Raw genomic sequence first — 112,132 nt, 5'->3', positions numbered from 1 at the left:
CGCTGATCTTCAGCTCGCGTACCAGCAGGTCCAGTACGTAGCGGTCGATCGACTCCTCGACCTCCAGGCGCACCGGAGGCCCGAAGCGACGCCGCATGAGCTCCTTCTCCAGGGCCTGGAGCAGGTTCTCGGCGTCGTCCTCCTCGACCTCCAGGTCCTCGTTCCTGGTGAGGCGGAACATGTGGTGCTCCAGCACCTCCATGCCCGGGAACAGCTCCTCCAGGTGCGCGGCGATGACGTCCTCGATCGGGACGTAGCGCTGCGGCGACGCCTCCAGGAAGCGGGACAGCAGCGGCGGCACCTTGACGCGCGCGAAGTGGCGGTGGCCCGAGACCGGGTTCCGCACGACGACCGCGAGGTTGAGCGACAGGCCGGAGATATACGGGAACGGGTGCGCAGGGTCCACGGCCAGCGGCGTGAGTACGGGGAAGATCTGGTGCCGGAAGAGCGTGAACAGGCGGGCCTGCTCCTTCTCGGTCAGCTCGTTCCAGCGGACCAGGTGGATGCCCTCCTCGGCCAGCGCCGGGGCGACGTCCTCCTGGTAGCAGGCGGCGTGCCGGGCCATGAGCTCGCGCGAGCGGGCCCAGATCATCTCCAGCACCTCGCGCGGCTGCAGACCGGAAGCCGACCGCGTGGCGACACCAGTCGCGATACGGCGCTTCAGGCCGGCGACCCGGACCATGAAGAACTCGTCCAGGTTGCTGGCGAAGATCGCGAGGAAGTTGGCGCGCTCCAGAAGGGGCGTGCGGGGGTCCTCGGCGAGCTCCAGCACGCGTTCGTTGAACGCGAGCCAGCTGCGTTCGCGGTCGAGGAACCGGCCCTCCGGCAGATCAGCGCCGTCGAAACCCTTCTGCATGTACGCATCCAGGTCCGCGTCGACCGAGTCGATGTCCGGCTCCAGTTCGGAGACGGCAGCCGCGAGCGTGTGCGGGCGGTGCGCGGCGATCGAGCCCACGGAGGGCTGCGCGTGCTGGACCTCGACCTGTGTGTTGGGCTCGTTCATGGAACCATTGTTCCGCGCCGAGAGCATTACGGGCGCGTCAGAGAGTGCGGGCTCCAACGGGGAGGTGAGGCGAAGCTTCCCGTTCCGGGAGCTCGGGGGCGGGTCGGGCACCTCGGGCGTCATTCACCGAGCGTCGCAAGCCCGTCTGAATCGTCGGTTACGGCGACATGACGTGCGGGCTAGCGGCGGGAGGCCCCCGAGCGACTTGGGGCGCCGGGGGCCGGGTGCCGACGCCCCCGTCAGGGGCGGTACGGCGCAGTACGTCAGACGGCGCTGCGGCGCAGCAGGCGGAAGGCCGCCCAGGCGGCCGCGGCGGCCAGCGCGAGCATGATCGCGGTCTCGGCGAACGTGACCCACCAGAAGTGGGAGTGGGGGTGGAAGTCGATGTACCAGCTGGTGATGTTGAGGTCGGCGGGGCACGTTTCCATGTCGCGGGTGCGCCGCCAGCAGGCGTTGTACGGGAGGCGCTCTCCGGAGGCGGTGACGTAGCCGGACTGCATGAGGAAGGAGTCCCGCCCGATGTCGACCGCCCGGCCGGCGCCTACGAAGAGGCCGGAGCCCTCGCCCGTGACCGTGCGTACCGGGAACACGTCCCAGCGCACCGTGCCAACAGCCATCGGCATGGAAAGCGAGACGACTCCGGCGATCGCCATGGCGGGCAGTGTCCGGCGCACCAGCAAGCCGACGAGAGCTCCAATGGCGACGGCGAGCAGGGAGTACGCGATGAGGACGGGGCCGTACGCCTCGAAGACGCCCCGCTGCACCCAGCCCCGGTTGACGGGGCCCGTGAAGGGTGCCCTGAGGAACTGGAAGATCCCTACCAGGGGGAGCACCAGGGCCGTCGCAGCGATGGCGGCCACCGCGAGCTTCGTGGCGAGCCAGCGCGCCGGGGATGCGGACTGGGTCCAGGCGAGCCGGTACGTGCCGCTCTCCAGCTCACGGGCGATCATTGGTCCCGCCACGACCGCCCCGATGAGGAGCGGCAGGAACAAGAGGGCTACGGCGAAGAAATCGGCGAAAGTCTCGAGGAGGACGCTGGCGCTGGCGAATCCGAGGAACGTGTCAGGGCAGGCGCCGATGCAGTTCCACTGCTTCTCGGGAAACGCCGCCGCCGAGACGCGCAGGAAGACCGCCACGGCCGCCGCCGCGATCACCAGCGCGAGTCCCGTCCAGAGGATGGGGCGGTGGAGGCGGACCGTCGTCCAGTACGGGCCGCGCAGGCGACCGCCCGAGGTACGCCGCAGGGTTGCCGACGCGCTCATCCGGTCACCGCCGCGGACATGTCAGAAGAGCCGGACCGGACGGAAGCGCTCGGCGTGAGCAGGGCCGGTGCGTCCGGTGAGCGCAGATGGGCGAGCAAGATGTCCTCCAGGGATGGCTCCGCGGTCTCCCAGCCGGGGGCGACCGGGCCCGCGGGGCGGATCAGGGCGGTGAGGCCGCGGCCGGTGGCGCGGGACTCGATGACGGTGTGCGGGGCGAGCGCGTCGGTGAGCGGGCCGCGGCCGGTGACCAGCCTGTGCGCGGCGACCAGGTCGTCGATGGCGCCGCCGAGGCGGATGCGGCCTTCGCCGACGAGGAGCAGGAAGTCGCAGGCGTGCGCGAGCTCACCGAGGATGTGCGACGACATCACCACCGTCGTGCCCTGCTCGGCGGCCTCCGCCAGGAGCGTGCCCATCAGCTGGTGGCGGGCCAGCGGGTCGAGGTCGGCCATCGGCTCGTCGAGCAGGAGGAGTTCGGGCCGTTTGCCGAGTGCCAGAGCGAGAGCGACCCGGGTGCGCTGTCCGCCGGAGAGGGCTCGGATCCGGGCCCGCGGATCGAGGTCCCCGTCCGTCACGATCCGTTCGGCGAGGGACGCGTCCCAGCGCCCCGGGTTGAGCTCGAGCCCCAGCCGCAGCGTCTCGGCGACCGTGAGCTGCGGGTACAGCGGCTTGTCCTGGGCGACGTAGGCGATGCGCTCGCGGGTCGCGGACGGATGGGCGCCGAGCACCGTGACCGTGCCCTCGGTGGGCTCGAGCAGCCCGGCCGCATGGGCGAGCAGCGTCGACTTGCCGGCTCCGTTGGGGCCGACGACCGCGCAGATGCTCGCGGCCGGCAACCGGAAGCTGCAGTCGCGCAGCGCCCAGCCGCCGCTCCGCGACGGCCCCCCGAACCGCTTGCCCAGCGCGGCCGCCTCGATGGCGGTGTCCGTCATGCCTTGTCCCCCTCGGTTTCGTTGATCTGTCCGGCGCCTGACTCGTCGGCGCCCGCGCCCGGCCGTTCGGCGAACTGCTCCTCCAGTACGGAGGCGAAGAGCGCCGCCACGTCGTCCCGGTCCAGCCCTGACGCACGGGCCCGGGACGCCCAGGCGGCGAGCTCGGACCGCAGCGGCGAGCCGGCCGCGGCCGCGCCCAGCGAGCGGCGTACGAAGGTGCCGAGGCCGCGGCGGGCCTCGACCAGACCTTCGCGCTCCAGTTCTCGGTAGGCCTTCAGCACGGTGTTCGGATTGATGGCCGTGGTCTCCACGACCTCGCGGGCCGTGGGGAGCTGGTCGCCGGGCTCCAACAGGCCCAGCCTCAGGGCCTGTTTCGTCTGCTGGACGATCTGCAGATAGGTGGCGACGCCACTGCGCCGGTCGATGCGGTACTCGACCACTCGTACAACCACCCTTTCACTAATTGAGTAGTGAAAGGGTGGCGTACGGAGGCCGTGGCGTCAAGATCCAGGTGTGGCCTCAGGGAGGGGCGTGATGTGAGGGGCAGCGGGTGATGCCCCGTCAGGGCGCTCCGCTGCCCGCCCGTTACAGCTCCGTGCGGTACATCAGATCCGTCTCGTGCGTCACGAACCCCAGCCGCTCGTACACCCGCAGCGCAGCCTTGTTGTCCGCGTCGACGTAGAGCATCGCGGTCGGCAGCCCGGACGCCGCGAGGTGGTTCAGCCCGATGGTGGTCAGGGCCCTGCCCAGGCCGGTGCCCTGGGCTTCGGGTGCGACGCCGAGCACGTACACCTCGCCGAGCTGCTCCTCCGCGTGGACCTTCGTCCAGTGGAAGCCGACCAGTTCGCCGTCCTCCCGCTCCGCGAGGAAGAAGCCCTCGGGGTCGAACCACGGTTCGGCCTTGCGGTCGTCCAGGTCGCGCTGGGTCAAAGAGCCCTGCTCGGGGTGGTGGGCGAAGGCGGCGGCGTTCACGGCGAGCCAGGCGGGGTCGTCCTCGCCCGGTACGAACGTACGCACCCGGACGCCCTCCGGGAGCACCGGCTCCGGAAGGCGGAGGTCCGCCAACGGCCGCCGCATCTGGCGCAGTTCGCGGAAGAGGGTGAGGCCGAGGACCTGCGAGAGGTGACGGGCGGCGGAGTGTCCACCGTGCGCCCAGATACGCAGCCGCTTGCCGGACTCGGCGAGCAGCGCGGTGCCCAGGGCGCGGCCGTGCCCGTGGCCGCGGTGGGCCGGATGGACCACCAGCTCGGCGGCCGGCGCCTCGACGGGGTCGGTGTCCTCGAGCTGGGCGTATCCGACGAGGTCGTCCTCGAGGAACAGCAGGAGATGCCGTACGCCCTCGCGGGGACCACCGCGGAGTTGGAGGCGGCCCTGCTCGGACACCGCCGGCTGCCCGTCGATGCGGGCGGCCTCCGCGATCAGCTCGAGCACGGCTTCTGCCTGGTCGGGCGTGAGAGCGCTGTGCGTCTCGATGCGGCGGAGGAAGGCGGGCGGAAGGGCGTCGTCGCTGGTCATGGATACGAGAGTACGGCGGTCCTGACGGCCGGCAAACGGTTCCCGGCGGGATGTCCCGCTCGTGGCGGGTGCCGGGTAGCCGTGCAGGGCGTCCCTTTCGGCAACCAGTCCGTAACCGGCAACCCCCTGTTGTGCTACGCGCGTTGACTCTAAGCTGCCGCTCACACTCGTCACACCCTTCACGCTGAGCCAACTGAGCCAACAAGGGGACACATGTCCGCTAGACCCCAGAAGAAGAGGGCCACCCGCCGGGTACTGATCGGCGCGGCGGTGCTGTCGACCACCGGGGCGCTGATCGCCGCGATTCCCGCGACGGCGGGGGAGACCCAGAGCGCCGCCCCGGTTCCCGGCCGCTACCAGGACGTGCAACTGCTGTCCTTCAACGACCTGCACGGCAACCTCGAGCCCCCGGCCGGCTCCTCCGGCCGCGTCACGCACGTGCGCGAGGACGGCACCACCGAGACCATCAACGCGGGCGGCGTCGAGTATCTGGCCACCCACCTGCGCGAGGCCCGCAAGGGCAGCACGTACTCGATCACGGCCGCCGCCGGTGACATGGTCGGCGCCTCTCCGCTGATCTCCGGACTGTTCCACGACGAGCCGACCATCGAGGCGCTCAACGGCCTCGACCTCGACGTCACCTCGGTCGGCAACCACGAGTTCGACGAGGGCGCCAAGGAGCTGGCCCGCCTGCAGAACGGCGGCTGCCACCCGGAGGACGGCTGCTACGACGACAGCGAGGAGTTCGGCGGCGCCAACTTCCCCTTTCTCGCTGCGAACGTGACGGACGAGAAGACCGGGAAGCCGATCCTCAAGCCCTACTGGGTCTGGAAGAAGAACGGCGTCAAGGTCGGTTTCATCGGTGTGACCCTGGAGGGCACCCCGGACATCGTCTCCGCCGAGGGCGTCAAGGGCCTGAAGTTCGGTGACGAGGTCGAGACGATCAACAAGTACGCCAAGGTGCTGCAGAAGCAGGGCGTGAAGTCGATCGTCGCGCTGATCCACGAGGGCGGCGCGCCCGCCTCGGCGGCGTACAACTACGACTGCGACAGCCCGGGACCGGGCGACGGCATCTCCGGCCCGATCGTCGACATCGCCAAGAAGATCACGCCGCAGGTGGACGCGCTGGTCACCGGCCACACCCACCAGGCGTACGCGTGCACCATCGACGACCCGGCGGGCAACCCCCGCACGGTGACCTCGGCCGCGTCCTTCGGCCGGCTCTACACGGACACCACGCTGACGTACGACCGCTGGACCGGCGACATCGCGCGTACGGCCGTGAAGTCCGCGAACCACGTCGTGACCCGTGACGTCGCCAAGGCCGCGGACATGACGGACCTGATCAACCGCTGGAAGACGCTCTCCGCGCCCATCGCGAGCCGGCCCATCGGCTATATCGCGGGCGAGATCACCAACAGCGGCACCGAGTCCCCGCTCGGAGACCTGATCGCCGACGCCCAGCTCGCCCACGCCAAGTCGCTCGATGCCGAGGCCGACTTGGCGCTGATGAACCCCGGCGGCATCCGCGCCCCGCTCACGTACGCGGCGAGCGGCAGCGAGGGCGACGGCGTGGTGACGTACGGCGAGGCGTACACGGTCCAGCCGTTCTCCAACACGGTCAACCTGGTGGACCTCACCGGCGCCCAGCTGATCACCGCACTTCAGCAGCAGGTCAGCGGCAGCAACGAGGCCGCGCCGAAGATCCTCCAGGTCTCCTCGGGCCTCACCTACACACTCGATCTGACCAAGACGGGCGCTGCCCGGGTCGTGACCGACTCGGTGAAGCTGAACGGCGCGGCGATCGACCCGGCCGCCACCTACCGCGTCGCGATGAACTCCTTCCTCGCGGGCGGCGGCGACGGCTTCGCCGAGCTCGGCAAGGGCACGAACGTGCTCGTCGGCGGCGACGACCTGGCGGCCTTCGAGTCGTATCTGACGGCGAACTCCTCGGCCGGTACGCCGTATCCGGTGCCGGCGGCGGACCGGATCACGGTCGTCAAGTGAGCCGCTGAGGCCTGAGTTGACGTAGTGATGACCGCGGCGGGGCGGTCGGCGTGGACCCGGTGGGTCCCGTCGGCCGCCCCGCCGCGGTCATCCATGCTGCGCGGCGCCCCCGTCCTCGTACTCGTACTCGACGAGCCCACGGCCGGTCTCGACGCGCTCGCCGCCCGCCGCGTGGTGCAGCCGCTGCGCCGGCTGATGGCGGGCCGTACGACCATCATGATGACCCACGATCTGGCGCCGGCACCGGACGCGGACCGCATCCTCGTCGTCGACGGCGGGAGGCACGTGGAGTGCGGCACGCAGGGGGAGCTGCTTGCACGGGGCTGGGCGTATGCCCGGCTGCGCAGCGCGAAGAAGCAAGCGCCAAAGCGAGCGCCAAAGCGAGCGCCAAAGCGAGCGCGAAAGCAAGCGCGTAGAAGCAGCGAGTTCTCGGCGCCACTCGCCCTTATATCGGGCATACGCACTTCTGTCGGGCTTTTCAGGGAGCACTCAGGGAGCTCTCATGGAGCGCGGAAACACTCTGAGCATGACCGAGAGCATCCGCCGCGACGGCGAGTCCCAGGGTGACAGTCAGCAGTCCGCATACCAGGCCGCCCCCGCGGGGGCCGAGTGGCCGCCCCCGCCGGCGTACGACCCGGCGCAGCCGGTCGCCGTCGCGCCGGGCACCACGGTGTGGCCGGGCTCCGGACAGGACGGCCATGGCGGTCATGACGGCAACGGTACCGGCGGCGGTTACGCCTACGCCGCCCCTGCAGAGCCCGCCCCCGCACCCCGGCGCCGCGCCAAGGGCCCGACGGCCCTGCTCGCCGCCGTCGCGATAGCGGCCGCGGCCGTGGGCGGCGCCACCGCGTACGCCTTCCAGGAGCTGACCGGCAAGGACGTCACGACCGCCAGTTCCGGTACGAGCGTGGTGCCCGCCAGCAAGAAGGGCACCGTAGCCGGTGTCGCCGAGGCGGTCAGCCCGAGCATCGTCGAGATCAGCGCCACCTCGAACGCCGGGCAGTCCACCGGCTCCGGCGTGGTCATCACGAGCGACGGCGAGATCATCACCAACAACCACGTCGTCTCCGGCGCCTCGTCGATCAAGGTCACGACCAGCAACGGCAAGACGTACACCGCGAACGTCCTCGGCACCGACAGTTCGAAGGACCTCGCCCTCATCAAGCTCGAGGACGCCTCCGGCCTGAAGACCGCGTCGCTCGGCGACTCCACCGACGTCAAGGTCGGCGACGAGGTCGTCGCGATCGGCTCCCCCGAGGGCCTGACGGGCACCGTGACCAGCGGCATCATCTCGGCGCTCGACCGGGACGTCACCGTCTCCACGGACGAGAGCCAGGGCCAGCAGCAACTGCCCGGCGGTGGCGGTGGCTGGCCCTTCGAGTTCGGCGGCCAGGAGTTCAACGGCGACACCGGCTCTTCCACGACCACCTACAAGGCCCTGCAGACCGACGCCTCGCTCAACCCCGGCAACTCGGGCGGCGCGCTGATCGACATGAACGGCAACATCATCGGCATCAACTCCGCCATGTACTCGCCGACCTCGTCGAGCAGCTCGTCCAGCGCGGGCAGCGTGGGCCTGGGCTTCGCCATCCCGATCAACACCGTCAAGTCCGACCTGGAGAAGCTGCGCTCCGGCTCCGAGAGCTGAGCGTGCACCACCACCGGTAAGGAGCACGACATGATCAAGCAGGCCAACGAGATGACCGTCCCCGCCCCCGGGGTCCCCCTGGCCCTGGCCGTGGCGTCCGAATTCGACGCTCCGCAGACGCCGGCGCCGGCGGTGGCGGTAGCGGTCCCGCAGCCCCACCTGATGGGCCTCCGCATCAGCTCCGCGCGCCCCCACCGCCGCAAGGTGCCGCTGAAGCGGCTCACCGCGGCGATGTGCTGACCCACAGGCTGGGCACACCACACGACGGCGGGTGCGCGTGACCATGACCTAGCTCCTCGTACGGCGCGGGCGCAGCCAAGATGGCGGCCCGCGCCCCGGCATGGGCGTACACGCCCGGACGCCGTGCGACGCTGTTATCTGTCCCCAAGACGAACCGGACCCCGAGGAAGAAACCCGCATGAGCCCCGCCGAAGGCGAACCGCAGCGCATTCTGATCGTCGACGACGAGCCCGCCGTGCGGGAGGCCCTCCAGCGGAGCCTCGTCTTCGAGGGATACGACACCGAGGTCGCCGTCGACGGCGCGGACGCCCTGGAGAAGGCCACCGCATACGGGCCCGACCTCGTCGTCCTCGACATCCAGATGCCGCGCATGGACGGGCTCACCGCGGCCCGCCGGATCCGCGGCGCGGGCTCGACGACGCCCATCCTGATGCTGACCGCCCGCGACACGGTCGGCGACCGCGTCACCGGGCTTGACGCGGGCGCCGACGACTACCTGGTCAAGCCGTTCGAACTGGACGAGCTGTTCGCCCGTATCCGGGCCCTGCTGCGCCGCAGCTCGTACGCGGCCACGGCGGTCGGAGCCCAGGAGGACGACGCGCTCACCTTCGCCGACCTACGGATGGACCTCGCCACGCGCGAGGTGACCCGCGGCGGGCGGCCCGTCGAGCTGACCCGCACCGAGTTCACGCTCCTCGAGATGTTCCTCGCGCACCCGCGCCAGGTCCTCACCCGCGAGCAGATCCTCAAGGCGGTCTGGGGCTTCGACTTCGAGCCCTCCTCGAACTCGCTCGACGTCTACGTCATGTACCTCCGCCGCAAGACCGAGGCCGGCGGCGAGCCGCGCCTCGTGCACACGGTGCGGGGTGTCGGGTACGTCCTGCGGTCGGGCGGCGCCGAGTGAACCGAGTGATCAAGCGGTACCGTTCCCTGCCACTGCGCTCGCGGCTGGCGCTGCTGGTCGCCGCTGCGGTCGCCTTCGCGGTGGCCGCAGTATCGATGACCTGCTGGTTCATCGTGCACGGGAAGCTGTACGGCGCGGTCGACGACGATCTGCGGGCGGCGAACTCCCCGGTCGGGGCCACCACCATCACCCGCGTCCTGGCCGACTGCGCCCAGGACACGTCCGATCAGAGCGATCTCGGCCCTCAGCCCAGCACCTACTACATGCAGGTGGTCAAGTCCGACGGCACCCTGTGCGTCTTCTCGTTCTCCGCCGGCACGGTGAAGGTCATCGACGCCGACAAGGACGTGGCGAAGGGCACGACTCGTGGCATGGGTGTGCGCCGCAACGGTGTCGACAGCGACGGCGCCCCCGTGCGAGTGCTGACCATGCCCTTGATCGCCGAAACCCGCACCGGCCAGGGGCTCGTCGAGGACCACGCCCTCCTGGTCGCCTTCCCCCTCAAGGATACCGAGAAGACCCTCAACGACCTCGCCCTCATCCTCCTCCTGGTCTCCGGCATCGGCGTCCTCGGTGCCGGCGCCGCGGGACTGGCGGTGGCACGGGCCGGCCTCCGACCGGTCGACGAACTCACCAGCGCCGTCGAACACGTGGCCCGTACCGAGGATCTCTCGATCCGCATCCCGGTCGAGGGCGACGACGGGGACGAGATCGCGCGCCTGTCCCGCTCCTTCAACTCGATGACGTCCGCGCTGGCGTCCTCACGGGACCTGCAGCAACAGCTGATCGCGGACGCGGGTCACGAGCTCCGTACCCCCCTGACCTCTCTCCGCACCAACATCGAGCTGCTCGTCCGTAGCGAGGAGACCGGACGGGCCATCCCTCCGGAGCACCGCAAGGCGCTGCTCGCGTCCGTGAAGGCGCAGATGGCGGAGCTGGCCGCGCTGATCGGCGACCTGCAGGAGCTGTCACGTTCGGACGCGGGCCAGCAGGGGGACAAGGCCGAGGTCGTCGCACTGCACGACATCGCCGAGGAGGCCCTGCGCCGCGCTCGCCTGCGCGGCCCGGAGCTGACGATCACGGCGGAACTCAAGCCGTGGTACGTACGCTCCGAGCCGGCGGCCCTGGAGCGGGCCATCGTGAACATCCTCGACAACGCGGTGAAATTCAGCCCGAACGGCGCCACCATCGACGTCGTACTCGACGCCGGCGCACTGACGGTGCGCGACCACGGCCCCGGCATCCCCGCCGACGAGCTGCCGCACGTCTTCGACCGCTTCTGGCGCTCCCCGTCCGCCCGTGCCCTGCCAGGCTCCGGCCTCGGCCTGTCGATCGTGGCCCGTACGGTGCAGCAGTCCGGCGGCGAGGTGACACTCAGTCCCGCCGAGGGCGGCGGAACGGTGGCGAGGCTACGGCTACCTGGGGCCCCGACCCCACCCCCGCCGGCCCCGGCCGAGGCCCTGCCGACGGGCCGGTGATTCGGCGGCGCACCGCAGCCGTCGACGACCAGAACGGCCAGGCAACCCACCGATCAGGCGCCCCACCGATCAGGCACCCCCACCGATCAGGCGCCTCCCACCGATCAGGCGCACCCACAAGAGCGCCGTACCACCAACCGCGAAGGGAACAGCTTCAGCCGCTCCCGCCGTGACCCGGCCACGCGGAGGCTGTCGTCCAGGACGAGGTCGACCGCGGCCCGGGCCATCGCCGGCCGGTCCGACGCGACCGTGGTGAGCGGCGGATCCGTCAGTCCCGCTTCCTTGACGTCGTCGAAGCCGGCCACGGCCAGCTCCTGTGGGACATCGATCCGCAGCTCCCGCGCCGCGCGCAGCACGCCGATCGCCTGGTCGTCCGTGGAGCAGAAGATGGCAGGTGGCCGGTCGGGGCCGGCCAGCAGGTTCAGCGCTATCCGATAGGCGTCATAGCGGTTGTACGGCGCTTCGAACAGGCGCCCCTCCGTCGACCGGCCTGCCTCCTGCATCGCACGCCGCCACCCCTCGACGTGGTCGGAGACCGGGTCGCCGACCGCAGGCGTCTCCGCCGTACCGCCCAGACATGCGACGTACTCGTAGCCGTGCTCCAGCAGGTGGCGCGTGGCCAGCTGCGCGCCGCCCACGTCGTCCGTGACGACCGCGACGTCGTCGATCGCCTCGGGCCGCTCATGCAGCAGTACGACCCGGGCGTCCCATGCCTCGATCTCCGCGGCCGCGAGGTCGTTCAGCGCGTGGCTGACCAGGATCAGCCCGGAGACCCGCATGCCGAGGAAGGCACGCAGATAGTGGACCTCGCGCTCCGGTACGTAGTCGGAGTTGCCGACGAGAACCATCTTTCCGCGCTCTGCCGCGGCCTGTTCGACCGCGTGCGCCATCTCCCCGAAGAAGGGCTGGCGCGCGTCCGGCACGATCATGCCTATGAGGTCGGTGCGCCGCGAGGCCATGGCCTGGGCTACCCGGTCGGGGCGGTAGCCCAGCTCCTTGATCGCGGCGAGAACGCGCTCGCGCGTGGCCGGGGCGACCGGCCGGGGTCCGTTGTTGATGACATAGCTCACGACGGCCGTCGACGTACCCGCCAGCCGTGCCACATCATCCCTGGTTACCTTGGCCACGCGCGGAGTCTACGCGGATGGACCTACCTCTGGGCAGGGCGTACGGCTGCTTCCTCCGGATCGGCTTCCAGAACGGGCGCCGGGTCGGCCGCCTCGTCCTCCGCCGGGGGCGTCGCAGCCCGTGCCGCGGCACCGTCGGCGCTGCGCTCGACCTTCTCCGGAGTGACGAACCGGTAACCGACGTTCCGGACGGTTCCGATCAGCGACTCGTGCTCCGGGCCGAGCTTGGCCCGCAGCCGCCGCACGTGCACGTCCACCGTGCGCGTACCGCCGAAGTAGTCGTAGCCCCAGACCTCCTGCAGGAGCTGCGCGCGCGTGAAGACGCGGCCCGGGTGCTGGGCCAGGTACTTCAGCAGCTCGAACTCCTTGAAGGTCAGGTCCAGGACCCGGCCCTTCAGCTTCGCGCTGTACGTCGCCTCGTCCACGGAGAGGTCGCCGTTGCGGATCTCCATCGGGCTGTCGTCCGCGGTGATCTGCTGGCGGCCCATGGCGAGCCGCAGCCGCGCCTCGACCTCGGCCGGACCCGCGGTGTCGAGCAGCACGTCGTCGATGCCCCAGTCGGCGGTGACCGCCGCGAGGCCGCCTTCCGTCACGACGAGGATCAGCGGACAGCCGGGCCCGGTGGAGCGCAGCAGCTGGCACAGGCTCCGGACCTGTGGCAGGTCGCGGCGGCCGTCGATGAGGATCACGTCGGCACCGGGGGTGTCGACGAGAGCGGGTCCTTCCGCCGGGGCCACCCGCACGTTGTGCAGAAGCAGGCCGAGGGCGGGGAGCACCTCCGTCGACGGCTGGAGGGCGTTCGTCAGGAGCAGAAGAGAACTCATCGCGCCCCACCTGCCTGGGTCGTCATTACGTCGTGCACGGTCAGCTCGCCCATTACGTCGGTTCCCTCCTCGGTCCCTGCGAGGACGTATTACGCGCGGCACTGCTTCGTACTGTGCGGGTCCCCGCGTCCCTGGGAAACCGCTGCTCCTTCATGTCGCCACGGAGTCGTGGCCAGGTCGTATACGGCTTCGTATACAACGTGTCTGAAAGCGCAAAAGGACCCGGGGGCGTCGCTGCCCGGATCCTCTGTCCAGCAGAATAGCCCACATGCGTTCCGTTACGGCAGGTCAAGTCACACGATCTTCTGTGCACCCGCTCACGGGAGGGACGCAGCGAAGACTGCTCCATACGGAGGACGGGGTGGTCATCGACGCTCTTTACGAGCCGGGGTCCGGCTCGTTCCAGGAACCCGCGATCGTGATCGCGCACGGTTTCACCGGTGATCTGGAGCGGCCCCATGTGCGCCGGGTGGCGGGCGTCCTCGGCCGGCACGCGCCCGTCGTCACGTTCTCCTTCCGCGGCCACGGGGCGTCCGGCGGACGCTCCACGGTCGGCGACCGCGAGGTGCTCGACCTGGCGGCCGCGGTGCGGTGGGCCCGCGGGCTGGGGCACACGCGCGTCGCGACGGTGGGCTTCTCCATGGGCGGCTCGGTGGTGCTGCGGCATGCGGCGCTGTACGGCGACGGGGCGGGTGCCGGTGCGGGTGGCGACGGTCGTACGGATGCTGACGCTCGTACGGACGCCGTGGTCGCCGTGAGCGCTCCGGCCCGCTGGTACTACCGGGGCACCGCCCCCATGCGGAGGCTGCACTGGCTGGTCACCCGGCCCATGGGGCGTGCCGTCGGCCGGTTGGGTCTGCGTACGCGCATCCATCACCGGGACTGGAATCCGATCCCGCTCTCTCCGGTCGAGGCGGTCCCGCTGATCGCTCCCGCGCCGCTGCTGATCGTCCACGGTGACCGCGACGGGTACTTCCCGCTGGACCATCCGCGTTCCCTCGCGGAGGCGGCCGGCGGTGCGGCGGAGCTGTGGGTGGAGCCGGGCATGGGCCATGCGGAGCACGCCGCGGACGAAGCGCTGCTGGCGCGGATCGGGGAGTGGGCGACGGCCGCGCTGGGGTGCGAAGAGGGTGACGCCTCCCTCCCCGCGACTGCCGAGGGTGACGCCTCCGTCCCCGCGACTGCCGAGGCGTGACGGCTCCGTCCCTTGTGACCGACCTGTGGATCCGATGACCTTCCCGGCGGCCCGCCCTTGCGTACGATGCCGTTCCGGGACGCGCCATCATGGACGCAGACGATCGCCGAGACCGCCGGGACCGCCGGGATCGACGAGCGTGACGAGCCGACGAGACCGACGAGAGGAGCCGCACATGGCAGCGGGGACCATCCGTTACTGGGCCGCCGCCAAGTCCGCGGCCGGTACCGCCGAGGAGCCGTACGAGGCCGAGACCCTCGCCGAGGCGCTCGACGCCGCACGGCTGCGGCACCCCGGCGAGCTCGTCCGCGTGCTGCAGCGGTGCTCGTTCCTCGTCGACGGCGACCCCGTGGGGACCCGCGGGCATGAGACGGTACGGCTGGCCGAGGGCGGCACGGTCGAGGTGCTCCCGCCGTTCGCAGGAGGGTGACACCCGCAGTATGAGCAACCAGCCGTACGAGACGTACGAGACGTACGAGCCGTATCTGCCGCCGCAGGCGTACGGGGCGGCTTCGCAGCCGTTGCCGCCGGAGGTGCCGGCGGCTTCGGTGCCGTATGGCGCCCGCTCTGCGGGGGCGCCGTCTCACGCCGGGGCGCCCGAAGAGGGGGGCTTTGCCCACCCGTTCCGGCCCTGGGGGCACCTCCCAGGCCCTCAAGGCACTGGGGGAGGAACGACTGCCCAAAGCGGGCAGGACGACCCCGCCCCCACACTCACCGCCGCCCAGCGCGCCCGTGCCGAAGGGCGTTCGCCCGTCATCGAGCCCGGGCTGCAGCCCGCCGCGCTCACCGCGGTGCTCGGGCTGCTGCTCTCCGGGGCGGCGGCCGTCGGGCAGTACGCGCTGCTCGTACCGCTCGTCGTGCTGCAGGCCGTGACCGCCGCCGGGTGGTTCCGGCTGAACGGCATGTGGCCCGCCCGGCAGGGCATCGCGCTCGCCTTCGCGGGCGCCCTCGTCGCCGACACGGCCCTGCTGGTCGCCGGGCGTGGCAACGCACCGGCCGCGATCCTGGGCACGCTCGGCGTGTGGGTGCTGCTCGCCCTCGTCCTGCAGCTGCGCAGTCATGCCTCGCCGGACGAGCGGATGTACGGGCTGATGGCGACCGTCGCCTCGGCGGCGCTCGCGATCATCGCGGCCGGACATCTCGCTGCCGACCCGGACGCCGTCACGGTGGGCGGCGTCGCGGTGGCCGTCGCCGTGCTCGTGAGCGCTCTCGTGCGGGCGCTCTCGCTGCCCGCCGTGGTCTCCGTCGTACTGGCATTGCCGGCCGCCGCCGGGGCCGGATTCGCCGTGGGCGAGATCGCGCCGCTGTCCGGCGGTACCAGCGGGCTGCAGTGGGCGCTGCTGGGGCTCGGTGCGGGGGTGTGTGCGCTGGTCGGGCACCGGGTGGCGAGCTACGACTACCCGTCGCGGTTCGTGCACATGACCGCCGGGGTCGCCCTTCCGCTGGCTGCGGCCGCTCCAGCCGTGTATCTGCTGGGCCGGGGACTTCTCTGATCCCTGCCGGGCTCCTCCCCGGGACTCTGCGCTGCGTCGTCACAGATGATCGACAACTCCCTGTGAGCCCCCGGACCGGGGGCTCATCCGCGTTAGGCTCGGCGGGACCGGGCACTCCCCGGTGGTGGGACACGGCCGATGACCGGGCTGTGGTCTGCTGTCGCCGAGGCAGAGGGAACACCGAGCCATGCGCGCACTGCGAGTACTTGTCATCCTCGCCGTCATCCTCGGCGGTCTGTTCGTGATCGCCGACCGGGTCGCGGTCGGCTTCGCCGAGGACGAGGCGGCGAACCGGCTGCGCACCAGCGAGGGCCTGGACAGCACCCCCGACGTGTCGATCAACGGCTTCCCCTTCCTCACTCAGCTCACGAGCGGCGAATTCGACGACGTGGAGATCGGGATCAAGGACTTCGAGGCCTCCACCGGCAGCGGCGGGAACGGCGGCGACAGCGGCGCGGACAGCATCCGTATCGCCGAGCTGAACGCCCGTCTGCGCGGTGTCGTCTTCTCCGGCGACTACAGTTCCGCGACCGCCGACTCGGCCTCCGGCACCGCCCTCATCTCCTACGACGAGCTGCTCAAGGCCGCTCAGGTCGAGCCCGTCCAGGTGATCCCGGGCCTCACCGCCAAGGTGACCGGCCTCTCCGACGGCGGCAACGGCAAGATCAAGGTCGGCATCGAGCTCACGGGCAGTCTGCTCGGCAACGACGTCTCGGAACGCCTGTCGGTGCTCAGCTCGGTCAAGGTCGACGGCGACACCGTGAGCGTGGACGCCGACGTGCTGCCGGATCTGCCGTTCTCCGTCGCCGAGGAGAGCGTCCGGCAGATCGCCGACTTCACGCAGACGATCGACGGGCTGCCCGCCGGGATCAAGCTGGACAAGGTGCAGGCGGCCGAGGGCGGCGTGGAGATCTCCGTCACGGGTTCGGACGTGAAGCTCGCCGGGTAGCGAGTAGGCCGGGCGGCGTGTGAGCCGTCGGTGGAGGACGGCGAGCCGGTCGTGTCGTCGGCGGACGGGCGTCCCGTACGACACGTCGCTTGTCCGAAGAGCGAGATGGAGCCGTCCGAACAGCAGATGCGGTGCCCCGGGCGCGGGTGCCGCCGCCGCACCGCAGTGCATGCCGCGCGTCCATGTTTCCAGCATGCGGACGATCGCGTCTCAATATCCGACACACCGGTGACATGTCCGCCCGACCCTCCCTACGATCGGACCCATGAAGCAACAGGCGGATCTTACGAAGCGGCGGGCAGTAGACCTGTGCCGCGTCGCCGCCATGCTCTGTCGCAGCTTCTGAGCGGGAGCTTTCGACTCCCGTATCCCGAGGCCCCTTGAAGCCTTCGCGTATCCGCGCCGCCGCTGTGCGCTGCCCGTTCGTGGGCCCGCCGGCCGCGCCTTACGCCCACCCGACGCACATCCCGCCGCAACTGCCCCGGAGGAGAAGAAGCATGAGCCGCAGCGACGTCCTGGTCGACGCCGACTGGGTCCAGGAGCACCTGGACGACCCGAAGGTCGTCATCGTCGAGGTCGACGAGGACACGTCCGCGTACGAGAAGAACCACATCAAGAACGCCATCCGGATCGACTGGAAGAAGGACCTGCAGGACCCGGTCCGCCGTGACTTCGTCGACCAGGCCGGCTTCGAGAAGCTGCTCTCCGAGCGCGGTATCGCCAACGACGACACCGTGATCCTCTACGGCGGCAACAACAACTGGTTCGCCTCCTACGCCTACTGGTACTTCAAGCTGTACGGCCACGAGAGCGTCAAGCTCCTCGACGGCGGCCGCAAGAAGTGGGAGCTCGACTCCCGCGACCTGGTGGCCGAGGTCCCCACCCGCGCCAAGACCGAGTACAAGGCCAAGGCCCAGGACACCTCGATCCGCGCCTTCCGTGACGACGCCGTCGCCGCGATCGGCAACCAGAACCTGGTCGACGTGCGGTCGCCCGACGAGTTCAGCGGCAAGCTGCTCGCCCCGGCGCACCTGCCGCAGGAGCAGTCGCAGCGTCCGGGCCACATCCCGTCCGCCCGCAACATCCCGTGGTCCAAGAACGCCAACGACGACGGCACCTTCAAGTCGGACGACGAGCTCAAGGAGCTCTACGCCGAGGAGAACGTCGACCTGGCCAAGGACACCATCGCCTACTGCCGTATCGGTGAGCGCTCCGCGCTGACCTGGTTCGTGCTGCACGAGCTGCTCGGCGTCCAGAACGTCAAGAACTACGACGGCTCCTGGACCGAGTACGGCTCCCTCGTCGGCGTCCCGATCGAGCTCGGCGCCGCCAAGTAAGCCACCGGTAACCCCAGTCCCGGCCGCCCGGCCTACTTTCACTTCCAAGGAGAAACACATGTGTGGAGCGCAGGTCGGCGGCCCCGACGCCTCGACGATCAAGCCCGGTGAGACCACCATCCAGGGCCAGGTGACCCGTAACGGCGAGCCCGTCACCGGTTACGTGCGCCTGCTGGACTCGACCGGCGAGTTCACCGCCGAGGTCCCGACCTCGGCGACCGGCCAGTTCCGGTTCTACGCGGCCGAGGGCACGTGGACCGTGCGCGCCCTGGTTCCGGGCGGGACCGCGGACCGTACGGTCGTCGCCCAGACGGGCGGCCTCGCCGAGGTCGCGATCGCCGTCTGAGCACTCGGCGTACATCGCTGAACGGCTGAAGGGCCGCACCCCAGGGGTTGGACGCCATGGACGGGGTGCGGTCCTTCGGCATGTTCGCGGTCCTTCGGCATGTTCGGGGGCCGGGCGGGGCGTGGCGGGGTCAGGGGACCCGTCCCCGCACTACGCTGGACATATGTACGCCCGGAGGCGCCATCTCTACTTCGCCATGATGGGCACGTGCCTGGCCCTGTTCGTCCTGGCCTGGGGAGTCGTACGCCTCTGGTCGACTCCCGTGGCGGTGGGGATGTGCATCGTGGCGATGGTCATCCCGCCGGTCGCCGCGATGGTCGCCAACCGGCGCGGCCCGGACGACCGCTGGTGGGACGATCCGTCCGGGGACCCCACGTCGGACGAGTGGTGGGACGAACTCGACGGCAAGAAGCGGCGCCGTTAGGGGGACGTGCCGTCGGCGCGACTTCGGGAGCCGCCGGCCGGACTCCTAGTACACGAGTGCGGACTCCTAGTACACGAGTGCCTGGGCGCCGTCCGCCATCGCCTCGCCCACGAAGACCTGCGCGCCCGCGATCCGCACGCCCTCGATCACGTCCTTCTCCGTGATGTCGCGGCGGGCCGCGCACTGGGTGCAGAGCGTGACCTGGCCGGCGGTCAGGACCGACTCGAGCAGATCGGGCAGCGGCGCCGCGTGCGGCAGCTCGAACTCCGCGGCCCGCCCGGGCAGCGCGAACCACGCCGACTCGCCGGTCAGCCACAGTGAGACCTCAACCCCGCTGGCGACAGCCACCGCCGCCACCGTGAAGGCCTGCGAGCACCGCTCGGGGGCATCTGCCCCGGCGGTCACCTTGATCACGAGCTTCTTCGCCATGGTCGAACTGTAGGCCGATCTGTAATCCGATGGCGCGCAACCCTCGGCGTTCCTTATGAGTCTGCTGTGCCGTCAGATACGGAATTCTTGCTTCATCAGTCCCCGGGGGGACCTCTTGGAAGAAGATTCACGCAACGCTGTGGCGCCTGGGGCTGGTGTGCCGTGGCCACCCGGGATACCGGTACCGCCGGTGACATCGCCGGAGTCTTCGGCGGCCGGCCCGGCGGCGACCGACCAGGCGGCGGCCGGCCCGGCGCAGTGGGTGCAGGGACAGGGGCACTGGCAGACGGGGGCGGAGACAGCGCCCCTGGCAGATGTGCGGGATGGGGAGAGCGCGGCGGACGCCCGCCCGCCGCGCCGGCATGGCCGAACCGCTCTGCTCATCGCCACCGCCGCCGTTCTCGGCCTCGTCGCCGGTATCGCTGTCGGCTACGGCGTACAGGCCGAGCGACCGCCCACGCCGCTGCCCGCACTGGCGCAGCCGGGACTCGCGTACCCGGGCAAGGCCTTGCCCGAGGGCAAGGAACCGGACCCGCTCTCCGACAAGGAGGACCGCAGCCGCAGGACCGCGGGTGACCTGCGCAAGCTGCTGATCCCCAGGCCCAAGGGCGCCCGGGAGGTGGATGTGCCCACGTTCGACGGCGGCAGCCTTCCGGTCGACGGCTGGATGACTGCGGCCGACTACGCGACGGAGTACGTCGACGAGGGCTCCATGTTCGAGTACTTCGCGGAGGAGGACATCCGCCGGGTCGCGGGGGCCGACTGGGAACGGGGACAGTACGGCCAGATCGCCGTGCGGCTGGTCCAGTTCCGCTCCGGGGCCGGTATGGGCGCCGTCGACTTCGCGGAATCGCAGCTCGATTACATGCCCGAATCGGACGAGGGCGCGGGCTATGCGGGCGATCCCATCAAGGGCAGCGGCAACGGCCGCTACTTCGTCTACCCCGTACAGAACAAGCCTGGCTATCTGCCGCTCTATGAAGCCCGTGCCCTCGGCTACCGGGGCGACGTCATGTTCGACATCCACATTTTCGATACCAGGCCGATCAGCAAGAGGGACATCCGGACGCTGGCCGAGCGACAGCTGGAGCGCTTGTGAACGACGAGGCCCCCACGACTCCGTGGCCCACCGGCGAGGCCCCACACCGGCCCTGGCCCGTGCCCGCGGCCATGCCTGAGCCCACGGCCATGCCTGGGCCCACGCCCGCGGCCGGACCTGCGCCCGCGGCCGGACCTTCCGCTGCATTCGGACCTGCCCCTGCATTCGGACCTGCCCCTGCCTTCGGACCTGTGCCCGCGGGCGGACCTGCCGCCGCACCCGGATCCGTACCCGCCCCCGCGCCCCCGCCCGGGACGTCGCGTGCACGCCGTCTCGTCGGCACGGTGCTGCCTGCCGTCCTCGTCCTGGGCGCCCTGGTCGGCGGTCTCGGCTACACCAAGGTCACCGTGGACGACGCCGACCGCACCGTGCCCACCGTCCTCTGGGCGGACGACAACGACGCCAAGCCCGGCAAGGACCCGGCGGGCGACGTGGGCCGTGGCCGGGCCGACACCGAGCTCAACCGGCTGCTGCTGCCCGTGTCGGAGCACTACCGCCTCGGGCCGGACATCGGCGAGTACGGCAATGACGCCGAGCTGAGCGGCAAAGAGGCCGTCGCCGTCATGAAGGCGGCCGGCCGCGGCCTGACGGGCAAGCAGCGCCGCGAGCGCGACAAGTACGTCGAGAAGCTGCGGCTGAAGGGCATCGCGATGCGCTCGTACACCTACGGCACGCACGTCCGTGTCGCCGAGATGTCGATCGCGCAGATGGAGAACAAGAAGGCTGTGCGTGACATGTACACCTTTCAGACCCGGCTGTTCGACGCGGTCGGTGTCTTCCGCAAGGGCCCGTCGGTCAAGGGCTTCAAGAACGCCGCGTGCTACCTGATGCCCGCCGACTCGGAGACGGACCTCGACGCCATGCACTGCATCGCCTACGAAGGCGAGCTGCTCGTGACCATGGAGGTCTACGGTTCCGAGCCGTTCTCCAAGTCCGAAGCCGTCGACCTGCTGCGCAAGCAACTGGACCACATCGAGTCCCCGGGGGAGTACGTATGAGCGAGCCGACCACGGACCCGCAGCGCGCCCCGGAGGTCCCGGGGGCCGACGGAGTCCAGGCGTACCCGGCGTACCCCGGGTACCAGGGGTACCCGGCGGCCCCGACCTACCCCGAGGCCCCGGCGGCCCCTGCGGCTCCGGCGTACTCAGGCGCGCCGGCGCACCCCGCAGGGGCCTACGCGGCCGCGACAGCGGCAGCCGCCACCGTCGCCCCGCCTCCCATGCCCCCGCTGCCGCCGGAGGCCTCCGCGCCGGAGCAGTCCGCGTCGGTGCAGTCCTCGCCGCCGAAGGACCGCCACGTCCTGCGCGCCGTTGCCCGCTGGACCGCCGCCGTACTGGTGTTCGGTGCCGTCGGCACCGGAACGGCGTTCGGGATCACCTCCCTCGAACGCACCGATGTGCCCGGACTCGAGACCCGGCACGACGGCCGCTGGGACTATCCGGAGCTGTCGCTCCCGGCACTGCCCTCCGGCTCGCCCCGTCCCTTCAGCGACGGCAACGAAGCCGAGGTCCACCACGCGGACGTGCGCGAGCTGCTGCTTCCCGCGCCCGCCGGGGCCACGCCCGACAAGCGCCTGGACGGCGGCTGGACGACCGTCGAGAGTTACGTCTCGGAGTATGAGAAGGACCGGCGGAAGGACCTCGAGCAGGCGCTGACCGACTCCGCGCTGCGGCACATCGTCGCGCGCGGCTGGACCATGCCCGACGGCACCGTCTCCCGGGTCTATCTCCTGCGCTTCACATCGGTCGCGTACGCGGACGCCTTCCTCGACTACGAACTGGATGTCGGGGCGGTCCCCGGGCAGTCCCTCGCCGGGTCCCCGGAGAGCAAGCTCGACCAGGAGTGGGACAGCTCGGACTCGCCTCCGAGCACCCAGTACTACGTCTACGCCGAGCCCAAGCCGTACGGCGCGAAGCAGGTCCGGCAGGCGTACATCGCCGCGGGCGACACCATCGCCCTCGTCCTCCACGAGAAGAAGGGCGGGGCGCCCGCGATCCCGTTCCACCAGTCGGTGATCCTTCAGAGCCAGCTGCTCGCCTGAGCGTCGCCAACCGCGTCGCCAACCGCGTCGCGAACCGCGTCGCGAACCGCGTCGCGGACCTCATGGAGTGGCCCGGGCCCCGGCCGACTAAGCTGGGGCCCGGCCCCTGTTCCGCCCACTCCCGGCTCTGCCCGAGCCCCGAGCGGGGGACCCCGTCACCGCTCACCCGAGGAGCACCCCCGTGCTTGAGGTTTTCTTCGAAGCCCTGCTGGTTCTGGTCTGCGTCGGCGTTCTCGCGTTCGCCGGGCTGACCGTGATGAAGCTGTACCAGGGTCAGCGCTGAGCCCCGTAATCGACTCCGGAAACGTCTGAGCAGCTCATGATCGAAATCCCGTCCGACCTCCACAAGGACCTCGTCCCCCTCGCCTTCCTCCTCGGCAACTGGGCAGGAGCGGGCGTCACCGACTTCCCTGGTGGCGAGAAGGCCAACTTCGGCCAGGAAGTCACGTTCACGCACGACGGGCGGGACTTCATCGCGTACCACTCGCACACCTGGGTCCTGGACACCGACGGCAACAAGGTCAAGCCGCTGGAGTCCGAGCACGGCTTCTGGCGTATCGACAAGGACCGCAAGGTCGAGGTCGTGATGGTCCGCGACGACGGTGTCGTCGAGGTCTGGTACGGCGAGCTGGCGGACAAGAAGCCGCAGATCGACCTCGCCACGGACGCCGTCGCGCGCACCGCCGCCTCAGGCCCCTACAGCGGCGGCAAGCGGCTGTACGGGTATGTGAAGGGCGACCTGATGTGGGTCGGCGAGAAGCAGACCCCCGAGGTGCCGCTGCGGCCGTACATGTCGGCGCAGCTGAAGAAGGTCGTCACCCCCGAGGACGTCGAGCGCTGGGCCAAGGCCCTCCCGGACGACATGCCCGACGACGGGATCGCCTTCTTCAAGTAGACGGGCTCGTTTCCCGTCGTGCGAGGGCCTCGCAGGTATATCTGCGAGGCCTGTTTCGCACCCTCGCAGGGGTTAACAGATATGAGTGCACTGCAATGCGCTTGTGGTCGCCGTGCTGCTGGGCTAACGTGACCGTGTCTTCGGATGTCTTCGGAACCCGTCCGTACGAGTTTCGGGCCGAACGCACGGACCCCCGGCCGCAACTGGAATGCGGCCGGGGGTCCGGTAGGCCGTGCTCTGGGTGGCATGCAATGCAGAGGCGAGCCCAGAACGTTCGCTCTCGACTGTAGCACAGTGGGTCATTTCCGTAATGGGGTCGTGCCGGGCGCAGGCATGCCCGCAAAGGGGGAACACGATGGTCAGCAGGCTGCCCGCGTGGATGCTGATGGCCTTCTCGCAGCCTCGGCTGAAGCGCTATATTCGCGCGGCTCGGGGCGATGCTCAGGCCGCTATGCGTCTGTACTGGTGGAACATCGAGGCGTCGGCCGCACTGTACGGCCCGTTGCACTGCCTTGAAGTCGCCCTGCGCAACAGCCTTCATCACCGACTCGGGCTCGCCTACGGCAGACCGGACTGGTGGGCCGTGGCGCCGCTGAATCTGCGCGGGCAGCGTCTCGTCGCTGAAGCAAGCGCCAAGTGCAGGCGTCGGGGCAACCGGGCTGCCACGGCGGACGACGTGGTCGCGGAGCTTTCCTTCGGCTTCTGGGTGTCCTTGCTCAGCAAGGCGTCCGGCTATGACCGCCACTTTTGGGTGCCTGCTCTGCACAAGGCGTTCCCGCACTACTCCGGCCGTCGTGACGGCCTGTACGACAGCCTCTCGTCGCTGGTCCTGCTGCGGAATCGCATCATGCACCATGAGCCGGTCCACCATCGGGACCTTGCCGCCGACCATGCCAAGATCTACCGGATGCTCGGGTACCTCAGTCCCGACCTGGCCAAGGAAGCACAGGCCATGGACCGCTTTCCCGCTGTGCTCGAGGGCAAGGGAGATGCTCTTCGTGGGGACTGGCGCCACCGGTTCTGATCCAGGAGGCAGGAGACATGGCGGACAACTTCGAGAAAGTGTTCGTCTCCCGGTCCGACATCGCTCGGTTGGCGGGAGTGCGGCGCCCCGCCGTCACGAACTGGCAGCGGCGGCATCCGGACTTTCCCGTTTCGGTCACCCGTGACACGCAGAGCGCGGAGCCCGAGATGTTCCGTGCCGACGAGGTGCTGGAGTGGCTGTCCCGGCGAAGCATCCCAGCCAACGCTCTGCAGCCGGGTGAACCGTCAGGCACCACCTACGGGGACCGCTTCCGCTCCGCCCTGACGGGCGAACGCCCGGGCAAGCTGCTCACGGCGGTCGAGCAACTGGCCCGGCGGGAGGCGGATCGGTTCCGCGGACGGCTGCGCCTGCCCGACTACCTCACCCTGCTGCTGTTCCTGGTCTTTGTCCGGGCTACGGACCCCGAGCGCTGGTCCTCTTATCTGGACCTCCCGGAATCCGTCCTGGCGGATTTCGTGAGGGAGGAGCACCTCGGTCACCAGGACGTTCGGGAGGAGTTCACACGGGCAGAGATGGCCGATGTCCTCCAGGTCCTCGATCGCAACACGCCGGCATCGCCCCACGAAAGCCAGAAGGCCTTCGACCGCCTTCTCACCCTCTTGCGGGATACCGAGGCGAGAGCGGGCGCCGAATTCCTCACACCCTCTTCGGTGAGCCGCGTGATGGCGGGCTCCCTGGCCTCCCATGGCTCCCCGGCGAGGACGCTGCACGACCCCTTCTGCCGCACCGGAGAGCTGCTGTCCGCGTACCTGGACACGGTCGCCGGACTTGGCGGTCCGGTGCCGGAACAGGTGAGCGGTCGGGGGCCGCAGGAGGGGGAACTACGGCTGGCGTGGATGAACGTACGGCTCCACGGTGCCGTAGTGGCAGAGCTCACGGCAGGACCTCGGGCGCCCGTGGAGGGCCCGGCCGACCCGCCGCGGACGTTCGACGCGGTGATCACCAATCCTCCGTTCGGGGGACGTCTTCCCAAGGGCCTGCCACCGCAGGAGTACTGGTGGTACGCCCCGTCGCGCACCATCGAGTTCGACTGGCTTCAGTACGCGGTCTCGCGCCTCGCCCCTGGAGGCCGGGCCGCGGTGCTCATGCCCGCTGGGGCCGCGTTCCGTACCGGTGCCGACCAGGAGATCAGAGCCCGCATGGTCGAGGACGGTGTCGTGGAGTGTGTGATGGCCCTGCCGCCGCAGCTTTTCGAGCTGACCGCAGTCCAAACGCACGTCTGGTTGCTGCGGTCCCCCCGCGGCCGAGGGGAGAGTGTGCTCTTCGTGCGGGGAGAGCACCTCGGGCACATGGCATCACGGACGCGCAGGGTTCTGTCAGACGGCGACGTCGACACACTGGTCCGGGAGTACAGGGCCTGGCGCGAGGCCATGGACCGCGGGCGGGATCACGCCGGTGCACCAGGTCTGAGCAGGGTCGTGGAGCCGGAGGAGATCGCGGCTCACGACCATAGGCTGGACCCGGCGCAGTACGTGCGGGACGACCGGTCCACAGTCGGCGTCACCGACCCGGCGGCCGTGAAAGACCGGCTGGCACAGCTGTCCGAGGAGATCGGAAGACTGCACGCACGGGCGCGGGCGGCCGATCTCGCTGTCGAAGACCGACTCAGGAGGTTCGGCCTGTGACGAGCGAGAGCGTGCACACAGGCAGGGCGGGCCTGGGGGACGACCTCCGGCTGCCCGACGGCTGGCAGCGTTGCCTCCTCAAGGATCTGTGCTCGTCCATCCAGGCAGGGCCGGGCATCACCGCGGAGGACCGTACCGAGGCGGACGACGGCGTGCCGCTCGCGCTTCCGAGGGACCTGGTCCACCAGCGGATCGTCTCCGTTGAATCCGTGGGCGTGGTGTGGGACAAAGCGCGCACTCTGGACCGGTACCGACTGACCGAGGGGGACATCCTCGTCACTCGGACAGGCACCGTCGGCCGGTGCGCCCTGGTGACCCAGGAGCAGAGTGGGTGGCTGTACCACGCCAACCTAGTCAGGCTGCGGCTGAAGGAAGCGGACCTGTCGCGAGCGGCGTACGTGACCGGCTATCTGAGTGCGGCGACCGCCCAGAACTGGATCCAGGAGCGCGCTGCCGGCTCGGTGATCCCTTCGGTGAGTACGCGAGCGCTGGGCGAACTGCCCTTGCTCCTGCCGCCGGTCGAGGAACAGGAGGCCATCGGTGCGACTCTCGCCGCGCTTGACGACAAGATCCGCGCGCACGCTGAGATTGCCCAAGTGACGGGCGAATTCCGCCGCGCGCTCGCCGACGGTCTGACGACCGGCATGCTGTCGGCCGGGGCGTGACGCGACACGATGGTCCTAGACTTCAGATGTGGTGAGCACCGACTGGAAGAGCGATCTGCGGCAGCGCGGCTACCGGCTGACCCCGCAGCGGCAGCTTGTCCTCGAAGCCGTCGACACCCTCGAGCACGCGACCCCCGACGACATCCTCTCCGAAGTGCGGAAGACGGCGTCGGGGGTCAACATTTCCACGGTGTACCGGACCCTGGAGCTCCTGGAGGAGCTCGGCCTGGTCAGCCACGCCCATCTCGGGCACGGAGCGCCGACGTACCACCTCGCAGACCGCCACCACCACATCCACCTGGTGTGCCGCGACTGCACGAACGTCATCGAGGCCGATGTCGCGATCGCGGCCGAGTTCACCGCGAAGCTGCGCGACACCTTCGGCTTCGACACCGATATGAAGCACTTCGCGATCTTCGGGCGGTGCAGGGACTGCAGGTCGGCGGCCGATGCCGAGGCGCAGAACCAGGCAGAGAACCGGGCGGAGAAATAAAAAAGACGACCACCGGGTCGTACTGTGAGTGGATATGCAGCAACTATCGAAGCGCAGCCCTCTGCTCTCCCTGCCCGGCGCCGTCCCCGCCGAGGGCGTGGACGAAGGCGTAGCCGCCCACTACGGCGACCTGTTCCGTGAGCAGCGCGCCCTCGCCGACGGCGCCGGCTTCGTCGACCTCTCGCACCGCGGCGTCGTCACGGTCACCGGTGACGACCGGCTCAGCTGGCTGCACCTGCTGCTGACCCAGCACGTCAGCGAGCTCCCGGCGGGCCAGGCGACCGAGGCCCTGATCCTCTCCGCGCACGGCCACATCGAGCACGCGCTGTACCTCGTCGACGACGGCGAGACGGTGTGGGCGCACGTCGAACCCGGCACGCAGGACGCGCTCATCTCGTACCTGGAGTCCATGAAGTTCTTCTACCGCGTCGAAGTCGCCGACCGGACGGACGAGTTCGCGGTGGTCCATCTGCCCGCCGGCTCGATCGCCGAGGTGCCCGAGGGCGTCGTCGTACGCGAGACCGCCCACGGCCGCGACCTCTTCCTGCCGCGAACGGAGCTGGAGTCGTACGCAGAGCGCAGCGGCCCGGCGATCGGCATCCTCGCGTACGAGGCCCTGCGCGTTGAAGCCCACCGGCCGCGGCTCGGCTTCGAGACCGACCACCGCACCATCCCGCACGAGCTGGGCTGGATCGGCACCGCCGTCCATCTCCAGAAGGGCTGCTACCGGGGGCAGGAGACCGTCGCCCGGGTGCAGAACCTCGGGAAGCCGCCGCGCCGCCTGGTCTTTCTGCACCTGGACGGCAGCGAGGTCCATCTGCCGCCGCACGGCGCCGACATCCGCCTCGCCGACGAGGGCCCGGACGGCCGGAAGATCGGTTTCGTCACGACCTCCGTACGCCACCACGAACTCGGCCCGATCGCGCTGGCGCTCGTGAAGCGCAATGTGCCGGTGGACGCGCGGCTCATCGCCGATATGACGGCCGCGGCCCAGGAGGTCGTCGTCGAGCCCTGACGGCGTGTACGAGCGGTCAGATTTCCAGGAGCACCGTGAACGGGCCGTCGTTCGTCAGCGACACACGCATCTTCGCGCCGAACCGGCCCGTCGCCACCGTCGCGCCCAGCGAGCGCAGCTGGGCCACGACCTCGTCCACGAGCGGCTCGGCGACATCGCCGGGGGCGGCGGCGTTCCAGGTGGGGCGGCGGCCCTTGCGGGCGTCTCCGTAGAGCGTGAACTGGCTGATGACCAGCAGCGGGGCGTCGATGTCGCTGCACGACCTCTCGTCGGACAGCATGCGGATCGACCAGAGCTTCCGGGCGAGCTGTGCCGCCTTCTCCTTGGTGTCCTCGTGGGTGACCCCCACGAGGACGCACAGGCCCTCACCGCTGATCTCGCCGACCGTCTCACCGTCCACGACGACGCTCGCGCCGTCCACCCTCTGCACCACTGCACGCATACGGACCATCATGCCGCGCGGTGGGGAGGGCCCCTCTTTCGGGTTGTCGTGCCAGGCCGCGGTCGGATCCGCTTCCCATCGGTTCACATCGGTCACACGCATCGGCTCTCTGCGGCTCTCATCGGCTTCAACCGGCTGCAGGCCGATCTTCGGGCCATCGGACCGCGGTGTCGGCGCCTCTTCCCGCCCTGCTTGGCATGCTCCCGAAGCGGCCATCCGGGGCGGATCGGGCGCACTCGTCCCCATGGCGGCCACCCGGGGTGGCACGATGCTCACACGCAGTGAGACGTGCGGCGGCGCCGTACGGGCTCACCTCGCCGGTCGAGGGGACGGTAGAGACGCATGAGCACACCTAGCACCGGGCAGCCCGCAGTGCCCGTTCCACTGACCCGTATGAGTCCGCCCGCTGACCACGGGGGGTACGCGGGGCACATCCGCCATGAGGGCGACGGGGAGACCGGCGGGGACGCGGGCCTCGCCCATGCCCTCGCGGCCATGGGCGGCGAAGGGGCGCTCCGGCCACCGATCCAACGGAGCGGCAGCCCTTCCACAACCAGCGGTTTCATGTACGCCCAGCCGTCGCCCGAGCACCCCAGCTCGCCCGACCTGGTCTTGCTGCGCCTGCCCGAACTGCGCGCCCTGCGCCGCGAGGCACAGCAGCACGAGGCCGACCTCAGCTATGTGCGGAGGCTGCTGCAGGGACGGATCGACATCCTGCGGGCGGAATTGGCACGCCGTGGGGGATCCGGTGCGGCCTCGGGTGGCCGGCCGCCGCGTGTCGGTGGTGCGGGCAGTGGTTCATCGGACGGGTCCGGCGGTGGTTCATCGGACGCCGGCGGTGGCGGAGGCTTCGCGGGCCCGGTCGGCGCTCACGTGCCGGTCCCCGTGGCCTCGTCCTCGGTCGTCGACCGGCTCGCGGAGATCCTCACCGACCAGCCGGCCCGCAACCGTTCCTCCGCCCGTCATGTGACACTCGGCACCCCTCACAGCGAGGAGTACCGGCAGCTGGCCGCCGACATGCTCGCCGAGGTCGCGCTGTCGGACCTGGAAGCCCGCACCGACCTGGAACTGCGCAGCGCCATGAGCCGCCTCGTGCAGTACGAGCAGGACGTGTCCCGGCGCCGTCGGCGGTTCCAGCGCACGGCCGACGATTGCAGTGCCGAGATCGCCCGCAGGTACCGTGATGGCGAAGCACAAGTAGACGACCTGCTCGCGTGACGCGGGGGAGCCGGAGACCCCGGCGGCCTCGGCCGGGGCGGGTTCGACCCGCCCGGAAGGCCGTACCCATGACCCCCTGTTCCGGCTCCCCCGCCGCCGGCACGTCCTCCGCGCCCGCCATACCCCCGGTCCTCGCCGAAGTCGTACGGTCCGGCTTCGTCGAGGGCCACCATCGGGGCAGCCTCGTACTGCTGGCGGCGGACGGGGGCGTGGAGCTGGCGCTGGGCGATGTGACGGCGCCCGTCTTCCCGCGCTCGTCGAACAAGCCGATGCAGGCCGCTGCCGTACTGCGGGCCGGGCTCGACCTGTCGGGGGAGCGCCTGGCACTGGCCGCGGCGAGCCACTCCGGCGAGGAGTTCCACCGCGATCTCGTACAGAAGATGCTGGCCGAGCACGGGCTGACGGCCGGGCAACTGCAGTGCCCCGCCGATCTGCCGCTGGACCCGGCTGAGGCCGAGACGTATCTGGCCGCGGGCCGGGTCCGGGAGCCGGTCACGATGAACTGCTCCGGCAAGCATGCGGCGATGCTTGCGGCGTGCGGGCTGAACGAGTGGTCGCAGGAGACGTATCTGGACCCGGATCATCCGCTGCAGCGGCTCGTGCTGTCGGTGGTGGAGGAGGCGGCGGGCGAGTCCGTCGCCGCGGTCGGTACGGACGGGTGCGGGGCGCCGCTGATGGCGATCAGCCTCACCGGTCTGGCGCGCGCCTTCCGCCACTTCGTGCTGGCGCCCGAAGGGTCCGCCGAGCGGAGGGTGGCGGACGCGATGCGGGCCCACCCGGAGTACGTGGCCGGCACCCGCCGCCCGGACACCTGGCTGATGCGCGAGGTGCCGGGGGCCCTGTCGAAGACGGGCGCTGAGGCGGTCCAGGCCGTCGCCCTGCCGGACGGCCGTGCACTGGCCTTCAAGGTCGAGGACGGCGCGACGCGTGCACTGGGTCCGGTACTGGCGCGTGCGCTGGCCCTGGCGGGCGTCGAAGCGCCGGTACTCACCCGCATAGGGCATGCGCCGCTGTGGGGCGGGGGCCGCGAGGTGGGGTCGGTGCGCGCGGCGTTCTGAGGGCTCGCCGGCGGGCGTGCCGTTTGCGTTGTGGGCAGGCGTTCCTCCCTCAGTGCGAAACCCACGGCGCACGGCGCCTCCCGGAATTGGGGCGACAGCCAAGGCGCCCACCCCTAGCGTGGCCGTATGAGCCGCCCCACAGACGTCCGTCCCGTCACCGAACAAGACATCCCCGACTGGATCCGCGCCCTCAACACCGGCTTCCTGCGCCCCCCGTCCGTATCCGACAGGGAGATCGAGGACCGCAGCTCGTACATCATCCCATCCCGTACCCTCGGCGCCTTCGATGCCGGCCGCTGTGTGGCGACGTTCCGCTCCTTCCCGCAGCAGCTCACCGCCGTCGGCGGCGCCACGGTCCAGGCCGACGCCATATCGAACGTCACCGTCACCCCCACTCACCGCCGCCGCGGCCTGCTCAGCCGCATGATGGCCGCGGACCTGGCGGCCGCGAAGGAGCGCGGGGACGTCGTCGCCACGCTGATCGCCGCCGAGTACGCCATCTACGGCCGGTACGGCTTCGGCCCCGCCACCTCCACAGCCCAGTGGACCGTCGACGTACCGCGCACGGGACTCGACCGGCGCTGGTCGGGCCCGGACGACGGCGGCCGTATCGACCTCGTGGACGGCGAGGACGTACGCAAGCTGGGACCGGATCTCCACGAGCGCTTCCGCCGCGCGCAGCCGGGCGCGATCGACCGTGACGAGCGCTGGTGGAAGGTCAACACAGGCGCCGTGACCCTGGACCGCGACCCGTGGACGGAGCCCTTCCACGCCGTGTACCGCTCGGCGGCCGGCGAGGTGGAGGGCCTGCTCACATACCGGGCCGATGACCACTGGGGCGACGCCAAGCAGCCGCTGAACACGGCCACGGTGCGCGACATGATCGCGGTCTCCCCGGCGGCCGAGCGCGCCCTGTGGCAGTACGTCTGCTCGATCGACTGGATCACGACGGTCAGGACCGGCTATCGCGCCCCGGACGATCTGCTGCCCCGCTTCCTCCCCGACCCGCGGGCCGCCGCGATCACCACACAGGCGGACTGGCTCTGGGTGCGGATCCTGGACGTCGTACGGGCCCTGGAAGCGCGTACGTACGCGTCGTCGGCGACCCTCGTACTGGAGATCGCCGACGAGGGCGGCTTCGTGGGCGGACGCTACCGGCTGGATGCGACGCCTGACGGGGCCGTGTGCGCGCCGACCACGCAGAGCGCCGAGCTCACCATGGGAGTCGGCGAGCTGGCTGCGCTCTGGCTGGGAGACGAGTCGGCTGTGCGGCTGGTGGCGCTGGGGAGGGTGACGGAGGCGGGGACAGGCGCCGCAGCCGTCGCCGACGCCCTGCTCCGTACATCCAGGCGACCGTGGTGCCCGGACATCTTCTGATCACTGACTCTTGGGAGGCTGAGGCTTGACCGGGCTCCCGGCTCCCCTCCGGAAGGAAGCCCGGTCAGCCGACTGTGGGGGAGCCCGGTCAGCCGGACTGGGCGAGCAGCATCACGAGGATCACGGCCCCGATGCTGCTGACCATGGTGTTCTTGGCCTTCAGGCCGATGGTCAGGACGACGAAGGCGATGATGCCCATCGGTCCGTACTTCCACTGGATGAGTTGCTCGAACCCAATGGCGAGGGCGGCGACGACGATGGCGATGAGTGGCATGACGGTCCCTCCTTGGGGATGGGGAGGCGGACCCCGCTGAGGTCGGTTGCCAACCCTGCGAACGCTTGACCATGTTGCTCAAGTTGGCGACCAACTCACTCGTACTTATCTCCGCGATGGCTCGACTCATAACCACCTTCCCGGTAACTCCCCAAAGATGGCGAGAAGTTGTAGTGTTTGGTTGTGAACCCGGAGCATGCCGCCGTCGATGGGCGGAAAAGGGCAGAAGGGCCGTCACCTCGGTCGTACCGCGAGGTGGCCGACGAACTGCGCGCCCGTATCCGGACCGGGCGGCTGAGGGCCGGACAGCGCATGCCCACGCAGGCCGAGCTGGCCGTCGAGTTCGGCGTGGAGCGCGGCACCGTACGCCAGGCCCTGCGCATTCTGCAGTCCGAACATCTGCTCACCAATGTGACCAAGGGCAGCCCGGCTACCGTCGCGGAGCACATAGAACACGCCTTCACCGGCTCTGAGGCGCCGCCGCAGCCGACCATGGTGGGGCTCGCACCGCGGATAGCCGCCGCCTTCACTGCTCCCCACGTGGAGATCGACGCCCTCTGTCTGACGGCGGTGTCGCTCACGCTCGCCATCGGCGAACCGCTCCGGCGGATCCACGAGGGCCGAATGAAACCGGCCACGGTGGATGTGCGGGTGCTGCTGCCGAGCCGTGACATCGCGCTGGCCTTCCCCACGCCGGTGCACGCGGCCGCCGACAGCCGGCTGCACCGCCAGTGGCTGTCCCAGCGCAACGCCCAGGGCCAGGTGCTGCGGCACAACCTTCTGGCGCTGCGCTCGACACACGGCATCGACGTCAGCGTCTCGTTCCGGGCCCTGCCGTTCACCCCGCCGGTGAAGCTGTACCTGCTGAACAACAACGAGGCGCTGTTCGCGTACTACACCCTCACCAAACGGGATGTGGAGATCGACCACGAGTACCTGGAGATGTACGACGCGCAGGGCACCCAGTCCATGCTCTTCGCCTTTGAGCAGGGGGCCGGCCTGCGGGACACGACGTTCGTGGAGCAGTCCCATGTGTGGTTCAACTCGCTATGGAACACGATCAGTTCTGATCTGACACTGACCGCCTGAGCGGCCCGGCGTGTGAGCTCTCAGAGGGCAGGAGCCGCGACCATCAGGGCGAGGACGACCGCCCCGATGGAGCTGCAGGCCGGGTTCCTCGCCTTGACGCCGATGGTCAGCAGCAGCAGTCCGACGATGCCCATCGGGCCGTACTGCCACTGGACGAGCTGCTCGAAGCCGATGACGAAGACGGCGGAGAGGAGGGCGATGATGGGCACGGTGGTTCCTCCTTCGGGGTGGGAGGAGCGTGATGGCTGTTGAACCTCCACCAGCTTGGCTGAGTTGGCAACCAACTGCAATGGAGTTATCCCCAGTTGGTTGCTAGGAATAAACAACTCCCAAACAACTCCCATCAGATGGCATGGAGTTGTAGCGTTTGGTTGTGACCCAGGAGAACGTCGCAGTGAACGGCAGCAGAAAGCTCACTCCCAAGGACATCGCCGACGCGCTGCGGGAACGCATCCGCACCGGCACCCTCAAGGCCGGAGACCGCCTGCCCACCCAGGCCGAGCTCGCGCTGGAGTTCGGCGTGGAGCGCGGCACCGTGCGCCAGGCCCTGAAGACCTTGCAGGACGACGGTCTGCTGGCCAACATCAGCAAGGGCAGCCCGCCGCGCATCGCGGCGCCGGCGCCGACGCGCGAGGGCCCGCAGCCCACGATGGTGGCGCTGGCCCCACGCCTGACGGCGGCCTTCGCCGCACCCACGGTGCGTATCGACGTCGTCTCCCTCACGGCGGAGACCCTGATGCTGGCGCTGGGCGAGCCGGTCCGCCTCATCCACGAGGGCCGTATCCACCCCGAATCCATCGATGTCCGCATCCTGCTGCCGAGCCGGGACATCGATCTTGCCTTTCCGGTCTCGGTCGGGGACCCGGGCGACGACGACCCCGTACATGAGCGCTGGCTGGCCCAGCGCAATGCCCAGGGCCATGTGCTGCGGCACAACCTCCTGGCGCTGCGCTCCTCGCACGGGATCGACGTCCACGTCACGTTCCGCGCACTGCCGTTCACGCCGCCGGTGAAGCTGTACCTGCTCAACGGCTGTGAGGCCCTGCTGGCGTACTACATGGTCACCAAGCGCGAGGAGGAGATCGAGAGCGGAACGCTCGAGATGTACGACGCTCTCGGCACCGAATCGCTGCTGTTCTCCTTCGAGAGGCGCGCGGGAAGCCGGGACACGGCGTTCGTGGAGGAGTCGCAGAAGTGGTTCGACGCCCTCTGGGAAACCATCACCACGGACCTGACACTTTCTTAGTGACTCCTGATACGCAGCAGACCGAACTGTCAACGGAGCCGACTGGACGGGCAGCGGAACTGACCGAACAGGCGACAGAACAAACCATCCTGGTAACAGCGCACGACCAACAGGCCGCAGAGCAGACTGAACCTGTGGCAGCTGAGACTGAGAACTTGCGAGAACTGATCACCCGCGCTCGTTTCGTCCTCTTCGACTTCGACGGCCCCATCTGCAGGCTGTTCGCGGGACACAAGGCGGAGGTGATCGCAGAGGGCCAGGTGCGCTGGTTGGAGGAACGAGGGCTGCACGGGCTCCTCACCGAGGGGGAGCGCGAGCACCCGGACCCGCACGAGGTGCTGCGCGCGGTCGACCGCAGACACACCGGCAGCGACCTGGTCGCGGAACTCGAGGAGCGGCTGACCCAGCAGGAGCTGCGAGCAGTCGACTCGGCCTGGCCGACGGCGTATGCGGACCCGCTCATACGCACCTGGCTGGCGGTAGGCTCGCGGCTCGCCATCACGACCAACAACTCACCGCGTGCGGTGCGGAGTTATCTCGCGACTCGTGGACTCGAAGCATGCTTCACCCCTCACATCTACGGCCGCACCCAGGACCTGCACCTCCTCAAGCCCCACCCGCACTGCCTCAACCGCGCCCTGAGCGCCATGGGCGCCGAGGCCGAGGCCTCCCTGATGATCGGCGACACCCCGTCCGACTTCCAGGCCGCCGAGCAGGCCGGGGTGCCTTTCCTGGGCTATGCGCGCAACGCCCGCAAGGAGAAGCTCCTACGCGCGTCCGGCGCCGAGCACGTCGTCAACTCGCTGGAGCTGATCCTGAACCTGCTCAGGGCTCAGGCCTGAACCATCAGCAGCACGAAGACCACGGCCCCGAGGGACACGCAGGTCGTGTTGCGCATCCGCATGCCCGCAGCCAGCAGGCAGAAGCAGATCACGCCCACCGGGCCGTACTCCCACTGGACGAGCTGTTCGAAGCCGAGGACCAGGACGGTCGACAGCAGCTGGAAGAGAACCATGGGCCCCACCCCCTCTCCGCTTCCAAGAAGCGATCAACTAACCGTCCAATTGGACTGGTTGTCTTGAGTCGGATGTGCCCTGCCTGATTGATCCCTTAACCAAGGGCTCGAACGCCTGCTCATTTGACTGAAATCGGTTTGCTTGTCGGCTGGAAGAGGTACGGTCGCGATGTGGGTGGCACGGGACGGGCACCAAGTGACGGCGGCGGCAGGGAGTTCCTGCGCGTCTCCGAGCAGCTGCGCGCCCGCTTGAGCGACGGCTTCTATCACGTGGGGGGCATGCTGCCGACGCAGCGCGAGCTGGCCGCCGAGTTCGGTGTCTCCCGGGACACCGTGCAGCGCGTGCTCCGGGAGCTGGTCAGCGAGGGTTGGATCGAGTCCCGGCAGGGCAGTGGATCGCGGGTGCTGAAGACCCAGCGCATCCACTCGTCCACGGCGAAGGACACTCGGAAGGGCCGTGTCACGCTGGGCCCGCTCATAGGTGAAGCGTTCGAGCACCCCGAAGTCAGCCTGGACGTCTACACGCTGACGTCCGAGTCGCTCGACACGCACATCCGTCTGCAGGCCGAGCGCATCCGCACCGGCTCCATCGCCCCGCAGAGGATCAAACTCCGGATGCTGCTGCCGGACGATTCGCTGACACTTCCCTATCCGCGGGCGGTGGGCGAGACGGGTGACCCGCTGCTCCTGCTGCAGCGCATGCAGGACATCACTCGACGTCACACGACGTCATTGCGGTCGGTCCTCCGAGCCCTCCAGGCCGAGCGCTATGTGCCGTCCGTCGAGATCGAGATCCGCCGCGCGCCGCTGACTCCCACGTTCAAGCTCTACCTGTTCAACGGCGTCGAGGCGTTGCACGGGCCGTACGAGGTGATCGAGCGCCGGATCATCCTGGATGACGGCCGGGAGGTCGAAGCCCTCGATGTCCTGGGGCTCGGAGCCACGCTCATGCATCATGTCCGCGACGGGAACGAGGACTCCCAGGGTTCGGTCTTCGTGGACAGCATGCAGTCCTGGTTCGACTCCGTCTGGACCCGTTTGGCTCAATGAGGCGGAATCCGGCCAAACCGTCGAACACGGCGACACCTGAGGGCGACGTATACCTCATTGAGACCAGGGAGCGCACGGCTCAAGTCGTGCGGAGGGCGCGCCACCGCTAGGGTGTGCAAACACCCTGGGGTGCATTGTCTTGCACCCTGTCGCGCGATTATTCAGGAGCGGCCAGTGGGCGCAACTCCTGTTCCCAGTCCCTCGGCTGTCTGGGGATGCGCCACCGACGACCCCTACGACGAGTTCGTGCGGCAGGCCAAGCAGGTCGGGACGATGAGCCGTGGGCATCACAACCGGAACTTCGTCCTGCCCCTCACGGAACGCATGGCGCGTCTGGTGGGACGCGAACCCGGCGCTTCCGTGACGGTGCGGATCCGGAGAGCCGAGGCCGTGCCGGTGGTGGTCAGAACCTGGCAACAGGAGTCGGAAATCCTCGCCGCCATCAAGGGTGTCCTTCCCCATGTGCCGGAATGCCTCGCTGAACGGCCGGGCTCCGCTGTCCACAGCTATGTGCAGGGAGTTCCGCTCTCCAGCATCTGCCAGAACGGCAAGCCGGTCGACCACCTGCTGATCAGGGCGCTGGCAGGGCTCCTGGCCCAGATGTCGCAGGTGCGACGGGAGGCATTACCGCGGTTGCCCGACTGCTGGCCCCGCAACGACAAGGACAGCCAGGGTTTTCTGCGTATCCTTGCCGGCCTGGTGGACCGCCAAGTACGTCAGCCCAATTGGACTGTGTTCGGGGGACTGTTCGCGGCCCTGGGGATTCCCGACGACGCCATGACCCGGTTGGCGGAACGGGTCCCGGCCATGTCCCGTCGCCCGTACAGCCTGCTCCACACCGACCTGCACCGGGACAACGTGATCGTGTCCTACGGCGGGGATCCGCCGCTGATCTGTGTCGACTGGGAGCTCGCGACCTACGGCGATCCGCTGCACGACCTCGCGACGCACCTGGTCCGGATGCAGTACCCGGCATTCCAGTGGAGCGAGGTGACCGACGCATGGGCAGCGGCCATGGAAGGCACAAGACCGGCTGCGGTCCACGGACTCACCAAGGACCTGCGCCACTACATCGCCTTCGAACGTGCCCAGTCGGTGTATCCGGACATCATGCGCGCCGCGAAGTCGCTGGAGGACTCGTGCGACCAGAAGAGCCTGGACGCCGCCTCCGCGGCCGTGCTCAGGGCCCTTGAGGCCGCGGCCGAACCACTGGGACTCAGACAGCTGCCGAGGGAACCGGAGATCGAGCGCATCCTCTTCCGCTGGCAGGCGGCCCAGCGGGAACGACGCGTCGGCGCACGGACGGTCACCGGAATCGGCTGGGAGCCGGACGAGCGCGTCCCCGAGCACCCGGACTTTCCTCGCACTGCTGTCATCGACGCGCTCATCGCCGAGGGCGCGGCTCCCGCGGATCGCGTGTTCAAGGGCACCGCGCACCTGAACTCGGTGGTCAAGGTGCCAGGCATCGAATTCCCTGTCGTGGTACGGCGAAAAGTGGCGGCGCTCTGCCGTCGGGAGCGCAGCCGCAGCTTCCTCAGCGAGCACGCAGTACTGCGAGCCATCGAGGTCTCGGGGGCCGCGGTGAGAGCCCCCCGGGTACTGGCGCTCGGGCTGAGCGAACCCCGGGCCGCCCGGGCGAAGGATCCCTTCGCCATCCACACCTATGTGGGGCCGCCTGGCAGTGACCGGCCGCCCGACCATCCGGTGCACGGTCTCCTGCCCCACGAGGCCGACGAACTCGTGGCCCAGCTCTGCGAGCTGACCAAGGTCGAGTGCTCGTCACTCGACCCCGCGGCGGAATCACTGGATTTCTTCGGCTGGCTCCGCCAAGAACTCGTCCGGCTCGTGCTGGAACTCCCCAAGGAGTCCCAGCAACTGGCCAGGAACCTGGGGCTGCCCGACGGATACCGGCTGAGCGAGATCCTGGGCAGGTACCACGTCACCCCACGGGCATCGGCACTCCTGCACGGTGATCTGAACCCGTGGAATCTGGTGCGCAGAGAGGGCCGGGCGGGCCTCACCATCATCGACTGGGAGATGGCGGTGATCGGCGACCCTCTGTACGACCTGGTCCGGCACATGCACCTCACACCAACCCGTCCCGAGATCCGCCAGCGTTTGTTCGAACGGTGGCAGCGTCGGCTCCCCGACGAGTACACCAAGGGCTGGCGAGAGGACTGGCCCGTCTACCGGCGGATCGAGATCATTCGCTCCGCCTATGTCGACCTGGACCGGCTGGTCACGGGCGCCAGCCTCGACGCCCCCAATGTGCGCCGGGCAGTGGACTCGTACGGTATGACCCTGGCGGCCGCTACCGCGTCTCTGGGCCTGCCGGCCAAATGGACGGCAAACCCCTACCTCGCCCGTGCATTCCCGCCCGGAGACGACGGCAGGCCGAGGGCTGTCAGGTTCTCTGCGGGCGTATGACGCGCCGCGGCCGGCGCAGTACGGCGAACGCCACGGCGAAGGCCGCCACCAGGAGTCCCGTGCCGACGGTGAAGGCCAGGTGATAGCCGCCGGTCAGTGCCTCGGCCGGGCTCCGGCCCTGCTCAAGCAGGCTGTCGCTACGGGAGGCCGCCAAGGTGGAGAGGACGGCGACACCCGAGGCCATGCCGATCTGCTGGGTCGTGTTGAACAGCCCGGAGGCGAGTCCGGCGTCGTCGTCCCCCGCGCCGGACATGCCGAGCGTGGTCAGCGCCGGCAGGGCGAGTCCGAAGCCGGCGGCGAGCAGCATCACGGGGAGCAGATCGGTGACGTAGTCGGCGTGCACCGGGACGCGCGTGAGCAGTCCCAGAACGCCCATCAGAAGGACGAGTCCCGCGAGCAGCACATTTCGTTCGCCGAAACGGGCGTTGAGGCGGGCCGAGACCCCGAGTGACACCGCGCCGATGACCGCCGCCGCGGGGAGCATGGCCAGGCCGGTCTCGGCGGCCCCGTACGCGAGCACCTTCTGGAGATAGAGGGCTACGAGGATCTGGAACGAGAAGAGAGCCGCCACCATGAGGACCTGGACCAGATTGGCTCCCGCGACACTGCGGGACCGGAAGATCCGCAACGGCATGAGCGGCGTCCTGGCGGTGGCCTGTCGGGCGACGAAGCCGGCGAGCAGTACGAGGGCGAGGGCGCCGAAGCCGAGGGTGGGTGCCGAAGTCCAGCCGTACTCCTCGACTTTGACGACCGTGTAGATCCCGAGCATCAGCCCGGCGGTGACCAGGAGCGCGCCGACCCCATCGGCGCCGGCCCTCAGACCGAGCCCGCGGTCGGCGGGCAGGACGGGCACGGCGACGGCGAGGGCCGCCAGCCCGATCGGCAGGTTGATGAAGAAGATCCAGTGCCAGTCGAGGACGTCCGTGAGGACACCGCCGAGGACCTGGCCGACCGATGCGCCGGCCGCCCCGGTGAAGCTGAACACGGCGATCGCCCTGGCACGCTCCCTGGGCTCGGTGAACAGCGTGACGAGGATGCCGAGGCTGACGGCGGAGGCCATCGCGCTCCCGATTCCCTGCAGGAACCGGGCTGCGATCAGCACGGCGGGGGAGGTGGCCACGCCCGCAAAGAGCGAGGCCGCGGTGAACACGGCGATTCCGGCCAGGAACATGCGCTTGCGGCCGATGAGGTCGCCGAGCCGTCCGGCGAGCAGGAGCAGGCTGCCGAAGGCGATCAGGTAGGCGTTGACGACCCAGCTGAGGCCGGCGGGGGAGAATCCCAGGTCGTTCTGGATGGCCGGCATCGCCACGGTCACGATGCTGCCGTCCAGGATGATCATCAGCATTCCCGTGGCGATGACGCCCAGGGCCAGGGGGCGTGACCGAGCTGAACGGGCCAACGGCTTGGACTTGGTCGCTGTGGACTGAACGGAAGCGGCAGACGCTGTGGACATGCGGCCTCTCCTGTCTGTTGAGCCGACAGGAGAGACCGTAGCAGATAGTTTTGTTGCAGACTATCTTTCAGTGATTCAGTTTCGGCCCCCAACTCCGTTGACTGGGTGCCCTCTTGGTCTGCTTGGTCTGCTTGGTCTACTTCTCGCGCTGACGCGCCCGCCGGGCCGGTCGCGGACTCTCGGTCGGCGTGGCCAGATGCCCGCCGACCAGCTGTTCCAGGGCCCGTAGCAGGACTGACCGGTCGCCCGCGGGGAGGGCTTCCAGTGCCTTTTCGTGGACGCGGTCCACGATCCTCTGGCTCTGCTCGGCGACTCGCGCGCCCTCCTCGGTAACCGCGATGATCCGAGCCCTCCGGTCCCGGCTGGACGGGCGCCGCTCTGCGAGGCCCGCCTCCTCCAGCGCGTCCACCGTGACCACCATCGTGGTCTTGTCCATGTCCCCGATCTCGGCGATCTGGGCCTGGGTGCGTTCTTCCTCCAGGGCGTGGACCAGTACGCAGTGCATGCGTGGCGTCAGCCCGATCTCGGCGAGTGCCGCCGACATCTGGGTGCGCAGGACGTGACTCGTGTGGTCCAGCAGGAACGACAGGTCCGGCTCGGTGCGCTTGGGGGCCATGGCGGTCATGTCCGCCAGGGTAGCAATCCGCTCCGTAGCGGATTATCCGGAAGTGGACGTTTGCGGCGTGCCTGGCGTCTCCGAGACGCCCGCCGCCGCGACACCCTCACTTTCCGCGACACCATCACTTTCCGTGGCAGCCTCACTTGTCGGTACGCGAGTGGGACGAGTCCAAACAGATGGATGAGAGAGCTCGTCCCACTGTGTCCGCGAGGGCCTCGTCTCCGTCAGGTGCCGACGTAGGCCGCGAGGTGCTCGCCGGTGAGGGTGGAGCGGCTGGCGACGAGGTCGGCGGGTGTGCCCTCGAAGACGATCCGGCCGCCGTCGTGACCGGCGCCGGGGCCGAGGTCGATGATCCAGTCGGCGTGCGCCATGACCGCCTGGTGGTGCTCGATGACGATGACCGACTTGCCGGAGTCGACGATCCGGTCGAGCAGGCCGAGCAGATGCTCGACGTCGGCGAGGTGGAGGCCGGTCGTCGGCTCGTCGAGGACGTAGACGCCGCCCTTCTCGGCCATGTGGGTGGCCAGCTTGAGCCGCTGCCGTTCGCCGCCGGACAGCGTGGTGAGCGGCTGGCCGAGGGTGAGGTAGCCGAGGCCGACGTCGGCGAGCCGGTCGAGGATCTTGTGCGCGGCCGGCGTGCGCGCCTCACCCGCGCCGAAGAACTCCTCGGCCTCGGTCACCGACATCGCGAGCACCTCGCTGATGTCGCGGCCGCCGAGGTGGTACTCCAGCACGGACGCCTGGAACCGTTTCCCCTCGCAGTCCTCGCAGGTGCTGGCGACGCCGGCCATCATCGCCAGGTCGGTGTAGATGACGCCGGCGCCGTTGCACGTGGGGCAGGCACCCTCGGAGTTGGCACTGAACAACGCCGGCTTCACGCCGTTGGCCTTCGCGAACGCCTTGCGGATCGGGTCGAGCAGTCCGGTGTACGTCGCCGGGTTGCTGCGTCGAGAGCCGCGGATCGCGGTCTGGTCGACGGACACCACGCCGGTGCCGGCCGGGATCGAGCCGTGGATCAGCGAGCTCTTGCCGGACCCGGCGACGCCGGTGACGACGCAGAGCACGCCGAGCGGGATGTCGACGTCGACGTTCTGCAGATTGTTGGTGCTCGCGCCGCGCACCTCCAGTACTCCCGACGGTGTCCGGACCGAGGGCTTCAAGGAGGCCCGGTCGTCCAGGTGCCGCCCGGTCAGCGTGCCGCTGGCCCGCAGCCCGTCGACGCTGCCCTCGAACACGACTTCGCCGCCCTCGGTGCCGGCGCGCGGGCCGAGGTCGACGACGTGGTCGGCGATCGCGATCGCCTCCGGCTTGTGCTCCACGACCAGCACGGTGTTGCCCTTGTCGCGCAGCTGCAGCAGCAGGTTGTTCATCCGCTGGATGTCGTGGGGGTGCAGCCCGATCGTCGGCTCATCGAAGACGTAGGTGACGTCGGTGAGTGAGGACCCGAGGTGGCGGATCATCTTGGTGCGCTGCGCCTCGCCGCCCGAGAGCGTGCCCGAGGGGCGGTCGAGGCTGAGGTAGCCGAGCCCGATCTCGACGAACGAGTCGAGCGTGTGCCCCAGCGCGGCCAGCAGGGGCGCCACCGACGGCTCGTCGAGGCCCCGGACCCAGTCGGTCAGATCGCTGATCTGCATCGAGCAGACGTCGGCGATGTTCTTCCCGTTGATCTTCGACGACCGAGCCTCCTCGCTGAGCCGGGTGCCGTCGCACTCGGGACAGGTCGAGAACGTCACCGCCCGTTCCACGAAGGCGCGGATGTGCGGCTGCAGCGCGTCGACGTCCTTGGACAGGAACGACTTCTGGATCTTCGGGATCAGCCCCTCGTACGTCAGGTTGATCCCCTCGACCTTGATCTTGGTCGGTTCCTTGTGGAGCAGGTCGTGCAGCTCCTTCTTGGTGAACTTGCTGATCGGCTTGTCCGGGTCGAAGAAGCCGCAGCCGCGGAAGATACGGCCGTACCAGCCGTCCATGCTGTAGCCGGGGATCGTGAGCGCGCCCTCGTTGAGCGACAAGCTGTCGTCGTACAGCGCCGACAGATCGAAATCGGTGACCGAGCCCATGCCCTCACAGCGGGGGCACATGCCGCCGAGACGGTTGAAAGTCGCCTTCTCGGCCTTCGTCTTGCCGCCGCGCTCGACGGTGATCGCACCGCTGGCCTTCACCGAGGGAACGTTGAACGAGTACGCGTTGGGCGAGCCGATGTGCGGCTCCCCGAGCCTGCTGAACAGGATGCGCAGCATCGCGTTGGCGTCCGTGACGGTGCCGACGGTGGAGCGGGCGTTGGCGCCCATCCGCTCCTGGTCCACGATGATCGCGGTCGTCAGCCCGTCGAGCAGGTCGACCTCGGGCCGCGCCAGCGTCGGCATGAAGCCCTGCACGAAGGCGCTGTAGGTCTCGTTGATCAGCCGCTGCGACTCCGCGGCGATCGTGTCGAAGACCAGCGAGCTCTTGCCCGAGCCGGAGACGCCGGTGAACACCGTCAGCCGGCGCTTCGGGATCTCGACGCTGACGTCCTTGAGGTTGTTCTCGCGCGCGCCGTGCACACGGATCAGATCGTGGCTGTCGGCAGCGTGCGGCGCAGGCGACTGCGTGTCCGTCCTCGTGGCCATGCTCTTCGTCTCTCCATCTGTCGGGCGGGCCGCCTTCGCGGTCTCGGTCGGCGTCGCCTGGCTCGATCTGACCAGCTTCAAGTAGTACGTCTGGTTCTCCTGCGCCTGGCCCGTGGAGCCTGAGGGCCCCGGCCAAGCGGCGTGCTCGGCCGAGGCGTCAGACCAACCGGCGGCCGTCGCGCGTCAGTTCGCGGTCGGGCGGCTCGTTCACCTCGCGCCGGGCCTGGATACGGCGCGGGGAGGTGCGGAACCAGCGGTAGGGGGTGGCCAGCGTACGCGGGGCGAAGCCGGTGTGCGCGACGAACCGGTCACCCCGCTGCTGCGGCAGCGCCGCCAGGCGGCCGCCCCAGGCTCTCGGCTTCTCCCCCAGCGCCTCAAGGGCCCGGTAGGTACGCCCGGAGCAGGGAGGTACCACATCGCCGTGCGCGGGCTCGTTCACGGTGCCGCGGCTGCGATCGCCGGCCGGCTCAGCGCAGCTCCTGGATGCGGATCAGATTGCCGGCGGGATCGCGGAAGGCGCAGTCGCGGATGCCGTACGGCTGCTCGGTCGGCTCCTGGACGACCTCGGCGCCGCGGGCCTGCACCTTCTCGAAGGTGCCGTCGAGGTCCCGGGTGGCCAGCAGGATCCAGCCGTAGGTGCCCTTGGCCATCATCTCGACGATGGTGCGGCGCTCGTCGTCGGTGACACCGGGGTCGGCGGCCGGCGGCGCCAGGAGGATGGACGTGTCGGGCTGGCCGGCAGGGCCGACCGTGATCCAGCGCATCGTGCCCTGTCCGACGTCGTTGCGGACCTCGAAGCCGAGGGCGTCGCGGTAGAAGGCCAGGGAGGCGTCCGGGTCGTCGTGCGGGAGGAAGCTCGTGTGAATGGTGATGTCCATGGCTTCACGCTAGGTGCGGCTCGGGGCCCGGCGCTTCTCGATTCCTGATCGGTCTGGTCACCTGTTTCGCCACGCACGACGGCATCCCCACCGTCGCGTGTGCCGCCTGGCGCCGATAGACGCTGGGCGGCACACCGACCAGCTCGGTGAAGCGGGTGCTGAAGGTGCCGAGCGACGAGCAGCCGACCGCGAAGCAGACCTCGGTGACGCTGAGGTCGCCGCGACGCAGCAGCGCCATCGCACGCTCGATGCGCCGCGTCATGAGGTAGCCGTACGGAGACTCGCCGTAGGCGAGCCGGAACTGGCGGCTGAGGTGCCCGGCCGACATGTGCACGCCGCGGGCGAGCGCCTCGACGTCCAGCGGCTGTGCGTACTCCCGGTCGATCCGGTCGCGGACGCGGCGGAGCCGCGCGAGGTCGCTCAGGTGCTGCGCTGTGGCGGGTCTGCTGCTCACTGCGCTACCTATACAGCACTTCGTCGGACGCCACTACCACTCCTCTTGCCGTCGCGCGGCCGTGGCCTCATCGACTGCAGTCTCCCCAACTGCGTCTCGGACCGCGGCACACTTTTGCAAGCATCTGCTTGCAAAAGTTAGCGCTGGTGGTGCACCATCGGGGTATGGCATCACTCAACGTCGGCAATCTCGGCGAGTACCTGCGTGAGCAGCGGCGCAGTGCGCAGCTGTCCTTGCGGCAGCTCGCCGAGGCGGCAGGGGTGTCGAATCCGTATCTGAGCCAGATCGAGCGCGGGCTGCGCAAGCCGAGTGCCGAGGTGCTGCAGCAGGTCGCGAAGGCGCTGCGGATCTCCGCCGAGACGCTGTACGTGCGGGCCGGGATTCTCGACGCCGAGCGGGATCGGGACGAGGTGGAGACGCGTGCGGTCATCCTCGCCGATCCGTCCCTCAACGACCGGCAGAAGCAGGTGCTCCTGCAGATCTACGAGTCCTTCCGCAAGGAGAACGGGACCGGGGTCGACGTCGTTACGGATGCGGTTACGGATGTCGTCACGGATGCCATCCAGGACACCGTCGCGGACAAGCGCGGCGCGGCCGGCGAGCCCAGCGCGGCCGACGGCAGCGATGCCGACCAGCACGACCACAAACCCTCGAGCTGAAGTGATCCGGGAGGACCACAGTCATGGCCATCACCGACGACCTGCGCAAGACCCTGAAGGACCCGACGCCGCTCTACTTCGCCGCGGGCACCGCCGACCTGGCGTACCAGCAGGCCAAGAAGGTGCCGGGGCTCGTCGAGCAGCTGCGCGCCGAGGCCCCGGCCCGTATCGAGGCCGTGCGCGGCACGGACCCGAAGGCCGTCCAGGACAAGGCCACCGCCCGCGCCAAGGAGGTCCAGGACAAGGCCGCCGTCCGCGCCAAGGAGGTGCAGGAGACCATCCAGGCCAAGGTCAACGAGGTACTCGGCACCATCGACACCGACCTGAAGAAGCTGGGTGAGTCCGCTCAGGACCTGGCCCTGCGCGGCGTCGGCGTGGCCGCGGAGTACGCGGTCAAGGCGCGTGAGACGTACGAGAAGGTCGCCGAGCACGGCGAGCAGGCCGTCAGGACCTGGCGCGGTGAGGCGGCCGAGGAGATCACGGAGCTTGCCGTGACCGTCGAGCCGGAGCCGGCCGCGGCCGCCTCGGCGCCCAAGGCCACCGAAACGCGGAGCGAGGCCCCGGCGGCCAAGAAGACCACGACGGCGAAGAAGGCCCCGGCAGCCAAGAAGACCACGGCGAAGAAGACCACCCCGCCCGCCAAGTGACCGCGCGCCCGGAGAGACCGGTGCCGGAAGCCGGCAAACCGGGAGTCGTCCGGGCAGGGACGGGAGTCGTTCCCAGGAATGAGCCGGGCACTTGCGGAGTGCCCGGCTCGTTCCTCGGGTAGCGGGTACGGTGGCGGCGTATACACGAGCCGATTCGGGTGGTGGACGTAGTGCTGATGCAGGGTTTCGCGGGGTTCATGTGGCTGCTGAGCGTGGCCCTGATCTTCTTCAGCGGCTTCGCTCTGATCGACGCCGCCATTCGGCGCGAGGACGCCTATCGCGCGGCGGACAAGAAGACCAAGCCGTTCTGGCTGATCATCCTGGGGATCGCCTTCGTGGTGAACCTGCTCTTCCCCATCCTGTCGTTCCTGCCGATCATCGGCCTCATCGCGACCATCGTGTACATGGTCGACGTACGGCCCGCGGTTCGCTCCATCACGGGTGGCGGCGGCCGCCGCGGCTCCAGCAGCGACGGTCCTTACGGGCCCTACAACGGCGGGCGGTAGCCCTACGACGCGGGCGGTGGGGAACCTGCGAGGCGCCCGGGACCCTGCGCGGCCCCGGCATCCTGCGCGACCCCCGGGACCAGCGCGGACGCCCCTCGCCCTGCTCCGACGTGATCACTCCGACCAGGAGTAGTCCCGGTCGCGGTCCCTGTTGCGATCCCGGTCCAGCAGCAGGACCGCCACGTCGTCCGTCAGATCCCCACCGTTGAGGTCGCGGACCTCGTTGACCGCTGCCTCCAGCAGTTCCTCGCCGTGCAGGCCCGTGGCGAGCTGGCGGCGGACCATCTCCACCATGCCGTCCTGGCCCAGCCGCTGGTTGCCCTGGCCGATGCGGCCCTCTATCAGGCCGTCCGTGTAGAGCATCAGGCTCCAGGCGGCGCCCAGTTCCACCTGCTGGCGCGGCCAGCGGGCGCGTTCGAGCAGACCGAGAGCAGGACCGTTGTTCTCGGGTGCCAGGAGTTCGGCCGAGTGCCCGTGCCGGGCTATCAGCGGAGACGGGTGTCCCGCCAGACAGAGGCCGGCGCGCCGCTCGTCGGGGGCGATGTCCACCGTGCACAGTGTCGCGAAGATCTCGTCGTCCGCCCGCTCGTGCTCCAGCACCTGCTGGAGCGTCGACAGCAGCTCGTCGCCGCACATCCCCGCGAGGGTCAGCGCCCGCCATGCGATGCGCAGTTCGACGCCGAGCGCCGCCGCGTCGGGGCCGTGGCCGCAGACGTCGCCGATCATGGCGTGCACCGTGCCGTCCGGGGTACGGACGGTGTCGTAGAAGTCGCCGCCGAGCAGGGCGCGCGAACGGCCGGGGCGGTAGCGGGCGGCGAACCGCAGCGACGAGCCGTTCAGCAGCGGCGTCGGCAGCAGACCCCGTTCCAGCCGGGCGTTCTCCTGCGCCCGCAGCCGGGACTCGGTGAGTTTGCGCTGCGCCACGTCGGCGCGCTTGCGCTCCACCGCGTACCGGATGGCGCGGGTGAGCAGCTGTCCGTCCAGTTCGTCCCGGAACAGATAGTCCTGGGCGCCCACGCGCACGGCCTCCGCGCCGCGCTCGGCGTCACCGGACGCGGTGAGCGCGAGCACGGCGTGCCGGGGCGCGAGACGCAGTACGTGCTTGAGGGTGACGAGTTCGTCGGCAACCGGACGCGGACCGTTGCCGGAGCCATGCCCGGAACCGCTGCCGGATCCGGACCTGGCGCCACCGGCCGGCCCCTGGGACGCCGCGCCGCTGCCGGGTGAGGGCAGGGCGAGGTCGAGAAGGATGCAGTGGACGTCGTCCGTGAGCAGCCGCTCGGCCTCGGTGAGGTTGCGGGCGGTGCGGACGCGGACGGGCTTGCCCGCGGCGTCGAGCAGTTCGGGAAGGCTCAGTGAACCGGCCGGATCGTCCTCGATGACCAGGAGTGTGATCCCCGTGCCGTTGCCGGAGCCACCGCTGTGGCCGGTGCCGCCGTCACGGCCGGTGCCGACGTCACTGTCGTGATCGCCGTCACGGCCGTGGCCGCCGCCGGTGCGCGCGCCGTCGCCGGACCGGGGTGTCGCCGGTTCGGTTCGGGGGCGCGGCAGGCCGTGCGCGGGCTCGGCCTGAGCCTGACCACTCTCCACGGCCGGGATGCCTCTCTGCCGCGGTATGGGTACGGGCATGGTTCTGGATTCCTTCCCTCCCCCCGAGGGCACGGTGGGACGAAGACCTTCGCCCCACGAGACCGGGACCATAGCGGTAGCCCCCGCGGTAATGGAATGGCGAGCAGCAAATGGCCACTGTCATATGCCGCATTCAGTAGCGCATTTGGGCACGCCAACTCTCGTTGAGAATGACGAACATCACGCCGCGGAGGGTTGAGCCACCGCCCGAACGTGCCGCGGGTCACGTGCAGTAGGTCACGTGCCGCGCCTCACGCCGGGTTCACCTGTCCGGTCGTACCACCCCGAGGATCGCCATCGAGCCGGCACCCGCGATGGTCACCGTACGCCCCGGACGCGGCGCGTGAACAATCGCCCCGTCGCCTATGTACATCCCGACGTGGCTCGCGTCGTCGTGATAAATGATCAGGTCGCCCGGCCGCATGTCCTTGATGTCGATGCGCGGAAGCTGCTTCCACTGCTCCTGCGAGGTGCGCGGAATACCGCGCCCGGCGGCCGCCCAGGCCTGTGACGTCAGCCCCGAGCAGTCATACGTCTTCGGGCCCTCGGCGCCCCACTCGTACGGCTTGCCTATCTGCGCGGTCGCGTATGTGACGGCCTTCTTGCCCTGGGCCGACGCCTTGCCGTTGATCTCCTCGAGGATTCCGGAGCTCAGCCAGGCCGCCTGGTTCTGGTACGCGGTCTCCTGCTCCAGCTCCAGCAGCCGCTCGCGCTCCTCCTTCTCGAGCTTCGCCTCGAGCTTCTCGGCGTCCGCGATCCGCGACTTGATCTTCTTCTTCGCCGCCGCCTTGGCCTTGCGGTTGGCCTCCAGCCTCTGCCACTGGGTCGAGGCGTCCTTCGCGTAGGCCTGCAGGTCCTGCTGCGTCCTGGTCAGCTCGGCGAGCAGCCCCTTGGTCGCCTGCTGGCCCTCGCGCACCCGCCCGGCGCCGTCCAGGAACAGCCGCGGGTCGTCGCTGAGCATCAGCTGCGCCTCGGGCGGCAGGCCTCCGCTGCGGTACTGCGCCCTGGCCGCGGCGCCCACGCGCTCCTTCAACTCGTCCAGTTTCTCCTGGCCTTTGACGATCTTGCGGGCCAGCTTGACGAGCTCGTCGGACTGCTCGCCGGCCCTCTCCTCGGCCGCGTTGTACTCGTCCGTTGCGACTGCCGCGTCGTGGTAGAGCCGGTCCAGTTCCTTGCGGACCTTTTCAAGGTCCTTGTCGTCAGCGGTCGTCGGCGTTGGTGCCGGCGTCGGCCCCGGCGCCGGTTTCGCCGGGTTTGCGTACGAATTCGCGTACGCCACCCCTGGGGCCGTCAGCACGGTCACCGCGCAGACCAGCGCCACGGCAGCCGTGGTCAAGCCCGCCTTCCCGGTCTTCCCGATCACGTCTCACCCCCCAAAACTGATTTACCGTCAGTAACTTATGGACGCCTTCGGGATGGTGCCACGCCCGCGCTCAATACGACAGAGCCGGACGGGAATTCCGATCCCCCCACCGCCTCGTGTGACGTACGACCCCCGGAGATCGTTCCCGGCCGCTCGCGAAGACCGCCATCCCTCCGGGCGGCGTCCCCTGCGCGCCGCTCGCTGCGACGGCGTGCCATCCGCTCCGGTCACTGCCACGCGGTGCCGCGGCGCGCAGGCGATCCGGCCCGGTCACTGCGGCGGCGTGCCTTCCGCTCCGGTCACTGCGATGCGTGTGCGATCCGCGCCGGTCACTGCGGCGGGAGTGTGTTCCGTGCAGGCCATTGCGGTGCGAGTGCGTTCCGTGCCGGTCACTGCGACGCGCGCGGCGCCAACGCCTCCCAGCCCACGGTCACTTCGCCCTGCCGCCACCGCGAGACCCCGTCCAGCACCGGCCAGTCCGCCGCGATGTCGCGGACCGCCCTGATCCACCGCTGGCGCGCGCCGTACGACGCATAGGGCGCCGCGGCCGCCCACGCCCGGTCGAAGTCGCGCAGGAACGCATGTACCGGCTCGCCCGGCACATTCCGGTGGATCAGTGCCTTCGGCAGCCGCTCGGCGAGGTCGGAGGGGCGGTCCAGGGAGGCAAGGCGGGTCGCGAACGTCACCGTGCGCGGCCCCGACGTGTCGAGCGCGACCCACACGTGCCGCCGCCCGATCTCGTCGCACGTGCCCTCGACCAGCAGTCCGCCCGAGAACCCGCTCGCGGCATCCGCGGGCGCGAGCCGCGCGCACAGCCGCTCCCAGACGGCGGCGACCTGCTCCTCGTCGTACTGGCGCAGCACGTTCGCCGCGCGGATGAGGACGGGACGTACAGGGAGCGGGACCTCGAAGCCGCCGTGGCGGAAGTGAAGCCCCTCGCGTTCGTACGGCTTCGCGGCGGCAACCCGTGCCGGTTCGATCTCGATACCGACCACGCGCGCGTGGGGCGCGACAGTGCGCAGACGCTGCAGCAGCTCGACGGCGGTCCAGGGCGCGGCGCCGTAGCCGAGGTCGACGGCGACGGCGTCGGCCGCACGCCGCAGCTGACGTCCGTGAGCCGCGGCGATCCAGCGGTCCATGCGGCGCAGCCGGTTCGGATTGGTGGTCCCGCGTGTCACCGTTCCCACGGGCCGGGACTGGGTGCGGGAGGCCATGCGTACGAGGGTATGTGCCGACCGCCCTCCCGCCGGCCCCGCTTCCGAAGACCGACCGCCCGCGTGACCCGCGACGACGGCGTCCCGATACCTCAAGGGCCCACGCCGCGCGTGTGACCCGTCTCACCGGGCGCTCGCAACACGGTTGAGTCCGCCGCGGCAATCTTTTGGCAAAGAGGAATGGGAGGAGGCCCCTCCGGTGTTGCGGCTCTTGGAGGCCGCACCACGTCCTTCACGAGCCGCACGCATATAGAGCTGCCATGCCCGCAGCAAGGAGGACCGCCACGTGAGCCAGTACGTGACCAGGTTCGGGCGCCGTTCCCCGGCGGCTCCCTCCCGGCTCCGGCTGCCCGGCACACATCGGCGCCCGCGGCGGGTCGCCATGCTCAGCGTGCACACGTCGCCGCTGCACCAGCCGGGCACGGGCGACGCGGGCGGCATGAACGTATACATCGTCGAGCTCGCCAAGCGGCTGGCCGCGATCAATATCGAGGTGGAGATCTTCACCCGGGCCACCACGGGCGGGCTCCCGCCCACCGTCGGACTGGCGCCCGGCGTCCTCGTGCGGCACGTGGACGCGGGCCCCTACGAGGGACTCGCCAAGGAGGAGCTGCCGGCCCAGCTGTGCGCCTTCACGCACGGCGTGATGCAGGCCTGGGCCGGGCACCGCCCCGGCTACTACGACCTCGTGCACTCGCACTACTGGCTGAGCGGGCACGTCGGCTGGCTCGCCGCCGAGCGCTGGGGCGTCCCGCTGGTGCACGCCATGCACACCATGGCGAAGGTCAAAAACGCCTCGCTCGCCGAGGGCGACACTCCGGAGCCGCCCGCCCGCGTGATCGGCGAGACCCAGGTCGTCCGCGCGGCGGACCGCCTGATCGCCAACACGGCGGGGGAGGCCGAGGAGCTCGTACGCCACTACGAAGCCGATCCCGCCAAGGTCGCCGTCGTCCACCCGGGCGTGAACCTCGACCTCTTCCGCCCGGCCGACGGACGAGCCGCGGCCCGTGCGCGTCTCGGCCTCCCACAGGACGCCCTGATCCCGCTCTTCGCAGGCCGCATACAGCCCCTCAAGGCGCCCGACGTGCTGCTCCGTGCCGTCGCCGTGCTGCTCGACGAGCGGCCCGAGCTGCGCTCCCGGATGGTCGTGCCGGTGGTGGGTGGTCCCAGCGGCAGCGGGCTGGCCAAGCCCGAGCGCTTGCAGAAACTCGCCGCGCGGCTGGGCATCGCGGACGTCGTGCGTTTCCGGCCGCCGGTAGCCCAGGACCAGCTCGCGGACTGGTTCCGGGCCGCGTCGCTGCTCGTCATGCCGTCCTACAGCGAATCGTTTGGCCTCGTGGCGATCGAGGCCGAGGCGACGGGTACGCCCGTCCTCGCGGCCGCGGTCGGCGGTCTGCCCGTGGCCGTACGCGACGGCGTGACCGGATTCCTCGTGGACGGGCACGAACCGGCCGACTACGCGCGCGTGCTGCGCGATTTCGCCGACGACCCGGAGCTCTCGCCCCGCATGGGCGCTGCCGCGGCCCGGCACGCCGAGTCCTTCGGCTGGGCCACAGCGGCGTCGGCCACGGCGGACGTCTACACCGCTGCGATGTACGACCACCGCCGTCGCGTACGCTCGCTCCATGGCTGACGTACGGCAGGCGACGCAGGTCATCGAGTCCGCGCTCAAGTACGCGGAGCTGGAGTGGGAGAGCCCCGAATCCGGCTCGTACGTGGTCAAACTGCCCGGTACGCGCAAGTTGTCGACGACCGTCTCGCTGCTCGTCGGCAGGCACTCGCTCTCGCTGAACGCGTTCGTGATCCGGCATCCGGACGAGAACGAGGCCGGGGTGCACCGCTGGCTCCTCGAGCGCAACCTCAAGCTCTACGGCGTGAGTTACGCCGTCGACCCCCTCGGCGACATCTACCTCGTCGGCAAGCTGCCGCTGGCCGCGGTCACGCCAGAGGAGGTGGACCGCCTCCTCGGCTCGGTCCTGGAGGCCGCCGACGGCAGCTTCAACACGCTCCTCGAACTCGGATTCGCGTCGGCGATCCGCAAGGAGTACGCGTGGCGGGTGTCGCGCGGAGAGTCGACGCGGAACCTGGATGCCTTCGCGCATCTGACGCGGCGTCCGGCGGACTGAGCTCGACGTTTCCCGAACTGAGCTCGACGTTTCCCGAACTGAGCTCGACGTTTCCCGAACTGAGCTCAGCGATGTCAGAACGGGGTGCAGCGGGTGGGGAACTTCGGCTCAGAGACCCGCTCTCACCTGTGACCGGGCGTAGCTCCCGGGGGCGATCCCGACGAGCTTTTTGAAGTGCCGCGTGAGATGCGACTGGTCGTAGAAGCCGGTCGCGGCCGCCACCTCGCCGGGCTGCTGTCCGTCGAGCAGCAGTCGTCGGGCGCGGTCGACGCGGCGGGCCATCAGGTACTGGTGCGGTGCGATGCCGAAGGCGGCGCTGAACGCCCGTACCAGGTGTGTCGGATGAGCGTGCAGCAGCTTCGCGGCTTCGTCCAGAGCCACGCCCTGGAGCAGTCGTTCGTCGAGGAGTTCCCGCAGGCTGTGGGCGACGCCGCGGTCGGGCCGTGGCGGGCGGGCGGCGGCGAGGCGGGGCCGCAGATGGCCGCGCAGCCGCTCGCCGATCAGCGACAGGCGGCTCTCCGCCTCCAGCTCGTCGCCCCGCTCCGCGAGGGCCGAGTGCAACTGCCCGACGCGCCTGCGCAGTACGGGGTCGACCAGGTCGGGGCCGTCCACTGCCGGGCCGATGAAGCTTTCGTCGAGCTGGGTCAGGTCCAGGTAGATGACGCGTTTGCGGAAGCCGTGCGGGGTCGCGGGGGAGCCATTGTGCGGCACGTGAGGCGGGAGCAGGGAGACCGTGTCGTGTGGGGTGCCATGCTCGTGGCGCCCCAGGTCGTACCGGACCGCGCCGTCGTCGACGATCAGCAGGGTCCATGCGTCGTGGACATGCATGGGGTACGCGTACTCGGTGAAATAGGCGTGGAAGACCTCCACGACGCCCGGGACGCGCGGGCGCCACGCGGAGACATCCCGCTGAGCCACCATGCAAGGAACGTACAAGACCGGGCGGCCGGGCGGTCGGCAGTCTCGGAGTATGACCACAGAGAGCGCCTTGACCGCCGGGACAGCCTTGACCGCCGGGACCGCCGGGACCGCCGGGACCGCCGGGACCGCCGGGACCGCCGGGACCGCCGTGACCTCCGGGAACGACCTGCCGCCCGTACGCTTCGACACCAAGATCGCCGTGCTGCTGCGCGAAGACCTGGAGCCCTGGCAGCGGCTCAACGTCACTGCCTTCCTGGTCAGCGGCCTCGGCACGACCGTCCCGGAGGTGATCGGCGAGCCGTACGAGGACGCCGACGGCGTGCCGTACCTGCCCATGTTCCGTCAGCCGGTGCTGGTCTTCGAGGGCACGAAGGAGACCCTCGCCGCGGCCCACGCGCGCGTGCTGTCCCGCGCCCTCCCGCGCGCGGTGTTCACTTCGGACCTCTTCACCACGGGCAACGACCGGGACAACCGCGCGGCCGTCCGCGCGGTGCCGAAGGACCAGCTGGATCTGGTGGGCCTCGCGGTGTACGGACCGCGCAACGCCGTGGACAAGGCGCTCAAGGGGGCGCGGATGCACCGCTGAACGTACGCCGGGTGACGGGCGGCGACACGGCGGTGAGGTCCGCCATGGTGCCGTGATGGTCCCGACCGTCGGTCGGCACAGTGCGGCTCACACGGTCCCGGCGGCCGTACGGCTTCGCCGGCCCATCACGCCGCGCTCACCTCGGGCTTCCCTGCGGTGGGCGAGGGAGCTTCCGCGGCATCCTCGTCCCCCGCCGGCAGTCCCCGCATCAGCCCCCAGTACCCGACCGCTGCCACCGTGCCGATCACCGCGCAGCTGCCCCACAGCCACTCCGCACCGAACCGGTCGATCACGAAGCCGGACATCAGTGGGGCCGCCAGGCCCGCCACCGACCAGGACATCGTGTACATGCCCTGGTAGCGGCCGCGGCCGTGCACCGGGGACAGCCGGACCACAAGTCCCGTCTGCGTGGGCGCGTTGACGATCTCGGCGAGCGTCCACACGCACACCGTCAGGGCGAAGACCCCGACGGACCCGGCGAACGCGGTGAGCCCGAAGCCGTATCCCGCGACGAGGGACGAGACGACCAACAGCTGTTGAGGGTCGCGGTGTTCGATGAAGCGGGTGACCGGGATCTGCAGGACGACGATCAGCACCCCGTTGACCGCGATCGCCATGCCGTAGTCGGCCGGGGTGAACCCCGCCTCGCCCATCGCGACCGGAAGTCCCACCGAACCCTGCTGGAAGATCAGCGCGATGAGGAACGACAGCCCCACGACGCCCATGAACCGGCTGTCGCGCAGCACCGTGCCGAGCCCGGCCTCCGGCTCTTCCGCCCTCTGCGCGGCCGTCCGCTCCGGCTTCGACTCCGGCAGCTTGACGAAGACGACGACCGCGCACACCAGCGTCATCGCGGCCTCGACCAGGAACCCCGCGAGATAGCTGAACTCGGCGATGAAACCGGCGCCCATCGACGAGACGGCGAACCCGAGGTTGATCGCCCAGTAGTTGAGGGAGAAGGCGCGGACGCGGTCCTCGGGCCGCACGATGTCCGCCATCATCGCCTGCACGGCCGGCCGTGAGGCGTTCGACGCCATGCCGACGAGGAAGGCGACGGCCGCGATCGCCACCGGATGGTGCATGAAGCCGAGGAGCGCGACGCTGAGGGCCGTCGACGTCTGGGCGATGAGCAGGGTGGGCCGCCGCCCCAGCCGGTCCGTCATCACGCCTGCACCCAGCGAGGAGATGACGCCGCCGAGCCCGTGCAGCGAGGCGACGAGACCGGCGTACGAGGCGGAGTACCCGCGGTCGAGCGTGAGGTACAGCGCCATGAAGGTCGCGACGAAGGCACCGAGCCGGTTGACGAGCGTGCTGGTCCACAGCCACCAGAAGGCGCGGGGAAGCCCGGAGACGCTGTCCCTCGCGGCCCGTCTCAGTGCGGCGAGTCCGGTGGCGGCTCCGGCGGCAGGCATGGGCGTCCCCCTGATGTATCGGTGTAAGTAGCTGGTGTAAGTAGCAGCGGCGCGTAACGCAACTTACAAAGTGGGGGCTCGCGGCCGCCATCGAATTGACGGCAGCCGTCAATCGAGACACCGATCGAACCGGACAGCGCCGTCGATTACGCTCAGGGGCATGGCCGACGCACCGTACAAGCTGATCCTCCTCCGCCACGGCGAGAGCGAATGGAACGCGAAGAACCTGTTCACCGGATGGGTGGACGTCAACCTCAACGAGAAGGGCGAGAAGGAGGCAGTCCGCGGCGGTGAGCTGCTCAAGGACGCCGGCCTGCTGCCCGACGTGGTCCACACCTCGCTCCAGAAGCGGGCGATCCGCACCGCGCAGCTGGCGCTCGAGGCCGCCGACCGCCACTGGATCCCCGTCCACCGCACCTGGCGCCTGAACGAGCGCCACTACGGCGCCCTGCAGGGCAAGGACAAGGCGCAGACCCTCGCCGAGTTCGGCGAGGAGCAGTTCATGCTGTGGCGCCGCTCGTACGACACCCCGCCGCCCCCGCTCGAAGACGGCACCGAGTTCTCCCAGTCGGACGACCCGCGCTACGCCACCATCCCGCCGGAGCTGCGCCCGCGCACCGAATGCCTCAAGGACGTCGTCATCCGCATGCTGCCGTACTGGTACGACGGCATCGTCCCCGACCTCCTGACCGGCCGCACGGTCCTGATCGCCGCCCACGGCAACAGCCTCCGCGCCCTGGTCAAGCACCTCGACGGCATCTCGGACGCGGACATCGCGGGCCTGAACATCCCCACCGGCATCCCGCTCTCCTACGAGCTCGACGCCGACTTCAAGCCGGTCAACCCCGGCGGCACGTACCTCGACCCGGAGGCCGCGGCGGCGGCCATCGAGGCGGTCAAGAACCAGGGCAAGAAGAAGTAACAGCCTCTGGTGCCTCTGCCGAGCCCCTGGTCCCGCGTGATGTGCGCGAGGCGAGGGGCTTGTGCGTGTCAGGGGGCCTGGGCCTCGTACTTGTGTGCTGGGCGCGAGCCCGTGGGGCGCGCCGTTGTGTGGAAGGTGGTGGGCGGGCGCGCGTGTGCGCCGTTGATGCGCCTGCCCCGGTGGGCGTGCAATGGGTCAGGAGGCGACGTCCCGAGGCCGTACGCCCGTACGCACGTGCGCCTTCGAGGAGGGAGCCCCATGGCCGAGTCCCCCAAGCCCGACTACACCCCCGAGCCGCCCGCCGAGCTGTCGCCGGTCCCGGACCTGCCCAAGCTGGTGCTGATCGGCGCCTGCGGCTGCGGTGCCGGGTGCGGTTGCGGCTGCCAGTCCGGCGCGCCGTGCCGCTGCGGCGGCTGACACGGCCGTCTCAGGGACAGCGTGCATACGTCGGCGCCCCACAGGACCTGTGAACCGTGTCCCGTGGGGCGCCGATGTGCTCGTCCGAGGCGGCCTCCGAGGCGGCCTGACGCGGGGGCGGACCGTCAGACCCCTTCCACCGCACCCGTCTCCACAGGGCCGGTCGGGGGCTGGAGTTCGTCCGCGTGTTCGCCCGTCACCAGGTACACGACCCGCTTCGCGACCGACACGGCATGGTCCGCGAAGCGCTCGTAGTAGCGGCCGAGCAGCGTCACGTCGACCGCCGTCTCGATGCCGTGCTTCCAGCGCTCGTCCATCAGGTGCTGGAAGAGCGTCCGGTGCAGCAGATCCATCTCGTCGTCGTCCGCCTCCAGCTGCAACGCCAGGTCGACGTCCTTGGTGATGACGACCTCGGCGGCCTTCGCCATCAGGCGCTGCGCGAGCTGGCCCATCTCCAGGATGGTCGCGTGCAGGTCGTGGGGGACGGCGCGCTCCGGGAAGCGCAGCCGGGCCAGCTTGGCCACGTGCTGCGCCAGGTCGCCCGAGCGCTCCAGGTCGGCGCTCATGCGGAGCGAGGTGACGACTATCCGCAGATCCGTCGCGACCGGCTGCTGACGCGCGAGCAGAGCGATGGCCCGCGCCTCCAGGTCGTGCTGCAGATCGTCGACCTTCTGGTCGGCCGCGATCACGCTCTCCGCCAGCTTCAGGTCGGCGTCGAGAATGGCCGTGGTGGCGCGCCCGATCGCCGACCCGACCAGGCGGGCCATCTCGACCAGGTCCTCGCCGATCGAGTCAAGTTCCTCGTGGTACGCGTCCCGCATGTGGCTGTCCCTCTCTCCGTCTTCGTCGGGGCTCCGGGGCTCCGGGGTCGGGGCTGTGAACCCCACGCTGCCACGTTCCGGGCCGTACGCGTCCGTTTCCGGCAGACCAAATGAACCAGCTCTGTCCCCTCGGTGAACTCTGGGCGACGAGTGTTCGAGCTGGCACTCCGATGGCTGTGGGCCGAGGTCATGGCACGCATAACCTGGACACATGGACGTGAACGCGGCGGTTGCCGCAGCGGCAGCGATCGCCGGCGTGTGCACCGGTGTCATCGCCATGCTGGCGTTCCGCTGGAGCGAGCGCGAGCAGAAGCGTCCCACCCGCACCTCCCTGCACACGGATCCCGTACTGCCCCCCGGCGTCGACACGGTCCTGTCCGTACTGCGCTCCTCCGCCGTCGTCCTCGACGAGGCGGACAGCGTGGTCAAGGCCAGCTCGGCCGCTTACGCGCTCGGTCTGGTACGCGGCGGGAAACTGGCCGTCGAGCCGATGCTGCAGATGGCCCGCGACACCCGGCGCGACGGCGAGATACGGCAGGTCGAGCTGGACCTGCCCCGCCGCGGCACCGGCCGCGGCGAGGCCCTCGCCGTCTCCGCCCGCGTGGCCCCGCTCGGCTCGCGCCTGGTGCTGCTGCTGGTCGAGGACCTCACCGAGGCCCGGCGCATCGAGGCGGTACGCCGCGACTTCGTCGCCAACGTCAGCCACGAGCTCAAGACCCCCACCGGCGCCCTCTCCCTCCTCTCCGAGGCCGTCATGGACGCGTCGGACGACCCGGAGGCGGTGGAACGCTTCGCCGGACGCATGCAGGTGGAGGCCACGCGGCTGACCAACCTCGTCCAGGAGCTCATCGACCTCTCCCGGGTGCAGAACGACGACCCGCTGGAGGACGCCGAACCCGTACGTGTCGACGAGCTCGTCGCCGAGGCCATGGACCGCTGCCGCCATCAGGCCGGCACCAAGCAGATCACCATGGCCTCGGGAGGCACCGCCGACCTGCACGTCTGGGGCAACCGCGGCCAGCTCGCCGCGGCCCTCGGCAATCTCGTCGAGAACGCCGTCAACTACAGTCCGGCCCGTACCCGTGTGGGTATAGCCGCACGCCGGGTGGCCGCGCCCGGCGGGGACCTCATCGAGCTCTCCGTCACCGACCAGGGAATCGGCATATCCGACAAGGACAAGGAGCGCATCTTCGAGCGCTTCTACCGCGTCGACCCGGCCCGCTCCCGTGCCACGGGCGGCACGGGACTGGGCCTGGCCATCGTCAAGCACGTGGCCGCCTCGCACGGCGGGGAGGTCACGGTGTGGAGCTCCGAGGGACAGGGCTCCACCTTCACCCTGCGGCTTCCGGAGGCGGGCTCTGCCCGCGTCCGTTCGAGCCACCGGCCCGGCCTCGACAACGAGGACGAGAACGGGCAGCCCGCCGAGACCGCCATCTCATCCCCGTACGAACCGCTTTCTGCCCCGGAGGTCCTTCCGTGACCCGAGTGCTCGTCGTCGAGGACGAGGAATCCTTCTCCGACGCCCTGTCGTACATGCTCCGCAAGGAGGGCTTCGAGGTCGCGATCGCGACCACCGGGCCCGACGGACTCGACGAGTTCGAGCGCAACGGCGCCGACCTCGTCCTGCTCGACCTCATGCTGCCTGGCCTGCCCGGCACGGAGGTCTGCCGCCAGCTGCGCGGCCGCTCCAACGTCCCGGTGATCATGGTGACCGCCAAGGACAGCGAGATCGACAAGGTGGTCGGGCTGGAGATAGGAGCCGACGACTACGTCACCAAGCCCTTCTCCTCGCGCGAACTGGTCGCCCGCATCCGCGCCGTCCTGCGCCGCCGCGGCGAGCCGGAGGAGGTCACCCCGGCCGCCCTGGAGGCGGGCCCGGTCCGTATGGACGTCGACCGCCACGTGGTCACCGTCTCCGGCTCCAAGGTCGACCTCCCGCTCAAGGAGTTCGACCTCCTGGAGATGCTCCTGCGCAACGCGGGCCGCGTCCTTACGCGCATGCAGCTCATCGACCGCGTCTGGGGCGCCGACTACGTGGGCGACACCAAGACGCTCGACGTCCACGTCAAGCGCCTCCGCGCGAAGATCGAGCCGGACCCGGGGGCGCCGCGCTACCTGGTGACGGTGCGCGGTCTCGGGTACAAGTTCGAGCCGTAAACCGTTGTGGGCAAAGACGCGAGGGGGCGCCCCGGGAACCCGGGGCGCCCCCTCGCGTCGTACGTCAGTGGCCGCTGGAGTGCGAGGTGCTCGACGACGCCTCGGCCGTGGCGCCCGTTCCGGCCTCCGTGCCCGAGCCTGCCTCCGCTTCGCCCGAGGCTGCCTCGGAGGCGCTGGCACCGGCCGCGGGGGAGGCCGTCTTCGTCGGCGAGGGCGTCGGCGCGTCGCTCGGGCCCCACTCGGTGAAGAAGCTCTCGGCCGGCACGACGAACGCCCGCAGCTTGATGTCGCCGGTCTCGCTGAAGGTGAAGGTCACCTGCTGAGCGTTGCCGTCCTGAACGGCCTCACGGCTGCTCGGCAGTACGGCCGACGCGTTGCCCTTGCCGCCGAGGATGACGGAGCCGCCGGCCGGGATGGTGAGCGGACCCGAGCCCTTGGCGGGCTTGAGTTCGGCCTTCTTGTTGGTGCCGACGACCGTGATCGACTCGAGCGTCTGTGCCGTCGTGCCGTTGTTGAAGACTTTCCCGGTGACCACGGCCGGGCCCGTCGACTTCAGATCCGGCTGCGTGATGATCGTGGCGTTCTGGATCTTGATGTCACCGACGGCGGTCGCGGCGTTGTCCGGCTTGATCTCCAGCGTCTGGGCGTTGTTGCCGGCGCCGCACGCGGAGAGGGCGCCGATCGAGAACACGACGGCAGCGGCGGCGAGGACACCGCGACGAAGGCTAGGGGTACCCCCGGACGGAGTGAGGGGGAGGCTCACGGCGCGGCAACTCCTTGGACGTGGCTGGTACGACGGTGCGGGCGGCCGTAAAGCCGCCCTAAGGGTTGGTCAGCGCGCTCAGATTACCGAGCCGCTCCCGCACCGCCGCACCCGACCCGCCCCTACACCCACGCAGGCTGGCGCACCCATCACCGGTCACTTCTGTCACGGACCTCGCCTCAGCCCCGCGGTTGTTCTGACACTCACCTGCTCTCATAAGGTTCAGCAATCACATAAGCCCGGTCAGCGGCGTCTGCGCGTCAGTAGCTCTTGCGGATTTCCCGTAAGGAATGCATGGCGGTCCCGGGAATTGATCACCAACACGTGTGATCAATTCCGGATTCACGTCGCACGTGGCCGCAGTCACCGAACGGAGTAGCGGAAGTCGACTGCCGAGAATCCGGCAAAACGGGACGTTCGGCCACTTGGGGAGAGCTCCGGATGCGTGTAACGTGCGCGTTTCACTTCGGCCGGACAACACCTCCGACCTGCGAATACCCGCTTCCGGTAGGCCTCCGCAGCACGTTCATGTTGTTGTTGTCAAGCCCCGAGATATGCCCTGACCTGCGAAAACGCCATTCAGAACCGGCGGTTCTCGTGTTACTCTGGATAGCCACGGAAGGGGTACCTGTCACATGACGTTCAAGGTTGGCGACACCGTGGTCTATCCCCATCACGGGGCCGCGCTGATCGAGGCCATCGAAACTCGCCAGATCAAAGGCGTGGACAAGACCTACTTGGTGCTGAAGGTCGCCCAGGGCGACCTGACGGTGCGTGTGCCAGCGGACAATGCGGAGTTCGTCGGCGTGCGTGATGTGGTCGGTCAGGACGGGCTGGACCGGGTCTTCGAGGTGCTGCGCGCGCCGTATGCCGAGGAGCCCACGAACTGGTCCCGTCGGTACAAGGCAAATCTCGAGAAGCTCGCTTCGGGCGATGTCATCAAGGTCGCCGAAGTGGTGCGTGACCTGTGGCGTCGTGAGCGCGAGCGTGGACTCTCCGCCGGTGAGAAGCGCATGCTCGCCAAGGCCCGGCAGATCCTGGTAAGCGAGCTCGCCCTCGCTGAGAACACGAACGAGGACAAGGCCGAGGCTCTGCTCGACGAGGTTCTCGCGTCCTGAGCGTCCGTCACAGCGTCCTGGCGCACGTTGCTCCGACGACGCCCTGTCCGGCGCAGTGAAATGCCGCGGTGCCCGCTGACCCTTATGGTCGCCGGGCGCTGCGGCATGTCCGCTTCGTCTCTCGAGATGTCCGGACGCGAAGCGTGCCGGGCCCGGGCGGCCGGCTCGACCAGAAGTCACGGAAGGGTCCGGTCGAGGCCTCGCACCCGGCACTTCCCCAGCCTTCGGCCGGGGCTGTCCCCACTGGCCATACCCAAGTCGGCCGAGCACACAAACCTGAACGGAACCGATGTCTGACGTTTCGCGGCCGCCCACGGGCGGCAAGTCCCGCACCGCCGTCGTGATCCCCGCCGCCGGCCGCGGAGTGCGCCTCGGGCCGGGCGCTCCCAAGGCACTGCGCGCCCTCAACGGCACGCCGATGCTCATCCACGCCGTCCGCGCCATGGCCGCGTCCCGCGCCGTGTCGCTCGTCGTGGTCGTGGCCCCGCCCGACGGCGCCGCCGAGGTCAAGAGCCTGCTCGCGTCGCACGCGCTGCCGGAGAGGACGGACTTCCTGGTCGTCACCGGCGGCGACACCCGCCAGGAGTCCGTGAAACTCGGTCTCGACGCGCTGCCGCCCGGCATCGACATCGTGCTCGTGCACGACGCGGCGCGCCCGCTCGTGCCCGTCGACACGGTCGACGGCGTCATCGAGGCCGTACGCGCCGGCGCCCCCGCCGTCGTGCCCGCGCTGCCCCTCGCCGACACCGTCAAGCAGGTCGAGCCGCGCGCGAAGGGTGAGCCGGAGCCCGTCGTCGCCACGCCCGAGCGGGCCAGGCTGCGCGCTGTGCAGACCCCGCAGGGCTTCGACCGCGACACTCTCGTACGCGCCCACGAGACCGTCGCGCTCAGCGGCGAGGGCGCGACCGACGACGCCGGCATGGTGGAACAGCTCGGTGAGCCCGTGGTGGTCGTGCCCGGACATGAGGAGGCCTTCAAGGTCACGCGTCCGCTGGACCTCGTCCTCGCCGAGGCGGTCCTGGCGCGCAGGAGGGCCAACGATGGCTTCTGAGACTTCGATGTCCGGGGTCCCGCTCCCGCAGATCGGCATCGGCACCGATGTGCACGCCTTCGAGAAGGGGCGTGAGCTGTGGTGCGCGGGCCTCCTCTGGGACGACCGGGACAGCGACGGCTACGGGCTCGCCGGGCACTCCGACGGCGACGTGGCCGCGCACGCAGCCTGCGACGCCCTCTTCTCCGCGGCGGGAATCGGCGACCTCGGCGCGCACTTCGGCACCTCGCGTCCGGAGTGGGCCGGCGCCTCCGGTGTCACGCTGCTCGCCGAGGCCGCGCGGATCGTACGGGCGGAAGGGTTCGAGATCGGCAACATCGCCGTCCAGGTCATCGGTGTACGACCGAAGATCGGCAAGCGGCGGGACGAGGCGCAGAAGGCACTCGGCCAGGCGGCCGGGGCGCCCGTCGCCGTGTCGGGCACGACGACGGACGGGCTCGGCCTGACAGGGCGCGGGGAGGGGCTCGCGGCGATCGCCACGGCGTTGGTGGTGCGGCGGGCGTAAGCGCCGGACGGCGACGGTGAGTCGGTGAGGCGTCGAGCAGTCGCCGGCTACAGCGGTGACCACGGCAACGGCCGTCGCGGACGCGCCCGGCGGAGGGGGCAATGCCGGTTCAGGCCGGTGCGGTGGCGGAGTATCGGGTACCCGTACGAACCCGTGCAACCGTCAACAAGAACCGCACAGGAGAGAGGCCATCATGTCCGCCGAACTGTCCGACAAGCTCAAGGCGCTTCTCGACAGCCCGATCTTCGTCGTCGTAGCCACCGTCCAGCCCGACGGCAGTCCGCACGCGTCGCCGGTCTGGGTCAAGCGGGACGGCGACGACGTGCTGTTCTCCACCACCGCCGACCGCCGCAAGCCGAAGAACCTCCGGCACGACCCCCGCGTCAGCGTCGTCGTGGTGCCCCCGGACTCCCCGTACACCTACGCGGAGATCCGCGGCACCGCCGAGATGACCACCGAGGGCGGACAGGAACTCATCGACGAGCTGTCGATCAAGTACACGGGCAAGAAATACGCCGAATTCAATCCGGCCGCGGCGCAGGACGCCGAGCGTCTCGTCGTGCGTATCACCGCGCTCAAGGTCGTCGGAAGTCTGTGAAGTACGCCGCCCGCGGGCGGAGCCCGCTATGAGGAACAGCAATCCGGCCGCGGCGCAGGACGCCGAGCGTCTCGTCGTGCGTATCACCGCGCTCAAGGTCGTCGGGAGCCTCTGACACCGACTGTGAGAGCCCGGGTCGTCACGGATGCCAAGAATCAGTGCCCTGTGGGCCCGATAAGTCACGGGGCACTGCTTCGGGCCCACTACCCTGGAGCGGTGACCATTCGCCTGTACGACACCAGCGCCCGGCAGATTCGTGACTTCACCCCGCTCGTGCCGGGTTGTGTCTCGATCTACCTGTGTGGCGCGACCGTGCAGGCCGCCCCGCACATCGGGCACATCCGGTCCGGCCTCAACTTCGACATCCTGCGCCGCTGGTTCGACTACCGCGGCTACGAAGTGACGTTCGTGCGGAACGTCACCGACATCGACGACAAGATCATCCAGAAGGCGGCCGAACAGAACCGCCCCTGGTGGTCCATCGGCTACGAGAACGAGCGCGCGTTCAACGACGGCTACACCGCACTCGGCTGCCGACCGCCCACGTACGAGCCCCGCGCCACCGGCCATGTCACGGAGATGGTCGAGATGATGCGCGGCCTCATCGAGCGCGGCCACGCCTACGAGTCCGAGGGCAACGTCTACTTCGACGTGAAGTCCTTCCCGGACTACCTGGAGCTGTCGAACCAGGAGCTCGAGAACCTCCAGCAGCCGGAGAGCGCAGGCGAGACCGGCAAGCGGGACGCCCGCGACTTCGCCCTGTGGAAGGCCGTCAAGCCCGGCGAGCCGAGCTGGGAGACTCCGTGGGGCCGCGGCCGGCCCGGCTGGCACCTCGAGTGCTCCGCCATGGCCCACAAGTACCTGGGCACCGCCTTCGACATCCACGGCGGCGGCATCGACCTGATCTTCCCGCACCACGAGAACGAGATCGCGCAGGCCAAGGCGTACGGCGACGAGTTCGCCAAGTACTGGGTGCACAACGCCTGGGTGACGATGAGCGGCGAGAAGATGTCGAAGTCGCTCGGGAACTCGGTGCTCGTCAGCGAGATGGTCAAGCGCTGGCGGCCGATCGTGCTCCGGTACTACCTGGGCACTCCGCACTACCGTTCCATGATCGAGTACAGCGAGGAGGCCCTGCGCGAGGCCGAGTCCGCGTTCGCGCGGATCGAGGGCTTCATGCAGCGGGTGGTGGAGAAGGCCGGAGGCGCGGTCGAGCCCGCCCCCGAGGTGCCGCCCGCCTTCGCCCAGGCCATGGACGACGACCTCGGCGTCCCGCAGGCGCTCGCCGTCGTCCACACCACCGTCCGGCAGGGCAACAGCGCGCTGGCCGCCGACGACAAGGAAGGCGCCGTGGCCCGCCTCGCCGAGGTCCGCGCCATGCTCGGCGTCCTCGGCCTGGACCCGCTCGACCCCCACTGGGCCGGCGAGAGCGACCGCAGCGAGACTGTGCTCAATAAAAGCGTGCACGGCGTCGTCGACACCCTCGTCAGCCTCGTGCTCCAGCAGCGCGAGGCGGCCCGGGCCCGCAAGGACTGGGCCACCGCGGACGCCATCCGTGACCAGCTCAACCAGTCGGGCCTCGTCATCGAGGACAGCCCGCAGGGACCTCGCTGGTCGCTCGGTCCGCGCTGACCACCAGGGCGAATGTGCCGTCCTGCCGAATGGGCGGCACACTTCGTAGACGTACACGCTGCGGACGCTCAAGGGCGTACGCACCCACGACATTCACCCGACTCAAGAGGCAGACAGGTAGATCATGGCCGCTCACAACCGTCGCATGTCCGGCAAGAAGGGCGCGCAGGTCGGCAGCGGTGGCCAGCGACGCCGCGGGCTCGAGGGCAAGGGCCCCACGCCGCCCGCCGAGATGCGCAAGGGACACGCCAAGCAGCGCGCCGCGCAGGCCAAGTCCCGGCGCGCGACCGGCCGCCAGGCGCCGCCGCGCGGCCGGGGCGGCAAGTCCCCGTCCGAGCTCGTCGTCGGCCGCAACCCCGTCGTCGAGGCGCTGCGCGAGGGCGTGCCCGCCTCCACGCTGTACGTCCAGCAGTTCATCGACAACGACGAGCGGGTGCGCGAGGCGCTCCAGCTCGCGGCCGAGCGCGGCGGGATCAACCTCATGGAGGCCCCCCGCCCCGAGCTCGACCGCATGACGAACGGGCTCAACCACCAGGGCCTCGTCCTCCAGGTCCCGCCGTACGAGTACGCGCATCCCGAGGACCTCGCGAACGCCGCGTACGACGAGGGCGAGGACCCGCTGATCGTCGCCCTCGACGGCGTGACCGACCCGCGCAACCTCGGTGCCGTCGTGCGGTCCGTCTCCGCGTTCGGCGGGCACGGCGTCCTCGTACCCGAGCGGCGAGCCGCCGGAATGACCGCCGGCGCCTGGAAGACGTCCGCCGGCACCGCCGCCCGTACGCCGGTCGCGCGTGCCACGAACCTGACGCGCGCCCTGGAGGCGTACAAGAAGGCGGGCATCGTGGTCGTCGGACTCGCCGCGGACGGCGAGGTCGAGGTCGGTGAGCTCGAGGCCCTCGAAGGCCCCGTCGTCATCGTCGTGGGCAGCGAGGGCAAGGGTCTTTCCCGGCTCGTGGGGGAGACCTGCGACTTCCGGGTGCGGATCCCCATGCCGGGCGGTGCCGAGTCGCTCAACGCCGGTGTCGCGGCGGGCGTGGTGCTGTACGAGGCGGCGCGGCGACGCGGCTGAGCAACGCTGCGGACGCAGTGCGGTGCCGGGCGGATGGTGACGCGGTCCGCCTTGGTAACGCCGAATGCGGTGCGGTGCCGGCACGCCTGGCGATCTTGACGCGGTCCGGACAGATCGGGGCAGTCAAGGCAGTGTCCTAAGGACACGTCACTCGGTTAGATGAGTGTGGACACCAGAACACCCCGCACTCCCACGGGGGGCCGCTCGTCAGGGTTCGACGACGCTCCCGCGCTGGCCATGGTGAAAGTGCCGTGTGATCCTGCGCAGGTCGTCGTCAACCACGCGAGCTTCCGTGTGCAGTTCCCCACCACGCGGCCAACCCAGTCCCCACGCGTCGGACTCCACCTGAGCGCCGCAGCCGACACCGGCCGCGTCCCCGGCGCACGCCGTGCCCCGATCGTCTGGAGCGGGAAGTCCGAGCCCGGCGACGCCGCCGCCAGCGGCCTCCTGCAGGCCGTACGCAACACCGGCGCGGGCACCCTGCCCGACAACGGCTACACCACGGACGACGCCGGCGCCACGCAGGTCATCCCGCGCGTCAACCTCGGTGAGGGCAGCCACCGTTACGGTCGCAGCGACTTCAACGACCAGGACCCCTACAGCGGTTACGCCGGATACGGCGGCGCCACGGCCTTCAGCGACGACACGCGCTACGACGACACCATCGAGACCCCCGTCGTCACCGGGACCTCCCACCCCGGAACCGACGCCGACGATATCCGGCTGCTCACGCAGCTGCGCTCCGCGGGCAGCGCCTACGAAGAACACCTCCAAGCGGGCGGCGAGTTCACCGAGGGCGCTTACGGCCCCGGCCCCTACGGCACGTACGACTCCGATGGATACGGCCCCTACCGCCCCGGTGTCTACGGCGGCGGATACGACGAGGAGAGCGCAGGCGAAGGCGAGGGCCGCGCCGCCCGGCGGCACGGCTCGGAGCCGGTGCGGCACGCGTACTACCCCGGCCGCCGTATGAACCTCGGCGTCGTCCTGCTCCCTCTGCGGATCCTCCTCGGATTCGTGTCCATCTACGCGGGCATGGGCAAGCTCTGCGACCCCGTCTACTTCGACCGGACCGGGCACGGCTCGATGGCCGGGTGGCTCCACTCGCTGCAGCCCTGGGCGGCCGCCGGGCCCCTGCACGACTTCGCGCTCCGGCACCCGGTGGGCGTCGGCCTGTCCGTGGCCTTCCTGCAGGTGATCGTGGGCGCGCTCACCGTCCTCGGCCTCTGGCAGCGGCTCGCCGCCGCCACCGGAGCGCTGCTGGCCGCCGGCCTCCTCCTCGCCGTCAGCTGGAAGACCGCGCCCGTCTACGAGGCGGCTGACATCATCTACCTCGCCGCCTGGTCCCCGCTGGTCATCGCGGGCGCCCCCGTCTACTCGGTCGACGGACGCCTCGCCTCGGAGGCGTGGCGCACGCTCGGACCGCGCGCCGGGCTATGGGAGCTGCGACGGCGCGTACTGCGGCGCGGCGCTCTTGTCACGACCGTCGCTGTCGGACTCACGCTCCTCGTCGGCGCGCTGCTCGGCAGCGCCGTGCGGGACGCGGGGCGTGTCACCGTGCCCGGCCCCGGCGAACCCCCGCGCAACGAACTGCCCGGTTCACCGCTCCCGCAGAAGCCGGACCAGAAGCGCGGCGCCGGCAGCAAGAGCCCGTCCGTATCGGGTTCGCCGACACAGGGCCAGGGGGCCGCGGCCGGCCCGTCGCAGTCCGCCAGCAGTTCCGGCGCGGCCCGCGAGACGGCGGGCAGCGGCGCCGGACAGCCCAGCCAGACCCAGGGCACCGGCCAGGCACCGTCCCAGGGCTCGACGTCACCCCAGGCGCCCCCCGCTTCCAGCGCCGGACACTCCTCGGGCGGCGGCACCACGGGCGGCGGCTCCGGCGGCACCGGCTCGGGTGGCACCGGCAGCGACGGCAGTGGAGGCGGCGACGGCGGGTCGGACGGGTTCGTGGGCGGGATCCTCGGCTGACGGGCCATCAAGTGCGCCCGGAGGAGGGCGGGCAGGAGTGTGATCAATCCTGTCCCGCTTTCTCGGACCTGGTGTGACCATCCTTCACATTGTCCCCATAAGACCATTGTTAAAGATCCATGCCAGCCATATGCTCATCGCCGACGCGTCACACCGCATCGTTCGACGATGCGGTGTGGTGTCGGGGGGTGGCTCGCTGCGACGCAGTTCAGCGCGGTCTCGACCATCTCTGCTGGTCCGCTGCCGCCCTCGTCGCAATGGGGGCGGCCATCGAGTGAAGGAATGAACCCATGAGGGTTGGGGCGAGTGCTGTCATGCGCACGTCAGCAGTGCTGGCAGCCACTGCTGCGTTGGTTCTTGGCGGCTCCGGGGCTGCCAGCGCCGCGCAGTTCAACGGCATCTGTGAGTCGAAGGAGGTATGCATTTATCGCAACACCTATCTCGACGGTGCCTGGATCGACCATCAGTACGCCGATCCGAACTACATAAACAACACATACACCGGCGGCGGTTACCCGGATGTCGGCACCAACGACCGCACCTCTTCGATCGACAGCTGGGACCAGACCTGGAAGGTGCGCTTCTTCGTGGACGCCTACTACGGCGGTCCGCGCCAGACCGTGGGTGTGTACGCCCGGCTCAACACCGTGGAGTACAACGACCAGTACAGCTCGCACTGCTGGAACGACGGTGGGGTCAGCGGATACAGCCAGTGCAGCTTCTGACGTGCCCTGATATCTGACGATCGGCAAGACCGATTCGGTGCCCGGGCCCGGTGATCCGCGGCCCGGGAACCTTCCTTTTCCCGTAACGCAGTTCCCAGAACGGACCCTCTCCATGGCCGCTGTCCCCCGCCGCACCACGATCGCCCCGGCCTTCCTGGCCCTGGCCGCACTCGCTCTCGCCGGGTGCGGTAGCAGCTCCGCAGACGACAGGGGCGCTTCCGAGCCCGTCGCGACCGGGTCCGTCAGCAAGATCACGAGTGCGAAGGAGCTCGCCTTTCCCCTGGACGCGTACGAACTCACCCCGCAGCAGTCGCGTCAGCTGGACCTCGCCCAGGACCGCCTCGTCACCCAGTGCATGAGCAAGCAGGGCTTCCCATGGGCGGAGCCCCAGCGGCCCGCCCTGGTCGAGGGCAACAGGCACAATCGCCGGTACGGGATTCTCGATGAGGCCGAGGCCCGCCGGACCGGCTACCACGGTCCGCAGCAGACCGGAACGGGCGCCAAGGGCAGAGAGACCGGACGGGACTCGTCCGATGCCGCGCAGAAGGCGGCGGGCACGTGCGTGCTCGAGGCGAAGGCCAAGCTCAACGGCAAGAAGACGATGGACAAGGCGGACACGACTCCGGACGCGTTCGTCGAGCAGCTCATCATTCAGGACGCGGAGCGGGCGGAGCAGGACCCCCAGGTGCAGAAAGCGTTCGCCAAGTGGAGCGCCTGTATGGACGATCGCGGCTTCGACTACGCGGACCCGTGGGATTCCAACAACGACCCCCAGTGGGGCGAGTCGGAGACGGCAACGGACCGCGAGCGGCAGGTGGCGGCTGCGGACGCCTCCTGCAAGATCGAGAATAACCTGGCGGGCGTATGGCTCGCGGTGGAGACCGCCTACCAGCAGCGCACGATCGAGGAGAACGCGGAAGCGCTCGCCGGTGTCAAGAAGGCCAACGAGGACGCCCTCCGCAGGGCCGCCGACGTACTCGGCGACAGCTGAGCTGCCCGTACCGCGCACTGCGCAGGACCGGCACATTCGGCGGAACACATCGGCGGAGAGGACCCGAGTGGCAGAGCAAGACACCCCGCAGGCGCCGGAGACGGACGCGGCCGATCCGGCAGTGGGTGCGGCTGGACCGGCTGTTGAGACGGCTGTTCCGAAGGGCGCAGGCTCCCCTCTGGTCCGGGGCAGGAGGTGGGTCGTCGGCCTTGTGGCCGCGGCCCTCACACTCACCGGGGCCGGTGTCGCGGCGACCGCGCTGATCAAGTCCCCGGCGCAGGCTGCGGCCGAGACCGCTCCGCCGCCCCCCGATGTTCTCACCGCACCCGTGGAGAAACGCGTCCTCACCTCGTCCGTCATCCTGCGCGGCACCGTTGTCGCAGCACAGGCCGTGGAGGTGACTCCGAGCGGCGGCGGTGAGGGAAGCGGCCCCGTGGTCACCAAGCTGCCGGTCAAGAGCGGCAGCAGCGTACGGGCCGGGGCCCTCCTGGCCGAGGTGTCGGGGCGCCCTGTGATCCTCCTGCACGGGTCTCTGCCCGTCTATCGGGACCTCAAGCCCGGCTCCGAGGGCGACGATGTCGCACAGCTCCAGAAGGCCCTCACCGAGCTGGGGCATCCCACGGCACCGGACGGCACCGGAAGGTTCGGTACGGGGACCAAGAAGGCCGTCAACGCCCTTTATGCCGCACTCGGTTACGACCCCCTGCCGGCCGTTGACGACGACGGCGCGGGAGTCGAATCGGCCCAGGACCAGGTCACCACCCTGCGGCGGGCCCTGGAGGACGCGCAGAGGACGCTGGCGCGCGCCGGAGCCGACACCGACTCCGCGAAACGAGAGGACCTCCAGAGCCAGGTGGACCGGACGCGGGAGGATCTGGAGAAGGCGACAGCCGAACTTGCCGAGGCGCAGGCCGCCGAAGGGCCCCTGCTCCCTGCCTCCGAGGTGGTGTTCGCGTCCACCTTCCCCGCTCGCGTCGACAGCGTGGCGGTGGCCCTGGGCACCAAGGTGTCCGGGCCGGTGATGAAGCTGTCCGCAGGCCCTCTCGTCGTGCAGGGGCGCCTCCAGGCGGATCAGAAAGCCCTGGTGCGAGCAGGGCAGAAGGTGCGGATCCTCTCCGAGATCACCGGCCAGCAGGCCGCCGCGAAGGTGGCCACGGTCGCCGAGGAGATGGCCACGGACCAGCCCGGGTCCGGCGACCAGAGCGGCGACGGACAGGGCGCCCCCAAGCAGGCGGGAGGTGCCGGTTCGGGCTATCTGCTGGTGGTCGAACCTCTCAAGGGACTGCCCCGCGACCTCATCGGACAGGACGTCCGTCTCACCGTCGAGGCGGCGGCCACCAAGGACGAGGTCCTGGTCGTACCGGTAACAGCGGTGTCCACAGCATCCGACGGCCGCACTGTGGTCACCGTCGTGGCCAAGAGCGGCACCCATCGCCGTATCGAGGTGCGGACCGGCGCCACCGGCGACGGATACGTCGAGGTCGTTCCTGTGGGCGACCGGACCCTCAGCGCGGGGGACGACGTCCTCACGGGGATCCGGCAGGCGAAGCCCGTGGCGGGGAGCGGCGAGTGACCCCCTCGGCGCCGGTGATCGCATTCCGCGGAGTCGGACTCACCTACCCCGGGCCACCGCCCGTCGAAGCTCTCAAGCCCTCGGAACTCACCATCGAGCGCGGAGATTTCGTCACGGTCGTCGGTCCCTCCGGATCCGGCAAGTCCACTTTCCTGAACATCGCCGGACTCCTCGACGCGCCCACCGCCGGCACCTACCTCCTCGACGGCATCGACACGGGCGTGCTCAAGGACTCCGAACGCACCGCCCTGCGAGGACGGCACATCGGATTCGTCTTCCAGTCCTTCCATCTCATGCCGCACCGCAGCGCTCAGGAGAATGTCACCCTCGCCATGCTCTACACCGGTGTTCCGCGTGCGGAACGAGCCCGCCGTGCCGCCGAGGCGCTGCGGCGCGTCGGCCTCGGCCACCGCATGGACGCACTGCCCAGCAGGATGTCGGGCGGCGAGCGCCAGCGAGTCGCCATCGCCCGGGCCCTGGTCGGCCACCCGTCCCTGCTGCTGTGCGACGAACCCACGGGAAACCTCGACAGCCGCAACGCCGACACCCTGCTGCGACTACTGGAAGGGCTTCATGAGGACGGCATGACCGTCGTCGTCATCACACACGACGCCGACGTCGCCGATCGCGGGGCCAGGACCGTCACCATCCGCGACGGCGTTCTGCACGACGGCCCGAGCAGAGCCGTACGAGAACAGGAGCGAGCGTGAGGATCCTGCTGCGCCTCCGCCCGGGCCTGCGCCTCCGCCGGGTTCTGCGCCTCCGCCCGGGTCTGCGTCTCCGCCCGGGCCTGCGTCTGCGTCGAATACGGCCCGCCGTACCGCCCACCTCCTTCGCCCTGAACGACCTGTTGAGCGAGGCCCTCGCCGGGACACTCCAGCGTCCGGGCCGTTCGGCTCTCACTGCCCTCGGCACCGTCCTCGGGGTCGGCGCCTTCGTAGCGGTGCTCGGCCTCACCGCCACGGCCTCGTCCCAGATCGACTCCCGCTTCAGTCTGCTGACCGCCACCGAGGTGACGGTCAAGGACATAGCCCGGGAGCAGAACGAGTTCGCGGATCCCGCCTTCCCCGACGACGCCGGAGAACGCGTCGAGCGACTCGGCGGTGTCGAACACGCCGGAGTCCACTGGCCCGTGCGAGAGGACACCGGTCAGGGGCTGGCGGTTCGGACCTCGGCCGTCGCCAGAGGCCAGAACGACATGATCGACGTCGTCGCCACGGCCCCCGGTGCCCTGCGGGCAGCCGTCCCCCATCTCGTTCAGGGGCGCCTCTACGACGACTTCCACGCCGACACCCGGCAGCGCGTCGTCGTCCTCAGCAGCAGCATCGCCGCACGACTCGGCATCGCCACCCTGGAGGCACGGCCCGCCGTCTTCATCGGCGACCAGCCGTTCACCATCATCGGCATCATCGACGACGTGAAGCGCAAGCCGGACATGCTGCTTTCGGTGCTGGTCCCCCACACCACGGCCGAGGAGCTCTGGGGGTCGCCCACGGACGCCGCGGAGATGCTCATCTCGACCCGTGTGGGAGCGGCGGTTCAGATCGCTGAGGAAGTGCCCATCGCCCTGCGCCCCGACCACCCGGAGTACCTCAAGGCCGTCCCACCGCCCGATCCCAAGAGCCTGCGTTCCTCCGTCACCTCCGATCTCAACGAGCTCTTCCTCCTGCTCGCCGCGATCTGCCTCGTGATCGGAGCCGTCGGCATCGCCAACACCACGTTGGTGGCCGTCCTTGAACGCACCGGTGAGATCGGCCTGCGCAGGGCCCTCGGCGCCCGCAGCCGGCATGTGGCGTTGCAGTTCCTCACCGAGTCCGGTGCGCTCGGTGCACTCGGTGGCCTCGTCGGCACCAGCATCGGAACCGTCACCGTTGTCGTCGTCGCGGTCGCTCGCAACTGGACACCCGTGATCCACACCGGCACGCTCGCAACAGCCCCGGTGGTCGGCCTGGTCACCGGTCTGCTGGCCGGTCTGTACCCGGCGGTACGCGCAGCCCGGATCCAGCCGGTGGAGGCCCTGCGCCGATAGGGACCCTGCCGCTCGGCCTCGCCCACTCCACCTCCCGCCTGACGGCTCGCTCAGGACCCTCGCTCAGGACCTGAGCGTGGCGAGCTCCTTCGCCGCCTCCGTCAGGTCCTTCGCCGTGTCGATGGCCCGCCAGTACGCGCCCTGCGGGATCGGAAAACCTGCCAGGCGCCTCTCGCGCGCCAGCCTGGGGAACGTGGTGCGTTCGTGGTCGCCTCGGGCCGGCAGCAGCTCGGTGAACTCCGCCGAGAACACGTACACACCCGCGTTGATGAGATACGGCGACGGCGGGGCCTCGACGAAGTCCGTGATGTGCCCGAAGGTGTCCGTCTCGACGGCACCCCAGGGGATGCGCGGGCGAGCCAGGGCAAGGGTCGCCGCGGCGTCGCGCTCCGCGTGGAACGCCGCCATGTCGCGCAGTGAGAAACGGGTCCAGATGTCCCCGTTCGTCGCGTACCACGGCTGCTCGGGGTGGGGGAGGTGGGCGGCGGCGTACTTGAGGCCGCCGCCTCGGCCCAGCGGTTCCGTCTCCACCACCGTGGTGACGCGGAGCGGAAGATCCGCGGACTCCAGCCATTTCTGGAGCACTTCGGCCAGATGGCCACAGGAGACGACGGCGTCCGTGACACCTTCGGCGGCGAGCCAGGCCAGTTGGTGGCCGATGATCGGCGTTCCCGTACCGGGGATCTCGACCATGGGCTTGGGCCGGTCGTCGGTGTACGGACGGAGCCGAGACCCCTGGCCACCGGCCAGCACGACGGCTTGAGTGGGGCGGATCAGCCCGTTCGCATCAGCTGTCATGTCCGAACTGTACGTGCCGTCCGCCCGCCCGGCCCGGGGCGCCGCGATCGCTCCGTGCCGTGCCGTGCCGCTCAGCCCTGCTGAGCGGCGACACCCGATGCGAAGGACGTGTCGCAGACCGGACGTGCGAACGACTGGGCACGGGACGCTCCGTACTGCTGCACGGCGGCGCGGCCGAGAGCGCGGGCGATCGAAACACAGTGCCGGGCCAGGGACGGCCGGTCGTTGACCTCCTGCTGGAGGTGCGTGAGGGCGATGCCCGGGTCCTTCTCCTGGAGTTCGAGGAGGAGCCGGTCGCGCAGCACGTCCTGGGGGGCGCGGGACCTGGCCGGCGTGGAGACGTCCGCGGCGGAGGCCGTGAGCACGGAGTCCGAAGAACCGCCCGACCAGTTGACGTGGGTGACCGCGAGGGTCCCGGAGAGCACCAGGACAACGGGCAGAACGAGAGCGAGAGTACGGCCGATGCGGAGGGCGGCGCCGCGCCGCGCCGGCGGCCTTGAGGAGTGCGTCACGCGAGTGAGAGTAGCGGCCGGTAGTGATTTGGCGACATTTGGTCACTCTGTCGAGCGATGAGGTGCTGAGAATTGTTCGACGGGTGTTGACGCACAGGATCGAAATGCCCGTTATGTGCCCGACTTGTGTGACCGGCGCGATGACGGAGGCGACGGTGGATGCAAGGACGGATGGAACGCCGGTGCAAGGACCGATGCAACCGCGGGTGCACGGGCGGAAGTAAACCGAGGGCGCAGCGACGGACGTAACCGCGGCTGCAACGCCCGATGTAACCGCGGATGCGACGACGGGAGTCCCGCACCTTCCGGTGCGGGACTCCCGTACGCAGTGATGGCGCGGACGCGCGTCAGTCGCTGAGGCGCTCGCCCGTCGAGGTCGAGAACACGTGGATCTCGCCGGGACGCGGCACGACGTGCAGCTGGGCGCCCTTCTCCGGCACCTGGCGGCTGTTGACGCGGATCACGAGGTCCTTCGGCTCGTCGCCGACCTGGGCGGTGCCGTAGACGTAGCCGTCGGCGCCCGTCTCCTCGACGACGTTGACGGACACGGCCAGACCGGCCGGGGCGTCCTCGGTGTCCTTCGACAGCGACGCGGCGGCGCCGCCGTTCAGCTCGACCACGTCGAAGTGCTCGGGGCGGACGCCGACCGTCACGGTGCGGTCACCCTTGTCGGCCGCGGCGGCCAGCGCCTCACGGCTGACCGGGACGACCGAGTTGCCGAACTTCACACCGCCGTCGGTGATCGGCACCTCGACGAGGTTCATGGCGGGGGAGCCGATGAAGCCTGCGACGAAGAGGTTGGCCGGCTTGTCGTACATCTCGCGCGGCGAGGCGACCTGCTGGAGCAGCCCGTCCTTCAGTACGCACACACGGTCGCCCATCGTCATGGCCTCGACCTGGTCGTGGGTGACGTAGACGGTGGTGATGCCGAGGCGGCGCTGCAGCGACGCGATCTGCGTACGGGTCGAGACGCGAAGCTTGGCGTCGAGGTTCGACAGCGGCTCGTCCATGAGGAACACCTGCGGCTCACGCACGATCGCGCGGCCCATCGCGACACGCTGCCGCTGACCACCCGAGAGCGCCTTCGGCTTGCGGCCCAGGTACTCCGTGAGGTCGAGGATCTTCGCGGCCTCCTCGACCTTCTGGCGGATCTCCGCCTTCGGCACACCGGCGATCTTGAGCGCGAAGCCCATGTTGTCGGCGACCGTCATGTGCGGGTAGAGCGCGTAGTTCTGGAACACCATGGCGATGTCCCGGTCCTTCGGCGGCAGGTGCGTGACATCGCGGTCACCGATGCGGATGGCGCCGGCGTTGACGTCCTCGAGACCCGCGAGCATGCGCAGGGAGGTGGACTTGCCGCAACCGGACGGGCCGACGAGGACGAGGAACTCGCCGTCCTCGATCTCGATGTCGAGTGCATCGACGGCGGGCTTCTCGGAACCCGGGTAGATCCGGGTCGCCTTGTCGAACGAAACAGTGGCCATGGTGAGGGGCCCCCTTCACCGGCAGGAACGTGCCGGACGATCCGTTGTAAAGGTGGTGTGCCACTACGGATGATCCCGTTGTGGTGTAGTCCACGCGGGTGAACTGGATCGAGACGGTACCTGGGGTTCACCTGGTCTGTCAGTAGTCCGACGCATGTGAACTTCGACGAAATTTTCGACGAGGCCGGTCCGTGACCTGGGTACACTGCACGGGCACGCCTCCTTAGCTCAGTTGGCCAGAGCAACGCACTTGTAATGCGTAGGTCGTCGGTTCGAATCCGACAGGGGGCTCCACTGAGGCCCAGGTTACAGCTCGTGTGACCTGGGCCTTTGTCGTCCCGCCGGGTCCCGGCGGGTCCCTCAGTGGCGGCCGGAGAGGCGGTCCGCGAGGCGGGCCAGGCGGGCGGTTTCGGCGGTGGGTGAGGTGCGTTCGCTGTGGTCCGCGGCGCGGTACGTCGCGTACATGCCGTGGACGCCGAGCCAGCGCAGGGGCTCCGGCTCCCATTTGCGGACCTTGTGGTTCACCCAGGGGAGGGCGGTCAGCTCGGTCGGGCCGGACTGGCCGGAGTCCTGCTGGACGAGGTCGCGAAGGGTGCGGGCGGCGAGGTTGGCGGTGGCGACGCCGGAGCCGACGTAGCCGCCGGCCCAGCCGAGGCCGGTGGTGCGGTCGAGGGTGACGGTCGCGCACCAGTCGCGGGGGACGCCGAGGACACCGGACCAGGCGTGGCTGACGGCCACGCCGGCGAGCTGCGGGAAGAACCGGACGAGGATCTCGCGCAGGGCATCGATCGTGGCGGGCTGGGTGCGGCCGTCGTTGTCCGTGCGGGAGCCGTAGCGGTAGGGGACGCCCCGGCCGCCGAGTGCGATGCGGTCGTCGGCCGTGCGCTGCGCGTACATGTAGGCGTGGGCCATGTCTCCGAGGGTTTCGCGGCCTTCCCAGCCGATCGACGACCAGACGTCCTCGGGCAGGGGCTCGGTCACGATCATGGAGGAGTTCATGGGGAGCCAGGTGCGGCGGTGCCCCTTGAGGGAGGCCGTGAAGCCCTCGGTGCAGCGCAGGACGTACGGGGCGCGGACGGTGCCGTAGGGCGTGATCGCGTGCTTGGGCCTGATCTCGGTGACCGGCGTGGACTCGTGGATCGTGACGCCCAGCGATTCGACGGCGGCCGCGAGGCCCTTGACGAGCTTGGCGGGGTGGAGGCGGGCGCCGTGAGGGGTCCATGTGGAGCCGACCGCTCCGGCGACCCGGATGCGTTCGGCGGTGTCGCGGGCGCCGTAGAGCTCGCGGTCCTTCTCGCCGTACGAGAGTTCCGTGGCGTGGAAGGCCTTGAGGCGGGCCAACTGGGCGGGGGTGTACGCCACTTCGAGTACGCCGCCCTGGTGGATGTCGGCGTCGATGTTCTCCTCGGCCGCGGTTCGGGCGACCTCGGCGACCGTGTCGTTCATGGCCTGCTGGAGGCGCATGGCGGCGTCGTGGCCGTGGAGTTTCGCGTATCGGTCGCGGCCGGCGATGCCGTTGTAGAGCCAGCCGCCGTTGCGGCCGGAGGCGCCGTAGCCGCAGAACTTCTGTTCAAGGACGGTGATGCGCAGGAACGGTGCCGCTGAGATGTGAATCCGCCGGTTTGTAGGCAGGCGTCAGCGCCACCGGGCCGCAGGGCGAGAACGGCGGTTATTCGGCGGGCTTGGTGGTGACACTCAGGCCGAGCTCCTCGAGCTGCGCGATCAGGCGCCGGGCCCGGTGCTCGGGCGAATAGCGGCGGCTGACCCAGTCCGCGCCCAGTTCCCGGAACGGCACCCGGTCGTGGGCGATGTGCCAGTAGGCGACGATGATGTCGTGCCGGGTGGCACCGATGGCCTTGTAACGCCCGGCCCGACCACGGATCTGGGCGTGATGGGCGGCCAGATAAGTGCCCTTGGCCCGGGCCGCACCCCAGGCCGCCTCGGTCAGAGCTTGCTTGAGCCACCGCGACCCCGGCCGGGTGCGACCGGAGCGCCGTTTGCCGCCCGAGGCGTTGTTGCCCGGGCAGATACCCGCCCAGGAGGCAAGATGCCCGGAGGAGGGGAAGATCGACATGTCCAGGCCGATCTCGGCGACCAGGACCTGGACGGTCTTCGGCCCGACACCGGGAATCGTGCACAGCAGGTCCAGCATCGGCTGATGCGGCTCCAGCCGTCGGGCGATCTCGGTGTCCAGCTCGGTGATCGCGGCATCAAGGGTGTCCAGGTTGGCCAGCAGCCGGCGGGCGAGCACCCCGTGGTGTTCGACGCGGAAACGGTGCCCGAGTGCCTCCTCCAGCCTCTCCCGCTTGGACCGCAAGCGGCCCTTGACCAGCGAGGCCAGGACCTTTGGATCGCGCTCTCCCTCCACCAGTGCGTCCAGGATCGCCCGTGCGGACTTCGAGTACGCCTGGGAGGCCACCGATGTCAGCTTGATCCCGGCGTCCTGGAGCACCTTCTCCAGCCGCTGGATCATCCGAGCCCGCTCCTGCGCCACCGCCGTCCGCGACCGCGTCAGATCCCGCAGATCCCGCATCTCACGCGGCGGCACGAACGAGGGCCGCACCAGGCCGTGTTCGAGTAACTGGGCGATCCAGACGGAATCGGCCACGTCCGTCTTGCGGCCCGGCACGTTGTGCATGTGCTGGGCATTCAGCAGCCAACAGGTAAAGCGCTCCTCCAGCGCACTGAACACCGGCTTCCAATAGATCCCGGTCGCCTCCATGCCGACCAGCTCAACCTGTTCGAGCAACAGCCAGTCACTCAACTCGGCCAGCCCGCGCTGAGTCGTGGGATACGTTCGCGTCTCCTGACCCCGGCTGTTCTTGCGACGGCCAGGCCAGCGGACCGTGGCTACCACCGTGTCGCGGTGCACGTCCAGGCCCGCGCAGCGGGCCACCACCACATCCATCCCAGTCTCCTCGGGCATGACGTCGTCGCAGCGGACGCCGCCCGAAGGGGCCTACCGGTTCAAAGAGTCTGAGATTCGCGCTCGTGGCAGCAGTCAGAAGTCCCTCAAGCCCCAGCGTCATACTTTTTTCCGGACTCGCAGTACCACACGGCACCGACGTCTGCCGGGCGACGCCCCTCGATGCTCACCCACCGTGCGGGACCCACGCACCAGCGCACGGCAGCAACCCCAGCGGCGCGTGAGAGCACCAGCCACCGAGGCGCATTCTCATCGCGCGCCGGTGCGAGCCCGAAGGGCCCCCATGGATACTTTTTTCAGGTAGTAGGCGGTCCACAGGCCGGTGTAGCCGCCGCCCACGATGACGACGTCGGCGGTCGCGTCGCCGGGCAGGGGTTCGCGTGGGGTGGGGAGGCCTTCGCTGGCGTACCAGAACGATATGCCGCCGTTGACGGTACTCATGGGCGGACGTTAGCGCCTGGGGGACCGGCCGGGACAAGTCGGTGGCCGGGGAAAAGCCGTGGCCGGTGATGGTGCGCATCCCTAGGATCGAAGCGTGATCGAGGTACCGGACGAGCTCGTGGCCACGCAGACCAGGTTCAACGGTGCGGACGGGCTGGCCTTCGTCGCCGCGCTGCCGGGGCGGGCGGCGGAGTTCCTGGAGCGGTGGGGGCTGCGGACCGACGGTCGCGTGATGTACGGGATGTGCGCGCTGGTGCTGCCCGTGGTGCGCGACGCGGACGGTTCCCAGGCGGTCCTCAAGCTTCAGTACCTGGACGAGGAGAGCGTGGGGGAGCCGGTCGCGCTGCGCGTGTGGGGAGGCGACGGGGCCGTGCGGCTGCTCGAGTACGACGACGTCACGGGAACCCTGCTGCTCGAACGCCTCGACTCGGCCCGGATGTTGACGACCGTGCCGGACTCCCGCGCGGCGGTGCTGGTCATCGCCGAGCTGCTGGCGCGGCTGACCGCTGTGCCGGCGCCGGAGGGTATGAGGCGGCTCGGGGACATCGCTGAACGGATGCTCGAGCGGGTGCCGGGCGCGGTACCGCAGGTGCCGGATCCTGCCGACCGGCGGCTCCTCGAGGACTGTGCGGCGGCGGTGCGCGAAGTGGCGGGCGAGCCCGGTGACCGGCTGCTGCACTGGGACCTGCACTACGACAATGTGCTGGCCGCCGACCGGGAGCCCTGGCTCGCCATCGACCCGAAGCCGCTTGCGGGCGATCCGGGCTTCGAGCTGTTCCCGGCGCTGGACAACCGTTTCGACGCCGACGAGGTGCGGCGGCGGTTCGACGCGATGACGGAGGTGCTGGGGCTGGACCGCGAGCGGGCGCGGGCCTGGACGCTGGGCCGGGTCCTGCAGAACGCGCTGTGGGCGATCGAGGACGGGCACCCGCTCGCGCCGCACCACCTGGAAATCGGGCGGCGGCTGCGCGGCGGTCGCGGTCAGCCTGCGGCCATGAGCGGCAGCCCCCATCCATGCGCGGGTTAGCCTGCGGCCATGATTCGTACCGCCGTACCCGCCGACGTCCCCGTCATCCACGCCATGATCCGCGAGCTCGCCGCCTACGAGAAGGCGCTGGACGAGGCCCGTGCCACCCATGAGCAGCTGCACGACGCGCTGTTCGGCGAGCGCCCGGCCGCGTTCGCGCACATCGCCGAGGACGACGCGACCGGGGAGGCGGTCGGCTTCGCCCTGTGGTTCCTGAACTTCTCGACGTGGCGCGGGGTGCACGGTATCTACCTGGAGGACCTGTACGTACGTCCGGACCGGCGCGGCGGCGGGCACGGCAAGGCGCTGTTGGCGGAGCTGGCGCGGATCTGTGTGGAGCGCGGGTACGAGCGGCTGGAGTGGTCGGTCCTGAACTGGAACGAGCCGTCGATCGAGTTCTACCGGGCGATGGGGGCGCTGCCGCAGGACGAGTGGACGGTGTACCGGCTGACGGACGAGGCACTGGCGCGGCTCGGGGCGTCCGGCGGCGCCCGGCGGGAGAGGCTCGGCTCAGGCCACTGATTCGCGGACGGGTGCGTCCGTCGGTGCCCGGCGGTCGGGCGCCTTCGCCGTGACCATCAGGGCCGCGATCAGGCCCGCGAGCAGCATGAGGCCGGCGGACCACCAGAGGGCGACGGTGTAGCCGTGGACGATGCCCTCCCGGGTGATCTGCGCCTGCTGTGCGGGGTCGCGGAGGTGGGCGGCGACGTAGGCGGTGCTGCTCATGGTGGCGATCGTGTTGAGCAGCGCGGTGCCTATGGAGCCTCCCACCTGTTGCGCGGTGTTGACGGTCGCCGAGGTGACGCCGGCGTCGTGCGGGGCGACGCCCGCGGTGGCGGTGGCGAACACGGGCGTGAAGGTCAGGCCCATGCCGAGGCCCATCAGCACCATGGCGGGCAGGACGCGGGTGGCGTACTCGGCCTCGACGGTGAGCGTGGTGAGCAGGAGCGTGCCGGAGGAGGCGAGCAGCATGCCCGGGACCAGGAGCGCCCGGGGAGCCGTGCGCTGCAGAAAGCGGGCCGATATCTGGGTCGAGCCGGTGATGATCGCGGCGGTCAGGGGCAGGAAGGCCAGGCCCGTCCTGAGGGGGGAGTAGCCGAGGACGACCTGCAGGTAGTAGCTCATGAAGAGAAAGATGCCGAACAGGCCGGCGACGGCGAGGGCCATGGTGAGGAAGCAGCCCGCGCGGGTGCGGTCCTTGATGATCTGGGGCGGCAGAAGGGGGCTCGGGGCTCTGGTCTGCCACCAGGCGAAGGCGGCGAGGAGCGCGAGTCCGCCGGCGAGAGCAGCCAGGACGAACGGGTCGGTCCAACCACGCGCGGCGGCCTCGCCGAAGCCGTAGACGACGCAGACGAGACCGCCGCAGCCCATCACGACACCGCGGACGTCGAGGCGCCCGCCGCGGTTTCCCGGGCGGTCGCGGAGCAGGGCGCAGGCGCCGAAGACCGCGAGGGCGGCGATGGGGACGTTGACGTAGAGGCACCATCGCCAGTTCAGGTACTCGGTGAGCAGTCCTCCCGTGAGCAGCCCTATCGCGGAGCCGCTGCCGGCCAGGGCGCCGTAGATCCCGAAGGCTTTCGCGCGCTCCTTCGGGGCGGTGAAGGTGGTGGTGACCAGGGACAGCGCGGACGGGGCGAGTACGGCGGCGAAGGAGCCCTGGAGGGCGCGGGCGCCGAAGAGCATGCCGGGGCTGACGGCGGCGCCGCCGAGTGCGGAGGCGCCCGCGAAGCCGATCAGGCCGATGACGAAGGTGCGTTTGCGGCCGACGAGGTCGGCGACGCGGCCGCCGAGCAGCAGCAGTCCGCCGAAGGCGACGGTGTAGGCGGTGACGACCCATTGGCGGTTGCCGTCCGACATCCCCAGATCGCGCTGGGCGGACGGGAGCGCGATGTTCACGATCGTCGCGTCGAGGACGACCATGAGCTGGGCGAGTGCGATGACCACCAGGCCCCACCAGCGGTGGGGGTCCGGTGGGGTGACAGGTTCACCTGTTCGGGTGCCGGTCACAGCAATAGAAGACCATGGATCGGGGGGTGGCGCATCCTTCGGGCGGCGGGGCGCGGGGTCGTGGGGCGGAGGACGTGGCGGGGCGGAGCGGCTCCTCTGCGGCGACGTGACGGGCGCCCCGGTGGCGGTGCGGCTCACGGCTCCAGTACGACCTTGCCGATCGTGCCGCGCGACTCCAGTGCGCGGTGTGCGGCCGCCGCTTCCGCGAGGGGGAAGCGTGTGACGGCCGGGGTGAGGCGGCCCGTCGCGGCCTCGGCGAGGGCGCGCAGCTCCAGGGTGCGTACCGGATTGGCGCCGCCCGCCTTCTGCATCATCACCGGCCCCAGCACGCCCTCCGATGTGATCCCGCGCTCGGCCAGCTCCTCCTCGGTGAAGGTCAGCGGCGACCCGTCGTGCAGGCCCTGCCCCGACCAGCCGAAGACGACGTGCTTGCCGCCGGGGCCGAGCAGATCGACGGCTGCGCGGGCCGCGTCGCCGCCGACTCCGTCGAAGACGACCGTCGCGGTGCGGTCGCCGAGGTACGCGCGGACCTGCTCGGGCCACGCGGGGTCCTTGTAGTCGACGGCGAGGTCGGCGCCCCCCGCCCGGACCCGGGCGACCTTCTCGGGGCCGCCCGCGAGGCCGATCACGGTGGCGCCCGCGTGCCGCGCGTACTGCACGAGCAGCGTTCCGATACCGCCCGCCGCGGCCGGGACGATCACTACCGAGGCGGGGGTGACCTCGGCGAACTGCAGGATCCCCATCGTCGTACGACCCGTGCCGATCATGGCGACGGCCTGCGCGAAGTCGAGGTTCTCCGGGATCTCGTGCAGCCGGTCGGCATCGGTGACGGCCAGTTCCGCGTAACCTCCGGGGGCGAAGCCGAGGTGGGCGACGACGCGCTTGCCGAGCCAGGCCTCGGACACGCCGTCGCCGAGCGCGTCGACGGTGCCGGCGACCTCGCGGCCGGGGATCGTGGGCAGCGCGGGCAGCTCGGGCAGCGGGCCCTGGAGTCCCTCGCGGATCGCGGTGTCGAGCAGGTGTACGCCGGCCGCGGCGACGGCGACGCGCACCTGGCCGGGGGCCGGCTCGGGGTCCTCTGTCTTCTCGTACGTGAGGTTCTCGGCCGGGCCGAAGGCGTGCAGGCGGACGGCGTGCATGACGGGCTCCTCGATGGTTGCCGCGGGGTGTTCCCTCGCGCGGTGTCTCCTTCGGTGCCGGGGTGCCGGCACGCACCCACTCTTCAACCTCAAGCTTGGTTGAGGTCAACGGGTTTGCTTTCGGATGAGCTCAACGGGTCTGTGGTGGTTGCCGGTTGCCGGTTGCCGGTTCAGGTCAGTGGGTGCGCTGCCGGCGCCCTGCCGCCGTCAGGGCCAGTGTGGCCGCCGTGATCGCGCTGTTGAAGGAGACCTCGGAGAGCACGCCGGGCGCGGCGACCTGGTCGCCGGCGAGATAGACGCCGTCGCCGCGGTCCACGGCGGGCCGGTCGCGCCAGGTGGTGCCGGGCCGGTCGACCGCCCCCGTACGGCCGTGTGCGACCGACTCGCGGCGCCAGACGGTGCGTTCGCGCCAGCCCCGGAAGCCCAGGTCGAGCAGGTGCTCGGCGCGGGCCACCCCGTCGGCCTTGGACTCGGCCGGCGAGATGGGGATCTGGCCCTGGATGAGCTGCTGTCCGCGCGGGGCGAGGGTGCGGTCCTGGGCGGTGAACCGTTCGATCCAGCCTGGTGCGTCGAGGTCGGAGACGGCGAAGGCGTCGCCGCGGCGGCTGCGTACGGCCAGGTCGATGAGGGTGGTACGGCCGCTGTCCCAGGTGAGCGAGTCGTCGCCGAGGAGCCGGCGGGCGGCGTCGAGGGAGGTCGCTACGATGACGGGCGTGTCGGTCGGGAGCATGTCGACACGGGCGAGCGTCTCGACCCGAACTCCCATGTTCCAGGCCCGGGCGGCCATCCGGTCGATGACGGACGCCCAGCCGCCGCGCGGATAGTGCGCCTCGGGCGGCAGCTTGGCGGCGCGGCGCAGCCTCTCGTGCACAAAGGCGGCGGAGAGCGAGCCGGGGTCGTGGTGGAACAGCGCGACGGCGGTGTAGTTGGCGGCCGCGCGGGCGCCCGCCTCGCCGACCTGCGCTGTGGCCCAGGTGAGGAAGTCGCTGTCGACGGGGGTCAGTTCGGGCTTGCGGCGCGCCAGCTTGAGCAGTGCCAGGGGCGGTATGCGGCGGAGGGCGCCGTTCAGATGCAGACGCAGGCGCGAGCCTTCGAGGGGCGGGACGGGGGCGAGCGGGCCGATCAGGTCGCGCTGTTCGAGCCAGGTCCAGTGAGGGCCGCCGTTGTAGAGGGCGTGCGGTCCCTCGTTGGTGCGGTACGGGCCCTCGGCGGTGCGGGCGCGGCCGCCGAGGGTGTGGTGCGACTCGTACAGGGTCACCTTGGCGCCCGCCTCGGCGGCGGTGATGGCCGCGGTGAGTCCGGCGAAGCCGCCGCCGACGACGGTGATGCGGTGCATGGTTGGGGGTCTCCCTCTGCTCCGGTGGCGTTGCCTGTCTCCTCCTAGGACCGATCGAAGGGCCCCGGATGTGACATGACTGGAGCAGTGCGCACTCGACGGACATGCGGCTGTCCGCGGTCGGCATGGCGGTCCGTTGCCGTCGTCAGCGTGGCGGTCCGTTGCCGTGGTCGGCGTGGCGGCCCGTTGTCAGTGGCGGGGTGCAGCATGGGGGACATGGCGCGAAACGCAGCGGTGAAGGCAGTGGTGAGGAAGGCGCGGCGGCCCGAGGTGCGGCTGCCGCCGCTCGTTGCGTACGCGGGCGGTGAGCTGGAGCCGGACGGGGACTACGACGGCGTGGAGTTCCGCGAGCTGGACCTCGCGGGCCAGGACGGCGGCGGCGCCCGGTTCCTGGACTGCGCGCTGACGGGCTGCGCGCTGGACGAGACGCGGCTGCACCGCGCGCGCTTCATCGACGCGGTGCTGTCGGGGATACGGGGAGTGGGCACCGATCTCGCGGAGGCGACGCTGCGGGACGTGGAGGTGACGGACGCCCGGCTCGGTGGGGTGCAGCTGCACGGGGGCGTGCTGGAGCGGGTGCTGATCCGGGGCGGGAAGATCGACTATCTGAATCTGCGGAAGGCGCGGCTGAAGGACGTCGTCTTCGAGGGCTGCGTGCTGGTCGAGCCGGATTTCGGCGGGGCGCGGCTCGAGCGGGTCGAGTTCAGGGACTGTGCGCTGAAGGGGGCGGACTTCAGCGGGACGACGATGACCGACGTCGATCTGCGGTCGGCAGCGGAGCTGGGCATCGCGCGGGGCCTCGACCGCCTGGCGGGGGCGGTCATCAGCCCGGCCCAACTCATCGATCTGGCACCGGCGTTCGCGGCGCAGATCGGAGTGCGGGTGGAGGCGCCAGGAGAGGAGTGACGGAAGTCAGTCGACGGGGCCGGCTGCTCAGATGCGGGGGAACCGCGCCTGGAGCGTCCAGATCGCGGGGTTCTCTGCCAGGTCCTCGTGCATGTCCGTCAGATCGGCGATCAGGTCGTGCAGGAAGTCACGGGCTTCACGGCGCAGTACGGCGTGCGAGAACGTCAGGGGCGGTTCGTCGCCCGGCATCCAGTCGGCCTCGATGTCGACCCAGCCGAAACGGCGCTCGAAGAGCATGCGGTCGGTGGACTCGGTGAAGTCGAGCTCGGCGTACTGCGGCCTGGCGGCGCGGCTGCCGGCCGGATCGCGGTCGAGCTGCTCGACGATGTCGCACAGCGCCCAGGCGAAGTCGAGCACCGGCACCCATCCCCAGGCTGTGGACAGCTCCCGGTCCGCCTTGGTGTCGGCGAGATAGACGTCACCGCAGAAGAGGTCGTGGCGCAGGGCGTGGACGTCCGCGCGGCGGTAGTCCGTCTGCGGCGGGTCGGGGAAGCGGTTGGAGAGGGCGTAGCCGATGTCGAGCACGTAGCCGATGGTGTCATGGGCGGCGCGGGTGGAGGTCTTCGTATGCCTTGACCTGCGAAGACGCCAGTCGTACGCGCGTTCGACAGTCGCGCCTCCCGTCGCCGCGGACGACTCCCGGACAAATGCCGCCTGAGGCCCCAAAGTCCCATACGATCAACGCGTGGAACGTCGTCCTCTCGTTCGCGTGGTGACCGCGGTCGCGACCGTCGCAGCCCTCGCCCTGAGCGCCTGCGACTCGGGCGCCGAGCGCACGGTGGGCGCCGCCGGCCTGCGCGATCCGTACTTCCCGAAGATGGGCAACGGCGGCTACGACGTCGTCCACTACGACCTGAAGGTCGACTACGATCCCGCTTCCCGTCGGCTCACGGGGAAGACGGAGATCACGGCACGCGCCACGCAGGCTCTCAGCGCGTTCAACCTCGACCTGAAGGGGCTGAAGGTCGAGTCCGTCAGTGTCGACGGCGCCGGCGCCCGCTTCCGCCGCGCCGGCCAGGAGCTGACCGTCCGGCCGCCCGACATGCTCGCCAATGGCGAAACGTTCCGCACCGTCGTCCGCTACGCCGGCACGCCGGAGAGCATCGACGATCCGGACGGTTCCCGCGAGGGCTGGCTGCTCACCGCGGACGGCGCACTGGCGCTGGGCGAGCCGACCGGCTCCATGGCGTGGTTCCCCGGCAATCACCACCCCGCTGACAAGGCGACGTTCGACGTGCAGGTCACCGTCCCCGAGGGCGTGCAGGCCGTATCCAACGGCCAGTTGAGGCGCGAGCAGACCCAGAACGGCCGGACCACCTCCACCTGGCACAGCCCCGAGCCGACGGCGAGCTATGTGGCGACGGTCGCCATCGGCACATTCGACATGAGCCGGTACGAGACGACGGCGGACGGCAACGGGAACGGGGACGGCAACGGCAGCAGCAGCGGGAACGGCAGCGGCAAGAACAGCAGGAAGTTGCCTGTCCTGACCGCCGTCGACCCGACCGAGGCGGAGACGAGTGAGAAGGTCCTCGACGGTATCCCCGACGTTCTGAAGTGGGGGGAGCAGAACTTCGGCCCCTACCCGTTCTCCTCGGCCGGAGCGATCGTCGAACGGCCAGGCGACGCTGACTACGCCCTGGAGACCCAGACCCGTCCCGTCTTCCCCGGCGCCCCCGGTACGGAACTGCTCGTTCACGAGCTGGCCCACGAGTGGTTCGGGAACTCGGTGACGCCGAAGACCTGGCAGGACATGTGGCTGAACGAGGGCTTCGCGTCCTACGCCGAGTGGCTGTGGGCGGAGGATCACGGCGGCGACAGCGCGCAGGAGACATTCGACGCCCTCTACCGCGGCGACCCCGAAGCGGCGCATGCCGATGCCATTTGGTCCTTCGCCCCTGCTGATCCGCCGAGTGCCGCACACATCTCCGACGACACGGTCTATCTGCGCGGTGCCATGGTTCTCCACAAGATCCGGCAGACCGTGGGGGACGACGCCTTCCGCGACATCCTCAAGGGCTGGGCGGCCGCGTACCGCCACGGCAACGCGAACACCGCCGACTTCACGGCGTACGTGGAGAAGAAGGCGCCGGACAAGGACTTCACCCTGATCTGGGCCGACTGGCTGCACGGAAAGGGAAAACCGGACCACGCCTGAGCGGGTCGACGGGGTGGGGTGGACCGGCGGCGTCGACCGGGTGGGCTGGGCCGGGTGGGGTGGACGGGCGGGGTCGACCCGGTGTGGTGGACCGGGCGGGGGTGGCGCGCGGCCTCCGCCGGTCGGACGCGTAGAGCCCGGCGAGCTCGGTGAGGAGCTCGCCGGGCTCAAGCCGGATGTCGACGTCAGACGTTGACGCCGAAGTCCTGGGCGATGCCCACCAGGCCCGAGGCGTAGCCCTGGCCGACCGCGCGGAACTTCCACTCCGCGCCGTTGCGGTACAGCTCGCCGAAGACCATCGCCGTCTCCGTGGCTGCGTCCTCGCTCAGGTCGTAGCGGGCGATCTCGGTGCCGCCGGCCTGGTTGACGATGCGGATGTACGCGTTGCGGACCTGGCCGAAGTTCTGGCTGCGGTTCTCGGCGTCGTAGATGGAGACCGGGAAGACGATCTTGTCCACGTCGGCCGGCAGGCCCGCCAGGTTGACGTTGATGGCCTCGTCGTCGCCGGCGCCCTCGCCCGTGCGGTTGTCGCCGGTGTGGACGATGGTCTGGTCCGGCGTCTGCTTGTTGTTGAAGAAGACGAAGTGCGCGTCCGAGTAGACCTTGCCCTGCTGGTTCACCGCGATCGCCGATGCGTCCAGGTCGAAGTCAGTGCCCGTGGTGGTGCGGACGTCCCAGCCGAGGCCCACCGTGACGGCGGTCAGGCCCGGTGCCTCCTTGGTGAGCGAGACGTTGCCGCCCTTGGACAGGCTTACAGCCATGGGAAGTCCCTTCCTGGTTCTGTTCGTTTCGTTCCGCATGCGGGCTTCGTGCTGGGGACGAAGCTACCGTCACCCGTATGAACGTCGCGGGGGGACCAGGAGGTTCCAGCTCTCTTTACTTTCTTTACCGAAGGCGCCCGGGTGGAGTAGTCGGGCCGCGGAAAAACGGGTGACGGCGGGCGGATGTGCGCGGGACCATGGAACTCATGTCCGGTCCTTATCCCATCCGTGGTTCGGTTCTCCTGCCCGAGGCCGAGCTGATGTGGCGTTTCTCGCGGTCGTCAGGGCCGGGCGGGCAGCACGTCAACACCAGTGACTCACAGGTGGAACTGCGCTTCGACCTGGCCGGGACGGAGTCCCTGCCGCCCGTGTGGAAGGAGCGAGCCCTGGAGCGGCTCGCCGGGAGGCTCGTCGACGGGGTCGTCTCCGTCCGCGCCTCGGAGCACCGGTCGCAGTGGCGCAACCGGGAGGCGGCGGCCGTGCGGCTGGCGTCCCTGCTCGCGGAGGCGACGGCTCCGCCGCCCAAGCCGCGGCGGCCCACCCGTATCCCTCGCGGCATCAACGAGCGGCGGCTCCGGGAGAAGAAGCGGCGCGGCGAGACGAAGCAGGGACGCTCCGGCCGCGACTGGGGCTGAGCGACTCCGGGGAAGTTCAGGCACGTCCCCGGACCCGCTCAGACCCACCCCGTGACGGCACCGCTGTCACCCCGACCGCCGTCACCCCAACTGCCGGTACCCCGACCGACGTCATCCCGACCGCCATCACCCCAACTGCCGGTACCGCCCCCGGAAATACGTCAACGGCCCGCCGTCCGCGCTCGGCACCGTCGCCGTCAGGACGCGGCCGATGACCAGTGTGTGGTCGCCTGCCGGCACGCGCTGTTCCGTGCGGCACTCCAGGGTGGCGAGCGCCCCGCCCACCAGCAGGGCGCCGGACTCCTCGCCTCGTACGTACGGAATGTCCTCGAACAGCAGGCGGTCGCTGACGCGGCCCTTCATGGCGAAGCGGCCCGCGATGTGGCGCTGGCTCTCGGAGAGGATCGAGACTCCCCACAGCGGCTGTTCGGCGAGCAGGTCGTCCATACGGGAGCCCTCGCGCAGGCTGATCAGGACCAGCGGCGGGTCCAGCGACACCGACATGAAGGCCGTCGCCGTCATGCCGACGTCGTCGCCGCGGGGCCCCTCCGGGTCGAGTGCCGGTTCGTACGCGGTCACCAGCACCACACCCGCGGCCAGCCGGGACATGGCAGCGCGGAACTCGTCCTCACTCACCCCCTCAGCATGCCCGTCGCCGTGACGGAGGTGCGGGACGGGTGGGGCGGAGGGCGTAGCGGATGCCGCGGGCACGGAGGGCACAGGCGGCGCGGAGGGAACGGATGGCGTGTTCAGCACATTGCCGAACGCTAAGCGCTGGCTCCGCACGCCACATCGGACCAGGGTCGCAGTCGGGGACTAGGACCGAAGGCCGAACCCCGCGTCCGAGCGGTCGCACCGGCCGACCGCACTCTTCCCGGCCCACCGCACCCTCCCGGCCGACCGTCCCGCGCGGTTTGCGTTCAATAACACTTCACGGCGCCTCGCGTCGAGCCCGACGCGCCGCCGCCATTGGTCTCCACCTCCTGTGACTTGAGTCACAGGAGCCATATTTTGTTGACCCTGTGTACCGAGTGGACAGCTCGCTGTGATTCAGTGGCGGGGACGCTGGAAAAAGTACGCCGATCATTTCTGGAGTTGCTGTCGAAGTCTCGGGGAGAGCGAGCATGGAGACCGAGTCGGAGCCGTATGTCCGTCTTGCGACCCTGCGGCAGCTGCATCGGGTGATGGCGGACATGAACACGGCACGCAGCCTGGCCGACACGCTGCAGACCGTCGCCGACGGTGTCGTGAACGGGCTCGGGTACGAGCTGGCCGCCGTGAACCTCGTACGTCCGGACGGCGACCTCGTCGTGGCCGCCTTCGCGGGCAACGCAGCGGCCGACGCGCTCATGACCGGCCGTGTCGGCTCCCGCGCCTCCTGGGAACGGCGCCTGTCCATGGGCGAGGCCTGGGAAGACCTGCGGTTCATCCCGTACACCGAGGGCTGGGTCCTCGACGAGGACGACGTGCCGCAGTGGCTCACCGACGGTCCCGAGCCCCGCTTCGAGGACGAGTGGCACCCCCGCGACCGCCTCTTCGCCCCCATGTACGCGGCGGGCGGCGCCGGCGGGGAGCTGATAGGCGTGCTGTCCGTGGACCGGCCGCGCACCGGCCGCCGGCCGGGCGCCTGGGGCCGCGAAGCGCTGCAGATGTACGCATTTCACGCCGCCATTGCCATCAGCAACGCCCGTCTGCGGGCAAACATGCAGCGCGCCCTGGTCCGGCTCGAGCGTGAGCAGCAGGCCCTGCGCGCCAGCGAGGAATCATTTCGGCAGGCCTTCGAGTACGCGCCGAGCGGCATGGCGATCGCCGAGATGGGCGGTGACCAGCACGGACGCATCCTGCGGACCAACGACGCGCTGTGCCGGCTGCTCGGGCGGCCCGCCTCCGCGCTGCGCCGCTACTCGTTCTCCGATCTGGTCCACCCCGAGGACATCGGGACCCTGCTGCGCACCTCCGCCGAGGGCGGACGGGCCGAGCTGCGGTTCGTGCGGCGCGACGGGACGTATGTCTGGGTGTCCCTGCGCAACTCCGTCGTCGCGGACGCCGCGGACGGGCCGCGCTTCCTGCTCACGCACGTCGAGGACATCGAGGAGCGCAAGCGCCGTGAGCTGCAGCTGGCCCACCGGGCCAGCCACGACTCGCTCACCGGCCTGCCGAACAGCGCCGAGCTGCGCACCCGGCTCGGCGCCCGGCTGTGCGGCCGCCCCAAGCACACCGTCCCCGGACCGGTGGCCGCGCTCGACGCGGCGTACGGGGAGCCCGCCGCGGGCGTCGGCGACGGCGCGTACGACATCACGTACGACATGGGGTACGACACGGACGGGCACGGCTTCGACTTCGGGCACGGTTCCGACCTGGCCGGCGGAGCCTTCGGCGCGTACGACCACCATGTGCACGCGGTCGCGCCGGAGGGCGGCGCGGACGACGGCACGAAGGGGCTCGCCGTCCTCTTCTGCGACCTCGACGGCTTCAAGTCGATCAACGACCGGTTCGGGCACAACGCGGGCGACGCCGTCCTCATCGAGGTCGCCAGGCGTCTGACCAGCGGCGTACGGGACGGGGACACGGTCGCCCGGCTCGGCGGCGACGAGTTCGTGGTGCTCGCGGACGGGCTCGGCCGGGCGGACGCCCAGGACCTCGCCGTCCGGCTGCGGAACGAGATCATCCAGCCGATGCGGGTGGACGGCCGGGCGGTCCGGGTGGGCGCCAGCTTCGGCATCGGCTGGGCCGAATGCGGAATGTCGGCGGACGACGTCTTGAAATCAGCTGACGAGCGGATGTACGACGAGAAACGGTCTCGTCCCAAAGCGCATCGTCGTGCCGGCTGAACCCCAGTTCAGCGTGGTGGTGAGGCGTAGGCCACCCGATTGTGCGCCCGGGAGCGGGTAGGCTCGCCGGGTCCGCAGACTGCACGTGGTGAGGAGTGACCAAGGGATGACGCCCGGCAACAACGGCGCGAGCACGCCCGAGGACGACGACCCGTTCGGCTATCTCTACGCCGACGGTCAGGCGTCCGGGGCCACCCCGCCGACCGGTGGCGGCGGCTACGGCTACCCGGGTCCCCGCTCCTCGTACAACCAGGTCCGCGCGGTCGGCGAGCGTCAATACGGGCAGCAGACGCAGCAGGCCGCCTACGGGCAGGTCCCGCAGCAGTCCCCGTACGGCCAGCAGAACGCCCACTACGCGGCGCCCGAGACACTGCCCGGGGGCGCCGCCACAACGCAGTACCAGCCGGCGCCGGACGCCGCCCGTGGCGGCCGGGGGAGCGGCCCCAACACCAAGGGACTGCTGATAGGCGCCATCGCGGTGGTCGCCGCCGTCGTCATCGGCATCGGCGTCGCGGTGTTGACCGGCGACGACTCCGAGAACAGCGGGGACAACCAGGCGGGCGGCGGGAAGCCGACTGCTTCCGAGTCGGCCGAGCCCAGCCCGTCGGCGACCAAGGGCGCCGGCAAGCAGGCCGAGCTGCCCGAGGCGGACGCCAAGGCGCTGAAGCTGGAGGGCGGCACGGTGACCGCCTCCGACATCAAGGGCGCGGACGCCGCCGGCGGGGTCTACGTGAACGGGCTCAACCAGGTCGGTGCGCAGGTCACCTGGACGGTCAACGGCATCCCGAAGGACGGCGTCTACACCCTCTTCGTGGGCTACAGCGTCCCCGGCGAGGATGCGAAGACGACGCTGACCGTCAACGGCAAGGTGTTCGGCACCAAGCTCAACATGGGCAACTTCGCGGGCGCCCCCAAGGGCGACTGGGAGAAGGGCTGGACGCAGACCTACGCGTATCCCAGCCTCACCAAGGGCACCAACACGATCACGATCTCGTGCCAGGCCGGTGACCAGTGCAACGCCCTCCTCGACCGGGTGTGGCTGAAGGCCGGGCAGGTCAAGAAGTAGCGCACTGCTCAAGCGGGAGCGGGTTCGAGCGGGCGAGGTCCTGGGGGCGTCGCCCGCTCGGTGGCTTCAGGCCGCCGTCGCCGGCTCGGTGGCTTCAGGCTGCCGTCGCCCGCTCCGTGACCGCGACCCGCGGCAACAGCTCCTCGTAGGCCGCGCGGTCGAACTCGCCCGCCACCGGCGCCCGTACCGTCGCCGCGGACAGGGCTGCCGCCCGGGCCAGCCGGTCCGGCCAGGGAAGGTGCTCGACAAGGCCGGACAGCAGACCGGCGACCGCCGAGTCCCCGGCGCCCGTCGGATTGCCCGCGACACGCGAGGGCGGGGTGGCCTGCCAGTGGCCCTCCGGGGCCACCGCGAGCAGCCCCTGAGCGCCCAGCGAGGCGACGACGGCGCGTGCCCCGCGGCGCCGCGCGTCCCGGGTGGCCTGCAACGGCTCGTGGGATCCGGTGAGTTCGGCGAGCTCGTCGGCGTTGGGCTTGACGAAGTCGGGGCGGGCCGCGATGCCGCGGCGTAGCGGCTCCCCGCTGGTGTCAAGGAGTACGGGAACGGAGGCGGCGCGTGCGGCCCGGACGAGGTGCGCATAGGCGCCGACGGGCACGCCGGGCGGCAGGCTGCCGCACAGGGCCACGGCCGACGACGACTGCAGCAGGTCCTCGTACGCCTCCAGGAAGGCGCTCCACTCGGCTGGGGCGATGACCGGCCCGGGCTCGTTGAGCTGAGTCGTGTCACCCGTCGCCGTGTCGACGACGGCGACCGTGCGGCGCGTGGCGCCGGCGACCGGTACGAGTGCGTCGGTGATGCGTGGGATGCCGGTCAGCGCGTTCTGCAGGGCGCGGCCGGTGCCGCCGCCCGCGAAGCCGGTGACCGTCACGGGGTGGCCCAGCGCCGCCAGTACGCGTGCGACGTTCAGGCCCTTGCCGCCCGGCCGTTCGGTGACCTCGGTGACACGGTGCGAGGCGTGGGGGCGCAGGGACGGGACGCGATAGGTGATGTCGAGGGCGGTGTTCAGCGTGACCGTGAGGATCACCTGGACCTCCCCCGCGAAGAAACGTGCGACAACATGCCTGAAGTGCCCTGGAACAACATGCCCCTGACGAACCGTGACGTGCCTGAAAAACAGTGAAACCGGCCTGTCGGCTTGCAGAATGCGCTTGCCGTCTGCCGGGCCCGATCATGCCAAAGCGACGGCGGTTGGCCCAGAGTCCCGGGCCAACCGCCGTGAGTTCGTTATGCGTTGAACTAGCTGAAACCCCGTGAACAGGTCACCGTGCCAAGGCCTCCCTGCGGCGGGCGCACCGCGGGCCACCGCGGCACCACCTCAGCCGAGCCGCGGTTCCACCACCCAGGAGCCCTTGCGCATCACGCCCTTGAGCTCGAAGTCCGCATCCAGCACCACCAGGTCGGCGTCCTTGCCGGGCTCGAGCGAGCCGACCCTGTCGTAGGTGCCGATCAGCTTCGCCGGGTTGGCGGAGATGGCGTGCACGATGTCCTCGACCGGCAGCCGGTCGACGGTCACCGCGCGCTTGAAGGCCCGGTCCAGAGTCAGGGTCGAGCCCGCGATCGAACCGCCCTCGACGAGCCGCGCGACCCCGCCCTGCACCTCGACCTCCAGCGGCCCGAGCAGATACGTCCCGTCGCCGAACCCGGCCGCGTCCATCGCGTCCGTGATGAAGGCGACCCGTGACGCGCCCGCCCGGTGGAAGGCCAGCTCCAGCGCGGCAGGATGCAGATGCGTGCCGTCGTTGATCAGCTCGACCGTGATCCGCTCGTCCTCGAGCAGCGCGGCGACGGGCCCGGGCGCGCGATGGCCGAGGGCCGGCATCGCGTTGAACAGGTGCGTGGCGACGGTGGCACCGGCATCGATGGCCTCCACCGTCTGCTCGTATGTGGCGTCCGTGTGCCCGACGGCCGCGATCACGCCGTGCTCGGCCAGCAGCCGTACGGAGTCGATGCCACCCGGCAGTTCGGGCGCGAGCGTGACCATCCGGGCCTGCCCGCGCGCCGCGTCGATCAGCTTGCGGACCTCCGCCGGTTCCGGGTGGCGCAGCAGTTCCTCGGAGTGCGCGCCCTTGCGGCACGGCGAGATGAACGGGCCCTCGAAGTGGATGCCGGCGATGTCGCCCTGCTCGGCCAGCTCGGACAGCAGCCCGGCGCGCTGGGTCAGAAAGTCCGACTCGCCCGTGACGGTGGAGGCGACGAGCGTGGTCGTTCCATGCTGCCGGTGCGTCCGGACGCCCTGGAGGATCTCCTCGACCGTGCCGTTGGTGAAGGAGGCGCCGCCTCCGCCGTGGTTGTGGATGTCGACGAAGCCCGGGACCAGCCAGTGGCCTGTCAGGTCGAGGACCTGGGCTTTCTCATGTCCGCCGGGCGAGGGGGCGTTCTCGGGACCGTCGGGGGATGGGCCGTCTCCGGGACCGGCCGCGGCGATCCGAGTGCCCTCGACGATCACGCGGCCGCCCTCCACGATCCCCGTGGGCAGTACCACCCGGGCACCGGCGAGAACCTTGCTAGTGGCCATCAGGTGGTTACCTCCGAGGGGGTTGTGGGGGCGATGTCTGTGGGGATCGGGCCTGTCGTGCCTGGGACCGTCGTTCCCGGGCTTGTGGTGCCCGGGCCTGTGGTATCGCGTTCTGCGGCGTCGGTGACGCCCGCGCCGATCAGATCCCGGGCGAGCAGGCCGGCGCCCAGGCATCCGGCGCTGTCCCCGAGGGCGGCCGGGACGATGGCCGGGATCTTCTGGAACGTGACGCGCTGCTCGACGGCGGCCCGCAGGGGCGTGAACAACGTTTCCCCGGCCTCGGCGAGACCGCCACCGATGATCAGGATGCGCGGGTCCAGCAGAGTGAGCGCGGTGACGAGCCCGTCGGCGAGCGCGTCGACGGCGTTCCGCCAGACGGTCATGGCCCTCGGGTCCCCCGATTCCACGGCCTTCGCACAGTCCGCGGCATCCGCGTCCGGGTCGCCGCCGGCCTCCGCCCATGCCTGCCCCACGGCGGACGCCGAGGACAGCCGCTCCAGACAGCCGCGCTGCCCGCAGGGACACGGGATGCCGCCGGGGCGTACGACGATGTGGCCGATCTCGCCCGCGAAGCCGTGGGCGCCCGCCTCGACCGAGCCGTCGATGCCGATGGCGCCGGCGATACCGGTGCCCAGCGCGACGAAGAGAAACCGGTCGGCGCCCTTGCCCGCGCCGATCCGGCCCTCCGCGAACCCGCCCGTGCGCACATCGTGGCCGAGGGCGACGGGCACGCCGTCGAGCCGGCTGCTGAGCAGGTCACGCAGGGGTACGTCGCGCCAGCCCAGGTTCGCGGCGTACGCGGCGATGCCCTGCTCGGCGTCGACGATGCCCGGGACGGCGACGCCCGCGGCCGATGCGGGCTGACCGAAGTGTTCCTCGCCGTGGGCGCGCAGCTCGGCGGCGAAGGCGAGGATCGTCTCGACGACGGCGTCGGCTCCGCGCTCGCGGCCGGTCGCTCGGCGCGCCCGGTGCAGGACCGCGCCGTCCACCCCTATGAGGGCGGCTTTCATCCCGGTGCCGCCCACATCGAGGGCGATGACGTGTCTCACGGGAACAGTCTCGCGCCTAGACCCTCGAGAGGTCTAGTCCAGTTGCAGGGGTCTGGTCCAGTTCCCTGGATCGCCGGGGCCTGCGGGGGGTGGCGTTCGGTCGTGCGAACGTGCGGGCGGTGTGCGGCCGGCGTGCGGGTCCCGCGGAGAGGGGGTCCTCGGGGGCTCCTCGCTTCCGAAGCGTTACCTCATTGGTGTAGACCTTACCCTCGGCCAGTCGGGACATGCGCTCATGAAAAACTTTCACAGGTGCCACAGGGCACTACTGGAACAACATGGAACACAAGGGTGGGAAACAACTGTGCAGCGTCGCTTGAGGGGTCTGACCGCGGCGGTGGCCGTATGGGGCATGACGGCGTCGCTCGCTGCCTGCGGCGCGTCCGAGGGCAGCAGTAACGTCACTCTCACCCTCGTGGCCGCCGACTACGGCGACTCGGCCGCGAACAGCTCCGAGAAGTACTGGGACAAGCTGGTCAAGGCCTTCGAGGCCAAGAACCCGGACATCAAGGTCAAGGTCAGCGTCTACTCCTGGAACGACGTCGACCGCAAGGTCAAGGAGATGGTCGCCGAGGGCAAGGCGCCCGACATGGCGCAGATCGGCGCCTACGCCGACTACGCCGCGGACGGCAAGCTCTACAGCGCCGACGACCTGCTCTCCATACCCGTCCAGGCCGACTTCCTGCCGCAGCTCAGCGAGGCCGGCGAGGTGGACCGCGTCCAGTACGGCATGCCCTTCGCCGCCTCCACCCGGCTCCTCTTCTACAACAAGACGCTCTTCAAGGAAGCGGGCATCACCCCGCCGAAGAGCTGGGCCGACCTGCAGGCCGCCGCCCGCGTGCTCAAGTCCCGCGGGGTGAAGATTCCTTACGCCCTGCCCCTCGGCCCGGAGGAGGCCCAGGCGGAGACGATGATGTGGCTGCTGAGCGGCGGCGCCGGCTACACCGACAACGTCGGCACGTACGACCTCGACTCGAGCGAGAACATCAGGACCTTCGACTGGCTCCGGGACGACCTCGTCGGCGAGGACCTCACCGGCCCCACCCCACCCGGCAAGCTCAACCGCGCGCATGCCTTCGCGGCCTTCACGCGCGGCGACGTCGGCATGCTCAACGGCCACCCCACGCTGATGCAGATGGCTGCCAAGAAGGGCGTGAAGTTCGGCATGGTGCCGATGCCCGGGCCGAACGGCCCGTCCAAGGCCACCATCGGCGTCGCCGACTGGATGATGGCCTTCAAGCAGAACGGCCGGGGCGAGCAGATCGGCACGTTCCTCGACTACGTCTACTCCGAGAAGAACGTGCTCGCCTTCTCGCACGAGTACGACCTGCTGCCCGTCACGACGTCCGCGTCCTACGCGATGTCCGACGACAAGGACGACCGGCAGCTCGCCGGGTTCCTGGAGGAACTGCCGAACTCGGAGCTCTACCCCGTCGGCAAGACGTCCTGGGCTCAGGTCAGCGCCGCCATCAAGCAGCAGATCGGCAAGGCCGTCACCAAGAACGGCAAGCCGGCGTCGATCCTGGGCCAGATCCAGCGCGAGGCGGCGTCCGCGGAGAACGCGGAGTAGCAGTGTCGGCGGCGGGCGATACGGTGCCAGACGTGGACGGTGAGGCGATGGGCGAGGGCAACACGGGCGAGCTCACCGAGCGCCAGCGTGCGGTTCTGGCACTCGAGCGCCGCTCCTGGCCCACCCCGGGAGCGAAGGAGCGCGCGATAAGGGAGCAGCTCGGCATGGTCCCGGTCCGCTACTACCAGCTGCTCAACGCCCTGCTCGACGACCCCCGCGCCCTCGCGCACGACCCGGTCACGGTGAACCGCCTCCGCCGCATACGCGAATCCCGCCGTACCGAACGGTGACGGCAGGGGTGCCCGGGGCCCCCGCTGGATAGGGTCGAAGTATGGGCAGCCACAGCCAGCAGGACTCCTTGCCGACTCCCCGGAACGACGCGGGCCGCCACGGTCTCGAGGCGATCCTCGCCCACCCCGGGCGGGCCGTGATCGGTCTCGACTTCGACGGGACACTCGCCCCGATCGTGCCCGACCCCGAGCAGGCGCGCGCCCACCCGGACGCCGTCCCGGCCATGTCGGCCCTCGCGCCGAAGGTGTGTTCCGTGGCGGTGATCACCGGGCGCCCGGCCGATGTCGCCGTCCGCTACGGCGGGTTCGGCGACGCGCCGGGCCTCGAACACCTCGTCGTACTGGGGCACTACGGCGCCGAGCGCTGGGACGCCGTCCCCCGTACCGTGCAGGCGCCCGCCCCGCCTCCGGGTGTGGCGGCCGTCCGCACCGAACTGCCCGGGCTCCTGGACGCGCTCGGCGTCTCCCGCGGCACATGGATCGAGGAGAAGGGCCGCGCGATCGCCGTCCACACGCGGCGCGCCGAGGACCCCCAGGCCACGCTCGAGGTGCTGCGCACCCCGCTCGCCGAGCTCGCCGCGCGGCACGGGCTGATCGTCGAGCCCGGGCGGCTCGTGCTGGAGCTGCGGCCGCCGGGGATGGACAAGGGGGTGGCGCTGAGCGAGTACGTACGGGAGGTGGGGGCCGGGGCCGTGTTGTACTGCGGGGACGACCTCGGGGATCTTCCCGCGTTCGGGGCCGTGGAGAAGCTCCGGGGGGAGGGGGTGCCGGGGTTGCTCGTGTGCAGCGGCAGCACCGAGGTTCCCGAGCTGGCCGGTCGGGCCGATGTGGTGGTGGACGGGCCGGCGGGGGTGGCGGGGTTCCTGGCGGCGTTGGCTGACCGCCTGGGGTGACCTTGCGGTCCGGGCACCCGCGTCGCGGGTGCCCGGGGATGTTACACGGTGCCCGCCGTCGCGGGGTTTCGCTGTGCCCACCCGTTCCGCCCCAGCGGAACGACTGCCCACAGCGGCGCGGCGGCGCTCAGGTGTCCAGCGCGTGCAGCTGGTCCAGGAACCACTGGGTCGGGGGCAGGGCCGTCGCCGACGCCGCAAGGCGCTTCGCTCGTTCGATGCGGTCGCCGTCGGGGAGGGTGAGCGCCTCGTGGAGCGCCTGGGCCGTGCCCGACACGTCGTACGGGTTCACCGTGATCGCGTCCTCGCCCAACTCCTCGTACGCACCGGCCTCCCGTGACAGGACGAGGGCGCACCCCTCGTCGGAGACGACCGGGACCTCCTTGGCGACCAGGTTCATGCCGTCCCGGATGGGGTTGACCAGTGCGACGTCGGCGATGCGGTAGGCGGCAAGGGAGCGGGCGAAGTCGTCCTTGAGGTGCAGCTGGACGGGGGTCCAGCCAGGCGTGCCGTACTGCGCGTTGATCTCGTCGGTGACCCGGCGCACCTCGGTCATGTAGTCCCGGTAGACCGCGAGATCCTGCCGTGACGGGTAGGCCATGGCGATGTGCACGACCTGCTCGCGCCACTCGGGGCGGTCCTCAAGAAGCTGCCGGAAGGCGAGAAGGCCACGGACGATGTTCTTGGACAGCTCGGTGCGGTCGACCCGGACGATGGTCTTGCGGCCCGGACCGACCTGGCCGCGCAGGACGGCGATGCGCTCCTCGACGTCCTCCTGGCGCGACCGCTCCCGCAGGAAATCCGCGTCCGCGCCGAGCCCGTGGACGCCGATCCGGGTGTCGGCCAGGGCGTCCGGCCCCAGCAGTTCCATACAGCAGGTGGTGAACGCGTTCGCCCAGCGCCAGGTCAGGAATGCCGCGCGGTCGGCGCCGAGGATGCCTCGCAGCACCTCTCGCGCGATGTCGTCGGGCAGCATCCGGAAGTAGTCGACGGGCGCCCACGGCGTGTGCGAGAAGTGCCCGATCCTGAGATCGGGGCGCAGCTCGCGGAGCATGCCCGGCACCAGTACCAGGTGGTAGTCCTGCACCACCACGGCCGCGCCCTGCCCGGCCTCGTCCGCCAGCGCCTCGGCGAAGGCCCGGTTGTACGCCTCGTAGGAGGCCCACTGCGCCCGGAACTCCGCGCCGAAGGCGGGCTCCAGCGGCGTCTGGTACAGCATGTGGTGCACGAACCACAGCACCGAGTTCGCGATGCCGTTGTACGCGTCGTCGTACACGTCCGGCGCGATCCCCAGCATGCGGACGTGCTGTCCGCCCGTGTCGGCCGGGTCCAGCGTGCCGCCCGTGCGGCGTACGGCCTCGCGGTCGCCGTCGCCCAGAGCGGCGCACACCCATACGGCGCCGGCGTCGTGGCCGATCGCCGACAGGCCCGACACCAGACCGCCACCGCCGCGCCTGGCGGTGAGCGAGCCGTCCTCCTCCAGCGTGTAGGAGACCGGGCCGCGATTGGACGCGACGAGGATCTGAGCACCCTGAGTGGAAGCCATACGCCCCAACTTAGCCCGGCCCGGAAACGCTCAAACGTACGGGCGACTCGGCTGGACCCATGGCCGTATACGGTCGCCGCGACGGGTTACACGGCGGTCACACGCGGCGACCTCCCACCTGTCGCCCGACCACCACCCTCATGGAGCGGCACAGCCGCACCCTGCTGACCGGGTCGGCAGCAGCGCACCAAGACGCCGCGATCAAGGCGTCTCACCCTTCCGGCCCGGGCGGCGAGAGGCCGCACCACCCAGATGTTCATGACGCGGTTACGCCGCGCGCCGCTCCGCGTACTCCGCGATCTCCGCCATCGGAGGACGCTCCTCGATGTCTACCGAGTACGTACGCGGTTCGAATCCGTCCTCGCCGCGCTCGAACTGGGTGAGCACGGGACGTACGAGATGGCCGCGGGCCAGGCGCAGCTGCGCCGTGCGGTAGATCGCGGCCGCCATCCGGCCCAGGGCCTGCCCGTCCTGGTGCCGGTGCTTGCGCACGCCGACATCGACCTGCGCCAGCGCGTCCAGGCCCACGAGGTGGAGGGCGTCGACGAGCATGCCCAGCTCGACGCCGTATCCGACGGGGAACGGCAGCTGTTCGAGCAGGGACCTGCGCGCCGCGTACTCGCCGCCCAGAGGCTGGACGAACCCGGCCAGCTGCGGCCAGTGCATGTTCAGCAGCGGGCGGGCCATCAGCTCGGTGACCCTGCCGCCCTGCGCGCCACCTGCGCGACTCCCCTCACCTGCGAGCTCGGCGCCCAGCGGGCGGTCGTACATCGCTTTGACCAGGTCCACGCCGGGCTCGGTGAGCAGCGGGCCCACGATGCCCGAGACGAAGTCCGCGGAGAACTCCTTCAGGTCCGCGTCTACGAAGGCGACGATGTCGCCGCTGGTGACCAGCAGCGAGCGCCACAGCACCTCGCCCTTGCCGGGAAGCGCGGGTATGCGGGGCAGTATCTCGTCGCGGTGGACGACGCGGGCGCCGGCGGCCGTGGCGACCTCCGCCGTACGGTCCGTCGAACCGGAATCGATCACGACGAGCTCGTCGACGAGGGGCACGGCCCGGGTCATCAGCTCGCGGCGGATCACCGCGACGATCTCGCCGACCGTCTTTTCCTCGTTGAGCGCGGGCAGCACGACGCTCACCGACTGCCCGGTGGCGCGCTTCGCCGCGATCAGCTGACGGAGCGGACGGTCGGTCACCGACCAGGAGCGCGTGCTCAGCCAGCGCTCGACTTCATCCAGCACGTTCTGGTGCCCCCTCACTGGGACCACTCGGTGGCCCGTCACTGGGACCACGGCCTGTGATCCATCTCGCGGTTCGGACGACTACCTCAACTGTCCTGGCCTTCGGTTACAGTCTTGAACAACGCGGATGACCATCGCATGTCGGGGGTCATGGCGCGAACAAACGCTCCGGGACCCACACGGCCCGGCGCCATACCGCTCATCCAGAGGGGCAGAGGGATACGGCCCGTTGAAGCCCCGGCAACCCTCCAGCCGGTTCTCGTACCGATCATCGTTGATCATTTCCGCGAGGCCCCGGCTAGGGAAGGTGCCAAATCCGTCTCGCGGCGAAGTGCGCCGCGAGGAAGATGAGGAGAAAGGGCCTCGCCTCCATGGCTGCGCAGACTGTTGCCACCAACGACACCACCGCCGTCGACAACGACAACGCCGTAGACCTCGGCCCCGCCTCGGCCCTGTCCTGTCGCGAGTGCGGCGAGCGCTTCCCGCTCGGCCCGATCTTCGCCTGCGAGATCTGTTTCGGCCCGCTCGAAGTCGCATACGACCTGCCGACCGGTGACCCCGAGGCCCTGCGCAAGCAGATCGAGGCCGGCCCCGACAACCTCTGGCGGTACGCACCGCTGCTGCCCGTCCCCGCGGACGTGGCCACCAAGCCGAACCTGAACCCCGGCTGGACCAAGCTCGTCAAGGCCGACAACCTCGCCCGTGAACTCGGCGTCACCGGCGGCCTGTTCATCAAGGACGACTCCGGTAATCCGACGCACTCCTTCAAGGACCGCGTCGTCGCCCAGGCCATCGAGGCCGCCCGCGCCTTCGGCTTCACCACGCTCTCCTGCTCCTCGACGGGCAACCTGGCCGGTGCCGTCGGCGCCGCCGCTGCCCGCGCCGGCTTCCGCTCCTGCGTGTTCATCCCGCACGACCTCGAGCAGGGCAAGGTCGTCATGGCCGCGGTCTACGGCGGCGAGCTGGTCGGCATCGAGGGCACCTACGACGACGTCAACCGCTTCTGCTCCGAGCTCATCGGCGACCCGCTGGGCGAGGGCTGGGGCTTCGTCAACGTCAACCTCCGGCCGTACTACGGCGAGGGCTCCAAGACGCTCGCGTACGAGATCTGCGAGCAGCTCGGCTGGCAGATTCCGGACCAGCTGGTGATCCCGATCGCCTCGGGATCGCAGCTCACGAAGATCGACAAGGGTCTGCAGGAGCTGATCAAGCTCGGCCTGGTCGAAGACAAGCCGTACAAGATCTTCGGTGCCCAGGCCGAGGGCTGCTCCCCGGTGTCGGCGGCCTTCAAGGCCGGCCACGACGTCGTGAAGCCGCAGAAGCCGGACACCATCGCCAAGTCCCTCGCCATCGGCAACCCGGCCGACGGTCCCTACGTCCTGGACATCGCCCGCCGCACCGGCGGCGCCGTCGAGGACGTGAACGACGAGCAGATCGTCGACGCGATCAAGCTGCTGGCCCGTACGGAGGGCATCTTCGCCGAGACGGCGGGCGGTGTGACCGTGGGCGTCACGCGCAAGCTGATCGAGAACGGCGTCCTGGACCCGTCGCTGACCACGGTCGTCCTCAACACGGGCGACGGCCTCAAGACGCTGGACGCCGTCGCGCCGACCACGGGCCCGACCGCGACGATCCGCCCGAACCTCGACGCCTTCCGCGAGGCCGGCCTGGCCTGAAGGCAGCAGGCGATGGGGGAGGGTGGGCACAACCGACCACCGGCCTGCGCCTGATCAGCTCCCGTACCCACAACCCGCTCTCCCACCGAAGGTGAACCGCATGAGCGTCAACGTCCGCATCCCGACGATCCTCCGTACCTACACGGGCGGCCAGGCCGAGGTCACGGCGGAGGGCGCGACCCTCGCCGAGGTCATCGAGTCCCTGGAGAAGAACCACCCGGGCATCGCCGCGCGCGTCCTCGACGACCAGGGCAAGCTGCGCCGCTTCGTCAACGTGTACGTCAACGACGACGACGTCCGATTCGAGGACGGCCTGGGGACCGCCACGCCGGACGGCGCCGGTGTCTCGATCATCCCGGCCGTCGCCGGAGGCTGACGATCGAGCACGGTGCGGGCGGCTGCTGAGCCGTACCGCCCGTATGCCGGCCGCCCGTATGCCGGTTCGGCATATCGCACACTGCGTCACCAGAATTGCCCCCTCCGCGAGAGAAGCGGAGGGGGCAATTCTGCATGGTTGAGCGCGGTACAGTTGGGGAACTCGGTTCGCCGTTCTTGTCCGGTGCATATGACTTCACGCCCGGCAGCCGATGAGAAGTAGCCAAAGTGCCCCATTCTTTTGCGCCTTACATTCCTTTTGCCGGGCCCGACTTGCCCTGAGTCCTGGCGGATCCTCCGTAAATTTCCGATCGTGCGTGCCCGGATTTCTCGTCCGATTGACCTGTTGCAGACGGCAGTTGGACAGATACATTCAGCCGCGGTCGACGCGTTCCGGCGCACACCCCCAACCGTTGGGGGGTGAGGTCTGACCCGGGTCCGCGAAGTGCGGTCCTGTGCAAGGGCCAGTAATAGGGGAGTTAGGCATGGCTCAGGGCACCGTCAAGTGGTTCAACGCGGAGAAGGGGTACGGCTTCATCGCGGTCGACGGTGGTGCGGATGTATTCGTCCACTACAGCGCGATTCAGATGGACGGCTACCGCACCCTTGAAGAGGGCCAGCGGGTCGAGTTCGAGATCTCGCAGGGTCAGAAGGGGCCGCAGGCGGATATGGTCCGTTTGGCCGGCTGAAGCGCCGACCGACTGCAGCGACGTTCGCGGAGGGCCCGTATCCCGGTGGGGGTACGGGCCCTCCGGTGTGCCTGCGGGCCCCCGGGAAGCGCGCGCCCCATCCTGGAGAGGGCGCGCACCCGGGGTGGCGCACCCCCACAGGCGCTTGCGCCCACCCGTCCCCCGACCGCCACCCCTCAATGAGCCCTTCGGGCGCTTGCGCCCACCCGTCTCCCGACCGCCACCCCTCAACAAGCCCTTCGGGCGCTTGCACTCTAGGGGGGCGAGTGCTAATCATTGGCGTTAGCACTCTGAAGGTGAGAGTGACAATGAAGGACCGGGTCGGTGAGGCCCGCAGGCCGGGTGGGGCAAGGAACCACGAGGCATGCAGGCCGTCCGTCGCGGGCGCCAGCGCGGTCCGGAGAAATCCACCCCAGTCCGGGAGGACCACTTCACATGGCCAAGATCATCGCGTTCGACGAGGAGGCACGGCGCGGTCTCGAGCGCGGGATGAACCAGCTCGCCGACGCCGTCAAGGTCACCCTTGGCCCCAAGGGTCGCAACGTCGTCCTCGAGAAGAAGTGGGGCGCCCCCACGATCACCAACGATGGTGTGTCCATCGCCAAGGAGATCGAGCTCGAGGACCCGTACGAGAAGATCGGCGCCGAGCTGGTCAAGGAGGTCGCGAAGAAGACGGACGACGTCGCCGGTGACGGTACGACGACCGCGACCGTCCTCGCCCAGGCGCTCGTCCGCGAGGGCCTGCGCAACGTCGCCGCCGGCGCCAACCCGATGGCCCTGAAGCGCGGTATCGAGAAGGCCGTCGAGGCCGTCTCCGCCGCCCTGCTCGAGCAGGCCAAGGACGTGGAGACCAAGGAGCAGATCGCCTCCACCGCCTCCATCTCCGCCGCCGACACCCAGATCGGCGAGCTCATCGCCGAGGCCATGGACAAGGTCGGCAAGGAAGGCGTCATCACCGTCGAGGAGTCCCAGACCTTCGGTCTGGAGCTGGAGCTCACCGAGGGTATGCGCTTCGACAAGGGCTACATCTCGGCGTACTTCGCCACCGACATGGAGCGTATGGAGGCCGTCCTCGACGACCCGTACATCCTCATCGCCAACTCGAAGATCAGCAACGTCAAGGACCTGCTGCCGCTCCTCGAGAAGGTCATGCAGTCCGGCAAGCCGCTGCTGATCATCGCCGAGGACGTCGAGGGCGAGGCCCTGTCGACCCTGGTCGTCAACAAGATCCGCGGCACCTTCAAGTCCGTCGCCGTCAAGGCCCCGGGCTTCGGCGACCGCCGCAAGGCCATGCTCGGCGACATCGCCATCCTCACGGGCGGCGAGGTCATCTCCGAGGAGGTCGGCCTCAAGCTGGAGAACGCGACCCTGGACCTCCTGGGCCGCGCCCGCAAGGTCGTCATCACCAAGGACGAGACCACCATCGTCGACGGTGCCGGTTCCGCCGACCAGGTCGCGGGCCGCGTGAACCAGATCCGCGCCGAGATCGAGAACTCGGACTCGGACTACGACCGCGAGAAGCTCCAGGAGCGCCTGGCGAAGCTGGCCGGCGGCGTGGCCGTCATCAAGGCCGGTGCCGCCACCGAGGTCGAGCTCAAGGAGCGCAAGCACCGCATCGAGGACGCCGTCCGCAACGCCAAGGCGGCCGTCGAGGAGGGCATCGTCGCCGGTGGTGGCGTGGCTCTCATCCAGGCATCCGCTGTCTTCGAGAAGCTCGAGCTCGACGGTGACGAGGCGACCGGCGCCAACGCCGTCAAGCTGGCACTGGAGGCCCCGCTCAAGCAGATCGCCGTCAACGGTGGTCTCGAGGGCGGCGTCGTCGTGGAGAAGGTCCGCAACCTGACGGTCGGTCACGGCCTGAACGCCGCGACCGGCGAGTACGTCGACATGATCGCCGAGGGCATCATCGACCCGGCGAAGGTGACGCGCTCTGCCCTGCAGAACGCCGCCTCCATCGCCGCGCTGTTCCTCACCACCGAGGCCGTCATCGCCGACAAGCCGGAGAAGGCCGCGGCCCCGGCCGGCGGCGGTATGCCGGGCGGTGACATGGACTTCTGATCGACCTGAAGGTTGATCAACCGTCCTGAGTTTCGAGGGCGGCACCCTTTCTCCCAGGGGGTGCCGCCCTCGGGCGTGTCCGGGATCACACCGGGGCCTGGAGGGCTCGGCGGAATGTCGTGACGGGCCGGGCAGTTGACCCGTACGACAGTCGATGCACGTGCACATATCTGCTCGCGTGTTCGACGCCTTGTCCGCCAGTCATTCCCCGATTCCGAGGAGCCCCCCACGTGACCGTCACGGCCTCCACCTCCGCCTCCCGCGCGGCCCAGATCCTCTCCCGGCCCGTCCAGCTGAACGGCCTGACCGTCCCGAACCGGATCGCCATGGCGCCCATGACCCGGCAGTTCTCGCCGGGCGGCGTCCCCGGCGAGGACGTGGCGGGGTACTACGCGCGCCGGGCCGCCGCCGGCGTCGGACTGATCGTCACCGAGGGCACGTACGTGGGCCACGAGTCGGCCGGGCAGAGCGACCGCGTCCCGCGCTTCCACGGCGAGGAGCAGCTCGCGGGCTGGGCGAAGGTCGCCGAGGCGGTTCACGCGGCGGGCGGGAAGATCGTGCCGCAGCTGTGGCACATCGGCATGGTGCGCGCCGCGGGCGAGCCCCCGTTCCCGGAGGCCCCGGCGGTCGGCCCGTCCGGCATCCGCCTGGACGGCACCGAGGGAACCGGCAAGGCCATGACCCAGCAGGACCTGGACGACGTCATCGAGGCCTTCGCAGAGGCCGCGGCCGCTGCCGAGCGGATCGGCTTCGACGGCGTCGAACTGCACGGCGCCCACGGCTACCTCATCGACCAGTTCCTGTGGTCCGGCACCAACCGCCGCGCCGACGAGTATGGCGGCGACCTGGTGGCCCGTACGAAGTTCGCCGCCGAGATCGTGGCGGCGGTCCGCAAGGCGGTGTCGCCGGACTTCCCGGTGATCTTCCGCTTCTCGCAGTGGAAGTCGGGCAACTACGACGCCCGGCTCGCCGAGAACCCGGCCGAGCTCGAGGCGATCCTCACCCCGCTCGCCGAGGCCGGAGTGGACGTCTTCCACGCCTCCACCCGCCGCTACTGGCTGCCCGAGTTCGACGGCTCCGACCTCAACCTGGCCGGCTGGACGAAGAAGCTCACCGGCAAGCCGGTCATCACGGTCGGCTCTGTCGGCCTGGACGGCGAGTTCCTCCGCGCCTTCCAGGGCGAGGGCGCCCCGGTCAAGGGCATCGACGACCTGCTGGACCGGCTGGAGCGCGAGGAGTTCGACCTGGTCGCGGTCGGACGTGCGCTGCTGCAGGACCCGGAGTGGGCGGCGAAGGTGCTGGGGGGCCGGTTCGACGAGCTGGGGGCGTACGACGCGGCGGCGCTGCGGTCGCTCAGCTGAATGATTGCTGTACGCCGAGGGCGGCGCCCCTTCTTCCAGGGGCGCCGCCCTCCCGTGTTGAGCGGATGGTCAGGCGCTGCGGCCGACCTTCAGCACGTAAACGGTGACAGTGGCGCCGTCCGGTCGGTACAGCACGCGCCAAGTGCCGACGTGTAGCGGGTAGTAACCGGAGGCGCCGAGGGCGCTGGCCGCCTTCGGATCCCCGTAACGCGTGGGGTGCCGCCCTCGGGTGGCATGGGTTCAGGCTGCTGGGTGGGCGGTGAACGTGACCTCTTCGTGGTCCGCGTCGAGGGCGATGTTCAGGGAGGCGTCGAGCGCCTGAGCCAGTCGGCGCAGCAGGGGCAGCGTCGGTACCGCGTCGGCGCCTTCGACGCGGGAGATCTTCGCCTGGGTGAGCCCCGCACGCTCGGCGACCTCGGCCTGGGAGAGGTCAAGCTCCTTGCGCCGGTCGTAGACGGCCTTGGCGAAGGCCATCGCGAGCCGGATCTCCGCTCGCTCGGCCTCGACCTCCGGGGACTCGGCGTACCCTCGGTGAGTTTCTTCTCGCGGGCCAGCTTCCAGCGGGTGTGGTTCACGATGCGTCCCGTTTCTCGCCGCGGCTGTAGCGGTCTCGTTGTCGTTGCCGTCACCTGGCCCGGAAGTTGCGGCCGTCCTCAGGCGTCGGCTGAGTTGATCGCGCTGCGCAGGTGGCCTCCCGCTTTCGTCAGGAGGCGGGTCGCCGTGGCCGCGTCGACGTCGGCCAGGATGATCAGGATGGCCGTCTTGACCTCGCCGTCGGCTGCGCTCAGCGCCGCCTCGATCTGGTCGTCCGGTGCGCCCGTGGCGAGGGCCACGATGTGGCGGGAGCGGGCGCGGAGTTTGTCGTTCGAGGCGCGGACGTCGACCATCAGGTTTCCGTAGGTCTTGCCGAGCCGGATCATCGTGATCGTCGAGAGCATGTTGAGGACCAGCTTCTGGGCCGTGCCCGCCTTCAGTCGCGTGGAGCCGGTCAGGAGTTCGGGCCCTACGACGATTTCGATGCCGTGGTCCGCCGCGGCTGCGAGTGCGCTGTCCGCGTTGCAGGAAAGGCCGATCGTCAGCGCGCCGTGCGCGCGTGCGTGTTCGACGGCGCCGATCGCGTAGGGGGTGCGGCCGGAGGCCGAGATGCCGACCACCACGTCGTCCGCGGTGAGGCCGAGCCCGTCCAGGTCTGCGGCGGCCAGCTCCTTGGAGTCCTCGGCGCCCTCGATCGAGGTCACCATGGCGCTCGGGCCGCCCGCGATCAGGCCGACGACCTCGCTCGGGTCGGTGTTGAAGGTGGGCGGGCACTCGGATGCGTCGAGGATGCCCAGGCGGCCCGCCGTACCCGCTCCCGCGTAGACGAGACGGCCGCCGCGGGACATGCGGGCGGCGGTGTCGTCGATCGCCGCGGCGATCCGGGGCAGCTGCGCGGCGACGGCCGAGGGGACGGTGGCGTCCTCGCCGTTCATGATCTTCGCGATCTCCAGCGTGGGCAGCCGGTCGATCTCGGAGAGCTCGGGCCGGAACGCCTCCGTGGTGAGAGCGGCCAGTTCGGCGCGGAGATCGCGGTAGGCGGCTGACCTGGTGTGGGCGGTGGGCGCGCCGTGGGCGGTGGGCGCGGCTCCTGAGGGGGTCTCGGCGATGGGGGTGTCGTCGTCGTTACGGGAGCTTCTGGAGGTTCGGGAGGTCATGGGCGGCGGCTCATTTCGGTGCCGTGTGTGGGGGGCGGCTGTCCGTGGGGTCGGGTCGGGGCGGCGGTGCCTGGGGGTGTGACGGCGGTGCCCGTGGTCGAGGCCTGACGGCGGCGCCGGGCGCCGGGTCAGCGGCGCGTGTTGCGCGGGGAGTGGCGGTGCGCCAGCGCCTCGTACGAGGCGGACAGGGCCGGCGCCGCGGATTCGTACGTCCGCTGGGCCACTCCCACGAACAGGCAGTCCACGACGAGCAGTTGGCTGGTGCGCGAGGACATGGCCGCGGGGCGCAGCTCGCTCTCCCGCGCCGTGGACGTGGTCAGGATGTGGTCGGCGTACTGCGAGACGGGCCCGTCGGGGCGGCCTGTGATCGCGATCGTCGTGGCGCCGTGCTCGAAGGCCACACGCAGCGGCTCGATGACGTCGCCCGTCGAGCCGGAATGGGTGATCGCGATCGCCACGTCCTTGGCGCGCAACTGGACGGCGTTGGTTATGGCCAGGTGCGGATCGCCGTGGGCGTGCGCGATGAGGCCGATGCGCAGCAGCTTCTGCGCCAGGTC

The 112,132-nt window shown here is 70.1% G+C and carries 110 protein-coding genes, 1 tRNA gene, 3 pseudogenes and 1 riboswitch (2 of these 115 cut by a window edge); of the genes and pseudogenes, 69 read left to right on the top strand and 45 right to left on the bottom strand.

Annotated elements, in window-relative coordinates:
* The 5 genes from H1D24_RS16290 to mshD all read right to left on the bottom strand — a co-directional run.
* Positions 1-1,003: the beginning of an RNA degradosome polyphosphate kinase gene (locus H1D24_RS16290; protein WP_181658267.1), read on the bottom strand. It extends 1,241 nt beyond the left edge of the window; the window shows 1,003 of its 2,244 coding nt (coding positions 1-1,003); its start codon is at positions 1,001-1,003; the stop codon falls past the left edge of the window.
* Positions 1,004-1,266: 263 nt separating this feature from the next.
* The gene (locus H1D24_RS16285) at positions 1,267-2,265 is read right to left on the bottom strand and encodes an ABC-2 membrane transporter-related protein (protein ID WP_181658266.1); all 999 of its coding nucleotides are present in this window, start codon (positions 2,263-2,265) and stop codon (positions 1,267-1,269) included.
* Positions 2,262-3,194, bottom strand: a complete 933-nt coding sequence (locus H1D24_RS16280) for an ABC transporter ATP-binding protein (RefSeq protein WP_181658265.1) — start codon at positions 3,192-3,194, stop codon at positions 2,262-2,264. The genes H1D24_RS16285 and H1D24_RS16280 overlap by 4 nt, the downstream gene beginning before the upstream one ends.
* Entirely contained in the window at positions 3,191-3,634 is a 444-nt protein-coding gene (locus tag H1D24_RS16275) for a GntR family transcriptional regulator (RefSeq protein ID WP_181658264.1), read from the bottom strand. Before H1D24_RS16275 ends, H1D24_RS16280 begins: the two co-directional genes overlap by 4 nt.
* A gap of 145 nt (positions 3,635-3,779) precedes the next feature.
* Complete coding sequence (mshD, locus tag H1D24_RS16270) at positions 3,780-4,709, bottom strand: mycothiol synthase (protein WP_181658263.1); 930 nt, start codon at positions 4,707-4,709, stop codon at positions 3,780-3,782.
* A gap of 213 nt (positions 4,710-4,922) precedes the next feature.
* Between mshD and H1D24_RS16265 the strand changes: the two genes are divergently transcribed.
* The 6 genes and pseudogenes from H1D24_RS16265 (at position 4,923) to H1D24_RS16240 (ending at position 10,986) form a co-directional block, all read left to right on the top strand.
* Positions 4,923-6,716: a bifunctional metallophosphatase/5'-nucleotidase gene (locus H1D24_RS16265; RefSeq protein ID WP_181658262.1), complete on the top strand. Its 1,794-nt coding sequence runs from the start codon at positions 4,923-4,925 to the stop codon at positions 6,714-6,716.
* Positions 6,717-6,806: 90 nt separating this feature from the next.
* A pseudogene (locus tag H1D24_RS42400) lies at positions 6,807-7,283 on the top strand (hypothetical protein); the annotation flags it as partial.
* On the top strand, positions 7,243-8,364 hold the full coding sequence (locus H1D24_RS16255) for a S1C family serine protease (RefSeq protein WP_181658260.1): 1,122 nt from the start codon (positions 7,243-7,245) through the stop codon (positions 8,362-8,364). The pseudogene H1D24_RS42400 and the gene H1D24_RS16255, both read left to right, overlap by 41 nt.
* Before the next feature lie 30 nt (positions 8,365-8,394).
* The gene (locus H1D24_RS16250; protein WP_181658259.1) at positions 8,395-8,604 is read left to right on the top strand and encodes a hypothetical protein; all 210 of its coding nucleotides are present in this window, start codon (positions 8,395-8,397) and stop codon (positions 8,602-8,604) included.
* 178 nt (positions 8,605-8,782) lie between these two features.
* Positions 8,783-9,508 carry a response regulator transcription factor gene (locus H1D24_RS16245; protein ID WP_181658258.1) on the top strand — a complete coding sequence of 242 codons (726 nt, stop codon included), beginning with the start codon at positions 8,783-8,785 and terminating at the stop codon, positions 9,506-9,508.
* Positions 9,505-10,986 (top strand): sensor histidine kinase, encoded by a 1,482-nt coding sequence (locus tag H1D24_RS16240; protein ID WP_181658257.1) that lies wholly within the window; start codon positions 9,505-9,507, stop codon positions 10,984-10,986. Before H1D24_RS16245 ends, H1D24_RS16240 begins: the two co-directional genes overlap by 4 nt.
* 104 nt (positions 10,987-11,090) lie before the next feature.
* Here H1D24_RS16240 and H1D24_RS16235 read toward each other — a convergent pair whose 3' ends face one another.
* A complete protein-coding gene (locus H1D24_RS16235) occupies positions 11,091-12,113 on the bottom strand; it encodes a LacI family DNA-binding transcriptional regulator (protein ID WP_181658256.1) in 1,023 nt (340 codons plus the stop codon).
* 23 nt (positions 12,114-12,136) lie between these two features.
* Positions 12,137-12,937: a winged helix-turn-helix transcriptional regulator gene (locus H1D24_RS16230; RefSeq protein ID WP_181658255.1), complete on the bottom strand. Its 801-nt coding sequence runs from the start codon at positions 12,935-12,937 to the stop codon at positions 12,137-12,139.
* 268 nt (positions 12,938-13,205) lie between these two features.
* Here H1D24_RS16230 and H1D24_RS16225 point away from each other — a divergent pair, with 268 nt between their 5' ends.
* The 8 genes from H1D24_RS16225 (at position 13,206) to H1D24_RS16195 (ending at position 18,681) form a co-directional block, all read left to right on the top strand.
* Entirely contained in the window at positions 13,206-14,132 is a 927-nt protein-coding gene (locus tag H1D24_RS16225) for an alpha/beta hydrolase (protein ID WP_181658254.1), read from the top strand.
* Between the two features lie 175 nt (positions 14,133-14,307).
* On the top strand, positions 14,308-14,562 hold the full coding sequence (locus H1D24_RS16220; RefSeq protein WP_181658253.1) for a MoaD/ThiS family protein: 255 nt from the start codon (positions 14,308-14,310) through the stop codon (positions 14,560-14,562).
* Positions 14,498-15,625, top strand: a complete 1,128-nt coding sequence (locus H1D24_RS16215) for a hypothetical protein (RefSeq protein ID WP_258564099.1) — start codon at positions 14,498-14,500, stop codon at positions 15,623-15,625. Before H1D24_RS16220 ends, H1D24_RS16215 begins: the two co-directional genes overlap by 65 nt.
* A gap of 187 nt (positions 15,626-15,812) precedes the next feature.
* Positions 15,813-16,574, top strand: a complete 762-nt coding sequence (locus H1D24_RS16210; RefSeq protein ID WP_181658251.1) for an LmeA family phospholipid-binding protein — start codon at positions 15,813-15,815, stop codon at positions 16,572-16,574.
* A gap of 265 nt (positions 16,575-16,839) precedes the next feature.
* Positions 16,840-16,920, top strand: coding sequence for an Ms5788A family Cys-rich leader peptide (locus H1D24_RS44045; RefSeq protein ID WP_374064246.1), 81 nt, complete (start codon positions 16,840-16,842; stop codon positions 16,918-16,920).
* A 151-nt stretch (positions 16,921-17,071) separates the two neighbouring features.
* On the top strand, positions 17,072-17,911 hold the full coding sequence (locus H1D24_RS16205) for a sulfurtransferase (RefSeq protein WP_181658250.1): 840 nt from the start codon (positions 17,072-17,074) through the stop codon (positions 17,909-17,911).
* 58 nt (positions 17,912-17,969) lie between these two features.
* Positions 17,970-18,257: a DUF1416 domain-containing protein gene (locus H1D24_RS16200; protein WP_181658249.1), complete on the top strand. Its 288-nt coding sequence runs from the start codon at positions 17,970-17,972 to the stop codon at positions 18,255-18,257.
* A 163-nt stretch (positions 18,258-18,420) separates the two neighbouring features.
* Complete coding sequence (locus H1D24_RS16195) at positions 18,421-18,681, top strand: DUF3099 domain-containing protein (protein WP_181658248.1); 261 nt, start codon at positions 18,421-18,423, stop codon at positions 18,679-18,681.
* A 66-nt stretch (positions 18,682-18,747) separates the two neighbouring features.
* On the opposite strand, the gene H1D24_RS16190 is transcribed toward H1D24_RS16195, so the two are convergent.
* Positions 18,748-19,110, bottom strand: a complete 363-nt coding sequence (locus tag H1D24_RS16190) for a DsrE family protein (protein WP_181658247.1) — start codon at positions 19,108-19,110, stop codon at positions 18,748-18,750.
* A 190-nt stretch (positions 19,111-19,300) separates the two neighbouring features.
* Between H1D24_RS16190 and H1D24_RS16185 the strand changes: the two genes are divergently transcribed.
* From H1D24_RS16185 to ygfZ, 9 genes are all read left to right on the top strand, one after another.
* Entirely contained in the window at positions 19,301-20,209 is a 909-nt protein-coding gene (locus tag H1D24_RS16185) for a hypothetical protein (RefSeq protein WP_309484335.1), read from the top strand.
* Between the two features lie 284 nt (positions 20,210-20,493).
* Positions 20,494-21,207, top strand: a complete 714-nt coding sequence (locus H1D24_RS16180) for a hypothetical protein (protein WP_181658246.1) — start codon at positions 20,494-20,496, stop codon at positions 21,205-21,207.
* On the top strand, positions 21,204-22,250 hold the full coding sequence (locus tag H1D24_RS16175) for a hypothetical protein (protein WP_181658245.1): 1,047 nt from the start codon (positions 21,204-21,206) through the stop codon (positions 22,248-22,250). Before H1D24_RS16180 ends, H1D24_RS16175 begins: the two co-directional genes overlap by 4 nt.
* A gap of 319 nt (positions 22,251-22,569) precedes the next feature.
* Positions 22,570-23,145: a heme-binding beta-barrel domain-containing protein gene (locus H1D24_RS16170; RefSeq protein ID WP_181658244.1), complete on the top strand. Its 576-nt coding sequence runs from the start codon at positions 22,570-22,572 to the stop codon at positions 23,143-23,145.
* A 355-nt stretch (positions 23,146-23,500) separates the two neighbouring features.
* Complete coding sequence (locus H1D24_RS16165; RefSeq protein ID WP_181658243.1) at positions 23,501-24,169, top strand: hypothetical protein; 669 nt, start codon at positions 23,501-23,503, stop codon at positions 24,167-24,169.
* Positions 24,170-24,186: 17 nt separating this feature from the next.
* Complete coding sequence (locus tag H1D24_RS16160) at positions 24,187-25,815, top strand: N-6 DNA methylase (RefSeq protein ID WP_181658242.1); 1,629 nt, start codon at positions 24,187-24,189, stop codon at positions 25,813-25,815.
* Positions 25,812-26,480, top strand: coding sequence for a restriction endonuclease subunit S (locus tag H1D24_RS16155; protein ID WP_181658241.1), 669 nt, complete (start codon positions 25,812-25,814; stop codon positions 26,478-26,480). The genes H1D24_RS16160 and H1D24_RS16155 overlap by 4 nt, the downstream gene beginning before the upstream one ends.
* Positions 26,481-26,508: 28 nt before the next feature.
* Entirely contained in the window at positions 26,509-26,973 is a 465-nt protein-coding gene (locus H1D24_RS16150; protein ID WP_181658240.1) for a Fur family transcriptional regulator, read from the top strand.
* 34 nt (positions 26,974-27,007) lie between these two features.
* Positions 27,008-27,988 carry a CAF17-like 4Fe-4S cluster assembly/insertion protein YgfZ gene (gene ygfZ / locus H1D24_RS16145; RefSeq protein ID WP_181658239.1) on the top strand — a complete coding sequence of 327 codons (981 nt, stop codon included), beginning with the start codon at positions 27,008-27,010 and terminating at the stop codon, positions 27,986-27,988.
* A 16-nt stretch (positions 27,989-28,004) separates the two neighbouring features.
* Here the strand turns inward: ygfZ and dtd are convergent, their stop codons facing one another.
* Complete coding sequence (gene dtd, locus H1D24_RS16140) at positions 28,005-28,430, bottom strand: D-aminoacyl-tRNA deacylase (protein ID WP_181658238.1); 426 nt, start codon at positions 28,428-28,430, stop codon at positions 28,005-28,007.
* A 495-nt stretch (positions 28,431-28,925) separates the two neighbouring features.
* Between dtd and H1D24_RS16135 the strand changes: the two genes are divergently transcribed.
* The 3 genes from H1D24_RS16135 to H1D24_RS16125 all read left to right on the top strand — a co-directional run bounded on the left by H1D24_RS16135 (position 28,926) and on the right by H1D24_RS16125 (position 32,083).
* Positions 28,926-29,648 (top strand): RsiG family protein, encoded by a 723-nt coding sequence (locus H1D24_RS16135; protein WP_374064245.1) that lies wholly within the window; start codon positions 28,926-28,928, stop codon positions 29,646-29,648.
* Positions 29,649-29,716: 68 nt separating this feature from the next.
* Positions 29,717-30,706, top strand: coding sequence for an asparaginase (locus tag H1D24_RS16130; protein ID WP_181658237.1), 990 nt, complete (start codon positions 29,717-29,719; stop codon positions 30,704-30,706).
* Positions 30,707-30,832: 126 nt separating this feature from the next.
* Positions 30,833-32,083 (top strand): GNAT family N-acetyltransferase, encoded by a 1,251-nt coding sequence (locus tag H1D24_RS16125; RefSeq protein WP_181658236.1) that lies wholly within the window; start codon positions 30,833-30,835, stop codon positions 32,081-32,083.
* Positions 32,084-32,171: 88 nt separating this feature from the next.
* Here H1D24_RS16125 and H1D24_RS16120 read toward each other — a convergent pair whose 3' ends face one another.
* On the bottom strand, positions 32,172-32,357 hold the full coding sequence (locus H1D24_RS16120) for a hypothetical protein (protein ID WP_181658235.1): 186 nt from the start codon (positions 32,355-32,357) through the stop codon (positions 32,172-32,174).
* Positions 32,358-32,534: 177 nt separating this feature from the next.
* On the opposite strand from H1D24_RS16120, the gene H1D24_RS16115 reads away from it, so the two are divergent.
* Entirely contained in the window at positions 32,535-33,446 is a 912-nt protein-coding gene (locus tag H1D24_RS16115) for a winged helix-turn-helix domain-containing protein (protein WP_181658234.1), read from the top strand.
* Positions 33,447-33,466: 20 nt separating this feature from the next.
* On the opposite strand, the gene H1D24_RS16110 is transcribed toward H1D24_RS16115, so the two are convergent.
* Positions 33,467-33,655 carry a hypothetical protein gene (locus H1D24_RS16110; RefSeq protein WP_181658233.1) on the bottom strand — a complete coding sequence of 63 codons (189 nt, stop codon included), beginning with the start codon at positions 33,653-33,655 and terminating at the stop codon, positions 33,467-33,469.
* Positions 33,656-33,813: 158 nt separating this feature from the next.
* Between H1D24_RS16110 and H1D24_RS16105 the strand changes: the two genes are divergently transcribed.
* Together H1D24_RS16105 and H1D24_RS16100 are read left to right on the top strand one after the other, a co-directional pair.
* Positions 33,814-34,692 (top strand): GntR family transcriptional regulator, encoded by an 879-nt coding sequence (locus H1D24_RS16105; RefSeq protein WP_181658232.1) that lies wholly within the window; start codon positions 33,814-33,816, stop codon positions 34,690-34,692.
* 134 nt (positions 34,693-34,826) lie between these two features.
* A complete protein-coding gene (locus tag H1D24_RS16100; RefSeq protein ID WP_309484334.1) occupies positions 34,827-35,534 on the top strand; it encodes an HAD family hydrolase in 708 nt (235 codons plus the stop codon).
* Here the strand turns inward: H1D24_RS16100 and H1D24_RS16095 are convergent.
* Complete coding sequence (locus tag H1D24_RS16095) at positions 35,525-35,707, bottom strand: hypothetical protein (RefSeq protein ID WP_181658230.1); 183 nt, start codon at positions 35,705-35,707, stop codon at positions 35,525-35,527. The genes H1D24_RS16100 and H1D24_RS16095 overlap by 10 nt on opposite strands.
* Positions 35,708-35,878: 171 nt before the next feature.
* On the opposite strand from H1D24_RS16095, the gene H1D24_RS16090 reads away from it, so the two are divergent.
* Together H1D24_RS16090 and H1D24_RS16085 are read left to right on the top strand one after the other, a co-directional pair.
* On the top strand, positions 35,879-36,757 hold the full coding sequence (locus H1D24_RS16090) for a winged helix-turn-helix domain-containing protein (RefSeq protein ID WP_309484333.1): 879 nt from the start codon (positions 35,879-35,881) through the stop codon (positions 36,755-36,757).
* 174 nt (positions 36,758-36,931) lie between these two features.
* Complete coding sequence (locus tag H1D24_RS16085; protein WP_374064242.1) at positions 36,932-39,184, top strand: phosphotransferase; 2,253 nt, start codon at positions 36,932-36,934, stop codon at positions 39,182-39,184.
* On the opposite strand, the gene H1D24_RS16080 is transcribed toward H1D24_RS16085, so the two are convergent.
* From H1D24_RS16080 to H1D24_RS16055, 6 genes are all read right to left on the bottom strand, one after another.
* Complete coding sequence (locus H1D24_RS16080; protein ID WP_181658229.1) at positions 39,162-40,637, bottom strand: MFS transporter; 1,476 nt, start codon at positions 40,635-40,637, stop codon at positions 39,162-39,164. The two genes, H1D24_RS16085 and H1D24_RS16080, sit on opposite strands and share 23 nt — an antisense overlap.
* 136 nt (positions 40,638-40,773) lie before the next feature.
* Positions 40,774-41,262 carry a MarR family winged helix-turn-helix transcriptional regulator gene (locus H1D24_RS16075; protein ID WP_181658228.1) on the bottom strand — a complete coding sequence of 163 codons (489 nt, stop codon included), beginning with the start codon at positions 41,260-41,262 and terminating at the stop codon, positions 40,774-40,776.
* Positions 41,263-41,480: 218 nt separating this feature from the next.
* Positions 41,481-43,865, bottom strand: a complete 2,385-nt coding sequence (locus H1D24_RS16070; RefSeq protein ID WP_181658227.1) for an ATP-binding cassette domain-containing protein — start codon at positions 43,863-43,865, stop codon at positions 41,481-41,483.
* Between the two features lie 157 nt (positions 43,866-44,022).
* Positions 44,023-44,304, bottom strand: a complete 282-nt coding sequence (locus tag H1D24_RS43570) for a hypothetical protein (RefSeq protein WP_181658226.1) — start codon at positions 44,302-44,304, stop codon at positions 44,023-44,025.
* A gap of 28 nt (positions 44,305-44,332) precedes the next feature.
* Complete coding sequence (locus H1D24_RS16060; protein WP_181658225.1) at positions 44,333-44,743, bottom strand: VOC family protein; 411 nt, start codon at positions 44,741-44,743, stop codon at positions 44,333-44,335.
* A 4-nt stretch (positions 44,744-44,747) separates the two neighbouring features.
* Positions 44,748-45,197 (bottom strand): helix-turn-helix transcriptional regulator, encoded by a 450-nt coding sequence (locus H1D24_RS16055; RefSeq protein ID WP_181658224.1) that lies wholly within the window; start codon positions 45,195-45,197, stop codon positions 44,748-44,750.
* A 164-nt stretch (positions 45,198-45,361) separates the two neighbouring features.
* Here H1D24_RS16055 and H1D24_RS16050 point away from each other — a divergent pair, with 164 nt between their 5' ends.
* The 3 genes from H1D24_RS16050 (at position 45,362) to H1D24_RS16040 (ending at position 47,009) form a co-directional block, all read left to right on the top strand.
* On the top strand, positions 45,362-45,856 hold the full coding sequence (locus tag H1D24_RS16050; protein ID WP_258564098.1) for a helix-turn-helix domain-containing protein: 495 nt from the start codon (positions 45,362-45,364) through the stop codon (positions 45,854-45,856).
* A gap of 23 nt (positions 45,857-45,879) precedes the next feature.
* A complete protein-coding gene (locus tag H1D24_RS16045; RefSeq protein ID WP_181658223.1) occupies positions 45,880-46,503 on the top strand; it encodes a hypothetical protein in 624 nt (207 codons plus the stop codon).
* A 176-nt stretch (positions 46,504-46,679) separates the two neighbouring features.
* Positions 46,680-47,009, top strand: coding sequence for a DUF2516 family protein (locus tag H1D24_RS16040; RefSeq protein ID WP_181658318.1), 330 nt, complete (start codon positions 46,680-46,682; stop codon positions 47,007-47,009).
* A 114-nt stretch (positions 47,010-47,123) separates the two neighbouring features.
* Here H1D24_RS16040 and H1D24_RS16035 read toward each other — a convergent pair whose 3' ends face one another.
* The 3 genes from H1D24_RS16035 to H1D24_RS16025 all read right to left on the bottom strand — a co-directional run bounded on the left by H1D24_RS16035 (position 47,124) and on the right by H1D24_RS16025 (position 51,215).
* Positions 47,124-48,638: a PP2C family protein-serine/threonine phosphatase gene (locus H1D24_RS16035; RefSeq protein ID WP_181658222.1), complete on the bottom strand. Its 1,515-nt coding sequence runs from the start codon at positions 48,636-48,638 to the stop codon at positions 47,124-47,126.
* A gap of 262 nt (positions 48,639-48,900) precedes the next feature.
* On the bottom strand, positions 48,901-49,974 hold the full coding sequence (locus H1D24_RS16030) for a C40 family peptidase (RefSeq protein ID WP_220136764.1): 1,074 nt from the start codon (positions 49,972-49,974) through the stop codon (positions 48,901-48,903).
* A 416-nt stretch (positions 49,975-50,390) separates the two neighbouring features.
* Positions 50,391-51,215, bottom strand: coding sequence for a class I SAM-dependent methyltransferase (locus H1D24_RS16025; RefSeq protein WP_181658221.1), 825 nt, complete (start codon positions 51,213-51,215; stop codon positions 50,391-50,393).
* A 286-nt stretch (positions 51,216-51,501) separates the two neighbouring features.
* Here H1D24_RS16025 and mshA point away from each other — a divergent pair, with 286 nt between their 5' ends.
* Complete coding sequence (gene mshA, locus H1D24_RS16020) at positions 51,502-52,848, top strand: D-inositol-3-phosphate glycosyltransferase (protein ID WP_181658220.1); 1,347 nt, start codon at positions 51,502-51,504, stop codon at positions 52,846-52,848.
* On the top strand, positions 52,841-53,341 hold the full coding sequence (locus tag H1D24_RS16015; RefSeq protein WP_181658219.1) for a type III secretion system chaperone family protein: 501 nt from the start codon (positions 52,841-52,843) through the stop codon (positions 53,339-53,341). Before mshA ends, H1D24_RS16015 begins: the two co-directional genes overlap by 8 nt.
* 108 nt (positions 53,342-53,449) lie before the next feature.
* On the opposite strand, the gene H1D24_RS16010 is transcribed toward H1D24_RS16015, so the two are convergent.
* Positions 53,450-54,262 (bottom strand): helix-turn-helix transcriptional regulator, encoded by an 813-nt coding sequence (locus H1D24_RS16010; protein ID WP_181658218.1) that lies wholly within the window; start codon positions 54,260-54,262, stop codon positions 53,450-53,452.
* 49 nt (positions 54,263-54,311) lie between these two features.
* Between H1D24_RS16010 and H1D24_RS16005 the strand changes: the two genes are divergently transcribed.
* Positions 54,312-54,848 carry a DUF2000 domain-containing protein gene (locus H1D24_RS16005; protein ID WP_258564097.1) on the top strand — a complete coding sequence of 179 codons (537 nt, stop codon included), beginning with the start codon at positions 54,312-54,314 and terminating at the stop codon, positions 54,846-54,848.
* A gap of 125 nt (positions 54,849-54,973) precedes the next feature.
* Here H1D24_RS16005 and H1D24_RS16000 read toward each other — a convergent pair whose 3' ends face one another.
* Positions 54,974-56,260 (bottom strand): MDR family MFS transporter, encoded by a 1,287-nt coding sequence (locus H1D24_RS16000; protein WP_181658217.1) that lies wholly within the window; start codon positions 56,258-56,260, stop codon positions 54,974-54,976.
* Between the two features lie 160 nt (positions 56,261-56,420).
* Between H1D24_RS16000 and H1D24_RS15995 the strand changes: the two genes are divergently transcribed.
* Both H1D24_RS15995 and H1D24_RS15990 read left to right on the top strand, forming a co-directional pair.
* A complete protein-coding gene (locus tag H1D24_RS15995) occupies positions 56,421-57,182 on the top strand; it encodes a phosphoglyceromutase (RefSeq protein ID WP_181658216.1) in 762 nt (253 codons plus the stop codon).
* 258 nt (positions 57,183-57,440) lie between these two features.
* Positions 57,441-57,599: a hypothetical protein gene (locus H1D24_RS15990; RefSeq protein ID WP_181658215.1), complete on the top strand. Its 159-nt coding sequence runs from the start codon at positions 57,441-57,443 to the stop codon at positions 57,597-57,599.
* 125 nt (positions 57,600-57,724) lie between these two features.
* Here H1D24_RS15990 and phoU read toward each other — a convergent pair whose 3' ends face one another.
* Positions 57,725-58,420 (bottom strand): phosphate signaling complex protein PhoU, encoded by a 696-nt coding sequence (gene phoU / locus H1D24_RS15985; protein ID WP_181658214.1) that lies wholly within the window; start codon positions 58,418-58,420, stop codon positions 57,725-57,727.
* 211 nt (positions 58,421-58,631) lie between these two features.
* Here phoU and phoR point away from each other — a divergent pair, with 211 nt between their 5' ends.
* On the top strand, positions 58,632-59,900 hold the full coding sequence (gene phoR / locus H1D24_RS15980) for a two-component system sensor histidine kinase PhoR (protein WP_181658213.1): 1,269 nt from the start codon (positions 58,632-58,634) through the stop codon (positions 59,898-59,900).
* Positions 59,901-59,905: 5 nt separating this feature from the next.
* A complete protein-coding gene (gene phoP, locus H1D24_RS15975; protein ID WP_010985401.1) occupies positions 59,906-60,577 on the top strand; it encodes a two-component system response regulator PhoP in 672 nt (223 codons plus the stop codon).
* A 64-nt stretch (positions 60,578-60,641) separates the two neighbouring features.
* On the opposite strand, the gene H1D24_RS15970 is transcribed toward phoP, so the two are convergent.
* The gene (locus H1D24_RS15970; protein WP_181658212.1) at positions 60,642-61,340 is read right to left on the bottom strand and encodes a copper chaperone PCu(A)C domain-containing protein; all 699 of its coding nucleotides are present in this window, start codon (positions 61,338-61,340) and stop codon (positions 60,642-60,644) included.
* Positions 61,341-61,975: 635 nt separating this feature from the next.
* On the opposite strand from H1D24_RS15970, the gene H1D24_RS15965 reads away from it, so the two are divergent.
* The 12 genes from H1D24_RS15965 (at position 61,976) to H1D24_RS15910 (ending at position 74,599) form a co-directional block, all read left to right on the top strand.
* Positions 61,976-62,458: a CarD family transcriptional regulator gene (locus H1D24_RS15965; RefSeq protein WP_003953493.1), complete on the top strand. Its 483-nt coding sequence runs from the start codon at positions 61,976-61,978 to the stop codon at positions 62,456-62,458.
* 289 nt (positions 62,459-62,747) lie between these two features.
* The gene (gene ispD, locus H1D24_RS15960) at positions 62,748-63,509 is read left to right on the top strand and encodes a 2-C-methyl-D-erythritol 4-phosphate cytidylyltransferase (protein WP_181658211.1); all 762 of its coding nucleotides are present in this window, start codon (positions 62,748-62,750) and stop codon (positions 63,507-63,509) included.
* Positions 63,499-64,014: a 2-C-methyl-D-erythritol 2,4-cyclodiphosphate synthase gene (gene ispF / locus H1D24_RS15955; RefSeq protein WP_181658210.1), complete on the top strand. Its 516-nt coding sequence runs from the start codon at positions 63,499-63,501 to the stop codon at positions 64,012-64,014. Before ispD ends, ispF begins: the two co-directional genes overlap by 11 nt.
* A gap of 193 nt (positions 64,015-64,207) precedes the next feature.
* Entirely contained in the window at positions 64,208-64,612 is a 405-nt protein-coding gene (locus H1D24_RS15950; RefSeq protein ID WP_181658209.1) for a PPOX class F420-dependent oxidoreductase, read from the top strand.
* A 216-nt stretch (positions 64,613-64,828) separates the two neighbouring features.
* Positions 64,829-66,244 (top strand): cysteine--tRNA ligase, encoded by a 1,416-nt coding sequence (gene cysS, locus H1D24_RS15945; RefSeq protein ID WP_181658208.1) that lies wholly within the window; start codon positions 64,829-64,831, stop codon positions 66,242-66,244.
* Positions 66,245-66,368: 124 nt separating this feature from the next.
* Positions 66,369-67,313, top strand: coding sequence for a 23S rRNA (guanosine(2251)-2'-O)-methyltransferase RlmB (rlmB, locus tag H1D24_RS15940; protein ID WP_181658207.1), 945 nt, complete (start codon positions 66,369-66,371; stop codon positions 67,311-67,313).
* Between the two features lie 159 nt (positions 67,314-67,472).
* Positions 67,473-69,281 (top strand): DoxX family protein, encoded by a 1,809-nt coding sequence (locus H1D24_RS15935; RefSeq protein WP_181658206.1) that lies wholly within the window; start codon positions 67,473-67,475, stop codon positions 69,279-69,281.
* A gap of 314 nt (positions 69,282-69,595) precedes the next feature.
* Positions 69,596-70,006 (top strand): hypothetical protein, encoded by a 411-nt coding sequence (locus H1D24_RS15930; protein ID WP_181658205.1) that lies wholly within the window; start codon positions 69,596-69,598, stop codon positions 70,004-70,006.
* 112 nt (positions 70,007-70,118) lie between these two features.
* The gene (locus H1D24_RS15925; protein WP_181658204.1) at positions 70,119-70,997 is read left to right on the top strand and encodes a hypothetical protein; all 879 of its coding nucleotides are present in this window, start codon (positions 70,119-70,121) and stop codon (positions 70,995-70,997) included.
* Between the two features lie 67 nt (positions 70,998-71,064).
* The gene (locus H1D24_RS15920; protein WP_309484330.1) at positions 71,065-72,570 is read left to right on the top strand and encodes a peptidoglycan-binding protein; all 1,506 of its coding nucleotides are present in this window, start codon (positions 71,065-71,067) and stop codon (positions 72,568-72,570) included.
* Positions 72,567-73,280, top strand: coding sequence for an ABC transporter ATP-binding protein (locus tag H1D24_RS15915; RefSeq protein ID WP_181658203.1), 714 nt, complete (start codon positions 72,567-72,569; stop codon positions 73,278-73,280). The genes H1D24_RS15920 and H1D24_RS15915 overlap by 4 nt, the downstream gene beginning before the upstream one ends.
* A gap of 80 nt (positions 73,281-73,360) precedes the next feature.
* Positions 73,361-74,599: an ABC transporter permease gene (locus tag H1D24_RS15910; RefSeq protein ID WP_181658314.1), complete on the top strand. Its 1,239-nt coding sequence runs from the start codon at positions 73,361-73,363 to the stop codon at positions 74,597-74,599.
* A gap of 63 nt (positions 74,600-74,662) precedes the next feature.
* On the opposite strand, the gene H1D24_RS15905 is transcribed toward H1D24_RS15910, so the two are convergent.
* From H1D24_RS15905 to H1D24_RS15895, 3 genes are all read right to left on the bottom strand, one after another.
* Positions 74,663-75,397: a nucleotidyltransferase family protein gene (locus tag H1D24_RS15905; RefSeq protein WP_181658202.1), complete on the bottom strand. Its 735-nt coding sequence runs from the start codon at positions 75,395-75,397 to the stop codon at positions 74,663-74,665.
* A 71-nt stretch (positions 75,398-75,468) separates the two neighbouring features.
* Positions 75,469-75,909, bottom strand: a complete 441-nt coding sequence (locus H1D24_RS15900; RefSeq protein ID WP_181658201.1) for a hypothetical protein — start codon at positions 75,907-75,909, stop codon at positions 75,469-75,471.
* 347 nt (positions 75,910-76,256) lie between these two features.
* Positions 76,257-77,393 carry an ABC transporter ATP-binding protein gene (locus H1D24_RS15895; protein WP_181658200.1) on the bottom strand — a complete coding sequence of 379 codons (1,137 nt, stop codon included), beginning with the start codon at positions 77,391-77,393 and terminating at the stop codon, positions 76,257-76,259.
* A 217-nt stretch (positions 77,394-77,610) separates the two neighbouring features.
* Here H1D24_RS15895 and H1D24_RS15890 point away from each other — a divergent pair.
* Positions 77,611-77,687, top strand: a tRNA-Thr gene (locus H1D24_RS15890).
* 66 nt (positions 77,688-77,753) lie between these two features.
* Here the strand turns inward: H1D24_RS15890 and H1D24_RS15885 are convergent.
* The 3 genes and pseudogenes from H1D24_RS15885 to H1D24_RS15875 all read right to left on the bottom strand — a co-directional run.
* Positions 77,754-78,995, bottom strand: a pseudogene (locus tag H1D24_RS15885) (NAD(P)/FAD-dependent oxidoreductase); the annotation flags it as partial.
* Between the two features lie 67 nt (positions 78,996-79,062).
* On the bottom strand, positions 79,063-80,319 hold the full coding sequence (locus tag H1D24_RS15880; RefSeq protein WP_258564096.1) for an IS110 family RNA-guided transposase: 1,257 nt from the start codon (positions 80,317-80,319) through the stop codon (positions 79,063-79,065).
* A 291-nt stretch (positions 80,320-80,610) separates the two neighbouring features.
* Positions 80,611-80,760: pseudogene (locus H1D24_RS15875) on the bottom strand (FAD-dependent oxidoreductase); the annotation flags it as partial.
* Between the two features lie 94 nt (positions 80,761-80,854).
* On the opposite strand from H1D24_RS15875, the gene H1D24_RS15870 reads away from it, so the two are divergent.
* Positions 80,855-81,787 carry an aminoglycoside phosphotransferase family protein gene (locus H1D24_RS15870; RefSeq protein WP_181658199.1) on the top strand — a complete coding sequence of 311 codons (933 nt, stop codon included), beginning with the start codon at positions 80,855-80,857 and terminating at the stop codon, positions 81,785-81,787.
* Positions 81,788-81,796: 9 nt separating this feature from the next.
* Positions 81,797-82,309 carry a GNAT family N-acetyltransferase gene (locus tag H1D24_RS15865; RefSeq protein ID WP_181658198.1) on the top strand — a complete coding sequence of 171 codons (513 nt, stop codon included), beginning with the start codon at positions 81,797-81,799 and terminating at the stop codon, positions 82,307-82,309.
* On the opposite strand, the gene H1D24_RS15860 is transcribed toward H1D24_RS15865, so the two are convergent.
* The 3 genes from H1D24_RS15860 to H1D24_RS15850 form a co-directional block, all read right to left on the bottom strand.
* Entirely contained in the window at positions 82,298-83,794 is a 1,497-nt protein-coding gene (locus tag H1D24_RS15860; RefSeq protein ID WP_181658197.1) for an MFS transporter, read from the bottom strand. The two genes, H1D24_RS15865 and H1D24_RS15860, sit on opposite strands and share 12 nt — an antisense overlap.
* Positions 83,795-83,928: 134 nt before the next feature.
* Positions 83,929-84,933 carry a zinc-binding dehydrogenase gene (locus H1D24_RS15855; protein ID WP_181658196.1) on the bottom strand — a complete coding sequence of 335 codons (1,005 nt, stop codon included), beginning with the start codon at positions 84,931-84,933 and terminating at the stop codon, positions 83,929-83,931.
* Positions 84,934-85,108: 175 nt separating this feature from the next.
* Entirely contained in the window at positions 85,109-86,269 is a 1,161-nt protein-coding gene (locus H1D24_RS15850) for an NAD(P)-binding protein (protein WP_181658195.1), read from the bottom strand.
* A gap of 207 nt (positions 86,270-86,476) precedes the next feature.
* Here H1D24_RS15850 and H1D24_RS15845 point away from each other — a divergent pair, with 207 nt between their 5' ends.
* Positions 86,477-87,175 carry a pentapeptide repeat-containing protein gene (locus H1D24_RS15845; protein WP_181658194.1) on the top strand — a complete coding sequence of 233 codons (699 nt, stop codon included), beginning with the start codon at positions 86,477-86,479 and terminating at the stop codon, positions 87,173-87,175.
* 27 nt (positions 87,176-87,202) lie between these two features.
* Here H1D24_RS15845 and H1D24_RS15840 read toward each other — a convergent pair whose 3' ends face one another.
* Positions 87,203-87,700: a hypothetical protein gene (locus tag H1D24_RS15840; RefSeq protein WP_181658193.1), complete on the bottom strand. Its 498-nt coding sequence runs from the start codon at positions 87,698-87,700 to the stop codon at positions 87,203-87,205.
* A 160-nt stretch (positions 87,701-87,860) separates the two neighbouring features.
* Between H1D24_RS15840 and H1D24_RS15835 the strand changes: the two genes are divergently transcribed.
* Complete coding sequence (locus tag H1D24_RS15835) at positions 87,861-89,333, top strand: M1 family metallopeptidase (RefSeq protein ID WP_181658192.1); 1,473 nt, start codon at positions 87,861-87,863, stop codon at positions 89,331-89,333.
* Between the two features lie 185 nt (positions 89,334-89,518).
* On the opposite strand, the gene H1D24_RS15830 is transcribed toward H1D24_RS15835, so the two are convergent.
* Positions 89,519-90,094: a TerD family protein gene (locus tag H1D24_RS15830; protein ID WP_181658191.1), complete on the bottom strand. Its 576-nt coding sequence runs from the start codon at positions 90,092-90,094 to the stop codon at positions 89,519-89,521.
* A 206-nt stretch (positions 90,095-90,300) separates the two neighbouring features.
* On the opposite strand from H1D24_RS15830, the gene arfB reads away from it, so the two are divergent.
* On the top strand, positions 90,301-90,729 hold the full coding sequence (gene arfB, locus H1D24_RS15825; protein ID WP_181658190.1) for an alternative ribosome rescue aminoacyl-tRNA hydrolase ArfB: 429 nt from the start codon (positions 90,301-90,303) through the stop codon (positions 90,727-90,729).
* Positions 90,730-90,855: 126 nt separating this feature from the next.
* Here the strand turns inward: arfB and H1D24_RS15820 are convergent, their stop codons facing one another.
* A complete protein-coding gene (locus H1D24_RS15820; RefSeq protein WP_181658189.1) occupies positions 90,856-91,485 on the bottom strand; it encodes a flavin reductase family protein in 630 nt (209 codons plus the stop codon).
* Between the two features lie 368 nt (positions 91,486-91,853).
* On the opposite strand from H1D24_RS15820, the gene cdgB reads away from it, so the two are divergent.
* The gene (gene cdgB, locus H1D24_RS15815) at positions 91,854-93,560 is read left to right on the top strand and encodes a diguanylate cyclase CdgB (RefSeq protein WP_181658188.1); all 1,707 of its coding nucleotides are present in this window, start codon (positions 91,854-91,856) and stop codon (positions 93,558-93,560) included.
* A 106-nt stretch (positions 93,561-93,666) separates the two neighbouring features.
* Positions 93,667-94,626 (top strand): carbohydrate-binding protein, encoded by a 960-nt coding sequence (locus H1D24_RS15810; protein WP_181658187.1) that lies wholly within the window; start codon positions 93,667-93,669, stop codon positions 94,624-94,626.
* 94 nt (positions 94,627-94,720) lie between these two features.
* Here the strand turns inward: H1D24_RS15810 and H1D24_RS15805 are convergent, their stop codons facing one another.
* The 3 genes from H1D24_RS15805 to H1D24_RS15795 form a co-directional block, all read right to left on the bottom strand.
* Positions 94,721-95,650 (bottom strand): 1-phosphofructokinase family hexose kinase, encoded by a 930-nt coding sequence (locus tag H1D24_RS15805; RefSeq protein ID WP_181658186.1) that lies wholly within the window; start codon positions 95,648-95,650, stop codon positions 94,721-94,723.
* Positions 95,651-95,941: 291 nt separating this feature from the next.
* Positions 95,942-97,141 carry an N-acetylglucosamine-6-phosphate deacetylase gene (gene nagA, locus H1D24_RS15800; protein WP_181658185.1) on the bottom strand — a complete coding sequence of 400 codons (1,200 nt, stop codon included), beginning with the start codon at positions 97,139-97,141 and terminating at the stop codon, positions 95,942-95,944.
* Positions 97,141-98,190: an ROK family protein gene (locus H1D24_RS15795; protein ID WP_181658184.1), complete on the bottom strand. Its 1,050-nt coding sequence runs from the start codon at positions 98,188-98,190 to the stop codon at positions 97,141-97,143. The genes nagA and H1D24_RS15795 overlap by 1 nt, the downstream gene beginning before the upstream one ends.
* 301 nt (positions 98,191-98,491) lie before the next feature.
* On the opposite strand from H1D24_RS15795, the gene H1D24_RS15790 reads away from it, so the two are divergent.
* Genes H1D24_RS15790 through otsB form a run of 3 tightly spaced genes read left to right on the top strand, consistent with a single transcriptional unit; the run spans position 98,492 to position 100,940 of the window.
* Positions 98,492-99,757: an ABC transporter substrate-binding protein gene (locus tag H1D24_RS15790; protein WP_445194919.1), complete on the top strand. Its 1,266-nt coding sequence runs from the start codon at positions 98,492-98,494 to the stop codon at positions 99,755-99,757.
* 47 nt (positions 99,758-99,804) lie between these two features.
* Positions 99,805-100,047 (top strand): DUF3263 domain-containing protein, encoded by a 243-nt coding sequence (locus H1D24_RS15785; protein ID WP_181658310.1) that lies wholly within the window; start codon positions 99,805-99,807, stop codon positions 100,045-100,047.
* Between the two features lie 41 nt (positions 100,048-100,088).
* Positions 100,089-100,940, top strand: a complete 852-nt coding sequence (gene otsB, locus H1D24_RS15780) for a trehalose-phosphatase (RefSeq protein WP_181658183.1) — start codon at positions 100,089-100,091, stop codon at positions 100,938-100,940.
* A 127-nt stretch (positions 100,941-101,067) separates the two neighbouring features.
* Here otsB and H1D24_RS15775 read toward each other — a convergent pair whose 3' ends face one another.
* Together H1D24_RS15775 and H1D24_RS15770 are read right to left on the bottom strand one after the other, a co-directional pair.
* A complete protein-coding gene (locus H1D24_RS15775) occupies positions 101,068-102,483 on the bottom strand; it encodes an alpha,alpha-trehalose-phosphate synthase (UDP-forming) (protein WP_181658182.1) in 1,416 nt (471 codons plus the stop codon).
* A gap of 267 nt (positions 102,484-102,750) precedes the next feature.
* Entirely contained in the window at positions 102,751-103,725 is a 975-nt protein-coding gene (locus H1D24_RS15770; RefSeq protein WP_181658181.1) for a glucosyl-3-phosphoglycerate synthase, read from the bottom strand.
* Positions 103,726-103,921: 196 nt separating this feature from the next.
* Positions 103,922-104,079: riboswitch (SAM riboswitch) on the top strand.
* Positions 104,080-104,096: 17 nt separating this feature from the next.
* On the opposite strand from H1D24_RS15770, the gene thrC reads away from it, so the two are divergent.
* From thrC to H1D24_RS15745, 5 genes are all read left to right on the top strand, one after another.
* Positions 104,097-105,401, top strand: coding sequence for a threonine synthase (gene thrC, locus H1D24_RS15765; RefSeq protein ID WP_258564094.1), 1,305 nt, complete (start codon positions 104,097-104,099; stop codon positions 105,399-105,401).
* A gap of 100 nt (positions 105,402-105,501) precedes the next feature.
* Positions 105,502-105,777, top strand: coding sequence for a ubiquitin-like small modifier protein 1 (locus H1D24_RS15760; RefSeq protein ID WP_181658179.1), 276 nt, complete (start codon positions 105,502-105,504; stop codon positions 105,775-105,777).
* A 484-nt stretch (positions 105,778-106,261) separates the two neighbouring features.
* A complete protein-coding gene (locus H1D24_RS15755; protein ID WP_009339379.1) occupies positions 106,262-106,465 on the top strand; it encodes a cold-shock protein in 204 nt (67 codons plus the stop codon).
* A 435-nt stretch (positions 106,466-106,900) separates the two neighbouring features.
* Positions 106,901-108,523 carry a chaperonin GroEL gene (gene groL, locus H1D24_RS15750; protein ID WP_181658178.1) on the top strand — a complete coding sequence of 541 codons (1,623 nt, stop codon included), beginning with the start codon at positions 106,901-106,903 and terminating at the stop codon, positions 108,521-108,523.
* Positions 108,524-108,753: 230 nt separating this feature from the next.
* On the top strand, positions 108,754-109,884 hold the full coding sequence (locus tag H1D24_RS15745; RefSeq protein WP_181658177.1) for an NADH:flavin oxidoreductase: 1,131 nt from the start codon (positions 108,754-108,756) through the stop codon (positions 109,882-109,884).
* 240 nt (positions 109,885-110,124) lie between these two features.
* Here H1D24_RS15745 and H1D24_RS15735 read toward each other — a convergent pair whose 3' ends face one another.
* From H1D24_RS15735 to H1D24_RS15725, 3 genes are all read right to left on the bottom strand, one after another.
* Complete coding sequence (locus tag H1D24_RS15735) at positions 110,125-110,358, bottom strand: helix-turn-helix domain-containing protein (protein ID WP_309484329.1); 234 nt, start codon at positions 110,356-110,358, stop codon at positions 110,125-110,127.
* Between the two features lie 179 nt (positions 110,359-110,537).
* The gene (gene murQ / locus H1D24_RS15730) at positions 110,538-111,575 is read right to left on the bottom strand and encodes an N-acetylmuramic acid 6-phosphate etherase (protein ID WP_181658176.1); all 1,038 of its coding nucleotides are present in this window, start codon (positions 111,573-111,575) and stop codon (positions 110,538-110,540) included.
* A gap of 128 nt (positions 111,576-111,703) precedes the next feature.
* A protein-coding gene (locus H1D24_RS15725; RefSeq protein WP_181658175.1) for a MurR/RpiR family transcriptional regulator crosses the window boundary here: on the bottom strand, positions 111,704-112,132 show its final stretch. Its footprint extends 501 nt past the window's final position; 429 of the gene's 930 nt are visible here — the last part of the coding sequence; its start codon lies off the right edge, out of view; its stop codon occupies positions 111,704-111,706.

Source organism: Streptomyces himalayensis subsp. himalayensis, from assembly GCF_013778455.1.
Classification (GTDB): domain Bacteria; phylum Actinomycetota; class Actinomycetes; order Streptomycetales; family Streptomycetaceae; genus Streptomyces; species Streptomyces himalayensis.
The sequence above is the reverse complement of the archived record's forward strand: the minus strand, read 5'-3'. Positions and strand labels throughout refer to the sequence as shown.

What these genes read in the sequence shown, in the direction of transcription:
- H1D24_RS16050 (WP_258564098.1), top strand. Translation starts at nt 45,362, where the DNA reads ATGGCATCACTCAACGTCGGCAATCTCGGCGAGTACCTGCGTGAGCAG.
- H1D24_RS16205 (WP_181658250.1), top strand. Translation starts at nt 17,072, where the DNA reads ATGAGCCGCAGCGACGTCCTGGTCGACGCCGACTGGGTCCAGGAGCAC.
- H1D24_RS16255 (WP_181658260.1), top strand. Translation starts at nt 7,243, where the DNA reads ATGACCGAGAGCATCCGCCGCGACGGCGAGTCCCAGGGTGACAGTCAG.
- H1D24_RS16040 (WP_181658318.1), top strand. Translation starts at nt 46,680, where the DNA reads ATGCAGGGTTTCGCGGGGTTCATGTGGCTGCTGAGCGTGGCCCTGATC.
- H1D24_RS16245 (WP_181658258.1), top strand. Translation starts at nt 8,783, where the DNA reads ATGAGCCCCGCCGAAGGCGAACCGCAGCGCATTCTGATCGTCGACGAC.
- H1D24_RS15760 (WP_181658179.1), top strand. Translation starts at nt 105,502, where the DNA reads ATGAGCGTCAACGTCCGCATCCCGACGATCCTCCGTACCTACACGGGC.
- ispF (WP_181658210.1), top strand. Translation starts at nt 63,499, where the DNA reads ATGGCTTCTGAGACTTCGATGTCCGGGGTCCCGCTCCCGCAGATCGGC.
- H1D24_RS15810 (WP_181658187.1), top strand. Translation starts at nt 93,667, where the DNA reads ATGACGCCCGGCAACAACGGCGCGAGCACGCCCGAGGACGACGACCCG.
- H1D24_RS15895 (WP_181658200.1), bottom strand. Translation starts at nt 77,393, where the DNA reads ATGGCCACTGTTTCGTTCGACAAGGCGACCCGGATCTACCCGGGTTCC.
- otsB (WP_181658183.1), top strand. Translation starts at nt 100,089, where the DNA reads ATGGGCAGCCACAGCCAGCAGGACTCCTTGCCGACTCCCCGGAACGAC.
- H1D24_RS15735 (WP_309484329.1), bottom strand. Translation starts at nt 110,358, where the DNA reads ATGGCCTTCGCCAAGGCCGTCTACGACCGGCGCAAGGAGCTTGACCTC.
- H1D24_RS16210 (WP_181658251.1), top strand. Translation starts at nt 15,813, where the DNA reads ATGCGCGCACTGCGAGTACTTGTCATCCTCGCCGTCATCCTCGGCGGT.
- H1D24_RS16280 (WP_181658265.1), bottom strand. Translation starts at nt 3,194, where the DNA reads ATGACGGACACCGCCATCGAGGCGGCCGCGCTGGGCAAGCGGTTCGGG.
- H1D24_RS16045 (WP_181658223.1), top strand. Translation starts at nt 45,880, where the DNA reads ATGGCCATCACCGACGACCTGCGCAAGACCCTGAAGGACCCGACGCCG.
- H1D24_RS16190 (WP_181658247.1), bottom strand. Translation starts at nt 19,110, where the DNA reads ATGGCGAAGAAGCTCGTGATCAAGGTGACCGCCGGGGCAGATGCCCCC.
- H1D24_RS15865 (WP_181658198.1), top strand. Translation starts at nt 81,797, where the DNA reads ATGATTCGTACCGCCGTACCCGCCGACGTCCCCGTCATCCACGCCATG.
- H1D24_RS44045 (WP_374064246.1), top strand. Translation starts at nt 16,840, where the DNA reads ATGAAGCAACAGGCGGATCTTACGAAGCGGCGGGCAGTAGACCTGTGC.
- H1D24_RS16165 (WP_181658243.1), top strand. Translation starts at nt 23,501, where the DNA reads ATGGTCAGCAGGCTGCCCGCGTGGATGCTGATGGCCTTCTCGCAGCCT.
- H1D24_RS16200 (WP_181658249.1), top strand. Translation starts at nt 17,970, where the DNA reads ATGTGTGGAGCGCAGGTCGGCGGCCCCGACGCCTCGACGATCAAGCCC.
- H1D24_RS15995 (WP_181658216.1), top strand. Translation starts at nt 56,421, where the DNA reads ATGGCCGACGCACCGTACAAGCTGATCCTCCTCCGCCACGGCGAGAGC.
- H1D24_RS15755 (WP_009339379.1), top strand. Translation starts at nt 106,262, where the DNA reads ATGGCTCAGGGCACCGTCAAGTGGTTCAACGCGGAGAAGGGGTACGGC.
- H1D24_RS16125 (WP_181658236.1), top strand. Translation starts at nt 30,833, where the DNA reads ATGAGCCGCCCCACAGACGTCCGTCCCGTCACCGAACAAGACATCCCC.
- ygfZ (WP_181658239.1), top strand. Translation starts at nt 27,008, where the DNA reads ATGCAGCAACTATCGAAGCGCAGCCCTCTGCTCTCCCTGCCCGGCGCC.
- H1D24_RS16175 (WP_181658245.1), top strand. Translation starts at nt 21,204, where the DNA reads ATGAGCGAGCCGACCACGGACCCGCAGCGCGCCCCGGAGGTCCCGGGG.
- ispD (WP_181658211.1), top strand. Translation starts at nt 62,748, where the DNA reads ATGTCTGACGTTTCGCGGCCGCCCACGGGCGGCAAGTCCCGCACCGCC.
- H1D24_RS16250 (WP_181658259.1), top strand. Translation starts at nt 8,395, where the DNA reads ATGATCAAGCAGGCCAACGAGATGACCGTCCCCGCCCCCGGGGTCCCC.
- H1D24_RS15775 (WP_181658182.1), bottom strand. Translation starts at nt 102,483, where the DNA reads ATGGCTTCCACTCAGGGTGCTCAGATCCTCGTCGCGTCCAATCGCGGC.
- H1D24_RS15855 (WP_181658196.1), bottom strand. Translation starts at nt 84,933, where the DNA reads ATGCACGCCGTCCGCCTGCACGCCTTCGGCCCGGCCGAGAACCTCACG.
- H1D24_RS15930 (WP_181658205.1), top strand. Translation starts at nt 69,596, where the DNA reads ATGCGCACGTCAGCAGTGCTGGCAGCCACTGCTGCGTTGGTTCTTGGC.
- H1D24_RS16135 (WP_374064245.1), top strand. Translation starts at nt 28,926, where the DNA reads ATGGGCGGCGAAGGGGCGCTCCGGCCACCGATCCAACGGAGCGGCAGC.
- mshD (WP_181658263.1), bottom strand. Translation starts at nt 4,709, where the DNA reads ATGACCAGCGACGACGCCCTTCCGCCCGCCTTCCTCCGCCGCATCGAG.
- H1D24_RS15925 (WP_181658204.1), top strand. Translation starts at nt 70,119, where the DNA reads ATGGCCGCTGTCCCCCGCCGCACCACGATCGCCCCGGCCTTCCTGGCC.
- H1D24_RS15950 (WP_181658209.1), top strand. Translation starts at nt 64,208, where the DNA reads ATGTCCGCCGAACTGTCCGACAAGCTCAAGGCGCTTCTCGACAGCCCG.
- H1D24_RS16015 (WP_181658219.1), top strand. Translation starts at nt 52,841, where the DNA reads ATGGCTGACGTACGGCAGGCGACGCAGGTCATCGAGTCCGCGCTCAAG.
- H1D24_RS16010 (WP_181658218.1), bottom strand. Translation starts at nt 54,262, where the DNA reads ATGGTGGCTCAGCGGGATGTCTCCGCGTGGCGCCCGCGCGTCCCGGGC.
- H1D24_RS15845 (WP_181658194.1), top strand. Translation starts at nt 86,477, where the DNA reads ATGGGGGACATGGCGCGAAACGCAGCGGTGAAGGCAGTGGTGAGGAAG.
- murQ (WP_181658176.1), bottom strand. Translation starts at nt 111,575, where the DNA reads ATGACCTCCCGAACCTCCAGAAGCTCCCGTAACGACGACGACACCCCC.
- H1D24_RS16075 (WP_181658228.1), bottom strand. Translation starts at nt 41,262, where the DNA reads ATGACCGCCATGGCCCCCAAGCGCACCGAGCCGGACCTGTCGTTCCTG.
- phoU (WP_181658214.1), bottom strand. Translation starts at nt 58,420, where the DNA reads ATGCGGGACGCGTACCACGAGGAACTTGACTCGATCGGCGAGGACCTG.
- H1D24_RS16005 (WP_258564097.1), top strand. Translation starts at nt 54,312, where the DNA reads ATGACCACAGAGAGCGCCTTGACCGCCGGGACAGCCTTGACCGCCGGG.
- arfB (WP_181658190.1), top strand. Translation starts at nt 90,301, where the DNA reads ATGTCCGGTCCTTATCCCATCCGTGGTTCGGTTCTCCTGCCCGAGGCC.
- phoR (WP_181658213.1), top strand. Translation starts at nt 58,632, where the DNA reads ATGGACGTGAACGCGGCGGTTGCCGCAGCGGCAGCGATCGCCGGCGTG.
- H1D24_RS16060 (WP_181658225.1), bottom strand. Translation starts at nt 44,743, where the DNA reads ATGGACATCACCATTCACACGAGCTTCCTCCCGCACGACGACCCGGAC.
- H1D24_RS15905 (WP_181658202.1), bottom strand. Translation starts at nt 75,397, where the DNA reads ATGACAGCTGATGCGAACGGGCTGATCCGCCCCACTCAAGCCGTCGTG.
- H1D24_RS16220 (WP_181658253.1), top strand. Translation starts at nt 14,308, where the DNA reads ATGGCAGCGGGGACCATCCGTTACTGGGCCGCCGCCAAGTCCGCGGCC.
- thrC (WP_258564094.1), top strand. Translation starts at nt 104,097, where the DNA reads ATGGCTGCGCAGACTGTTGCCACCAACGACACCACCGCCGTCGACAAC.
- dtd (WP_181658238.1), bottom strand. Translation starts at nt 28,430, where the DNA reads ATGCGTGCAGTGGTGCAGAGGGTGGACGGCGCGAGCGTCGTCGTGGAC.
- H1D24_RS16225 (WP_181658254.1), top strand. Translation starts at nt 13,206, where the DNA reads ATGCGTTCCGTTACGGCAGGTCAAGTCACACGATCTTCTGTGCACCCG.
- H1D24_RS16035 (WP_181658222.1), bottom strand. Translation starts at nt 48,638, where the DNA reads ATGCCCGTACCCATACCGCGGCAGAGAGGCATCCCGGCCGTGGAGAGT.
- H1D24_RS16195 (WP_181658248.1), top strand. Translation starts at nt 18,421, where the DNA reads ATGTACGCCCGGAGGCGCCATCTCTACTTCGCCATGATGGGCACGTGC.
- H1D24_RS16170 (WP_181658244.1), top strand. Translation starts at nt 22,570, where the DNA reads ATGATCGAAATCCCGTCCGACCTCCACAAGGACCTCGTCCCCCTCGCC.
- H1D24_RS16095 (WP_181658230.1), bottom strand. Translation starts at nt 35,707, where the DNA reads ATGGTTCTCTTCCAGCTGCTGTCGACCGTCCTGGTCCTCGGCTTCGAA.
- groL (WP_181658178.1), top strand. Translation starts at nt 106,901, where the DNA reads ATGGCCAAGATCATCGCGTTCGACGAGGAGGCACGGCGCGGTCTCGAG.
- H1D24_RS16130 (WP_181658237.1), top strand. Translation starts at nt 29,717, where the DNA reads ATGACCCCCTGTTCCGGCTCCCCCGCCGCCGGCACGTCCTCCGCGCCC.
- H1D24_RS16215 (WP_258564099.1), top strand. Translation starts at nt 14,498, where the DNA reads ATGAGACGGTACGGCTGGCCGAGGGCGGCACGGTCGAGGTGCTCCCGC.
- H1D24_RS16000 (WP_181658217.1), bottom strand. Translation starts at nt 56,260, where the DNA reads ATGCCTGCCGCCGGAGCCGCCACCGGACTCGCCGCACTGAGACGGGCC.
- rlmB (WP_181658207.1), top strand. Translation starts at nt 66,369, where the DNA reads ATGGCCGCTCACAACCGTCGCATGTCCGGCAAGAAGGGCGCGCAGGTC.
- H1D24_RS16025 (WP_181658221.1), bottom strand. Translation starts at nt 51,215, where the DNA reads ATGGCCTCCCGCACCCAGTCCCGGCCCGTGGGAACGGTGACACGCGGG.
- H1D24_RS15935 (WP_181658206.1), top strand. Translation starts at nt 67,473, where the DNA reads ATGAGTGTGGACACCAGAACACCCCGCACTCCCACGGGGGGCCGCTCG.
- H1D24_RS15965 (WP_003953493.1), top strand. Translation starts at nt 61,976, where the DNA reads ATGACGTTCAAGGTTGGCGACACCGTGGTCTATCCCCATCACGGGGCC.
- H1D24_RS16120 (WP_181658235.1), bottom strand. Translation starts at nt 32,357, where the DNA reads ATGCCACTCATCGCCATCGTCGTCGCCGCCCTCGCCATTGGGTTCGAG.
- H1D24_RS16070 (WP_181658227.1), bottom strand. Translation starts at nt 43,865, where the DNA reads ATGGCCACGAGGACGGACACGCAGTCGCCTGCGCCGCACGCTGCCGAC.
- H1D24_RS15850 (WP_181658195.1), bottom strand. Translation starts at nt 86,269, where the DNA reads ATGCACCGCATCACCGTCGTCGGCGGCGGCTTCGCCGGACTCACCGCG.
- H1D24_RS15785 (WP_181658310.1), top strand. Translation starts at nt 99,805, where the DNA reads ATGGGCGAGGGCAACACGGGCGAGCTCACCGAGCGCCAGCGTGCGGTT.
- cdgB (WP_181658188.1), top strand. Translation starts at nt 91,854, where the DNA reads ATGGAGACCGAGTCGGAGCCGTATGTCCGTCTTGCGACCCTGCGGCAG.
- H1D24_RS15880 (WP_258564096.1), bottom strand. Translation starts at nt 80,319, where the DNA reads ATGCCCGAGGAGACTGGGATGGATGTGGTGGTGGCCCGCTGCGCGGGC.
- H1D24_RS15990 (WP_181658215.1), top strand. Translation starts at nt 57,441, where the DNA reads ATGGCCGAGTCCCCCAAGCCCGACTACACCCCCGAGCCGCCCGCCGAG.
- H1D24_RS16080 (WP_181658229.1), bottom strand. Translation starts at nt 40,637, where the DNA reads ATGTCCACAGCGTCTGCCGCTTCCGTTCAGTCCACAGCGACCAAGTCC.
- nagA (WP_181658185.1), bottom strand. Translation starts at nt 97,141, where the DNA reads ATGGCCACTAGCAAGGTTCTCGCCGGTGCCCGGGTGGTACTGCCCACG.
- H1D24_RS16230 (WP_181658255.1), bottom strand. Translation starts at nt 12,937, where the DNA reads ATGAGTTCTCTTCTGCTCCTGACGAACGCCCTCCAGCCGTCGACGGAG.
- H1D24_RS16285 (WP_181658266.1), bottom strand. Translation starts at nt 2,265, where the DNA reads ATGAGCGCGTCGGCAACCCTGCGGCGTACCTCGGGCGGTCGCCTGCGC.
- H1D24_RS16265 (WP_181658262.1), top strand. Translation starts at nt 4,923, where the DNA reads ATGTCCGCTAGACCCCAGAAGAAGAGGGCCACCCGCCGGGTACTGATC.
- H1D24_RS15830 (WP_181658191.1), bottom strand. Translation starts at nt 90,094, where the DNA reads ATGGCTGTAAGCCTGTCCAAGGGCGGCAACGTCTCGCTCACCAAGGAG.
- H1D24_RS16160 (WP_181658242.1), top strand. Translation starts at nt 24,187, where the DNA reads ATGGCGGACAACTTCGAGAAAGTGTTCGTCTCCCGGTCCGACATCGCT.